The organism is Mucilaginibacter sp. A5337 (genome assembly GCF_059690695.1).
Genome location: NZ_JCAWEC010000001.1, coordinates 403,478 through 518,820 on the forward strand (window position 1 = coordinate 403,478; position 115,343 = coordinate 518,820).

The 115,343-nt window shown below is 43.1% G+C and carries 96 protein-coding genes and 4 tRNA genes (2 of these 100 running past the window's edge); 40 read left to right on the forward strand and 60 right to left on the reverse strand.

All coding sequences use genetic code 11. The annotated features are described in order from the left end of the window. Both AC59JO_RS01830 and AC59JO_RS01835 read left to right on the forward strand, forming a co-directional pair. Positions 1–1,112, forward strand: the final stretch of a protein-coding gene (locus AC59JO_RS01830; protein WP_413668925.1) for an SGNH/GDSL hydrolase family protein. The gene continues 1,492 nt to the left of window position 1, outside the view; 1,112 of the gene's 2,604 nt are visible here — the last part of the coding sequence; the start codon falls outside the window, past its left edge; its stop codon occupies positions 1,110–1,112. A 36-nt stretch (positions 1,113–1,148) separates the two neighbouring features. Next, a complete protein-coding gene (locus AC59JO_RS01835; RefSeq protein WP_413668926.1) occupies positions 1,149–1,820 on the forward strand; it encodes a GDSL-type esterase/lipase family protein in 672 nt (223 codons plus the stop codon). Between the two features lie 142 nt (positions 1,821–1,962). Here the strand turns inward: AC59JO_RS01835 and AC59JO_RS01840 are convergent, their stop codons facing one another. Beyond that, entirely contained in the window at positions 1,963–2,826 is an 864-nt protein-coding gene (locus tag AC59JO_RS01840) for a hypothetical protein (RefSeq protein ID WP_413668927.1), read from the reverse strand. A 166-nt stretch (positions 2,827–2,992) separates the two neighbouring features. On the opposite strand from AC59JO_RS01840, the gene AC59JO_RS01845 reads away from it, so the two are divergent. Further along, positions 2,993–3,244 carry a hypothetical protein gene (locus tag AC59JO_RS01845; protein WP_413668928.1) on the forward strand — a complete coding sequence of 84 codons (252 nt, stop codon included), beginning with the start codon at positions 2,993–2,995 and terminating at the stop codon, positions 3,242–3,244. 20 nt (positions 3,245–3,264) lie between these two features. Here AC59JO_RS01845 and AC59JO_RS01850 read toward each other — a convergent pair. Both AC59JO_RS01850 and AC59JO_RS01855 read right to left on the reverse strand, forming a co-directional pair. Then, positions 3,265–3,348 (reverse strand) — tRNA-Leu (locus tag AC59JO_RS01850). 92 nt (positions 3,349–3,440) lie between these two features. Next, positions 3,441–3,524: transfer RNA gene (locus AC59JO_RS01855), tRNA-Leu, on the reverse strand. A gap of 140 nt (positions 3,525–3,664) precedes the next feature. On the opposite strand from AC59JO_RS01855, the gene AC59JO_RS01860 reads away from it, so the two are divergent. From AC59JO_RS01860 to AC59JO_RS01875, 4 genes are all read left to right on the forward strand, one after another. After that, positions 3,665–4,687 carry a WD40/YVTN/BNR-like repeat-containing protein gene (locus AC59JO_RS01860; protein WP_413668929.1) on the forward strand — a complete coding sequence of 341 codons (1,023 nt, stop codon included), beginning with the start codon at positions 3,665–3,667 and terminating at the stop codon, positions 4,685–4,687. Between the two features lie 134 nt (positions 4,688–4,821). Next, positions 4,822–4,894, forward strand: a tRNA-Lys gene (locus AC59JO_RS01865). An 87-nt stretch (positions 4,895–4,981) separates the two neighbouring features. Beyond that, a tRNA-Lys gene (locus AC59JO_RS01870) sits at positions 4,982–5,054 on the forward strand. 238 nt (positions 5,055–5,292) lie between these two features. After that, complete coding sequence (locus AC59JO_RS01875; RefSeq protein WP_497302984.1) at positions 5,293–5,994, forward strand: hypothetical protein; 702 nt, start codon at positions 5,293–5,295, stop codon at positions 5,992–5,994. 109 nt (positions 5,995–6,103) lie between these two features. Here the strand turns inward: AC59JO_RS01875 and AC59JO_RS01880 are convergent, their stop codons facing one another. The 14 genes from AC59JO_RS01880 to AC59JO_RS01945 all read right to left on the reverse strand — a co-directional run bounded on the left by AC59JO_RS01880 (position 6,104) and on the right by AC59JO_RS01945 (position 31,166). Beyond that, positions 6,104–7,363 (reverse strand): alginate lyase family protein, encoded by a 1,260-nt coding sequence (locus AC59JO_RS01880; RefSeq protein ID WP_413668931.1) that lies wholly within the window; start codon positions 7,361–7,363, stop codon positions 6,104–6,106. A 340-nt stretch (positions 7,364–7,703) separates the two neighbouring features. Beyond that, complete coding sequence (locus AC59JO_RS01885; protein WP_497302987.1) at positions 7,704–9,359, reverse strand: hypothetical protein; 1,656 nt, start codon at positions 9,357–9,359, stop codon at positions 7,704–7,706. A 4-nt stretch (positions 9,360–9,363) separates the two neighbouring features. Then, positions 9,364–12,216 carry an endo-acting ulvan lysase-like protein gene (locus AC59JO_RS01890; RefSeq protein ID WP_413668933.1) on the reverse strand — a complete coding sequence of 951 codons (2,853 nt, stop codon included), beginning with the start codon at positions 12,214–12,216 and terminating at the stop codon, positions 9,364–9,366. A 41-nt stretch (positions 12,217–12,257) separates the two neighbouring features. Further along, positions 12,258–13,895, reverse strand: coding sequence for a glycoside hydrolase family 43 protein (locus AC59JO_RS01895; RefSeq protein WP_497302990.1), 1,638 nt, complete (start codon positions 13,893–13,895; stop codon positions 12,258–12,260). 16 nt (positions 13,896–13,911) lie between these two features. Then, positions 13,912–15,852 (reverse strand): glycoside hydrolase family 127 protein, encoded by a 1,941-nt coding sequence (locus AC59JO_RS01900; RefSeq protein ID WP_497302992.1) that lies wholly within the window; start codon positions 15,850–15,852, stop codon positions 13,912–13,914. Further along, the gene (locus AC59JO_RS01905) at positions 15,849–17,759 is read right to left on the reverse strand and encodes an alpha/beta fold hydrolase (RefSeq protein WP_497302994.1); all 1,911 of its coding nucleotides are present in this window, start codon (positions 17,757–17,759) and stop codon (positions 15,849–15,851) included. Before AC59JO_RS01905 ends, AC59JO_RS01900 begins: the two co-directional genes overlap by 4 nt. Next, positions 17,759–18,991, reverse strand: coding sequence for a sugar MFS transporter (locus AC59JO_RS01910; protein ID WP_413668937.1), 1,233 nt, complete (start codon positions 18,989–18,991; stop codon positions 17,759–17,761). Before AC59JO_RS01910 ends, AC59JO_RS01905 begins: the two co-directional genes overlap by 1 nt. Positions 18,992–18,996: 5 nt before the next feature. After that, positions 18,997–19,929, reverse strand: a complete 933-nt coding sequence (locus AC59JO_RS01915) for an ROK family protein (RefSeq protein WP_497302996.1) — start codon at positions 19,927–19,929, stop codon at positions 18,997–18,999. Positions 19,930–19,974: 45 nt separating this feature from the next. Then, on the reverse strand, positions 19,975–21,879 hold the full coding sequence (locus AC59JO_RS01920) for a glycoside hydrolase family 97 protein (protein WP_497302998.1): 1,905 nt from the start codon (positions 21,877–21,879) through the stop codon (positions 19,975–19,977). A 260-nt stretch (positions 21,880–22,139) separates the two neighbouring features. Next, positions 22,140–23,858 carry an alginate lyase family protein gene (locus AC59JO_RS01925; protein WP_497303000.1) on the reverse strand — a complete coding sequence of 573 codons (1,719 nt, stop codon included), beginning with the start codon at positions 23,856–23,858 and terminating at the stop codon, positions 22,140–22,142. A gap of 53 nt (positions 23,859–23,911) precedes the next feature. Next, a complete protein-coding gene (locus AC59JO_RS01930; RefSeq protein WP_497303002.1) occupies positions 23,912–25,657 on the reverse strand; it encodes a RagB/SusD family nutrient uptake outer membrane protein in 1,746 nt (581 codons plus the stop codon). A gap of 11 nt (positions 25,658–25,668) precedes the next feature. Further along, a complete protein-coding gene (locus AC59JO_RS01935; RefSeq protein ID WP_497303004.1) occupies positions 25,669–29,157 on the reverse strand; it encodes a TonB-dependent receptor in 3,489 nt (1,162 codons plus the stop codon). 131 nt (positions 29,158–29,288) lie between these two features. Then, complete coding sequence (locus tag AC59JO_RS01940; RefSeq protein ID WP_497303006.1) at positions 29,289–30,476, reverse strand: FecR domain-containing protein; 1,188 nt, start codon at positions 30,474–30,476, stop codon at positions 29,289–29,291. 93 nt (positions 30,477–30,569) lie between these two features. Beyond that, on the reverse strand, positions 30,570–31,166 hold the full coding sequence (locus AC59JO_RS01945) for an RNA polymerase sigma factor (RefSeq protein WP_413668944.1): 597 nt from the start codon (positions 31,164–31,166) through the stop codon (positions 30,570–30,572). A gap of 331 nt (positions 31,167–31,497) precedes the next feature. On the opposite strand from AC59JO_RS01945, the gene AC59JO_RS01950 reads away from it, so the two are divergent. Further along, the gene (locus tag AC59JO_RS01950) at positions 31,498–32,526 is read left to right on the forward strand and encodes a LacI family DNA-binding transcriptional regulator (RefSeq protein WP_497303008.1); all 1,029 of its coding nucleotides are present in this window, start codon (positions 31,498–31,500) and stop codon (positions 32,524–32,526) included. 3 nt (positions 32,527–32,529) lie between these two features. Here the strand turns inward: AC59JO_RS01950 and AC59JO_RS01955 are convergent, their stop codons facing one another. The 9 genes from AC59JO_RS01955 to AC59JO_RS01995 form a co-directional block, all read right to left on the reverse strand. Beyond that, a complete protein-coding gene (locus AC59JO_RS01955) occupies positions 32,530–34,824 on the reverse strand; it encodes a GH92 family glycosyl hydrolase (protein WP_497303010.1) in 2,295 nt (764 codons plus the stop codon). Between the two features lie 96 nt (positions 34,825–34,920). Then, on the reverse strand, positions 34,921–38,166 hold the full coding sequence (locus AC59JO_RS01960) for a GH92 family glycosyl hydrolase (RefSeq protein WP_497303012.1): 3,246 nt from the start codon (positions 38,164–38,166) through the stop codon (positions 34,921–34,923). Positions 38,167–38,294: 128 nt separating this feature from the next. Further along, entirely contained in the window at positions 38,295–39,422 is a 1,128-nt protein-coding gene (locus tag AC59JO_RS01965) for an acyltransferase family protein (RefSeq protein ID WP_497303014.1), read from the reverse strand. Between the two features lie 9 nt (positions 39,423–39,431). Beyond that, on the reverse strand, positions 39,432–42,386 hold the full coding sequence (locus tag AC59JO_RS01970; protein WP_497303016.1) for a beta-galactosidase: 2,955 nt from the start codon (positions 42,384–42,386) through the stop codon (positions 39,432–39,434). Positions 42,387–42,596: 210 nt separating this feature from the next. After that, entirely contained in the window at positions 42,597–44,804 is a 2,208-nt protein-coding gene (locus AC59JO_RS01975; protein ID WP_497303018.1) for an alpha-N-acetylglucosaminidase, read from the reverse strand. 81 nt (positions 44,805–44,885) lie between these two features. Further along, positions 44,886–46,364: a RagB/SusD family nutrient uptake outer membrane protein gene (locus tag AC59JO_RS01980; RefSeq protein WP_497303020.1), complete on the reverse strand. Its 1,479-nt coding sequence runs from the start codon at positions 46,362–46,364 to the stop codon at positions 44,886–44,888. Positions 46,365–46,371: 7 nt separating this feature from the next. Next, positions 46,372–49,743: a TonB-dependent receptor gene (locus AC59JO_RS01985; RefSeq protein ID WP_497303022.1), complete on the reverse strand. Its 3,372-nt coding sequence runs from the start codon at positions 49,741–49,743 to the stop codon at positions 46,372–46,374. A gap of 195 nt (positions 49,744–49,938) precedes the next feature. Further along, positions 49,939–51,006: a FecR family protein gene (locus AC59JO_RS01990; RefSeq protein WP_413668953.1), complete on the reverse strand. Its 1,068-nt coding sequence runs from the start codon at positions 51,004–51,006 to the stop codon at positions 49,939–49,941. Between the two features lie 388 nt (positions 51,007–51,394). Continuing rightward, positions 51,395–51,934, reverse strand: coding sequence for an RNA polymerase sigma-70 factor (locus AC59JO_RS01995; RefSeq protein WP_413668954.1), 540 nt, complete (start codon positions 51,932–51,934; stop codon positions 51,395–51,397). A gap of 391 nt (positions 51,935–52,325) precedes the next feature. Here AC59JO_RS01995 and AC59JO_RS02000 point away from each other — a divergent pair, with 391 nt between their 5' ends. The 6 genes from AC59JO_RS02000 to AC59JO_RS02025 all read left to right on the forward strand — a co-directional run bounded on the left by AC59JO_RS02000 (position 52,326) and on the right by AC59JO_RS02025 (position 56,629). Further along, positions 52,326–53,348: a sensor histidine kinase gene (locus AC59JO_RS02000; RefSeq protein WP_497303025.1), complete on the forward strand. Its 1,023-nt coding sequence runs from the start codon at positions 52,326–52,328 to the stop codon at positions 53,346–53,348. Further along, positions 53,329–54,090: a LytR/AlgR family response regulator transcription factor gene (locus AC59JO_RS02005; RefSeq protein WP_413668956.1), complete on the forward strand. Its 762-nt coding sequence runs from the start codon at positions 53,329–53,331 to the stop codon at positions 54,088–54,090. Before AC59JO_RS02000 ends, AC59JO_RS02005 begins: the two co-directional genes overlap by 20 nt. 225 nt (positions 54,091–54,315) lie before the next feature. After that, positions 54,316–55,116 carry a DUF1223 domain-containing protein gene (locus AC59JO_RS02010; RefSeq protein ID WP_497303027.1) on the forward strand — a complete coding sequence of 267 codons (801 nt, stop codon included), beginning with the start codon at positions 54,316–54,318 and terminating at the stop codon, positions 55,114–55,116. A gap of 169 nt (positions 55,117–55,285) precedes the next feature. After that, positions 55,286–55,444: a hypothetical protein gene (locus AC59JO_RS02015; RefSeq protein WP_413668958.1), complete on the forward strand. Its 159-nt coding sequence runs from the start codon at positions 55,286–55,288 to the stop codon at positions 55,442–55,444. Between the two features lie 55 nt (positions 55,445–55,499). Then, on the forward strand, positions 55,500–55,922 hold the full coding sequence (locus AC59JO_RS02020) for a hypothetical protein (RefSeq protein WP_413668959.1): 423 nt from the start codon (positions 55,500–55,502) through the stop codon (positions 55,920–55,922). A 26-nt stretch (positions 55,923–55,948) separates the two neighbouring features. Further along, complete coding sequence (locus AC59JO_RS02025) at positions 55,949–56,629, forward strand: metal-dependent hydrolase (RefSeq protein WP_413668960.1); 681 nt, start codon at positions 55,949–55,951, stop codon at positions 56,627–56,629. A 179-nt stretch (positions 56,630–56,808) separates the two neighbouring features. On the opposite strand, the gene AC59JO_RS02030 is transcribed toward AC59JO_RS02025, so the two are convergent. Further along, positions 56,809–57,285: an organic hydroperoxide resistance protein gene (locus AC59JO_RS02030; protein ID WP_413668961.1), complete on the reverse strand. Its 477-nt coding sequence runs from the start codon at positions 57,283–57,285 to the stop codon at positions 56,809–56,811. Between the two features lie 279 nt (positions 57,286–57,564). Between AC59JO_RS02030 and AC59JO_RS02035 the strand changes: the two genes are divergently transcribed. From AC59JO_RS02035 to AC59JO_RS02065, 7 genes are all read left to right on the forward strand, one after another. Continuing rightward, positions 57,565–58,113, forward strand: coding sequence for a hypothetical protein (locus AC59JO_RS02035; protein WP_497303030.1), 549 nt, complete (start codon positions 57,565–57,567; stop codon positions 58,111–58,113). A 189-nt stretch (positions 58,114–58,302) separates the two neighbouring features. After that, on the forward strand, positions 58,303–58,869 hold the full coding sequence (locus tag AC59JO_RS02040; protein ID WP_497303032.1) for a carboxymuconolactone decarboxylase family protein: 567 nt from the start codon (positions 58,303–58,305) through the stop codon (positions 58,867–58,869). A gap of 28 nt (positions 58,870–58,897) precedes the next feature. Further along, positions 58,898–61,666, forward strand: a complete 2,769-nt coding sequence (locus AC59JO_RS02045) for a TonB-dependent receptor (protein WP_497303034.1) — start codon at positions 58,898–58,900, stop codon at positions 61,664–61,666. A 5-nt stretch (positions 61,667–61,671) separates the two neighbouring features. Further along, positions 61,672–62,934, forward strand: a complete 1,263-nt coding sequence (locus tag AC59JO_RS02050) for an MFS transporter (protein WP_497303036.1) — start codon at positions 61,672–61,674, stop codon at positions 62,932–62,934. A 77-nt stretch (positions 62,935–63,011) separates the two neighbouring features. Then, the gene (locus AC59JO_RS02055) at positions 63,012–63,557 is read left to right on the forward strand and encodes a carboxymuconolactone decarboxylase family protein (protein ID WP_413668966.1); all 546 of its coding nucleotides are present in this window, start codon (positions 63,012–63,014) and stop codon (positions 63,555–63,557) included. Between the two features lie 16 nt (positions 63,558–63,573). Further along, complete coding sequence (locus AC59JO_RS02060; RefSeq protein ID WP_413668967.1) at positions 63,574–64,128, forward strand: carboxymuconolactone decarboxylase family protein; 555 nt, start codon at positions 63,574–63,576, stop codon at positions 64,126–64,128. Positions 64,129–64,498: 370 nt separating this feature from the next. Further along, complete coding sequence (locus tag AC59JO_RS02065; protein WP_497303038.1) at positions 64,499–65,839, forward strand: polysaccharide deacetylase family protein; 1,341 nt, start codon at positions 64,499–64,501, stop codon at positions 65,837–65,839. Positions 65,840–65,919: 80 nt separating this feature from the next. On the opposite strand, the gene hmpA is transcribed toward AC59JO_RS02065, so the two are convergent. The 13 genes from hmpA to AC59JO_RS02130 form a co-directional block, all read right to left on the reverse strand. Further along, positions 65,920–67,131 (reverse strand): NO-inducible flavohemoprotein, encoded by a 1,212-nt coding sequence (gene hmpA / locus AC59JO_RS02070; protein ID WP_497303040.1) that lies wholly within the window; start codon positions 67,129–67,131, stop codon positions 65,920–65,922. Between the two features lie 40 nt (positions 67,132–67,171). Then, complete coding sequence (locus AC59JO_RS02075; RefSeq protein WP_497303042.1) at positions 67,172–67,468, reverse strand: cupin domain-containing protein; 297 nt, start codon at positions 67,466–67,468, stop codon at positions 67,172–67,174. A gap of 1 nt (position 67,469) precedes the next feature. Then, entirely contained in the window at positions 67,470–67,763 is a 294-nt protein-coding gene (locus AC59JO_RS02080) for a cupin domain-containing protein (RefSeq protein ID WP_497303044.1), read from the reverse strand. 213 nt (positions 67,764–67,976) lie between these two features. After that, the gene (locus AC59JO_RS02085; protein ID WP_497303046.1) at positions 67,977–68,363 is read right to left on the reverse strand and encodes a group III truncated hemoglobin; all 387 of its coding nucleotides are present in this window, start codon (positions 68,361–68,363) and stop codon (positions 67,977–67,979) included. Positions 68,364–68,729: 366 nt separating this feature from the next. Beyond that, positions 68,730–69,137 (reverse strand): cytochrome C, encoded by a 408-nt coding sequence (locus AC59JO_RS02090; protein WP_413668973.1) that lies wholly within the window; start codon positions 69,135–69,137, stop codon positions 68,730–68,732. After that, entirely contained in the window at positions 69,134–69,400 is a 267-nt protein-coding gene (locus AC59JO_RS02095; RefSeq protein ID WP_413668974.1) for a hypothetical protein, read from the reverse strand. The genes AC59JO_RS02090 and AC59JO_RS02095 overlap by 4 nt, the downstream gene beginning before the upstream one ends. A 19-nt stretch (positions 69,401–69,419) precedes the next feature. Beyond that, entirely contained in the window at positions 69,420–70,463 is a 1,044-nt protein-coding gene (locus AC59JO_RS02100; protein ID WP_497303049.1) for a cbb3-type cytochrome c oxidase subunit II, read from the reverse strand. A gap of 5 nt (positions 70,464–70,468) precedes the next feature. Beyond that, the gene (locus tag AC59JO_RS02105) at positions 70,469–72,619 is read right to left on the reverse strand and encodes a cbb3-type cytochrome c oxidase subunit I (RefSeq protein ID WP_497303051.1); all 2,151 of its coding nucleotides are present in this window, start codon (positions 72,617–72,619) and stop codon (positions 70,469–70,471) included. Between the two features lie 118 nt (positions 72,620–72,737). Next, positions 72,738–73,175, reverse strand: coding sequence for an RrF2 family transcriptional regulator (locus AC59JO_RS02110; protein ID WP_413668977.1), 438 nt, complete (start codon positions 73,173–73,175; stop codon positions 72,738–72,740). Between the two features lie 86 nt (positions 73,176–73,261). Beyond that, positions 73,262–74,380: a PAS domain-containing sensor histidine kinase gene (locus AC59JO_RS02115; RefSeq protein WP_413668978.1), complete on the reverse strand. Its 1,119-nt coding sequence runs from the start codon at positions 74,378–74,380 to the stop codon at positions 73,262–73,264. Between the two features lie 21 nt (positions 74,381–74,401). After that, a complete protein-coding gene (locus AC59JO_RS02120) occupies positions 74,402–74,746 on the reverse strand; it encodes a hypothetical protein (protein WP_413668979.1) in 345 nt (114 codons plus the stop codon). Further along, positions 74,746–75,159, reverse strand: coding sequence for a hypothetical protein (locus AC59JO_RS02125; protein ID WP_497303054.1), 414 nt, complete (start codon positions 75,157–75,159; stop codon positions 74,746–74,748). Before AC59JO_RS02125 ends, AC59JO_RS02120 begins: the two co-directional genes overlap by 1 nt. 141 nt (positions 75,160–75,300) lie before the next feature. Beyond that, on the reverse strand, positions 75,301–76,272 hold the full coding sequence (locus AC59JO_RS02130) for a sensor histidine kinase (RefSeq protein ID WP_497303056.1): 972 nt from the start codon (positions 76,270–76,272) through the stop codon (positions 75,301–75,303). Between the two features lie 523 nt (positions 76,273–76,795). On the opposite strand from AC59JO_RS02130, the gene AC59JO_RS02135 reads away from it, so the two are divergent. Genes AC59JO_RS02135 through AC59JO_RS02145 form a run of 3 tightly spaced genes read left to right on the forward strand, consistent with a single transcriptional unit; the run spans position 76,796 to position 79,565 of the window. After that, a complete protein-coding gene (locus AC59JO_RS02135) occupies positions 76,796–77,668 on the forward strand; it encodes a helix-turn-helix domain-containing protein (RefSeq protein ID WP_497303058.1) in 873 nt (290 codons plus the stop codon). Between the two features lie 52 nt (positions 77,669–77,720). After that, positions 77,721–77,960 carry a hexameric tyrosine-coordinated heme protein gene (locus AC59JO_RS02140; protein ID WP_413668983.1) on the forward strand — a complete coding sequence of 80 codons (240 nt, stop codon included), beginning with the start codon at positions 77,721–77,723 and terminating at the stop codon, positions 77,958–77,960. Between the two features lie 57 nt (positions 77,961–78,017). Continuing rightward, the gene (locus AC59JO_RS02145) at positions 78,018–79,565 is read left to right on the forward strand and encodes an FAD-dependent monooxygenase (RefSeq protein WP_497303061.1); all 1,548 of its coding nucleotides are present in this window, start codon (positions 78,018–78,020) and stop codon (positions 79,563–79,565) included. A 23-nt stretch (positions 79,566–79,588) separates the two neighbouring features. Here the strand turns inward: AC59JO_RS02145 and AC59JO_RS02150 are convergent, their stop codons facing one another. Next, on the reverse strand, positions 79,589–80,029 hold the full coding sequence (locus tag AC59JO_RS02150; protein WP_497303063.1) for a DoxX family protein: 441 nt from the start codon (positions 80,027–80,029) through the stop codon (positions 79,589–79,591). A gap of 167 nt (positions 80,030–80,196) precedes the next feature. Here AC59JO_RS02150 and AC59JO_RS02155 point away from each other — a divergent pair, with 167 nt between their 5' ends. Continuing rightward, complete coding sequence (locus tag AC59JO_RS02155; RefSeq protein ID WP_413668986.1) at positions 80,197–80,787, forward strand: HD domain-containing protein; 591 nt, start codon at positions 80,197–80,199, stop codon at positions 80,785–80,787. On the opposite strand, the gene AC59JO_RS02160 is transcribed toward AC59JO_RS02155, so the two are convergent. The 5 genes from AC59JO_RS02160 to AC59JO_RS02180 form a co-directional block, all read right to left on the reverse strand. Beyond that, positions 80,784–81,365 (reverse strand): Crp/Fnr family transcriptional regulator, encoded by a 582-nt coding sequence (locus AC59JO_RS02160; protein WP_413668987.1) that lies wholly within the window; start codon positions 81,363–81,365, stop codon positions 80,784–80,786. The genes AC59JO_RS02155 and AC59JO_RS02160 overlap by 4 nt on opposite strands. Before the next feature lie 66 nt (positions 81,366–81,431). Next, positions 81,432–82,289 (reverse strand): SDR family oxidoreductase, encoded by an 858-nt coding sequence (locus tag AC59JO_RS02165; RefSeq protein WP_497303066.1) that lies wholly within the window; start codon positions 82,287–82,289, stop codon positions 81,432–81,434. Positions 82,290–82,758: 469 nt separating this feature from the next. Next, on the reverse strand, positions 82,759–83,808 hold the full coding sequence (locus AC59JO_RS02170; RefSeq protein ID WP_497303068.1) for a glycoside hydrolase family 43 protein: 1,050 nt from the start codon (positions 83,806–83,808) through the stop codon (positions 82,759–82,761). Between the two features lie 110 nt (positions 83,809–83,918). Beyond that, positions 83,919–84,953 (reverse strand): LacI family DNA-binding transcriptional regulator, encoded by a 1,035-nt coding sequence (locus AC59JO_RS02175; protein WP_413668990.1) that lies wholly within the window; start codon positions 84,951–84,953, stop codon positions 83,919–83,921. Positions 84,954–85,312: 359 nt separating this feature from the next. After that, positions 85,313–85,978: an O-methyltransferase gene (locus tag AC59JO_RS02180; RefSeq protein WP_497303070.1), complete on the reverse strand. Its 666-nt coding sequence runs from the start codon at positions 85,976–85,978 to the stop codon at positions 85,313–85,315. Positions 85,979–86,195: 217 nt separating this feature from the next. Here AC59JO_RS02180 and AC59JO_RS02185 point away from each other — a divergent pair, with 217 nt between their 5' ends. Beyond that, entirely contained in the window at positions 86,196–86,993 is a 798-nt protein-coding gene (locus tag AC59JO_RS02185) for an endonuclease/exonuclease/phosphatase family protein (RefSeq protein ID WP_497303072.1), read from the forward strand. A 66-nt stretch (positions 86,994–87,059) separates the two neighbouring features. Further along, entirely contained in the window at positions 87,060–87,617 is a 558-nt protein-coding gene (gene phnN / locus AC59JO_RS02190) for a phosphonate metabolism protein/1,5-bisphosphokinase (PRPP-forming) PhnN (protein WP_497303074.1), read from the forward strand. Here the strand turns inward: phnN and AC59JO_RS02195 are convergent. The 5 genes from AC59JO_RS02195 to AC59JO_RS02215 all read right to left on the reverse strand — a co-directional run bounded on the left by AC59JO_RS02195 (position 87,614) and on the right by AC59JO_RS02215 (position 90,893). After that, entirely contained in the window at positions 87,614–87,880 is a 267-nt protein-coding gene (locus AC59JO_RS02195; RefSeq protein ID WP_497303858.1) for a GNAT family N-acetyltransferase, read from the reverse strand. The two genes, phnN and AC59JO_RS02195, sit on opposite strands and share 4 nt — an antisense overlap. 10 nt (positions 87,881–87,890) lie before the next feature. Then, positions 87,891–88,043: a hypothetical protein gene (locus AC59JO_RS02200; protein ID WP_497303076.1), complete on the reverse strand. Its 153-nt coding sequence runs from the start codon at positions 88,041–88,043 to the stop codon at positions 87,891–87,893. 299 nt (positions 88,044–88,342) lie between these two features. Further along, a complete protein-coding gene (locus AC59JO_RS02205; protein WP_497303078.1) occupies positions 88,343–89,767 on the reverse strand; it encodes a COG3014 family protein in 1,425 nt (474 codons plus the stop codon). 62 nt (positions 89,768–89,829) lie between these two features. Next, positions 89,830–90,423 (reverse strand): penicillin-binding protein activator LpoB, encoded by a 594-nt coding sequence (locus tag AC59JO_RS02210; RefSeq protein WP_413668996.1) that lies wholly within the window; start codon positions 90,421–90,423, stop codon positions 89,830–89,832. A gap of 53 nt (positions 90,424–90,476) precedes the next feature. Then, complete coding sequence (locus AC59JO_RS02215) at positions 90,477–90,893, reverse strand: hypothetical protein (RefSeq protein ID WP_497303081.1); 417 nt, start codon at positions 90,891–90,893, stop codon at positions 90,477–90,479. A gap of 220 nt (positions 90,894–91,113) precedes the next feature. Here AC59JO_RS02215 and AC59JO_RS02220 point away from each other — a divergent pair, with 220 nt between their 5' ends. Beyond that, entirely contained in the window at positions 91,114–91,599 is a 486-nt protein-coding gene (locus AC59JO_RS02220) for a nuclear transport factor 2 family protein (RefSeq protein WP_497303083.1), read from the forward strand. Positions 91,600–91,806: 207 nt separating this feature from the next. Here AC59JO_RS02220 and AC59JO_RS02225 read toward each other — a convergent pair whose 3' ends face one another. Together AC59JO_RS02225 and AC59JO_RS02230 are read right to left on the reverse strand one after the other, a co-directional pair. Then, the gene (locus AC59JO_RS02225; protein ID WP_497303085.1) at positions 91,807–92,658 is read right to left on the reverse strand and encodes a methylated-DNA--[protein]-cysteine S-methyltransferase; all 852 of its coding nucleotides are present in this window, start codon (positions 92,656–92,658) and stop codon (positions 91,807–91,809) included. A 100-nt stretch (positions 92,659–92,758) separates the two neighbouring features. Then, entirely contained in the window at positions 92,759–93,112 is a 354-nt protein-coding gene (locus AC59JO_RS02230) for a DUF488 domain-containing protein (RefSeq protein ID WP_413669000.1), read from the reverse strand. A gap of 92 nt (positions 93,113–93,204) precedes the next feature. Here AC59JO_RS02230 and AC59JO_RS02235 point away from each other — a divergent pair, with 92 nt between their 5' ends. Both AC59JO_RS02235 and AC59JO_RS02240 read left to right on the forward strand, forming a co-directional pair. Next, positions 93,205–93,924, forward strand: a complete 720-nt coding sequence (locus AC59JO_RS02235) for a 2OG-Fe(II) oxygenase (RefSeq protein ID WP_497303087.1) — start codon at positions 93,205–93,207, stop codon at positions 93,922–93,924. A 27-nt stretch (positions 93,925–93,951) separates the two neighbouring features. Continuing rightward, the gene (locus AC59JO_RS02240; RefSeq protein ID WP_497303089.1) at positions 93,952–94,563 is read left to right on the forward strand and encodes a hypothetical protein; all 612 of its coding nucleotides are present in this window, start codon (positions 93,952–93,954) and stop codon (positions 94,561–94,563) included. Positions 94,564–94,879: 316 nt separating this feature from the next. Here AC59JO_RS02240 and AC59JO_RS02245 read toward each other — a convergent pair whose 3' ends face one another. Beyond that, the gene (locus AC59JO_RS02245; RefSeq protein ID WP_497303091.1) at positions 94,880–95,548 is read right to left on the reverse strand and encodes a Type 1 glutamine amidotransferase-like domain-containing protein; all 669 of its coding nucleotides are present in this window, start codon (positions 95,546–95,548) and stop codon (positions 94,880–94,882) included. Positions 95,549–96,151: 603 nt separating this feature from the next. Between AC59JO_RS02245 and AC59JO_RS02250 the strand changes: the two genes are divergently transcribed. From AC59JO_RS02250 to AC59JO_RS02295, 10 genes are all read left to right on the forward strand, one after another. After that, positions 96,152–97,345 carry a sensor histidine kinase gene (locus AC59JO_RS02250; RefSeq protein ID WP_497303093.1) on the forward strand — a complete coding sequence of 398 codons (1,194 nt, stop codon included), beginning with the start codon at positions 96,152–96,154 and terminating at the stop codon, positions 97,343–97,345. Positions 97,346–97,356: 11 nt separating this feature from the next. Further along, positions 97,357–98,052, forward strand: coding sequence for a LytR/AlgR family response regulator transcription factor (locus AC59JO_RS02255; protein WP_413669005.1), 696 nt, complete (start codon positions 97,357–97,359; stop codon positions 98,050–98,052). A 116-nt stretch (positions 98,053–98,168) separates the two neighbouring features. Beyond that, positions 98,169–98,546 carry a response regulator gene (locus AC59JO_RS02260; protein ID WP_413669006.1) on the forward strand — a complete coding sequence of 126 codons (378 nt, stop codon included), beginning with the start codon at positions 98,169–98,171 and terminating at the stop codon, positions 98,544–98,546. 71 nt (positions 98,547–98,617) lie between these two features. Next, positions 98,618–98,860: a PqqD family protein gene (locus tag AC59JO_RS02265; protein ID WP_413669007.1), complete on the forward strand. Its 243-nt coding sequence runs from the start codon at positions 98,618–98,620 to the stop codon at positions 98,858–98,860. Between the two features lie 5 nt (positions 98,861–98,865). After that, a complete protein-coding gene (locus tag AC59JO_RS02270) occupies positions 98,866–99,918 on the forward strand; it encodes an ATP-grasp domain-containing protein (protein WP_497303096.1) in 1,053 nt (350 codons plus the stop codon). 9 nt (positions 99,919–99,927) lie between these two features. Beyond that, positions 99,928–101,283: a hypothetical protein gene (locus AC59JO_RS02275; protein ID WP_497303098.1), complete on the forward strand. Its 1,356-nt coding sequence runs from the start codon at positions 99,928–99,930 to the stop codon at positions 101,281–101,283. After that, on the forward strand, positions 101,280–103,436 hold the full coding sequence (locus AC59JO_RS02280; protein ID WP_497303100.1) for an urea transporter: 2,157 nt from the start codon (positions 101,280–101,282) through the stop codon (positions 103,434–103,436). The genes AC59JO_RS02275 and AC59JO_RS02280 overlap by 4 nt, the downstream gene beginning before the upstream one ends. Beyond that, positions 103,418–104,596, forward strand: coding sequence for a tetratricopeptide repeat protein (locus AC59JO_RS02285; protein ID WP_497303102.1), 1,179 nt, complete (start codon positions 103,418–103,420; stop codon positions 104,594–104,596). The genes AC59JO_RS02280 and AC59JO_RS02285 overlap by 19 nt, the downstream gene beginning before the upstream one ends. Beyond that, on the forward strand, positions 104,584–105,204 hold the full coding sequence (locus AC59JO_RS02290) for a tetratricopeptide repeat protein (RefSeq protein WP_091210972.1): 621 nt from the start codon (positions 104,584–104,586) through the stop codon (positions 105,202–105,204). The genes AC59JO_RS02285 and AC59JO_RS02290 overlap by 13 nt, the downstream gene beginning before the upstream one ends. Before the next feature lie 713 nt (positions 105,205–105,917). Continuing rightward, complete coding sequence (locus tag AC59JO_RS02295) at positions 105,918–106,811, forward strand: PepSY-like domain-containing protein (RefSeq protein ID WP_497303105.1); 894 nt, start codon at positions 105,918–105,920, stop codon at positions 106,809–106,811. A 174-nt stretch (positions 106,812–106,985) separates the two neighbouring features. Here AC59JO_RS02295 and porM read toward each other — a convergent pair whose 3' ends face one another. The 6 genes from porM to AC59JO_RS02325 all read right to left on the reverse strand — a co-directional run. Next, on the reverse strand, positions 106,986–108,521 hold the full coding sequence (gene porM, locus AC59JO_RS02300; RefSeq protein ID WP_497303107.1) for a type IX secretion system motor protein PorM/GldM: 1,536 nt from the start codon (positions 108,519–108,521) through the stop codon (positions 106,986–106,988). A 51-nt stretch (positions 108,522–108,572) separates the two neighbouring features. Beyond that, a complete protein-coding gene (porL, locus tag AC59JO_RS02305; protein WP_413669014.1) occupies positions 108,573–109,370 on the reverse strand; it encodes a type IX secretion system motor protein PorL/GldL in 798 nt (265 codons plus the stop codon). 26 nt (positions 109,371–109,396) lie between these two features. Next, a complete protein-coding gene (locus tag AC59JO_RS02310) occupies positions 109,397–110,023 on the reverse strand; it encodes a hypothetical protein (RefSeq protein WP_413669015.1) in 627 nt (208 codons plus the stop codon). Next, positions 110,020–110,928, reverse strand: a complete 909-nt coding sequence (locus AC59JO_RS02315; protein ID WP_413669016.1) for a hypothetical protein — start codon at positions 110,926–110,928, stop codon at positions 110,020–110,022. The genes AC59JO_RS02310 and AC59JO_RS02315 overlap by 4 nt, the downstream gene beginning before the upstream one ends. A 5-nt stretch (positions 110,929–110,933) precedes the next feature. Continuing rightward, positions 110,934–112,223, reverse strand: a complete 1,290-nt coding sequence (gene porK / locus AC59JO_RS02320) for a T9SS ring complex lipoprotein PorK/GldK (protein ID WP_497303111.1) — start codon at positions 112,221–112,223, stop codon at positions 110,934–110,936. Positions 112,224–112,383: 160 nt separating this feature from the next. Further along, a protein-coding gene (locus tag AC59JO_RS02325; RefSeq protein WP_497303113.1) for a family 43 glycosylhydrolase crosses the window boundary here: on the reverse strand, positions 112,384–115,343 show its 3' portion. It continues 595 nt past the right edge of the window; only the last 2,960 of its 3,555 coding nucleotides appear in the window; the start codon falls outside the window, past its right edge — the gene reads right to left on this strand; its stop codon occupies positions 112,384–112,386.

Genomic DNA, 115,343 nt, shown 5'->3' on the forward strand with positions numbered 1-115,343 from the left:
TTTCAGGTGATAGCACAACTGGGGGTGGTGATGAGGGTAGTGATACCGCAATTGATCAGGTGTTTATTAGCTTAGCTGCTCGGGACTATATACCAAATCTTACATTTGTCAATCATGGCTATGGAGGGCAAAGCACAATCCAGTGGCTTTCGACTTATTTGGCGAATGACTTAGCTCTAAACCCGCATGTATACGTTTTAAGGTGGGGTATCAATGACACCAACGGCTCAACTCCCCAACAACTACTTGATAGGATGGATACAGGATTAAGTACAATCCGTAGCAATTCAAGTTTTACAAAGGATAAGCTTGCTATCATTCTTTGTTCTATGAATACTACTACAGATGATAATCAAAACCATCAGGGAGAAATTTTCAATGAAGAATACAACAAAGGCTTACGTTTACTTGCACGAAAGTATTGCTGCTGCTACATGGATTTATATGCTTTGTGGCAGGATGCGAGAAACGGGCAAGACTATTTCAACCCTTACGATGTAACCAGACCTAACGAGTTAATTCATCCCGGAAAATCGCTTAAGGTACTTATCGCCTGTAAAACATACGAAGTTCTGTTCCCTCTTTATTATAGACGTAATGATATAGTAGATTTAAGCCAATCAGGACGTTTATTTACCGCTCTGCCATCAGCCTATGCTAAGGGAATGTCTTATGAGTATGTGGAGATTGCAAATGGATGGCCTATAAATGGTTTTTTAATTACACATCATCTTAGCAATGATATGTACAGGCAGGAATTATCCTCTTTTAGTGCCACGGACAATAAATTATATATCAGAGTAGGCTGGTCTGCATCCGGTTGGCAACCGTTTTACATTTTACAACCATTACCAACTCAGGTGGCGTTTATTGGAGCAGGTGGTGGTTTTGGCTCAATACCCTTTTCTCAAGCCTATTCAGTATGGCCTGAGGGTATGACACTGGATTATGTTAATGCAACTGATGGATGGCCAGTTAATGGCTCTTTGGTTACATTCAAGAATAATGGAGTTTTTCAACAAACATTGACGAGTACCAGCTCTCCAGTAAGGCAATTTGTTCGTGTCGCTTATCTTGGTACCGGAACATTCAAAGAAGTAACTTTGACGTAATAAGTTATATCTTAGCTGCAACATAATATATTTTTGATGGTTGATAATAAGTTCAAAAAAGGGTTGTTAATTGCTTCTTTATCACTCAACGTCTTATTCATTTTATTTTTTATTGGAAAGCGATTTTATTATAGTCATTGGTCGCTTTTTCATCACGTTAAATTAGATCGCTGGAGTGAATATTTAAAATCAAAGCCGGATACCGGTGAGATCATATTTTTAGGAACAAGCATTACCGAGGGATTTCCTGTAAAAAAGGAGTTCAACAATCCTAAAGTTAAAAACATGGGATTTGCCGGAAGTATATCTGAAAATGGCATACAGGTAATTAAAAGACTAATTTACCGCAGACCTCAAAAGGTTTTTTTAGAATTTGGTGTAAATGATTTTAAATATCATATAAGTGCGGATACAGTAAAATCCAACCTAATCACAATGATTGACATTATTAAAGCTAAGTCACCCAATACAAAAATTTATGTCCAGTCTGTTTTTCCCACCAACATCGACAGTTTGAATAATAAGATTGTTAACTATAACAAAGAAGCTGAAAGTATCTGTTTAACCAAAGAGGCAACTTTTATAAACCTTTACCCTGATTTTCTAAAAGGGAATAAGATAGACTCGGATTTAACAATTGACGGCACACATCTTTCAACTACTGGCTACTTCAACTGGCGGCGGCTAATCGACAAATATGTTAATTGACTTTTTTGTTAACATTTAAATGGCTAAGCTGCGCTGAAAAATATTACAAGTCGTTTTATTTTTTTTACAAGTGGATTTTGCGATTTTAACCGGTATAATTATTTCAATGATACCGGTTAAAATCGCTTATATAAAGACATTACTACAATATAGATTTCATCTTAGGCATCAAATGAGGGCATCCTGCAAAATGCATAAATACCGAAAGCTCATAAATATTTTTTAATGCCTGTAGTTCGGCTTCACTTGTTTGTAGCGGTTCCTTCTCGGTTAATCTCCTAACAATTTTGTAATAGAAGCTCTTTAAAGCTGATGGCTTAATATTAAGTAGGTAAGGATAAAACGCCGATATAATATTTATCACACAAAAGTTAAATTGCGGCGCAATCCATTTCACAAGGTCATCTTTTACAAGCTCATAAGACATCGCCGGGTTCTCGAAATTCCATTCTCCACCATGTGTATCTTCGTAATTATGATAAATATATTCAAATCTTTCGCGGTGATGGCTCGGAGAGCAAACAAATATACCTGCTTGCATTACTTTTTGCAGTTGGTTAACTGGCAGTCCGCGATTTGCATAATAACTTGCAGGAGTTCTGTTATCAATAAAAGGTACCTTATCCCTTGTCCATACATCATATAACCGCTTTAATGATATATCAAATATCTCTTTTGTCGGAATAGCATATTGATCAACACCGCCTACTTTTTCCAAGGGAACGCTGCTCGTAATATCGAATGCGTTGTTTGTATTTATAATTACGTCAGTATCAACCCAAACGATTTGATCATATTTATCAGACCAGGGTTGGGATAAAATCAGAAGCTTTTGCCATGAAGGAGATCGCTTCGATGCACGTTCCGATGTATCTAAATTCTGATCTATAACAATGAGATCAAAATTGAACATATCGCAATAGGCAGTCCAGTTGCTTCGGCAATATTCATCAAATAAGTTTTTATATTTTTCACCGATGCATAAGGTTACTATTGCTTTTTTCATTCTCTAATTTTTTCCAAATATAATATAAGAAGATCAGGTTACTGAGGGTATCAGAAGATGTAGCCTCATTGGATCGATAGGTCCAATGTCAATACAAGATCATCTAACAGCGCACTGCCTTCAAACAACATTATGCTTCTTATAATCAATCATTAATTTCTACATCATGACAACATTCGAACACAGAGAGATCAGAGGCATCACCATCAAGAATATGATAGTTACTATAGCCAGCACCATAAGTATTGTTGTTTCTGTAATGACAGGCTATTTCCAATTGAAAGGTGATATTAAAGATATCCGCTCCTCACAGGAAACACAAAGCAGGATCAACGAAATCAGGTTAAAAGTCCTTGAAGGGACAGTCAATGTGCTGCAACAGGAGGTTCAGGAATTAAAAGAGGAAAAGAAATCTTAAATGCAATTGTTTAAGAGTTGTGCCCAGAACGAGATTCGAACTCGTACATCCTTACGAATGCCACCCCCTCAAGATGGTGCGTCTACCAATTTCGCCACCTGGGCCTTTTAAGAAGAATTGAGATATGAGATTGGAGACATGAGATGCGAAAATTTCTCAATTCTCACATCTCAATTCTCATATCTTAAAAAAGGCGTGCCCGAAGAGAGACTCGAACTCTCAAGAGACAATTCTCAACGGCTTCTGAGACCGCAACGTTTACCAATTTCGCCATCCGGGCTTATCGTTTTATTAACAAGCGTGCAAATATAATCGTTTCCGGCAAATTGCAACTCAATAAATTAAAAAATGAGTATTATGTTGCTTAAAGTCCTGTGAACCTCTAACTTAGGTTTCATAAAATAATTCATATCAAATTAAATGAAGCCAAACCACATTTTTATTTTAAGTACAGTACTATATTTTTTACTACCTATTTACGTTTTAAAAGCACAAACCATTACCATTTTACAACAAGACAAGCCAACAAGTATCCGTGGCTTATCGGTAGTTGACGATAAAATAGCATGGATAAGTGGCAGTAAAGGATATATTGCTAAAACAACCGATGGCGGCAAAACCTGGAACTGGCAGCAAATAAAAGGCTACGAAAAATCCGACTTCCGGGATATTGAAGCTTTCAATGATAAAGAGGCGGTGATCATGAGTTCGGGCTCGCCCTCCTTTGTCTTAAAAACATCAGACGGGGGACAAACCTGGCAGGAAAAATATCGAAAAACAGATACTACTTATTTTTTAGATGCCATGGATTTCGCCGATAAACCTCACGGTTATATTTTAGGTGATCCTATTAATAGTAAATTCTTACTATTGGAAACTAAAGATGGTGGCGAAACATGGAACGAGTTGCAAAATGCGCCAGAAGCTTTAGCCGGTGAGGCTGCTTTTGCAGCAAGCGGCACCTGCCTTAGGGTAACAAATAAAGGCTCAATCTATATCGCCTCGGGAGGTAAAAGTACAAGGCTTATTTCCTTACAGCCAAATAATGATCAATGGCAGTATTTAAACCTGCCACTGACGCACGGGCGAAGTAGCGAAGGGGCTTTTTCCTTATCAATAGTACAAAACCAGGCAATTATTGTTGGAGGCGACTATGCTAACGACAAAAAAAACGATTCCGTAGCCACTATCCATATAGTTCACCCCACTCCCACTTTTACGCCGCCGCAGACAGCCCCTGCAGGTTTTCAATCCAGTGTTGAACATATAAAATCTGGAATATTCCTTTCAACCGGTACCCCTGGAAGCAATCTTACTACCGATGGAGGCAAGACGTGGAAGCAAATTGACAGTACAAGTTTCAACGTTTGCCGCAAAGCCAAGCACGGAAAACTCGTATTATTGGCGGGGAACGGCGGTAAAATAGCTATCTTGAATTTATAGTTTACTGGTTTTTAATATCTTAAAAAAAGCTTTACATTAATTTAAAAAATAGCTTGCAGGGAATAATTAAGAACCCTATATTTGCACCACTTTAAACGGAAACGGTTAACCGAACCAAAGAAGTTGAAAAGTATGATTCCGTAGCTCAGCCGGTAGAGCATAACACTTTTAATGTTGGGGTCCTGGGTTCGAGTCCCAGCGGGATCACAAAGCCTTTGAAAAGAGGCTTTTTTATTTAAAAACAAAGCTGCCTTTAAACGGCTTCGCCTTAATAAAGCGAAAAATTTAAAGAATGATTCCGTAGCTCAGCCGGTAGAGCATAACACTTTTAATGTTGGGGTCCTGGGTTCGAGTCCCAGCGGGATCACTTAAAAAAGACGATCAAATTTGGTCGTCTTTTTTATTACACAGCCCCATGTTTCCAATCCATTACGAACTCTCAATTGCAAAAAGCACTCAATTAATACAATTATCCGTTTCGTATAAAGACAATAGTTCGCCAGTTAAAACAAAAAAGTTTTTGGTTAATACTTTAAAAGTACTTTGAATTTAAAAGTTATTAATTAGCTTTATGTTTGAAAATATCTCAAAGAAATTTTACTAATATGAGAATGCTCTACGACCAAGCCAAAGCCGACCCATGGTTCCGGCGCTTCGCTATTTTCTGCCGCGTAACCCTCGCCGCGAGTTTCTTGCCAACCGGCTTTGTCAAAATCATGGGTCAGCGTTTCGCTGAAGGTCTGCCGCACAACAACCCTTTGGGGCATTACTTTGATGCCTTACTCCAGACCGGCTATTATTATACCTTCATTGGCATTACGCAAATCGTTATAGCTGTCTTATTATTAATCCCGCGTACCGCACTGCTCGGTGCCATTATGTATTTTCCACTGATCATTAATATCACCGTACTGACCTATGCCACACGTTTTGACGGTACCCGACTCATCACCATGATGCTATTGGGCTTTATCTACCTATTGATCTGGGATTATGACAGGCTAAAAAGCTTATTGCCAATTAAGCAGTCTCCCGCTCCCTCTTTTGAACGAACGGCTAGTACCGGACGATTCCGCCTATATTTTTTCGGCGGAGTCTTTACCATTCTCGCCTTCATTATTGGCGGTACTTTTTACTTATACGAGATCACGCCGGGCAATGAGGAAGCCGAATGTCGCAATCAATGCCCTTCCAGTAAAAACCCGAAAGCCTGCCAGGTTTTCTGCGATTGCATTTACAAAAAAGGTCAACCTTTGGATAGTTCCCTGGCCACTTACAAAAAGGCAAAAGACCAACGGCATCCCTGATCATACAACTTTAATCTTCTGTTAAATGGCTCGGGTTTTGTCCTGATGGACACACTATATAGCAAAAAGGAGGCTGTCTTTTGGAGACAGCTTCCTTTTTATAAAAAATTTACCAGGTGTATGACGGAGTAACAACAGTTTGCGAAGTATTACAATAAAACAAACTACCCCACCCAACTTCGTCGGTAATTGTAGCTGTAGCGCCTTCATTTACATGGCTTGCCATTACCTGCTCGGTATAAGGCATGCTCAACCCTCTGTATCGGTGATAATAGTTATAGGCCATATACCAGATAGGCCGGTAATTACCACGGTTAGATGATGAAATAGCAGCAATTGGAGGCGTAACCTGCCATATCGGCGTGGCCGGGGTTACAGGATCCCAGGTTACGCTGTTTCCAAGGTTATACTTGGCTGTATATTCCATGGCCTTGCCAATCACCCCGCTACGGGCGTCATAAAGTGATTTGTCACCCTGATTATAGGCCATCTGGGCCCATTCCAGGAAACTGGCCAAACACAATTGGGTATAGTATTGGTCACGCCCTCCCTCAACAGGCTGCCCTGTTGACAAAAATGCCGTTACGTTGGTGCCATTATCGGCGCCATTAGCAGCGGTTCTGTTAAAGTATTCAAGTGAAAGGTTATATGCCGTCTGGCTTTCGCAGAAGATACCGTATGCCATAATAAATTTACCTGCACTTGATCCCCATGATGGCCAGCCGGCTACTACAAAGGGCGCTGTTTTGCTATAGGTAGCAGCGTAAGCTGCATAATAGTTATAAAATATCTTGAACAGGTTTTTATAGTTGGTCTTTTTAGTTGAAGTAAGACCGGAATAATTGTAAACCATGTCTGCTCCATAAATCATAAAATGCAATCCGTAGCCATTACATAATTGCCAGTCGTTATCGGGATATTGAATAGATGTACAGGTTGAGGCCCATGCGTCAAGTAATTGAATAACCTTGTCTGCATACTGGGTTTGTCCGGTCATATTCCACATAACGCCGTTTACAAACATAGCCATCGCATCATTTTCGTAGTCACTTTTATATAAATTACGGCCTACCTGAGCGTGTGCGTGCGGTGCATAGCTGCTGGATAAAAATGTGGCATAATTGCTTTGAAAGTTAGCGAAGGTTGTTTTGTAAGGCTCCACATTAGCCATGGCCTGGGCATAAGCATATTGCATTTGTGGTTTAGTGAGCACCGTTCCGGGATGTATGAAATCAATCGTCGATGTTTTTACGTTACTATTTTTAGACTCATCAGCTGTATTAGTTGATATAAGAGCTTTTTTTTCTTTAGAGCAACCGGTAAACGCGGCAAGCATAACGATACATGCATAAAACAAAGCTTTTCTCATAATTTTTTAATTTTAAGTTGGTAAAATGTAATTAGTAAGATTTAAGTCCTGAGCAATTATTCAGCGGCATTTTCCTTCGCTCAAGGCAATAGATCACCTGTCACGCCGATTCAGCCTGTCAAACATTTTTATTAAGCATTGATTTTAACTGATAATTGGCAATCAGTTTTCAGGGTATAACAAGAGGTTTTATACCGCACAGAAGCATAATTGATCCTTCCCCGAATCAATTATTGAGGTTGAAGTGATTTTAATTTATTTCATTAGCTTTGGGTTTAAGTGATACATATTGAATTTGTTATAAAAAGCATAATCATGATTAATATTTTAATTGCTTCAACTATTTTTCGATAAAAAAGGATTGTTCTATGGGCATAGCAGTTTGCAGTTTTGGCTCATGGCTATTACCATATTGCCATGCCACTACCGTAACTTTTACGGGGAAACGGCTTCGTGGCGGAATGTCCGTAATATTTAACATACCGCCCGATAACTCTGCGGGCCCTTCCAATACATAAAAACCTACCGGTACATGCGCATCTGATCGGGCATCCAATTTTATTCCTTTCGCATATTGCTTTTGGTTAGAGATTGGCAAAAATGTAATATGCTGCTCCTTTCCTACTGCGTTGCGAGGAGGTACAATCATCAGCGATTGCTGCACCGCAGGTTTATATTCAGCATTGCCTGGATGAGTAGCAGCAAACCATAATTCATAACTATGCGGATTGTCCCAATAACCAGCTTGCGGATTTAGCCTGAACGTTGAATCATTTAACTTGATGACCGGGCCGATGATCCGATTGATAGTAATAGGAGTACTTTCAACGGCGTGCCCTATAGAAGAACCAACTGGCCTATCAGACCAAACAGGTAGGCGAGGGCTTCCCCCCGGCACTGTATCATAAAAAGCAGCATGAAGTGTAAACGTAATTCCATCTTCCGCAGGCTCAAACTTCAGGTTTACCTGCTGATGCGTATTGTGCTGTTCAACCATTTGCCCATGTTGCACATATCCTATCAACTGTGGTTTTTGATTGCGATGTTTTGCCTGGTATGCTATAGTTACCTTGGCCGTTTCCTCATCAAAATACCAAAATGCCTTCGAAACATCATCTTTATAACTACCTATGGGCGCGGCATTGGCAGCCGGCGGTTCATTATAGCGCCATTTATCAACCAGCCAACCCGTTTTTGTCGGATCGATGTCGATCAATTTCGGCGCAATGCCCGTTGGTACATTTTGGGGTAAGCGGTATTGCATGGCCTTTTTAATATAAAAGGCAAGGTAACCTATCTTTTCCCGGGTAGCAGCGAAATGCCCCTGGGCCGGGCTTGACAGCATACTCAGCGGCAGCAGCGGATGTTTCTGCCGCTCTTTCAACCCTTCATCGCTCCAGGTATTGGCAGCTTCGTATTCACCCATCGTTTCCAGGCAAGGGATATAATCCAGGGTCTGATCCTTACTCCAAATATCCGGGGCAAAAACATTTCTTACGTAGGGCCATTGCCCACTTACCGAGATACAAGCCAGCGTACGCGAGGGGTTCCAGGCGCCGAAATAATAAGGTGCACTTGCCGCTGCTGAATGCCCCATAGGGATCACCGCCGCCGTTTTTAGTTCGTTGTAACCCGAAATATCAGCCAGGTCATTAATCAATGTATTAAACTGATCGCCGGCACCTTCATTAAATAAAAATTTAAGATTGAAAGCCGGGCTAACCCAGATCTCTGCAACACCCAATTCCCCCATTTTCGTCCTGAATTCGGGGTCTTCCAGTATGGATTGCTCTTCCATATTGTTTTGAGCGAATATGACGGTCTTCACTTGTTTACAGTTTGGCGCTATCCATAAAAAAGCCCTTGAAGGATCTTTATTAACCCCTACCTGTTTAACAGGCACCGACCATTGCCATACCGCGGCATGAGCAAATGGCCTTGCCAAAAACATGAAAGCAGTCAAAAGAGCAGCACAACGGTCATTCCTTTTTTTCATAATCTTAATTCAATACAATTTCAGCATCAGTACTTACAGGCATATTAAAACACCACTGTTTGTTGCCGTTTTGATTTACCAATTCGCCTTTTATCGTTATGTTCCTCAGAATAATGCTATGTTGCACAGACAATAGATTAGCAGGCAGATAAAGCTTCACCGGGTGATCGGCGGTAAAATGCAATTTGCCTTGCTCTAACCACAATGCGGCTGATGCCGGTTGTGAAGATGTTAAACCATAACCGTTTTTAGCTATACTTATGCCTCTACCTAAAAAAAGACGAACCAGCTTATTACCGTTAACGCTAATCACTCCATATAAACCCTTAAACTGCACATCTTCAAAACCAACCTGCCGGGCTTCGGCATGTGCAAATATGTAATCGTTTCGCCCTGATTTATTATTGACAATTAAACCGGTAAATCCGGGCTCATTACCAAACGAACCAATGCTTTTAATAGATGTTCCGTTATTTGCAGCTCCTGATGGCTCGTAGATGGCGGCAAATGGCTTGCTCCATGCCTCGCCAGTTTGGCGTACAACAACCGTAGGTAATGGCATGTTGGCAATACTATCCGGTATCATTTCATTTTTACGCCATGCTTTTGATGGCGGTGCTTTTACACTGAATACTTCCCTGCCGGCATAGCCTTTCATCCACATATTCATCAATATGGCTTCCCTGCCGGGGATGCTTAAACTGAAACGGGCTTTAAAATCATGGTCAGTATGGGTTGATTTTTTATCGTAGAAATAGTCATAGCCCACCAGTTCCGTATTAGCGAACGTAAGTTTCTCTGTTGGCCGGATTTCCAGCGGTTTGTTGTCGTTATCAGATAAAATTACCTGCTGCCCGAGGTTATGGTAGATATAATCATGCGACTTGTCCTTACCATCTTTACGCCTCGACCTGAAGATATCTACATAATACCCCGTCGAATCACCGGTACGAATAATACTCATCAGCCTGTTCTGATCTGCGTTAGTTTCAGGTTCCAAAAATGAAACATCTGAAAAGGTAATGCCTTTAAAATACCCAGCCTTTTGGGCAGATTGTGGGTAAAGGGCGTTGAGTTTTAAGGGATGATTACTTTTCATAACCGGGTACGATGAAATGCCATCAACCACCACAGTATTATGCGCCGGAAACTGTGAGTAGTATTCGGCATAGTCGGTCTGAAAATAACTCCCGCCAATGCCACCTTCCGGCGCAAGCACTATTCCCCTGCCGTAAAGCTCCATGGCAATGCCGTTTGCATGCATATGGTTACCGCTGGAACCGACTTGAGAAATCATCAGCCCTGTGTTTATGTCCAACCCATTCCGTTGTACCATCCAGCTTACGTTGGGCGACCAGAATGTTGCAGTCATGTAATCGCCTGGTGATCCTACCTTAACTGTATCAGGAACGGTAATAGGCGGGGTACCAAAAAGCGCATTGAAACCTGTTTGGCGTATAGCTGTTTCAGGGCCGTCCTGCTGTCCCAGAGTGTTGATCGTTTTTAGCATCCGGCTGTAAATAGCCTCCTGGGCCTGCTTGTTGTTTACGCGGGCGTTACGGACCAGATCGGATATGGCATCCGTTCGGAGCCTGCCGTAATGAGTATCACCAAATCCTACAATATAACCATTAGGGTAAAGGTATTGCGCATAAGCCAGCACCGCTTTGGGTAATATCGGTATTTGTTTAAGGAGGTCGGTATGCAGCGTACGGTCAAACAGGTTCACAAAACCCGTAAAATCAGCTATCACATTCTGAGAATAGCCGGGGCACTCACCCCAGATGGCAGTTACCGGGTCATAACCTTTAAGTAATGTGGTCAAACTCCACTGGCGTGTATAGGTCTTATTCAGGATCTGGTCAAGGTAGTATTGGCATCCTTTTTTATCGGCATAATAGCTGTCATTTTCAAGAATGATGGCGATATCTGCTACAAACTTGGCTTCTATTAAATCCCAGTTATTAAAAGGCACACCATTTTTGATGATGAGATCGGCCCATTTCTTAAAGGTAACGGCATACGTCTGTAATTTTTCGGGGTGATGTTTTTTGATATATGGGAAAAGGAAATCGTAGCCGGCGGTTAAAGGTTCCAGCACATCTTCGTGGATCACTTCAAAAGCGGATAAACCAACCAGCGTTTGATCATGACCATGGTTAAGGTCAACCGGTTCGTTCCGGTACCCCATGCCTGTGATATATGGATCCAGGATGGAATAAGAAAAAGCGGCATATTTTTCATCGCCGGTAAACCAGTAAAGCATTGCGGCGTTCCGGGCCTTTTCAATGATCTCGATATTGATAGATTCGACGATCCTCCCTGTTTTTGACTGCTCTACCCACTCCCATGGCTTGCCCGGTACCGTTCCGTTTTGCAGGTACAATTTTCCATCTTCATCCATGTAAGGCTTGATATCTTCAAGTTTTGGACGCATATATTGGGTAGCAACATCCCGCGTTCCGGTAAACCTGACAGTGGGCACAGGCGCACGACCGGTTGCGTAGGCATAGATGCCGTTTTTAATAAACACATCAGTATAATGCTGCTTCCAGTACATTTGTAACCGCGATACCATCCAGGAGCTATCTACCTGACAGCGGGAAACATATGCATCCACATCAGTCCTGATCCTGTCGAAAGTTTGCGCTGCCCAATCTTCCTTTTTTATAAGTGTATTAAGTTTATCCCTGCCGGTATTTTCATCTGCAAGCAAGCGGGGATGGCCTTTTATATTCACACCGGAAATATCTATCTGTTGCGCATTCACAGGTGTAATTGCAAGTAACCATAACGACAAACCAGACAAGGCAAGTTTGGTCGCCGTGTTTTGTCTCCGTAAATATCTTTTAATCATGATGATCATCATTTACTCTTCTTTCTTTATAAAATAATATGCTATTTATCTACCCTGAACCAATCGAAATCCGCATAACCACCCATACGTACATCAGCGGCGCTGATACAAAACAAGCCTACTTTAGCACCTATCCATTTATCAGGTTTGGCAGCAAACTCTTTTCCTATAGTGGTAAAATTTATCCCATCCTCGCTGTAACTGAAAACACACCGGGCATCGGGAGCGCTTACTTTGATGCACAGATATGCCTCAGCACTTTTGATACGTTTCTCATCAGTCACTTCCTCCGTTGTACCGTCCATGGCGTTTTTACAAACCACTGTGTTTAACTTATATCCCTGATCATCTTTTGATATGGAGAGGTAGGCATAATCATTGCCCATCATTAGTAAACCTGCTTTTTTTCCCTGTCCTGTCTCCCACTCAACCTGGTATCTTACCTTTGTCGTTACTGTAAATTCGGGGGCAGGCAGTTTTTGCAGTAACAGGTTAGGAGTATTCCAAAGGTTAATCGCATTTTTATCCTGCGGATAAGCAAACAACCGTAAATAGCCTGATCCTTTGATCTGGGCACTCCATTGAATTTTAGAATTAGCATGCCATTGCCACTGCAAACCGGTTTTATCACTGTTAAATTCATCGCTTTCGGCAGGTGTCTGGATAGGATACACCGCACCTATATTTGGCTTTTTATAGGTAAGTACAGGTTCTCCCTTACCATCCTGATCCGGGTCATTACCAATCACCGGCCAGTCGTTCACCCATTTCATCGGTTGTAAATGAACTACCCGGCCGTAAACACCTTTGTCCTGGAAATGAATAAACCAGGGCTCACCTGTTTGGGTTTCCACCAGCGCACCCTGGTGCGGGCCGTTCACATTGGTTTTGCCCTGGTCCATTACTACCTTTTCTTCGTAAGGTCCATAAATATTTTTAGAACGTAGTATTAATTGCCAGCCGGTAGCTACTCCCCCTGCCGGGGCAAAAATGTAGTAATAGCCATTTCGTTTATAAAACTTGGGACCTTCTATGGTATGATTTTTTCCGTGTCCGTCATAAACATGTGTTCCTTCATCGGTAACTGCTGTTCCACTTGCATCCATCTTAAAAATGGTGATGAGACTGTTAACACCGGCACGGCTGCCAGCCCAGGCAACAGCTAAATAAGCTTTGCCGTCATCGCCCCAAAAAGGAGCCGGATCAATAATCCCTTTACCCGGCAATACCAACACCGGTTTTTCCCAATCCCCTGCAGGATTCCTGGTTTTAACCATGTAAATACCGTAATCGGGATCAGGATAATAGATATAAAACTCATTATTATGATAACGGATGCAAGGGGCCCAAACCCCTTTTCCGTGTTGAGGCAAATCGTAAACCGCTGCAGGCTCCTGCTTTTTTAAGGCATAATTGATCAGCTGCCAGTTTACCAGGTCCTTAGAATGCAGAATTGGCAACCCCGGCATACAATTAAAGCTGGATGCCACCATGTAATAATCATTACCTACGCGGATAGCATCAGGGTCAGAATAATCGGCATGGATAATGGGGTTTTGATAAGTGCCATTGCCTTTATCGGCCACCCAAACTTTCGATATTTGCGTGAAGCCCCGACCAGTACCCATAACCAGGATGAATCCCGTTATTAAGCTTTTTATAAAACTTCTTTTATACATTGTTAAGCTATTCATATCAATTTAAATCCCAGTAAACTACATAGCGCTGGCGGTGCAGGTTATAGTAGGGTTCCAATGTAACCGGCGTTCCATTTATAGTATTGGTAGTTTTAAAAGTCAGAGGCTCCCCTTTAACTGGTTTTAAAGCCTCAGCAACGTTCTCCTCATTAATTTTTAAAGAACGAACCATATTATCCGGGATGTTATAATCATAATCGTAATACTGGTAAGGATCGGTTGCGTCATGATATGGTGCATGGGCTGGCATTGCTTCGGTACCCATTTCACCTGCCAGTACTACCGGCCCATACATTACAGCGGCAACTTTAGGATTATCCGGCGTTGGTTCCAGGCGCAACGTCATTGGATAGGTTACTTCAACCTTGTCGCCGGTTCTCCATTTGCGGTTCAGGGTGATATAGCTTTCCGACACCTGGTTAACTTTGACGCTTTTACCATTTATTTTCACTATCGCGCCACTACGGGCCCAACCCGGGTAACGAATATAAAGCGATAAGCCTTCTGCATTTGCGGAATCGATAATAAGCCGGGTAGTCGCCTCTTCGGGATAAGCGGTTTCCTGTCTTAATTTCAAACCTTTAGCTTTCCAGGTTAATACCGATGGAATTAACAGGTTGACATAAACACCCTGATCGTTATGGTAATAAATAGCTTCGCCATACTTCGATTGGCTCTCAAACCCCGAGCCTACACAGCACCAAAACGAACTATCGCGGGTACTGTACAGCCGGAAGGCCCCGGCTTTTAATGGCGTAAAGTAACATACCATACCAGTTTTGGGATCCTGCTGCCCCAAAATATGATTGTATAAAGCCCGCTCATAATAATCGGCATATTTTACGTCGGCATCCCATGTAAAAAGGTGGCGTGTTACCTTGAGCATATTGTAGGTATTACAGGTTTCGCCGGTGTAGCCGGTTATGAATTTTGAGATCTTGCCAGGTTCGATAAAGTGTTCCTTATCGCTGTTACTGCCGATGACATAGGTTTGATTACGGATCACATTATCCCAGAAATTGCTTACGATCGCTTTATCCCTGACATCTCCTGTTAACTCATAAGCACGGGCCTCACCCGTGATTTTGGGAATAACGGTATTGGCGTGCATCTTGTTGAGTTTGTCCTCGCCTGCTGCCAAAGGATCAAGCACGGCGTGGTGATAAAACAAATCGCCAAGTTTTTTATGTTCCGGGTTACCGGTGATGGAATATAGGTTATACCAGGCTTCGTTCATGCCGCCAAACTCATTCCTGAGCATCAGGGCCAGCTGATCTCCACTCAGTGGCGTTATTTTTTTGTAAGCCCATGAAGCCATTTTATTTACCACATCAAGCGCCTGGGTATTGCCCGAGTACCAGTAAGCATCAATTAAACCGGCCACTATTTTATGCAGGGTGTACCATGGGGCCCAAACGCTTTTGCCTTTAATATTCCTGTCAATGTAATTTTGTGGGAAAGCACTTAAATAGCCGTCTTCATTCAGGGTAGCCTGTACCTCGGCAAGTCCTGCAACCAGGCTATCGATCTTTTGCTTAAAAGCTGCATTACCTGTAGCAGCATATTGGAAGGATAAGCCAGATAGTAAATGTCCTATGCTATGACCACGTAATTCCATATCCAAGGCTTCCCAACCGCCAAGCGGGGTAGGCATTTTGGTTTTGCTGCTCTTTTTATCCGTGAGCATGCCGGCGTTAACCCTAAAGCTGTGCAACAGCCGCTCTACTGGTAAGGATAGCATCCATTCGCCTTCGCGGTCCATATTATCCTTAAAACGGCTATCAAGCAGTTTCACATCCTGTAAATCAAAACTGTATGCTTTAACGGCAATCTTTGGTTCTGCTTTTATTTGAGATTGGTGCTGGCCCACATATTGAGCTAACGCTCCAAAGGGTAACAACATCAATCCAATCACCACGAACCTGTTAATTCTTTTCATCTTTTTATATCTATTGCATTTAAAAAAGCCAATAGCTTTTCGTTGAAACCATCGGGGTTTTCCAGGTTGCTGACATGGCCGGCATGAGGAATGATCATTTGTTTAGCCGATGGCACCACTTTTAATAACCTGTCGGGAATATCCGCATCAGCATCGCCTGTGAGCACCATTACCGGAACGGTTATTTTTTGCGCCTTTAACCGGGTTTCCGCCTCATTGCCTAATAAAAATCGGGGCTCAAGATGCTGGGGCTGCCAGGCATCCCATTTATAGATCATGTTCCAGACGGGCTGTCTTAAGCTTTTAATGTTTTTACCATTGCGTACGGTTAATTTATTAAACCACTCTCGCTTACTGGCCTGGATACCTTTTACCTGCCATGTTTTGATCTTTTCATGCTGAGTTTCGGCCTCTTCGGCTGTCCATGGTTGACCGGGGCCGGGAACATCAAAAAAATCGCCGCTGGCCGCAGTGGCCGAAAGCAGGCGACCGGGGTAAAGCGCCAAAAAATCAGTAACAATAAACCCGCCCAATGACAACCCAACTACGTGCGCTTTTGCTATATGCAACTGATCCATTAAGGCTTTCAGATCATCGGCATGCAGGGCTTTCTGATTTTCTGAAGGCATCGATGACCAACCGTATCCTCTAAGGTCATAACGGATCACCCTGTATTTTTTAGTGAGCGCAAAAAACTGCGGGTCCCATTCCGTACGGTCAAATGAATGCCCGTGGAGAAGAATGAGCGGCTCGCCTTTTCCCGTTTCTTCATAATACAGCTTAGCGCCATCCGGTGTGGTGATATAACCGTGTTTTACACAGCTCATGCTCACCTGGACAAGCACATCTCTTACCAACAGCGGCAGTACCGGGCTTCCTAAAAATGAATTGAAACCGTTTTTCATTTCGGCTACACGGGCAAGCATAAAGCCATAAACATGGTTCTTTTTATCAATCCAGGGATAAGCCCCCGCCCAGCTCGGGCTGCTGATCAGTATGGCATTACCTTTGGCATCAACCTCTTCCCGCCATTCGCCAAGACCGTAAACATCCTTTCGCTCGCAGGCCCGGGTGTTTTCAACATAAGGATCGGTCATTTTAGCGTTCCCAACCTGGTCGGCCTGCATCTCGCTTATGGCTTTTGCAGACAGGATGCGCTTGCCTTTATATACCCCGTTATGGATGATCATATTCAGGAAACGGGCATAATCTTCCAGTGCCGATCTTGCCCCACCACCAAGCATAGGACTTTGACCATCAACATCACTTACGGGCGTAAAATGGGTTAATTGCATCCCCAATGGCTTCGCTATTTTTTCCTGGAAGATCGATTCCCAATCCTTACCTGTAGCTAATTCGGCCATACGACCGGCTACCTGCATGGCAAGGCCGCCGTATTTGAATTTAGTAGCGGGAGCAGTACCGGCGGGTAAATCAACAATGTGAGCTACCGACTCTTTTAGGGTTTGATAGTTATCAGGATGTCGGCCGGCCGGCTGATAATCAGGATAGCCGGCTGTGTGCGAAAACAGTTGTCTTAAAGTAGCTTCTCCTTTTTGACCTTTAAATTCGGGCAGCCATTTTTTAACCTTGTCATCCCATGATAATTTGCCATCGTCAACAACAGCAGCTATAGTAGCAGCAGCAAGCCATTTGCCTGCCGATGCTATATAGGCTACTGTTTCAGGGGTATAGTTTCCAAAATATTTTTGATGGATAACCTTGTCATCCTTAACAATAATTATAGATGCACCTTTATAGTAACCACTATCAACCCAGCCGCCGATCTTCCTATCGAGGTAAGAAAAATCATACCTAACAGGCATTTTTGTTTTCACTTGCGCAGATGCAACTCCGGCTATAGCGGCCAGTATGCAGGTTAAAATGATTATCCGGGCGTATTTCATTAGTGTTTAACTTTATAAAATTTGGCGCCGAATAAAAAGATCACCGCATAGCATATAATCGGCAAGTAGTAAGCGTGGGCTACGCTTTGGTTGGCTATCTGCCCCATGATCATTGGAAATACCGCGCCGCCTACAACCCCCATCGCTATAAAAGATGAAGCCTGCTGTGTATGACTGCCCAGGTTTTTGATCCCCAAACTGAAAATAGTAGGGAACATAATGCTGAAAAAGAAGTTGATCATCAGCAGGGCGATGTATGATGTCCAGCCTAAACTTTGTGCAACTATAAGGCACATTAAGATGCTCCCGCAGGCAAATACGGCCAGCAATTTATTGGGGGCAATAACGGTCATGAGTGAGGTGCCCACAATACGGCCAAGCAACATCATACCCATAAATAAACTCATAAAATAAGCGGCTTTTTCATCACTGAAATGCATTACACTTGCGCCATAATTTATAAAATAAGCCCAGGTACCTGCTTGTGCAGCTACATTAAAGAATTGAGCAACACAAGCCCATACAAAGTGACTATGCTGGAATAGCTTTTTTGAAGGGGCTACATCTACATTAATGGCTTCCGGATCATCAGCTACAATGGTTGCGTGAGGGTCTGTTAAAGCCGGTATCTTCAAAAACGCAAATACAACAGCTATTAATATCACTACAATGCCAATAGCTACATATAAAGTTTTAACTGAGGTAAGATCTGTTGATTTCACAGTGTCTCCGCTCAACAGGAAAAAGCCGCCAATGGTAGGCCCTATGATGGTACCCACTGCGTTAAACGTTTGCGCAAAGTTTAACCGCAGGTCGCTTTTACGCTGGTCACCAAGCGCTGCGGCAAACGGATGTGCCACCGTTTCGAGTGTTGCCATGCCACAGCCTACGATAAAAAGTGCCATCCTGAAAAAGGCGAAGGAGGCGGCATTGGCTGCCGGCACAAATAAAAATAAACCTCCGGCAAATAAAAGTAAACCTAATATCACACCAGACTTGTAGCCGTATTTTTTCATGAACAAACCTGCCGGGATACTCATAATAAAATAAGCGCCAAAAACTGAAAATTGTATTAGGCCGGATTGGGATATGGAGAGGTTGAGCACGTTTTGAAAATGCTTATTCAGCACATCGCTCATAGCATGCAGCAAGCCCCACATAAGGAACAGCAAGGTAACAAATACGAAGGTTACGATAAATCTTTTCTCGGTAAAAGCTGGTTTATTGGTCATATTATTTATTGAAATTGATTGTCCTGTTGATTGGCGTTAAATAAAATATCAAGCCCTAACCTGTTATCAAAGCTTGCAGCGGCTCCCATCAGGGCTGCGTCTTCTCCTAACACTGCTAATTTAATTCTCAAACTTTCAGCATATGATGTTAGCAGGTTAGTGAGTTCATCCAGGAACATGCCGGATGCCTTTGCAATATTGCCGCCAATAACAAGCGTATCCGGCTTTTCATCCAGAACAATATCTTTAAGGAACAACGACAGATTAACCGTAAACTCATCAAATATGCCCCTGACCACCGCGCTATGTTTGGACGTTAATATTAGCCCGCTCACTCCTATAGCCGAGAGGCCGGTTATTTCATGATATCGCCGCAAAAACCACCTTGTAGAGAAATAATCATCAGCAATACTATCTCGATAAACCTCGCTACCCAAGTTTAAATCATTTACAATACCGTCAACACTCAGGGCTGACCCAAACCCGGTACCCAGTGTAATTCCAATAACCTTCCGGAAGCCGGTACCTGCTCCTGCTACTACTTCTCCCTGTAAAAATGCTTCAGCATCATTTCTGAACAGGATATCTGCAGCTTCTACCCCAAGCACTTCAGATAAGTATAACTTAATGTTTAAACCATAAATAGCCTCATATTTATGCAGATCTTTAATTAGTGAGATCCCATTTTCATAGTCAAACGGACCGGGCATTGCCAGGCCAATCTGCTTAACCGGAGAACCAAATTTTTCATAAGCCTGTACCAATGCGGCTGACCAACTTTCAAGTATTTCAGTTGCTGTTCCCTGTGAATCTACGTTTACCCGGGTGCGGGTACCCTCAATGATCATCTTCTTTTCCAGGTCGATAACAGCCGCGGTAATATGGGTGCCGCCGATATCTGCACTGATTACGTAATTATTTTTATGCTTTAGGCTCATGTATGATGTATTATTAGATTAAATTATTCTAAGCTGATTATGGGGTTATTTTTCCGGGGTAAGATAAACTGCTTCTCCGCCAGACGGAAGCAGGGCAAACTTCAATGCTGTATTGTTGTTTACACTTTTGCTGCTCACCTTAACATGAGTAGCGGTATTTACCGACGGGTCATCGCTGTAAATTGTAGCTTTATATTTTTTACCGGGTTCTAAAAAACTCAAATCAAGTTTAACTTCGCGTGCATCATTGTTGGTAATAGTGGCTACAAACCAATCTTTTCCGCTTCTGCGGGCTGTTGTGATGTATTGCCCCGGAGCTCCCTGTATTACTTTTGTTTCGTCCCATGTGGTTGGGATCTTGTCCCAAAATTCCAGTTCGGGCTCATTGTGTTCAGCCGAGGGTTTATCATACCAATACAGTGTCTGCAGCGGACTGTAATAAATAGCAGCCAGCGCCAATTGATGAGCATGGGTGTTTTTTATCCGCTTGTCAAAATAACAGATAGTATAATCGGCTGCTCCGGCAATGTACCGCGTAAAAGGCAGTACTGTATTGTGCGAGGCATCAGGCATCTCCTCGTTACCACGGATCCCCTCGGCCGACATCAGGTTTGGCCAGGTACGCTGCTCGCCGGTCGGCCGCCAGTCGTCATGAATATTTACCATGATGTGTGCATCTGCCGCCTGCTGAATTGCCTTTTCCACCCAGGTTGTCCAACGATGCGAGCCCTGCTGTACAAACCCGAACTTTACACCTTTAACTCCCCATTTATGATAGACGGCAAACAGACTATCGCTTTGAGCATACAGCCCCTGCTGATTAACATAGAGCCAAACGCCTACGCCTTTATCATTTCCATATTTAATTATACCAGGCAGGTCAAAATCAGGTATCGCAACCTTAGTGGCATCGGAACTGAAACTGAACGCCGGCCCATACCATTTCCAGTCAAACAGGATATACTGCAGGTTATGTTTTACTGCGAAATCTATATTTGCTTTTGCATCGGCAGTGGTTTGTGCCATTACCCGCATAATTTTACCGGGCTTGATCCAATCGGCATTAGTTATTCTTGATGGCTCGTTGAGGTTAAGCATCATATAGTTATGTTCGATCAAATCACCTGGCTTTTCGGCTATCATGATTGCCCGCCATGGGGTGCCTACCGGCGAAATTAACTGCGCCCCACCAAACATCGATGTTACTAAAGTAGATGGTTTATCAGTGCTCAGTTTAAATTTAGTGCGGGCATAGTCAACCAGTTGAGCCTCTCCGAGTGCGGCAAACAGGCCGTTAGGCAGTTCAATGGTTAATGGCCGTTCGCTTTCACCGGGCCAGTCTTTTAATGGCAGTTTATAATACGGAGCTTGTGCCCAATTGGCAAACCAGCCCTGCGTACCTTCAGGCACACTGAATTCGGTATTTTCTGAAGTTACATTGTAATAGGTACCTTTAGGATTTTCGGGGAAATAATACCTGAACGCTACCCCCTCGTTGTAAACCCTAACCTGCACCTGCATTACATAAATTGGGTTATCATCTTTTACCAGCGTAATATTCATGGCATTATAATGATCCCTGATGATAGCTTGCTCGCCTGTAACAGGAACCCAGGTAGTATCATGTAGAGAGGAATCAATTCCGGTGATCAGCAGGTTTTCGCACCAGTTTTTATGCTGATCAACTTTAAGCGCCATTGCTTTTTCTGAGAGACTATTATCCAGCTGAAGATCAAGGGTTGACTGAAGGATTACCTGTTTGTTTTTATAAGCTACACTATAGTACATTGTGCGCTTCCCTGCATCAGCCTTTTGACTAAACCTGAATGTTATATTTTTATCCGGCGACCGAATGCTAAGTACAGAATCTTTTATTCCCTGTCCGTGGACCATGCTGATAAAGCAGCTTATCCACAAACCGGTCATCAATATTATTGCGTTTTTTTTCATATCAAAACAGTATCATCTTCAAGTTTTTTCATCCCGATTCTCATTGGGTCTTTTAACTAAAACGGTTTAATATCTATAGGACAAATAATTTCACGATTTATAATCATCTCAAAAGTAATTACCTTAAAAAATTACAAAGGGGGGTAACAGCTCAATCATAAGGGACAATTTTTCATTCTATTTGATAAACCTTTATAAATCCGAAGCCCGCTTGAAACCGGCTCCGGATTCACTACCGAGATATCTTTTGATAACGAGTCTTAATTATTCGGAATATCCGCCAGGTTTTTATACGAACGCACCCAGTCGACCTTGGCTTTTTCGCCGCTTGCGCAATCACCAAAATCAAGGTAAAGCCCGCCTGTTGTTGAAGCTGTTGGGAATGGCACTCCATCATTCAGGCCAGATTTTGGCGTCCATTTAATGACGTAAACCTGCGTGCCCAAAAGCGTCATATCTGTTTTGCTCACGTACCTGAAATCGTGATTTGTGCCGTTAATGCTCCAATAAGCCTGGACAGCCCAATCGTCGGTACTCTTTTTAAGCTTAGGGATCTGGGTAACTTTAACAGCGAGATAAGGATAGGTCACGGGATCTAACAAAGCAGAACCCTGCCATGCACGAATATAAGTGCCGATTGAAGCAGAGACTTCTAACTGACCATTAGCCACGGCAACCTTTGAGTTTTCGGCCCATGGTATGCCTCCCCAGCCTTCCAGCGCATCAAATTCCCATCTTAATGCACCAACCGCTACAGGGGTTAAACCGCCTGCCGAAGGATGGTAAAACAATAAGCTCCCCCAGCCGGTACCGTCTGTAACTGTGCCGATAGTTTGTTTTTCAATGGCAGTATATTGCTCCAGTACGCGCTGGGTATTTGGCATAGCTGCACCAAGACGGTTATGAAATTGATTGTAGGCCATATAAAATATAGGACGGTAGCTCCCCCTGCTATCAGTAGATATGGCCGGGTACACCCATTTTCCATATACCTCGGGAAAAGCTGTATTGTAAGGTACATCCTGGCCCAGGTTATATTTGGCGTTATATTCAAAAGCTTTCATAATGACAGTATCCTTAGCTACCCACATATCCGGTTTGCCCTGATTATAACCCATTTCGCATAGTTCTTCGAAATTACAAAGCCCTAACTGACTATAGCTTTGTGTCCTCCCGGATTCCTGGTTTTGCCCGCTTGGCAGAAAATAATGCTCGATAGTACCATCCCCGTTTCCATGATAGAAATAGTTGTAAGCAGCATCAAACATTGACTGGTCATCCAGAAATATCCCAAAGGCCATTATCGCCTTAGCATTGGCACTGTCCCAGGTTCCATTGGCCCCACCCGGAATTTCGATACCCTTAATTACAGGGTACCAGATGTTCCGGAACATGTCTTTACATCTTTGCAGGTCTGCGGTTTGCCATCCGGAATAATCACGTACCAGTTCGGCACCATTGGCCATGATGAAACCATTGAAACTTGCACATAGATAAACATCTGGCCCGGTACTGGTAATGCTCTTCAATGTGGTAGACCATGCATTAAGCATTTTCACCGCATTATCCGCATAGGCGTTGTTGCCGGTAAGTTTCCACATCAGGGCCTGAGCAAAGATAGCGTAAGAGTCATTTTCAATAATTGACTTATAGTTTATACCATCGCGGGCTATAATTGTAGGGTCACGGGTAACGAGAGCAGTTGGCCCTTGCATTTGATAGTTTAAAGAAGCCCATGTTGAGGCTTTAAGGGCAATAAAAGTTGTATTCCAGGGCTCGGAAGATGATGCGATCTGCGTTTTGATATAATCTAACGACGATGCGGTCAACAACATTCCAGGGTGTTTAAAGGTCGCGGCCCCTGTCGGGTTTGCTACGCCTTTACTGTTTTTTTCTACACCATATAATGACGGTGATTTTTTGCAGGACGTTGTTACCAATATGGCACACAACGCCATTAACCATAAAGTAGGTTTCATAATTTGGTCTTTTTAATATTTTGTATTTAGGCTGATCTGGTCGAGTTAATTCATTACCAACCCGAATTTTGCGTAAGCTTACTATTTAACTTGATCTGGTCCTGAGGAAGTGGTAACAGGTAGTTTTTATCCTGCCAGGTCCTGGCGTTATCGATAATCAAAATGCCGTTTGCATCCCGGGGTATGGTACTTGCGCCCGGCCAAATGGTGGCGAATTCGGTACCGGCCCATTTAATGCCCTGCACTGGCATCGGCATTTCCGTTTCGGCGGTTTTCCAGCGTTTAAGGTCATCTATCCGGAAACCTTCATTATACAATTCGATGGTTCGCTCCCGCCTGATCTCTGTTTGCATATTTAAGCCGTTGGCGGTTACAAAATCATTGGTCAATAACGGCATAGCGGTGTTTACCCGGTGCCTTACCTGGTTTAACGAAATATTCAAATCGGCATCAGAGATAGTTCCATTGCGTTCATAAGTAGCTTCAGCGTAGTTCAGTAATACTTCGGCATACCTGATCACAGGGTAATCATATGACTCATAAGTGTCGGCCACCTTTCTTTCCGATGCCCATTTCTGGTTCTGGTAACCGGTGCCATAATTAGAAACCAGCGGTTTTAAAGCGGCGTTCGCGATATCCGCTGCATCATTTTTCCAGGTAACACGATAGTTGGTATTGTTCCAGTAGTAATTGCCGTTTACCATTAAGGTATATTGCATCCGTTTGTCCCTGTTGGCAAATTCAGACCTGGCCGTACCATAACCTTTAAACAATGGCGATTTTTCAATAGGTAAGCCATCACTGCATAAATAAAGATTAGCGAGTTTGCGGGTTGCCCAATCTACAAGGCCGTTGCCAAATGTGGTTTTGGTTATGTTAAGATTAGAGATACGGATACTTTCATCATAACGGTTTGAAAGGATATACTCGGTATTTGCCGATTTGGTAATACCTGCCGGATTTGATTTGGTATTTTCAAGTATGAACATATACTTCTGCGCCGAATCGCCTAAGGCAATGCTTGAGCCGGTTGTCCCAAACAAGGCATATTGCCCGCTGGTCATTACAGCTTTGCTTGAACTAATGGCTATATCCAGTAATGTATTGGCGCGCGTAGCGTTTCCCCTTGATTTTTGCCAGGTTCCTTCATAAAGGGCCACCCTTGATAGCAACGCCCCGGCAGCCCCCTTACTTACACGCCCCTCATCTGCAGACCGAAGCACACTTTCCAATGGCAGGTTGGCAATTGCGGCATTCAGGTCGGCTATAATAAAATCGGTAACTTCATCCCTTGAATTTCTGGCTGCCATCAATAATGGATCATTGGTATCCAACGGTTTCGAAACAATAGTTACCCCACCGAAGATTTGCAGAAGGTCGAAATACACATATGCCCTGAAAAATTTGGCTTCGGCTACATATTGGGCTATTTCGGCCGGTGCAGCATAGGTTGAAGCCTTATCTAAAAGAAAATTGATATTCCGGATGCGCTGGTAATCTGTATTATATGTTCCGTCTGTTTGTACAACGCTGTTAGTTCCCTGGCTGTAAACGTTTTTAGTGCTGTTGGTTATCAGATCTGATCTCAGATCACTGTGTACGCCATCCGTAACTGTACCCGCAAATGTTCTTTCATACAGGTAAAATGCATTTGCAGCCAGCTTAAAATCGTTGGCTTTTTTCCAATAAGCAGCGTCAGACAAGGTATCCTGCGGGTTTAAATTCAACGCTTTTTTGCAGCCGAATACAGCAGCAATCAATGCAAACGCTACGATATATTTATAATTAAATCTTTTCATGTTTTTAAAAATTAGAAGGTAACGTTAACACCGGCGGTTAAATATCTGTAAAATGGATAGCGGCCGTAATAAGGGCTTCCGTCTGTCGTGATCACATTTCTTTGCGCTTCCGGGTCCCATCCATCTTTTATTTTAGTTATTTCCCACAGGTCGTTTCCTGAGATATAAACACGTAGTTTTGATATAAAATTGGTTGCAGAAATCAGTTTTTGAGGTATTGTATAGCCTATTACCGCGTTTTTCAAGCGCAGGTAAGCGCCATTTTCAACCGACCATGAAGAGGGTTGATAGTTATAGGAATTGACAGTGCCGTTAGTTGAATATTTAGGATAATAAGCACCGGTATTTTCCGGTGTCCAGTTATTATTTACCGATTGATTGGTGGTATTCAGGTAAACGGCGCTAAAAGGCACCCGCCATACATCACCATTTCTGAAAATGGTTCTGCTGCCTACTCCCTGAAAAATTACAGAGATATCAAAACCCTTCCATTGTACCCCGGTATTGAAGGAATAGGAATACCGAGGATCGTCGGTACCGAGATACTTATAATCGGCGCTGGTAATTTTTCCATCACCATTTAAATCTTTATAAGAGTTATCGCCTATTTGGGCAGTATAAGAACCACCCGGGATATCAGAGCCTGCAATCAGCTTAGTAGCGGCGTCCGCCTGTTCCTGTGTTTGGATGCGGCCGGCATATTCCAGACCAAATACCGAACCTATAGGGTAACCTTGTGTTGCTGCATTATAACCGCCATATATAGTTGTAGCGCCATTGATGTTGATCAGTTTGTTTTTATTATAACTGATATTGCCGCCTACATTGTAACCAACCTGGCCAATTTTATCAGCCCAGGATAAGCTAACTTCCCATCCATTGGTTTTCAGGTGGCCAATATTTGCCGCAGGGGCCTGTGCCCCCAAAATTGAGGGATAGGTTTGCGGTAAAAGCATATTGCTGTTATCTTTTATAAAATATTCGGCAGTACCGGTTAAACGGCTCTTCAATATCGAGAAATCGAGCGCAATGTTGCTGTTTTTGATACGCTCCCATGTTCTGTTCAAACTCACCAGGCCATTAGTTGGGCCAACGGTTACGGCCTGTCCCGAGCCCAGGATGGGGTTATTGCTGGTTACAGTACCTGTTTTAGCTAATACCAATTGCTGGATATAATCATATAAACCAATCCCGCTTTGATTACCTACAACTCCGTAGGACGCTCTCAACTTTAAATCATTAAAAAAAGTAGCACCTTTCATGAAATTTTCCTGGCTGATCCTCCAGCCTGCAGAAAAACCGTAAAAGGCCTTCCACCTGTCTTCTTCGGCAAATTTGGAAGATCCATCATACCTGAAATTGGCCTCGAGCAGGTATTTTTGTTTATAGGCATAATTTACCCTGCTAAATGCCGAGCCTATGGCGTAGTGGTTTTTGGTTTCACTATTGGTTTGGTTACCAATACCAGTTAACGTTTTAATATCCTGCGAAACCGGGTTAAGGACGGTAGCATCAAAATAATCATATTCATCGCGCTCGTACTGGCTGCCTGCTGTAACACTTACCGAATGGTCGGTGCTAAAGGTATTTTTGTATTCGAAATAAGCATTGGCATTATAATAGTCTTCGCCAAGATTTGCACGTTTAAAATAGGATGCATCCTGTGTAGGATTAGTAATACCCGGCACGGTGCCTAAATAATTGTACCACTGAATTGAATTTTGCTGCGTATACCGGTTTGCATTATTTGTGTTATAACCCAGGGTGGCAACAAACTTCAGACTTTTTAAAATGTCATAATTAATTTTTTCATTGATATAAACGTTTGCTTTGGTCAAACGGTTATCGCCGCCCAGTTTGGCCTGCCAGTTGGGGTTAAGCTGTCCGCCCCATGCATATGGCCCGCCGTTAATGGTTGATATGGGCATCCCAGGCTGAGCGTATTGCCCAAGTACATTATTGATCAGCGTAGGTGTTAAAACGTCATTACGGTCATAGGCTATATTTGATTCGATTTTCACTTTGCTGCCTATCAGGAAATCATTAGCCAAACGTACATTATATCGTTTGTTAGAGTTATTTCCCCATCGCAGGATACTACCATCGTCCATGTATCCTAAAGAAATACGATAACCTGCCTTTTCGGTACGGCCGGCAACACTTAAGTTATTTTGGGTAGAGTTTGCTGTTCCCCATAAAACATTTGTCCAGCTGTTGTTAAAAAACACATAGTCGTTTACATCGCTAAAGTTTGGTAAGGGGTTACTTCCATAGGTTTTGATATCTATATAATTATTCAAATTAGCTAAAGCCAGCTTACCATACTTGATCCAAACATCACTGTCGTCAAATCCATCATTTCTTCTGGCTGTAATGACGCCGTTGGCCCATTGCTCAACATTCATTAAATGAGGCTGAAGCCCAACAATTTTGCTCGAAAACGAACCATCATATTGTACTACCGTTTTACCGCTTTTGGCTTTTTTAGTAGTGATCAGCACCACGCCGCCAGCGGCCCTCGCCCCATAAATAGCTGCCGATGCATCTTTGAGGAACGACATACTTTCAATATCATTTGGATTGATAGCATCCAACGACCGAACACCAACGGCTGCAACACCGTCAATCACCACTAATGCATCTGTAGGGTTTATCGAGGATGCTCCCCTGATATTGATATTCCAGCCTTCGTTACCCGGCGCTGCCGAGCCTCTTGTTATCAGCACACCCGGCACCTGTCCCTGTAAGGCCTGGAAGGGATTGGCCAAACTGCCTTTATCTTCAAATGCCTTGGCATTAACTGTTGCAACCGAGCCTGTTAATGTAGCCCTTTTTTGAGTACCGTAACCTACTACTACAATCTCATTCAGCTTATTGTCTGTAACATTGAGTTTGACGTTAATGATCGTTTGGCTGCCTACAACCACTTCTTTTGAATCAAAACCAACGAAACTAAATACAAGTATTGCATTGGTTTCGCCTGAAGGAATAGTAATGGCATAAGCCCCTGAATTATCGGTTACCGTATTGATGGACTTTCCCTTAAGGGTTACCGTAACGCCCGGAAGAGGGTTCCCCTTATCATCGGTAACCTTACCTTTCACAACTATTGCCTGGGCCACTATCAGCGGTTCCGGCTCGGGTAATTTACGCTGAACTATGATTACTCTATTTTTTACGGTATATGTTAGTGGCTGATTCCGGAAACAGGCTTTCAGCACTTCGGTTAGCGGGGTATGTTTAAAATCAACGCTTACCGGATTGGAGCCGTTAAGCATTTCATCGGTATAAAGAAAAGTATAACCGGTTTGATTTTGGATCTCATTAAATACCTGCGCAATAGGGGTATTTTTGCCAGAAAATGTGATGTTTTGCGCGTGACCTGCAAAGGATACCTGGACAAATGCTGTGATCAATAAAACGATGGTAAGTTTCATCACCAACAGAAATTTATGGATATAGGCAGAGTGCCTACACCCGGTAAGAGCATAAAATTTCATATCTTTGAAATGTTTGGGTTTAATTGGTTTATCGTTGTGGATCAATAATATATCGGTTATAAACTCAAACATCAGCCGGGAGTGTTCGCTGCACTTCCGGTTTCCTTTTTAAGTTTATACCATGAGTAGATTTATGGCATAACTATAACCCTCCTCTCAATAATTTTAAAGTGTACTAATCCTGTTAATTCAAGTGCATTTAAAACCTCAGTTATATTTTCAGAACGCGGTACCGTTCCTACAAAACCCTCGTTTGTTATAGCGCCCTGGTATTGCACGCTTACATTGTACCAACGGGCCACTTTACGCATAATGGTTTCTATGTTTTCGTGCGAGAAGTTGAAATTGCCGTTCTTCCATTCTACAGCCTGTGCTGCATTTACTTTGGCCACCTCTATTGCCCCGTTCACACGGGCCTGCTCGCCCGGCACAATAAGCTTTTGATTGTTTCCTGAAATTATTTTCACCGAACCTTCCAGCAGGGTTGTGTTGGTAGATTTTTCATCTGCATAACCCATAATATTAAAATGGGTACCCAATACTTCAACTGTAGAATGATTTACTGTTACCCTGAAAGGCATCGCCTTATTTTTGGCAACTTCAAAATACCCCTCTCCCGTTAACTCAACATTTCGTTCCTTACCGGTAAAGGCAACCGGAAACTTGAGTGAGGATGCAGCATTTAGCCAAACCATGGTACCATCAGGCAAAACAACCTGGTACTGGCCGCCATTGGGGGTTGAGATGGTATTGTAGCCAGATACTTCTGTACCTCTCTGCTGTTTTTGTGAAGCATCATATACCAGCTTTCCATCGGCAGTTTTGTTAACTATGCTATTTTGCTGGTTTGCCAATACCCCATTTTTAGCACTTTCAAGTACAATCTGAGAACCATTGGCCAGTGTAAGTATCGCTTTATTGCCACCCGGAATTATCTTATTGACTTTAGCATTACTTGCAACCGTTTGTTCTTTTATCAGGCTATTCCTAAAGACAATCCCCGCGGTAATGAGCAACAAGATTGAAGCTGCAATAGCGATGAGCTTTTTAAATGTCGTTTTAGGTTGGATGCTATGGTACTGGGCATCTTCATTTTCCATCTCATCAAGCCGGGCCTCAATTTTAGCAAGCAATTCGGGATGGTTAACGGATTCATGATCAGGAAGATTTTTAAAAAAATCGCCATACTGCTCCAGTAAGGCAGCTACTTCTTCATCTGGAAGCGATTCAAGCCATTTAATAAAAAGCTTGTGCTCCTGCTCCGTATGCCGGTTTTCAGAAAATTTTTCAAGGAAATTGTTCCGTGCTTTTTCGTCCATATATGTGTAAGACGACCGGGAAGAAATAAAGGACTACTCAAAAAAATATTTTTTAAATAATCATCAAAAAAAGAAAAAGATACCCTGATAAGCTTAAAACAAATGCTTCCAGGCCCCAACAAGAAAAACACCGATGGTAAGCTCGCCGTGGGCAAGCATATGTTTCCTTACAAAGTCCATCCCGCTGTATAATTGCTTTTTCACGGTGGCTTTAGAAATAGACAGTTTTTCGGCGATTTCATCTAAAGAAAGTTCATCTTTAGTACGAAGCTCCACGATCTGCCTTCTTTTTTCGGGAAGCAAATTGATAGCATCCTGTGCCATCAGGTAAAAATCTTTATAATTTATTTTTGCATCAGATCGCTCGGAACTCTCTTCGGAAATTGGTTGCACCATAACCAACACCTGCGCCTCAGTTTTACTCTTCTTGATATGATCTAATAAAAGATTTTTGGCAGCACGATAAACATACGACTGGAAAGAAACAATGTTTGTTAATGATTCCCTGCGTTCCCAGATCTTGATAAAAACACATTGAACAATTTCTTCTGTTAATTCGGCCGACCGGCAGATCATGTAGATGTAACGGTATAGATTATTGATGTTCCTGTTATACAATACAGTAAAAGCCTTTCGGTCTCCTTTTGAGAGCCGACCTAATAATTCACTCTCATCTAATTGTATTAACATTTCTATATTGGTTATCTATATAAAAATAATTTGAATATAAATTAGGTAACGGATGCCTGCCTATTTAACAGGAGTACTCCCCGGAAGCTCTTTATCAACAGATTATAACTGGCGTTCAAATCTAATAATTATTTTACCAAACACAATTTTCTTCGGTTTTACTTTTCATAATTCAAAAACACCGATGATGCCCGGGTGCTGAGGGGCTTGTCATATTCAGGAACGGAATAATAGCACTATTTAGCCAACAATCTGAACACAGACTACAGAACGCCTTTTTTCGTTATATTGGCCGTACAATAAGGCACAACCAATTTAAACTTTGCTAAAAATGACCGGCGGTAACAAGAACGATAAGGTGAATATGAAAACGCTTGCGAAAGAACTCAACCTTTCAACCGCAACCATATCAAAAGCGATGCGCGATAGCTATGACATAAGCCATGAAACCAAACTTAGGGTAATGGAGGCCGCCAGGCGCTTAAATTATGTGCCTAACGCTTATGCCAGCAGTCTCCGCAAACAAAGCAGCAATACTATAGCCATTATTATCCCCGAAATTGCCGACAGCTTTTTCAGCCAGGCCATTAATGGCATTGAAAGCATTATTGCCCCCCAAAAATATCATGCGCTGATCTATCTTACCCATGACAGTTATGAACGGGAGGCATCTATGTTTAACGATCTGGCCAGCGGACGTGTTGACGGCGTCATCATGTCTGTAGCCAGTAGTACGCAGGATACCGGTCACATTAAAAAATTGCAGGAAACGGGCACTCCTATAGTTTTTTTTGACAGGGTGTGTGAAGATGTTACTGCGGATAAAATTATAACCGATGATTATAACAGCGCCTACAACGCTGCCGTCCATTTGCTGCTGGCAGGGTGTAAAAATATCTCGCTGGTCACTATCAGCGGTTATCCTTCTATTTTATCGGCTCGCGAACAAGGGTATCGCGATGCTTTAAATAACAACGGATTTATAACTGACGATACAAGGATAGTAACCTGCTCCAATAAGTATACGAACGAAAATGTAAACGAGATCAAAGCACATTTAACTACCGTTAAACCCGATGGTATAATAGCCACAGTTGAGCAACTGGCAACAGCCACCTACCTGGCCTGCGATGAATTGAAACTACAGATCCCCCGTGATGTAAAAGTTGTTTGCTTTACCAACCAAATTACTGCAGCCATACTTAACCCGCCGCTTACTACTGTTTTACAACCGGCATATGATATGGGCAAACAGGCGGCCGAAATACTTTTCGGCCGCCTGTCCGGAAGACTTATTGAATCTGAGCAAGAGCTGGTAATGCCATCACAACTGGTTGCGAGGGCGTCTACAGCCTCGTAATACTTAATCTTTTTGAGGGATATTGGTCATAGTGAAAGCTAAAGTACCACCATGGCTGATCTGCTCGTGCGATATCATATGATCTTTTAAAGGTACTCCGTTAAATGTAACCAACTTTACATATTTGTTCTGAGCTGATAAACCGGTTGCCCTGATAACCAATTTATTACCGTTTTGCAGGTTCAGGGCTATGTACGGAAACTGTGGTGCGCCAATACTGTACATGCCCGATGCCGGTGTTACAGGATAAAAACCCAGGGTACTAAAAATATACCAGGCAGATGTTTGCCCGCAATCATCATTACCGTTTATGCCTATCGGAGCATTTCTGAAGTTTTGCCATGAAGTGTGCTGCCTAACCAGTTCCTGCGCTTTCCAAGGCATACCGCAATAGTTAAACAGGTAAATGTAATGGTGCCCAGGCTCGTTATCGGCCCTGTAATGGCCATCATTAAAGTTATGGGTTAGCTTGTCGGCAAATGCTTTTTCGCCACCCATGAGGGCTATCATTCCGGGTACATCCTGCATAGCGCCAAAAGTGTAAGTCCACTTTGTTCCTTCGGTAAAGCCACTATCCGGCTGTGCCGACCAGCTCCCATCTGCATTACGTGGAGCCATAAAGCCGGTTGAAGTGTTGTACACATTTTTATAATTTTTACTCCAGCCCATCAACTGGTTATAATCGCTGGTTTTACCTAAAGCCTTTGCAAGCTGGGCAACGCAATAATCATCAATACCATACTCAATAGTGCGTGATACCGATTCTTTGGTTTTATCAACCGGAACATAACCTAATTTGTGGTAATTGGTTAAGCCTCCCCTTGCCTCAAAGCTTGTCCACAAGTCACGGTCACCCCATTTTTTCTGAATGTCGCCATCGGGTGCTGTAAACGCGTCTTTGTGTAGTGCTTCGTAAGCTAAGGCCGCGTTGTAGCCCCTGAAACCTTTGATGTAAGCATCGGCAATTACAGCATCAGCGTGGGTACCTATCATGATATTGGTATAAGTTGGGTTTGGCCACATTGGCATCCAACCGCCTTCCTGGTACATTTGCAGCAGCGATTTTACCATATCATTTACACGCTCAGGCTGGGTAAGGATCAGCAGCGGATGCAAGGCCCTGAAGGTATCCCACAATGAATAATCGTTGTAAGAAACGCCATTGTGAATTTTATCATCAAAAGCACTGTAATACCTGCCATACTCCGAAAATTCCCTTGGGAAAAGCAGGGTGTGGAACATGGCTGTATAAAAAATCGTCTTTTGTCCATCGGTGATATCAGCTACCTGTACTTTTTTCAATTGTTGCTGCCAGTTATCGCGGGTGTTTTTAACCACTTTCTCAAAGTCCCAATCAGGGATTTCACGCTTAAGGTTGTGACGTGCCTGATCGATGCTGATAAATGACGTAGCTACGGTAACCTTTACTACGGTACTACCTGTTGTTTTGAATGAAACATAAGCGCCCATACGGGTACCAAACTGTTCTTTACTTTTCTTCTTAATGGTTTGATTATCCCAGGTGCCGTAGCTGCGGATGGGCTTATCGAACTTAATAATAAAGTAGCCTTTAAAGTTTTTAAGCGGCGGACCAAGCTGTGCCGACTGCCTGTCGGGATTGTAGCCGGTTATCTCGTTATTTACCGTGTCGATATGCACATATCCGCGCAACTCTTTCATCCTTACCTTAAAATCATTGGCCCAATCGGTAAGTGCAGGATTAAGATTGATACCCTGAATGATGAGATGCGCCTGATCTGCCTTAGGGAAAGTAAAGCGGAACATACCGCAAGTATTGGCACCGGCTATTTCGGCTTTAATATTTGCATTATTGGCAGCCTTTAGTTTTACGGAGTAGTAATATGGTTTAGCCACTTCATCCTTATGGTCAAACATCAGCTTACGCTCTTCGGGCAGTACCCGGAGGTTACCGATCTGAGGCATTACAGATACATAACCATAATCGCCCATCCAAACGGTTGGCTGGTGCGAGGCCATTAGGCCTATTACCGAGTTATCCTCATAAGTATAACTCATTTTGCTCATCTTGTTTTCGCCGGTTTGGGCAACAAAATTGGTCATGGCAAACGGCACATTTACACATGGCATGGTACCACCGCCGTCGAGTCCTTTGGCAAAGCCGGTTGATGCTGTACCGATGAGCGGGTTTACATAGTCAACCTCGTCCTTCTTAACTTTATTCGCTTTTTGCTGCGCGTTTGTTGCATTGGTAACCAACGAAAGCAGTACCAACGGATAGATGTTCCGTTTTAATTTCGGGCAAATGTTTAAGATCATTTCAGATAGATTTTTAGGCTTGTTTAAACAGGCCTGGCAAATCTCTGATTTTTCAGATCATATTTGTGATAAGCCTGATATTTTTTTCGCGAATATTTATTGCTGAAGAATTGATACCTTTTCTGAGGATACGATGCCTTTGATATCATCGGCAGATAAAGCAGCCTTGAATACTTTCACTTTGTTTATATAACCATGAAACACCCTTTCTGAAGGAAATTCCTCATTGCGGCCCAACGTCCATTTGTTATTTACCGACAGATTAGTAGTTACATCTAATTCGGAAGTACCCACTAAAATGCCATCTATATAAAGATAAAGCTTTTTGCCGCTGCAAACCCCCGCTATGTGGTGCCAGTGTTGATGCCAGTCGGCAGGGAGGTTTACAGTACAATCGCCCCTGCCCCATCCGCCGGCAAAAAAAGTAAGCGTTTTGTTATCGGTCATTTGCAACACGTGGTTATCGCCTTTGGTAATGATGTCGGTTAAACCTTTCTCGTTACCCGTTGGGTACACCCAGCCCATCATACTAATGAATTCGCCCATGTTATCTAAAACCGGCGCGTTTGGAACTTCCACGTAAGTGCTATCTCCAAACTGCAGTTGATCTTTATTGGTTGTTGCCGGAGTTGAGATAATGTTCCCGTTGTTATGAAATCCTGAGCTATCAGCTACCGACTTGCCGGGAGCTATCGATCCGAAATCAAGCATCAATGATTCGGCGGCATCTTCATAAACTTTATATAAGGTTTTCGCAGTATCAACCTTTACTTGTTTAAATCCTTTTTTGGAAGCAGTTATATTATGACCGATAGTTTTAACCTCACCTGCATTCAGTTTGATATTATCTGTAAATACAACCGAATCATTCTGGATTACCGGTATTATAAAAGTTTGCTTTAAGCCACCTGTATTTTTTATCCGGTATTTTATCTCCTGGTTTTCATTTAACCTGATCATCGGCTTTACTTCCAGTTGGGATATTTCAAAAGCATGCTCCTGTGGTTTTGCCGGCAGCTTCACATCAACAGTAAACGGGAGTGTATTATCAAGTGTCAATGTAGTCCTCCCAACCGGATAAAGCCTGAACATTATAGAATCCTGAATAGTTTGGCCTTGTTCAATCAAACAATTCCTATAGCCATATGGCTTGCCGTTAACCAACAACTTCACCGTTTTAACACCTTTGCTACCTGTATTTTTAAGCCTGAACTTTACGACAAGCGGCTCGTGTGGCACTACGCTTTTTTTATCAACCGAATAATCAATGATCTTAAAAGCGGTGTTTTTTTGTGTAGATGATAACTCAACCGGATCTTTATCCACAGACCAATTGGCAGGCTCTTTGCCCATATCAAAAGTCATTGCACCGCCCTCTACTAAAACGGAATGCGGTAACACTAACTGCCGCCAGCCCTTACCATTTACCTGCAACGATTGTATATAGTTATTTTTTAATGCTGAATTATTGCTGCTGATGACAAACTTCCTGCCCTTTGGCAGATGAAGGGTTAATGCTTTAAACAATGGCGTACCAATGGCATAAAGCGGCTTGCCGGGACAAACAGGATAAATCCCCAGCGAACTGAAAACATACCAGCTGGATGTTGAACCAAGGTCATCATTACCGGGCAAACCGCCGGGCGTAGCACTGAACCTGTTTAACATGATATTCCTTACCCATTTTTGTGTTAAGTGTGGCTTACCGGCCTGGTTAAACAGGTAAGGCAGGTGAAATACGGTTTCGTTATCAAACAGAATAACATTATTACGAAGAGCCGAATCCAGTCGGCCGGCAAACTGCTCATTCCCGCCGGTCATATTGATGAGTTCTTTGCCATTTTGAGGTACAAAATAGGAATATACCCACTTATCGCCTTCTTTATATCCTGATGTACCTGGCTGAAGTTTAAACTCATTACCATTTCGCGGAAGCATGAACAATTCATCTTTATTCAAAAGATTACGGTAGTTAAATCCTCTGTTTGATAATAATTGAGCGGTTTGTTTGTCGCCCATCACTTTGTCCGCAAATTGCGACAAAGCCCAATCATCATAAGCATATTCCACCGTACGGGTAACAGACTCCTGCCGGGTAAAGGGAACGTAGCCTTTTTGATGGTAAACTTCCATGTCCGACTGTACAAACGGCCCATCAACCAGATCTTTTTTCATTGCCTTGTAAGCAAGCTCTTTATCGAAACCGGCTATCCCTTTTAAATAGGAATCAACAATGATGGGGATAGCATGGTTACCCGTCATACTTTCGGTTGGCAGGTGCCCGCTTTGCTTGTAAACATCCAACATAGATAGGATGATGTCCTGCTGTTTTTGCGGGTATAGCAATGTAAGCAAAGGATGCAGTGACCGGAAAGTATCCCAGGGAGAAAACCCGCCATATTGACTTAGCCCTCCTCTTTGATAAATTTTGCCATCATCGCCACGATAGCTGCCATCTGCATCATCAATTACCCATGGCAATAACAGCGAATGATAAAGTGCCGTATAAAATACCTTTTTATGCTGTTCATTATCGTCAGCTATATCAACAACCGATAATAACTTAGCCCATTCCTTACTGGTCTTCGCGCGTACTTCGTCAAAATTAAGACTACCTATTTCCTGATCAATATTATGTTGCGCACCGGAATAATCAATGGATGATTTACTAAGCAACACTGTAATCACTTTAGCTTTCGGAAAAGTGAAGAGCCAGCCGCCATCTATTTCCTTTTTTCCCGTATATCCTTCGCTAAAATTTATTGCGGTATTGGCGGCTGAAATATGGATTATTTTATTGGATATGAATTGAATCTCACCTCCGCCACCGATAAAAACTTGCGGATTAGCATTCCCATCAAAAGTAAAACGAAACATTCCTGCTCTGGTGGTTGCGGTGGCTTCCGTAGTGATGTGCTGATCATCAAAGCGCACTTTATAATAACCTGGTGCAGCGCTTTCCTTTTTGTGCGAAAAGTGAATGCTTGATTTGCCTGGCTCAAAATTAGCACCGCTATTCCATGGCATGATAAAAAGACGACCGGATGATCCTTCGGGGAAGCCGCTCATATGCCCCAGGCAACTGAAGTAGTAAATTGAACTATCAGTATAATTATACCCTTTGGCCCCGGTAACCCTTGTTTCCGGACTTAATTGAACACTCCCCGATGGTGCAACTGCACCAGGATAACAGCCGCCATTATTGCCCCACTTGGTTAACACATTGCTTACAGTTGTGCCAATAAATGGGTCAACATAATGCAGGTGGTTTGTTTGTTGGGCGAAAAGACTTGTACCCAGTAACAGCATCAGAACCGAAATAAAACAGAATATCTTCTTCAATTGCGTAATCAATGATTTTAATATTAAATGTAAAGACGCATAATTGCGTCTCCCGCTTGCAAGGCATTGGAAATTCACTATCCGCTCTGTACAGTTAGAGACGCTATTATGCGTCTCTACAGTTATCATTATATCTTTATATAGATTTTCTTTTTATCAAGCACATATGCCACCAGCCAGCAAAGCATCATGTAGCAAAGTGCAAATACCAAGGTACCAAACGCGCCGGGGAATATCTTTTGGTAAAACACCTGGTTTATCCAGTCGTAAAAACTTAACTGGGGTTTAACCCAAATGGTTTGCAAAACGGTGAGCAGCAATTCTGACAACAGGTAAATAGCCAACGAATTACGTCCGAAAATGAGGAAGAAATTTGTACCGCTCTTTATCTTTTTTATTTCGATAGCAAATACCATAAACCCCAACAACAAAAGATCGATACCTATCGTAAGCAACGTGAATGAGCTTGTCCACAGTTTTTTGGCCACAGGAAAAAACTGCGCCCAGAATAAGGAAACAGCGATCAATAGAACCCCGCACATGAACAACCTTGCAACCGATTCGTAATTTTTTCCTTTACGCTGAATGAACGCTCCGGCCAGGAAACCGCCAATGACATTCACAATGGCCGTCATGGTACTGAGCAAGCCCTCGGGGTCAAAAGCTATGGGGCCGCCTTTATCATGATATAAATGATCGTTACCCATCAACACGATATCCAATCGCGTGCCTGCATTGCCAAGCATGGTATACTCCTTACCTGGCTCGCCGCAAAATATCAGGAAAGCCCAGTAGCCCAATAAAAGCACAGCTGAGATAATGACGGCCGTTTTTTGTGAACAATAGTGAACTATCAAAGCACCAAAGAAATAACACAACGCTATCCGCTGTAACACGCCCATGATACGGGTATGGTTTAAAGGGTTAAACACCCAGCTACCTGCCTCACGATGGAAGAACGGGAACCAATACATCAGGTAGCCCAGCAGGAAAATAATCACTGTGCGTTTAAAGATCTTACCTATAAAAGCGGCATCAGTCTCAAATTTCTTTTTAGAGAAACTAAGCGCGTTGCCCACTGCAAAAAGGAATGACGGAAAAACCAGATCGGTAGGTGTAAAACCGATCCAGGGGGCATGATCAAGCGGCGACCATACGTTTGCCCCCGAACCGGGGGCATTAACGATGATCATGAAGCAAATGGTCATACCACGGAAAACATCAAGTGCGGTAAATCTTTCGGTTGTTGTAGCCATGCGCTGTTATTAATTAAGGGGTATTGAAATTTCGTTGATTGTTCTGCCTGCTGCCTCTTCGGCTACAATTCGGGTTTGGTTGATACTATTGCCATCTTCATCATAAACCACCAGCTGGTTTAAGCCTGTTTTAAGCCAGCACTCGGGGATGTAAAGGCTTTTCATATCCAGTTTTTCAGGGTATCTTCCTAAATTGTGTCCGTTAACCCAAACAGAGCCATGCCCCAAACCAACGGGATCAAAACGCCAGATGAATGTATTCCCTGTTGATGGTGGTAAGCTGAAAGTTGTACGATAAAAAACCGGGGTATTTTTCATTTGCTTAGCCACATCAAGCTTCGCCCAACCCTGAGCGGCCTGCGCATCACCCGGACCGCCCTTCAGTTGCCATCCGGTTACAGCAGTAGCATTGCCAATGGCATTGATATTTATAGGTTGATCGATCCCTCCCTCATTTGAGTAATTTTCGATAAAAACTGAAAGATCAATTGGGTGCTTTAAAGCTTCTGCATCGGTAATGTTTACTTCAAACGGCTGGTTCCAGCCATCATGATGTGCAACCTGTTTGCCGTTAATAAATACGGTGGCGTTTTCGTCAACGCTTTTAAACAGTATCGCTAATTTTGAAGTACCCGCAGGCTGCTGCGGAATGGTTGTGTGGAACCAGGCATAACCCTCTTTCAGGTTAAAAACATCATTACCTATTTTATACTTTTTGTATACCGATGTATCAAATGCCGGCGGACCTTGCTTTACATCGTCTTTTTTGCTGGACTTGGTAAAATACCAGTCGCCAAGTTCAGAAATAAACGGCCCGCCTTTTTTGATAAGCGCATTGCCAAAAAGTCCTTTGCTATCCACCTCATCTATCGGGCCAAGGTAGGCAGCCAGTTTATCGCGGCCATCATGTGCGGCAAAAACAGCCAGGGTATGCTTTCCTTTTTTAAGATCGAGCGATAACTCATTATCGTTCAGCTTCCATTTGGCAGCAGGTTTACCATCAATAAAGGCTTGTCCCCGGCCGCCGCCTTTTACCTGCAGGGTATATTTTCCGTTTGAGGGTATGTTTAATGTAGTCCGGTACCAGGCATCGGCGGTAATATCGGCATCTGCACCCATAGGTTGCGGATCTTTTGATTTAAGCCAGGTGCTTGTATTTACGTTGGATGCCGCGCTAATGGCGGCGTTTTTATATTGCCAGTTTGATAAATTGTGAGTTTGCGGCTGATTGCCCTTTTTAGCATCGATATTAAAAGCGATCCCTTTACTATCGGTGTATAAAATTGCTTTCTGAATCGCGCTTTGCGTTAAAGGTGTTTCTAAGGTTATCTTAAAGTGTCCATTTTTAACCGATGTCTCACCAACATAGTTCAGCCCCGTTATAATGTAGTCTTTGCCCTCAATTTCGGTGATCCATGTTTTATCGGTTAGAGCACGGTTCATGGCCAACACCCTTATAGTTTCCGAGCCTGATTTAAAAGTATATTCAACCGGCTTTTCGGCTGTAGCAGGCATTTGCTCATCAATCAGTACATCATTGTTTTCAACTTTCACTGAAGTTGATGCTGACGTAGCTTTGGCTTTTGTATTAAAGCGAAGTAATAACGGATTACCTGCTTCTGCATCAACAATTATAGTTGTGGTGTTAGCTTGCTTTACAATGGCAAATACGCGGGTAAGCGCCCAATCAAGCGCAACTTCCTCATTCAATTTATAATTATGCACCAAAGGATAAATCTCTTTAGACTTCAAGTTGATCCTTTTGCCCGCAAGCAGACTTTCGGCACCATTGATATTTAATGATGCGCTTATTTTAGAAGTACCCGGATTATCTAAAAATATCAGAGCACCTGCTGGACTTGTGCGGGCGGATACTTTCAAAGCGGTATCCTTAGTTATGGCGCTGTAAGCAGTTGACGCATTCGTACTGTTCTCCAGCACATCCTGAAAACTGCGCGAAAACCAAGCAGCGCGTTTAAAGGCATAATAAATTGGCCGTAAATCGCCCGCCTGACCTATACCCGTACCATAATCGTACGAAGCTGCATCCTCATCATTATTGGTATAGCCAAAGTTTGAACCACCATGAGCCATGTAGTAGTTATAACCGTTACCGCCATGAGCGATAATTTTCCAGGTGCGCCTGTCATAAAGTTCAGCGTCGCCTGGCTTCGCGCCGTATTGCGAATACCAAACGGCCCAGAATTCGGTAGAAAACCATGGGTTTGGCCGTTTATCGTCATCAAGCTTACCATCACCTGCCGGATCGCTGGCGTGGTGTAACCCGCTGAAAAAATATGGCACCTGCATACCCATATCCAAGGCTTTTGCCTGCAGGTGTTTAAAATACCCATCGGGCATTACGGTTCCCCAGCCATTGGGATGTTCGTTTTCAAGCTGCACCAATATTACCGCACCACCTTTATTAATTTGCCTTTGAAATACTACGGGCAATAAATGGTCAAAAAAGCGGTCAACATATTGTTCAAATGGTTTATTGTCTTCCCGAACCCGCAGACCTTTTTTAAATTTAAGCCATATGGGGTAACCGCCGTTATCCCACTCAGCGCAATAGTATGGGCCAACGCGTACAATGGCGTATAAGCCAAGTTGTTTTACTATATCCAGGAATTTACCCAAATCATGGTCGCCGGTAAAGTTGAATTTGCCTTCCTGTTCTTCATGAAAATTCCAGATGGTATAGATCTCAATACAATTAAAGCCCGCCCGTTTTATCCTCAGGAGCCTATCGTACCAAAGCTCATGCGGTATACGGGCATACTCAAGTCCGGCTGATACAATGAACGTACGTTTACCATTCACCATAAAACCTTTGTTGTCAAAATCGATATAGGGCCTGGCAACAGCCGTGGCAGGGAAAATATGGTCGTTAGCACTTTGACTGTGTGCTTTAGTAAAGGCGCTTAATAAGATGGATGTTAATATGGTGTAGCGTAATCTCATGATTTTTTACAATCCAGACTTACGAAGTTTTTAAAACTTCGTAAGTCTTATGTTCTTATATTCTCCTGTCATTTCGACGAACATGTGGTGGCCTGAGCGTGGCGTGAGGAGAAATCTTATACGCCAAGCTTAGCGGCTTTTCATATCGTATAAGATTTCTCACCCTTGCCTTTCGCTGCCCCCCATCAAGGGTTCGAAATGACATCGTTTTTATTGAGCTTGGCGGGTTTCTAAAATCACCGCATTATATTTCACATACAATTGCTTCGATTTTTCAACGGCGTCACCTTTAGCAGCATCAGTGTAGGCATTGTCATGCTTGTTCACCCACTGCCATTCCCAGTCTTTCACCTGCTTGTCAAAAGCATCGGCATTGAAGTCGGTTTTAGCCGATAATGACTTATCCAGCAGACCAAAGTACAGTGCCCAGCGTGGTTTGTAATAACCTTTGATTAAACCTGCCCATTGACGGTTTGAATACTCTCTTAAACCGCTTTCCTTATCGCCCCAAAGGGTAACCAGGTCGCGGGCATTAAACTCGTAGAGGTTTTTCTCTTTATCGGTTACACCATTGGCCCTTGCTTCGTTAATCCATTTGCCTAACAGGAAATCTTCACGGGTGCTTAGCAGGGCGTCCATATCATCCATGAGTTCCAGGAACTGGCTGCTATATAATTTAAACTGCTGCTGATCTTTATTTTGATAAGCCTGCGCCATTTTTTGCTGCAGCGGACTCGCATAATTGGCCAATACCTGACGGGTTACATCAACCAGATCATACTGAAAACCATCACTTTGTTTCAGGCTATCGGCAGCATTTATAAGCAAGCCCCAGGCTTTAACCAATTGCATCGGATCGTAATCCAATTTGGTTAATACCCTATCAATATATTTTTTCATTGTTGGTCTTGCCACAATAATTGACTCCGGGCCCCCTTCAGTTAAGCCTCCCGAATAAACCGAATTTAACAGGATATGCCATGCCTCATTTGCCTGGCCGTTAACCTGACCGTAACGGCGTTGAGCATAGTTCGCAACCCAGGCATCGGCATCAATCGGGGTATCGCGCCAAACGTTTTCAAGCATCAGTGCAAATAGTGCGGGGTTTTGTTCAATACCTTCGGGGGTAACACCAATGCCACGCATATTTTTTGATTCGGGATCATGCAGGGCAATGGCCGGGTCGGCAGCTACATGGCGCATACGGCCAAAAAGACTGATGTTACCGCCAAAGTTTTGCAGCATGCTCCAGATCCAGGGCTTGCCATAGTATGCTTCGGTACGGTTCCAAACCGGGTGGGCATCGCTATACAGATCAAGCACAATCATTTGCTCGTTAGGTACCGCGTTAAGCAAAGCTTTGATCTGTTGCGGCTGCCAGAATTTGTTATTGTAGTGAAACATCCAGCCCTGCATTACCCAGATTGCTTTTGGATCGGCGGCAGCCATAGAGTTAAACACCTTTTTGCTCATGCCATCCAAATAGGTGGAATCGTTGGTTGGCGGCACATTTTCGTTAAAAGTATCGGCCGAGTACAGGTGGTCGGTACCAAACTCTTTGGTTTGTGCTTCTATATATTTTTTGCCGATGGTTTCAAACATCGGATCGTCGGGATCAAGTATAAAAACATCGGGAAACCCGGCATCCCAGTTGGTTCTTTTAACCTTAGCACCGGGGAATTTATCTTTAAACGATGGCGGCACATGGCCGGTGAATGACGACAGAACAGGCGTCATCCCAAAAGAGCGCTCACGCTCTAAAATCTTTTTTTGCAATGCTTTGTGCGAGTCCATCCAATGCTGCGGCAGCGGGCCACCCCATGCATCAATATTCCCCATCCAAAACCATGAAAAATAAGCAGGGCCGCTAAAAAACTCATCCAGTTGTTTATCGGTAAAGCCCATGTCTTTGTAAACGGTTTGCCAAACAGCTTCTTCGCCGGTTATAGCCAGCGGCATGTTGATGCCATTCAGGGCCATCCAGTCAATTTCTTTTTGCCAGCGGTCCCAATCCCACCAGGCCATGGTGTAGTTAAACGTGCAGTAATTTAAATAGTAGCGATATTGATAAGGTGTAGTTTTATGGATAAGCCCTTTAACAGCAGGCAGGGTTGCCGGCAAGTTAAGATTGGTGCCATTCCAGCCGATATCACAAAAACAATAATTTTTAAGATAGTAGTTTAATGCCGATGCTATTGACAGACCGTTATTACCCCTGAGCACAATTTTACCATTACGGCTTTCCAGCTCAAATACATCTTTACCGTTCTGCTGGGGGATAGACTCAATAGTAAATAAATTACTCTTGCCGGGAATTACCCTTTCAATAAAATCATAGGAAGTTTTCTGATCAACCTGGGCACCGGCTTTAAAGCCAAATGCGATAATAGCTGCTACAACAAGTAAACACTTTCTCATCAATAGATAGTTAAACGCCGGCAATTACCGGAAATAAATACCGGCAACAGGAGGTGCTCCCCTGCCGCCGGTATATGGTTATTATTTAAAATTAGGGTTTTGTACTAATACGCCTTTACTTTTATCAATCTCAACCTGAGGAATTGGGAAATAATAGTTTTTAGGGCGTACAAAGGTTACTGTTTTATTTTGATCAAGCGGGGCTTTGGAAACAGCAAGGTTATAAATAGCTGCTATATCAACTATGTTCTTTTTGTCCCAGCGCATCAAATCCTGGTGACGTTGGTCTTCACCAGCCAGCTCAACACGGCGCTCGTGGATCAGCTCTTTCATGCCAGCTCCCGAAACCGGTTTTAATGAAGTTGAGGCCCGGTGCCTGATCTGGTTGATCAGTGCATCTCCGGCACCTGCCCCCTGTGTACGGATCAATGCTTCGGCAACTAACAGGTAAATATCAGCCGAACGCATTAAAGGCACTGCATAACTATGGTCAACACCACCACCATCTGCCTGGGTATTAAACACAGCGTACTTTTTAAAGGCAAAACCGGTAGCCGAAAGATCGGCAGTAAAGGTTGTTAAACCGTTACCATCGCCCAGATCAACTTTATCGCCAACGCTTAACAATGTTGCAGCTTTACGCGGATCACCCGCTTCAAACTCATTGGCAAGGCCCTGTAATGGCTGGCTAAAACCATAACCTCCCCATGGACGCGGAATGTAATAAACGGTAAAGTCGTTTTGAACCACATTTTGTACGGCCTGGATTGAGAAAAGCATTTCAGTACTGTTTTCATTTGCGCGGGTAAAATTATCAGTATAATTAGGCGCAAGTGCATAAGCCGGATTGGAGATCACCTTTTGGCCGGTTGCTATGGCTTCAGGCAATTTTTCCCAGTACATATAAAGCTTGGTTAATAAGCCCAATGCTGTTCCTTTGCTCACGCGGCCACGATCCGCAGCGCCGTAGCTTTCAGGCAGCAAATCAACTGCCTTTAACAAATCGGATTCTATTTGTTTACGAACTTCTTCTATGGGCGATTTTGGAACATTGAAATTCAAGGAGGTATAATCAGCTTCAGTAATGATAGGCACATCACCGTGGATGATCATCAAACGCCAGTAGCCAAAAGCCCTTAAAAAATAAGCCTCACCCATGCTGCGGTTTTTAACATCGGCAGATATAGCAGTTATTTTCGGGATATTGATGATGCAGTTAGTAGCGCGGTTAATTTCCTCATAGCGCCATTTCCATGGGTAACGGATAGCTGCGTTTGATGCGTCGTAGGTTAAGTTTTCGATAGCCTCGTCCTCACCATGGTCGCCCGAGCGCCAGTAATCATCAGATGGGGTATCAAATGTTGACTCGGCATGCCCTATATAATCCTCCTCCGGTAAAATACTGTAAATACCGGTTATCGCGTTAACAGCATCAACCTCGTTGCGGAAATAGTTGGTTGAGCTGTAAACACCCTGCTGCTTTAAATCAAGTGCTTTTTTACAGCCGCTGCCCATCAGGGCCAATGACACAAGCGTATATATTAGTTTGTTTGATTTCATGATGATGTTATAATTTAACTGTTACACCAAATGTTATTGTCCTTGTCGACGGATATTGAGCTACGTCAACCCCTCTTTGCAAATTGCCGTTAGTATAACCCAGCTCAGGCGTGTAACCTTTGTAGCCGGTTATGAAAAACACATTTTGACCGGATGCATATAACTTTATACTTTTTAATGTGGCTTTTTTAGCCCAGCTCACAGGAAGCGTATAACCTAAAGTGACATTTTTAAGGCTTACATAGCTTCCGTTTTCAACAAACATATCAGATGTGCGGTAGTTATCATTAGCACGGTCAAGCGATAAACGAGGGATAGTGTTACTGGTACCCGGTCCCGTCCAACGGCCTAAAGTTTCGGCATAAAGGTTAAACGGATAAGTTGGGTCGATACCCTGCATCCTGTCGGCATTATAAAGACTCACGCCAAATACCCCGGTAAAGTTTGCCGATAGATCAAAGCCCTTGTATGATATATTACCTTGTAAACCGGCAGTAACCTTAGGATTAGGATTGCCCAGATTGGTACGGTCGTTACCATCAATTAAACCATCACCATTCAGGTCAAGGAAACGCACATCTCCCGGTCTGATACTCGCTTTACGAGGGTCGTTTTTGAGCGCCGGATCATTATCAATGTCGGCTTGTGTTTGGTATAAACCGTTGGTTTTCCAGCCGTAAAATGAAGCTATCGGCTGACCTTCATAAGTGCGGGAAATTTCCTGGCTCGAGCGGCCATATACTGTTGAGCCAACAAAGGTACCTTCGCCGTTTAATTTGGTTACCTTGTTTTTGATATACGAGGCGTTAGCGCCAATAGTATATTTTACTTTATCGTTACCGCCATGGTAATTAACTTCAAACTCAACACCCTTGTTGTTCATGGTGCCGATGTTTTGGTTAGGGATATTTACCGAACCGGCCGCACCTACAACAGGCGGCGATAAAAGCATATCCTTGGTGTTTTTATTGAACCAGGTTAACGTGGTGGTTAACTGATTGTTTAAAAAACCTGCATCCAGGCTAATGTTAGTCATGGCTGTACGCTCCCAGGTAATATCCGGGTTGGCAAGACTGTAAACTGCCGCACCGGTATAACCTGTGCCACCAAAGGTATAACCATTATTTTCATAGGTGCTGCCTAACCTTATTAAGCTGGTGTATTGGAATGTACCGATGTTTTGGTTACCAAGCTCGCCATAACCGCCTGTTAGTTTCAGGTTGCTTATCCAACTTATGTTTTTGATAAACTGCTCGTTAGATAACCTCCAGCCCAAAGAGAATGCCGGGAAGTAACCCCATCTTTTTGATGGCGCAAATTTAGATGATCCGTCTGCACGGAAAGTAACAGTAGCCAGGAAGCGGCCATCGTAGTCATAAAACAACCTGCCAAAGCCCGATTGTAATGACGATTCATCAGGCACCACACTTGAGTTAAACTGACTGTTGCCCAAGCTAAGTACACGCTGATCCTGTGAGGTATCATCGTATCCCACCCGCCATGCGTTAAACCCATAAGTTTTAAAGTTTTGGTATGAGTAACCACCGGTAAAGGTCACGTGGCTTTTCCCAAATACCTTATCATAAGTCAGGAACGATTCTAATAATTGCGATGACAACTCGCCCTCGTTTTGGGTTAACTGCGAGGTGGTGTTTTGCCTGGCCTGGTTAACATCAGCAATATTGAAGTTATACGCACGGTTTAAAGTACCATCATACGCATAGTTTACACGGAGTTTTAGCTCTTTTAAAAACGTTATCTCAGCAAAGGCATTTGCCAGGGCACGGTATTTTTTATTAAACCTGTCTGCCTCCTGAATGGTAGCATAAGGACTGTTTATATCACCTAACTGGTTAGCAAACGCCTTTGAAGTACCGTATGTTCCATCCGGATTAACCAACGGAATGGCAGGGTTAAAGCGCAAGGCCGAAAAAATTAACCCTGTTTGGGAGTTATTATTATCGAACCCAACATTATTGGCATAATTTAACTGGAGATTTTCGCCCAATTTTAACCATTCGGTTACCTTATGCTCTGAGTTAAAGCGGGTGCTAAAGCGTTCAAAATTAGTTTTGGCTATGATACCATCTTCATTATAAACCGAGGTAGACCAACTGTATGCAGATACCTCGTTACCACCATTTAAACTCACATCCCCACTGGTTACATGACCTGTTTTCATAATGGCACGCTGCCAATCGGTGCGTTGAGTAGCGTAATAGCTGTCGTTCCAGGGCGCATCAATAGCAACACCATCGTTGGTATAGCGCTCCCTTTTCAATGTATACAAATCGGGGGCAGTTAACAGTTTGAGGTATTTAGTGGTATTAGAGAAACCGTTGTAAAAATTAACAGTGGTAACCAATTTTTGATTGTATGTGCCTTTTTTAGTGGTAACCAACACAACGCCATTGGCAGCACGTGTACCGTAAATAGCAGCTGCCGATGCATCTTTCAAGATATCAACCGAAGCAATATCGTTCGGATTAATATCACTCAAGGCATCCGGATTACTGGTAGGTACACCATCAACAACAACAAGTGGGTTGGCATCGTTTAACGTACCGGTACCGCGGATACGGATACTTGAAGCAGCACCCGGCGAGCCATCGTTGCGCACAATGTTTACACCAGCTGCGCGGCCATCCAGGGCCTGGGTTGCTGAAGCTACAGGAAGATTTTGAAGATCAGCACCTTTTACACTTGCTACAGAGCCGGTAACATCGATCTTTTTAGTGGTACCATAACCAACAACCACAACTTCGGTCAAGGCAGATGGCAGGGCCGTCAAGGTTATATTTAAAGTTTGGCTTCCGGTTATGGTAACCACCTTTTTTTCAAACCCGATATAAGAGATTTCCAACACTCCGTTTATAGGGGCATCAATACTGAAATTTCCATTCGCATCGGTGGTAGTACCCTGGTTGGTACCCTGCAGGCGAATGTTAACTCCAATAAGTGGCTCGCCTTTGGCATCAACAACCTTACCCTTTACAAGGGCTATACTTTTGGTTTCTTCCTGGTTAGCAATGATCACTACATGGTCATCATTCATCTTATAAGAAAGCTTATCATCAATGATGGCTGCAAGCAATTCATCAATGGTTGCATCTTTTACGTCAAGGTCAACCTTGCCCAGCTTTTTGATGGAAGCATAGTTATAGAAGAAGCGGTAATCGCTTTGTTTCTGAATTTTTGTAAGGATACTGCTTACTTCGGCCTGCTTTAAGCTAAGCGTAAATTTCTGCTGTGAGTACACTTTTGCAGAAACTTGTACGCAGGTAGCCAGGACAAATAAAAATACTGCTTTCATCAGCAAAATAACTTTGAGACATACGGGGGCGCCACGAAGCGGGAACACCCTTCTTGTTTTTTTCATTACATTTGTTTTGAAAATAAATGGATGGAGCAAGTGCTGTTTTACAATTGCTTACTCCGTTAATAAAATCCTATTTGTTTGCGGGGAGGAGTGGCAGCTCTTCCCTTGTTTACTTGCGGATGTTCAGGAATCTGATAGGTAAGTTTTCAATATCATAAGCTGTTGGTTAATGGGTTAGTTAGTTTATTTTGATTTCTATTTTTCTTTTTTTGACAGGTAAACCGTTTGCCCATCCACTCTGAATTTGAATGGTGTAGTCAATTCTATAATGCCCAAAGCCTCCTTCAATGTTTCCTTATCAAGCAAACCGCTAATTTGCTCGGTGCGGAGCGCCTGATCTTCAAATACAACCTGCACGTTATATTTGCGTTCAATTTGCGCGGCCACATCTTCAAACATCTCGTTGGTGAACAGAATCCGGTTATCAACCCAGGCTGTTTCTTTTACTTCATCAGGTTTAACATCCGGCAATTCGGTTACCTGGTATTCAATCTTTCCCTCTTTAGGCTTTACACTTTTTGGCTCCCGGTTATTAATAACAATCAGCTTTTCGTTAGGCAACAGAATGATCCTTTTCTCGGGATTATTTTTTAGTTCAACCTGTACTTTGCCTCTTAACAAAGTAGTTTCAACGGTTTTATCGTTATTGTAGGCTTTTACATTAAAAACAGTTCCCAATACCTTTACAACAAGCCTGGCAGTATGTACCAGAAAAGGTTTCTTGGCATTTTTAGTTACCTCAAAAAAGCCTTCGCCGGTAAGGCTTACATCCCGGCTGTTTTTTTCAAAAGCCTCGGGGTATGAAAAAGTACTGCCTGCATTAAGGGTAACCTGTGTTCCGTCGGGCAATTTGAGCTTTTCGGTTTTGCCGTAAGGCACATGAATTTCATGTAATATATTTTCGGCAATCAGGCCATCCTGTTGCTCCATTTTTTTATAAAACAAGGCCCCGGCAGCAATAAACACCAATATGGCTGCTGCAACCCATTGCCACCTGAACATTGGTTTTATCCTGGTGTCATCCGCCGAATTTTCGCCTGAACTTTTAATCCTGTTCCAGATCTCTTCCAGGCTTCCGTTAACATCTTCAGGCTTTACTTCCGCCTGTTCGGGATCATTTCCTTTTAAGGCATTGGTAACCTGGTATGTTTTTTTATAATTAGGAAATTGTTCAAGAAACATGTCGAGTTCGGCCAACTCTTCAGCACTGGCTGTTTTGCCCATGCTTTTGGCCATCAACTCAATAAACCTGGATTTGCTCATAGTAATACGGTATTCTGCATTAAGGACACAGCTACTCCAGGTTTTTCCTAAAAGAAATTAAAATATTTTTTAAGGGGGAGATTACATCATGTCATTTACCTTGCGCTCGTTTGCAACAAGCGCTTAATATGGTTTGGCGATTGTATCGCCTTTGCGTTATAAACGCAAACCCGGGTACGCACTCGTTGCAAACGAGCGCGAGTTTAAGAAAACTTGTACATCCGGCTCTAAACTATGTAAAGCTACTCTACAGGGCGTATAAGATTTCTCTTTCGCTCCCATGCTTAGGCCTACTCCGCTCTATCTAAATGACAATTTTTCATTTAAAACTTATGGGTACACGGTAGGTAGCAAAACGGGCGCGAGGTAGACAATTACCTTTTAGCTTTTACTTATTCCCAAGCGCCTCATCCAGTTTCTTCAGCGCGATAGCCAATTGGGCGAATACCGTTTTATTAGAAAGTCCAAGAATATCTGCCACTTCATTGCAGGAAAGGTCGTCTTCTTTAACCATTTTAAAAATGAGTTTACAACGCGGAGGCAAACTGTTTACGGCGTTTAAAACTCCGGCTTGCAACTCTTTACTAATAAGCAGCTGCGATGGATCAACCGATAAATGAAAATAATAGCTTTCGGCAAGCCGGGCATCCCGGTTTCGTTTCGAAGTGTTACTTCGGATGTGATTGAGGCAGGCATTTTTTATCGCCACATAAAAGTATACCTTAGGGTTTGAGATCTTATCCAACTTATGGCGGCCAGTCCAGATATTTACAAAAAGGTCGTTGATGATCTCCTCGCAAGCTTCCTTATCGCCCAAAAAGGACCAGGCGAACTGATTAAGGTTTTTGATCAGCAGCTTGTATAGTTCATTAAAGGCAGATTCATCATTGTTGTAATGGATAGAATCTATAAGTTCTTTAATCTCCAATGTTGAGCGGCTTGCTTTTAACGGGAACAGTTAACTGAAATAATGTACAATTTTAAGTAAAAAATCTTGATCAGAAGTATTTTAGGTTGATGGATTTATTCATCGGTTAAAACCATTGTCTGTAATTCTTCTGCTGTTTGCATATCAGAAATATTCGCGGCTTAAAATGTCTGATTCAGGCGATAAAATGTCCATTTGTCCCGTAAACCTCTATTTTTATATTAAAACCTGTTATATATTGGCAGCAAACGGAAATAATTGGGGCGTTTAGTCAAAACAAACTAAAGTTTCGTGTGGCTTTTAGTAACGCAACAACAGATTTAAGCCACAGGCCATAATTAACTTTATATTTGCCCGGCAACCATTTTATTTCCGCAAATCTTTGCAATAAATGAAAGACACAACATTTAAAATCTCTTCCGGAATAATATGGAGCAGTTCAATTTTCCTTGGTCTGCTGGCCTCCGTTCCTCAAATAGCCGAACGGCATTTTAAACCCGCCGAAGCAGCAGTTAACTCAGGGGTTACCGCTGCGTTTTCACTGTTTGTATGGTATTATAATATTTATACGCTGCCGCAGCCGTCTAACAATAAACAAATAAACAAAAGCATTTCTTATTCCAGGCTGCTTACCACATTGGTGATAGGTATGGGCGTGATGCTGGCTTTAGCCTACATACAGCAACTTATTTTAACGCATTTAAATTTCGGCCCCGTGATGCTGATGATTGAGGTAAGGGGCATCCTGATCAACCTGGTATTTTATATGCTGATAAACCTGCTTTACCAAAACTATCAAAACCAGCAGGTTAGCGTTGAGTTGGAACGCATAAAAGCCGATAACCTTGGCGCACAATACGAACTGCTTAAACAACAGATTAACCCGCACTTCCTGTTCAACAGCTTTAATACCCTGAAAGCCATGGTTGAAACCGGCGACCAAAACTCGGTAGATTTTATACTTAAGCTTTCTAATTTTTATCGTTTTACCCTGGAGAGCCGAAAATTAGACCTTGTTCATTTATCGGACGAGCTGGATATAGTGGATGCTTATAACTTTTTACTTAAAGCCCGGTTTGAGGATGGTTTCATTTTCACCAATACTATTGATGATCAATATCGCGGTACACTGATCCCACCGTTTACATTGCAACTGCTGATAGAGAACTGTATTAAACATAACGTAGTATCGTTGGACCATCCTCTGCACATTAAGCTATATGCTGAGGGCGACAACATTGTTATGGAAAATGAGATAAAACCCAAACGCTTTGAAGAACCATCAACAGGTGTTGGCCTCAGGAATATCAATTTGCGTTATGATCACCTGCTTGATAAACAAATAGAGATCATTGCTGAGGATAAAATATTCAAAGTTAAACTACCTATTATTCATGAACATTATCATCATTGAAGACGAACTAAAGGCGGCCCGTTCGCTTGAAAGTATCATATTAGAGTTAAGGCCGCACTCAAAAATTGTTGCCAAACTGCAGAGTATTGAAAGTTCGGTTGCCTATCTTTCTGAAAACAGGCAGCCCGATCTTATTTTTATGGATATCCAGCTTTCGGACGGTTTGTGTTTTGAGATCTTTAAATCGGTAAAAGTATCATGCCCTATTATTTTTTGTACCGCTTTTGATGAATACTCGTTGGAGGCCTTTAAAGCCAACAGCGTCGATTATGTGCTCAAACCCTTCTCCAAAGCAGATATTGCCGATGCTTTTAAAAAGGTAGATGAGCTTCGGAATTTCTTTCAGCAGGGTTCAGCGCCTGATATCAGCAGCCTGTTATCGCAGGTTACACCTCCTGCCGGTAAAAAAAGCTTCCTGGTATTTAAAAACAATAAGTATATCACCATAGCTTCCAACAACATAGCGTTCTTCTACATTCGTAACGAACTGTCAACCATTATGACTTTTGACCAGCAGGAGTATGTTGTTAACCAATCGCTTGATCAGATCAGCGGTCAGCTTTCACAGGAACAGTTTTTTAGGCTGAACAGACAATACATTGTGAACTTCAGTGCGATAAAAGAAGTTGAACATTATTTTATGCGCAAACTGTTTGTGAAACTGACAATTCCTACTCCCGAAAAATTACTCATCAATAAAGAAAAAGCGCCGGTATTTTTAAGCTGGCTCGAGAACAGGTAGTGCTAGGTCTTAAGTTCTAAGTCTGAAGTCATAAGTTCTAAGTAGAAAGTAAAAATGACTTCTAACTTGAGATTAAAGACTCCCGACTGACTCAATACTTAGTACTTAAGACTTTCGACTTAATAAACGCCCAACTGAACTATCAATATGTCCGGTTGGGCTTTTTTATGCTGTTTTAGTGCCTATTTCAAGGCTAATTTTGATATACATTAAAAATCGAAAGATATGAAAACGTTAAAAATTTTAAGCTTTTGCGTTGGTGCGGTAGCACTGGCGCTTGCTACTGCCGCATATGCCGCCCGTAAAATAGATTCAGTTAAAACTGTAAGCGCCGATACTCCTGGTAAAGGTTTTGCCCTGGTTGAATTGTTTACCTCAGAGGGGTGTTCAAGCTGCCCGCCGGCCGATGAATTGTTGGCCCGGATCCAAAAAGAGTCGCAGGATAAACCTGTTTACATATTAGCTTATCATGTTGATTACTGGAATAGCCTTGGCTGGAAAGATGTATTCAGCAATGCTATGTTTTCAAAACGCCAGCGGGAATACAGCGCTTATTTAAATGCCCAGGTTTATACCCCGCAGGTTGTTGTTAACGGCAAAACCGCATTGGTAGGTTCGGATGAGCCTGTACTTCGCGAGGCTATTTCCAGCGTTTTAACAACTGCCCAAACCGCACAAGTTTCTCTTCAGGCGCAACAAAATGGTGATAAGCTAACTGTAAACTATGAGTTATCCGGTAATACTGATAACCGAAATCTGCTGATAGCTATCGTTCAAAAATCGACCATTAGCAAAGTTGCCAAAGGTGAAAACGAAGGCAGAACTTTATCCCACGCCCAGATAGTTCGCGATCTAAAAACAGTCGCCTTAAACCAAGCAAAGAAAGGTGAAACCGTCATCAACTTACCTAAAGAGTTTACTCCGCAAGGCTGGGAAGTTATTGGGTTTATTCAGGACAAAGCCAAAGGCGAAGTTTTAACCGCAACAAAAGCTGTTTTAGCTGGTGAAGTAGTAACAAAAATATAAAAGTTCAGCAATTACCCTTCTGATCACAAAAATCGTTTTAACAAAAAACTCGCAGGGGCTCCGCCGGAGCCTTCCAAATAAAGATTTGGCTCCGTAGGTGCCTCCTGTTTTAAAACGATTCTTTATCACATTTATCAAGAGGATATTGATAATCATAAATTCAAAAACTATGAGCAAGTTGAAACAAGGCCGGTTATTAATGGGCTTCATCTCGCTGTTCTCATTATCATTTCTTACAAGGGCGCCGTTTGAGCGTAACCCGCAGGATTGTGAAATGATCTGCGTACCAGGAAAGAAGAAAAAACCAGCAGAAAATAAATACATCTAATATAAACAGCATCGGCCCTTTTGCAGGGCCGATGCTGTTTTAAACAAATACCATCATGAAAAAACTCCTGTTAATTTGCATAACAACACTTTTAAGTATAGGTGCTTATGCCCAGGCAAATGAATTAAACTGTACCGAACGGGCATTTACTTTTAAAATAAACCTGCCTTCGGGTGGGCATAACTATTCATCTAAAATTGGCTGCTCTAATTCTTCGCAATTACCATCAGATTTCAGGCTGCCGGGGGCTTCTGCGGATAAGCAAAATCAAGCGAAAACTACCCTTCTATTTGGTCTTAACGAAAAATCCGCTCAGTACACATCTTATTCTTCGGCCGATACGATCATGTTTAAAAATATGACATTTCTATATCCTAAAATAAACAATGTAACAGGTAAATTTAGCCGTACAGCCTATGATCATTTTAAGCTATTGTCAATGCCAGTCCTAAATGCCTTAACTCCGCTTTTAAACTAATCATCATTAACATAAAAACCAAACCAATGAAAATCAACTATTACGGTCACTCATGCTTCTCGGTGGTTTCCGGAGGTAAACACATCCTGTTCGATCCCTTTATTACAGGCAACGAAATGGCTAAAGACATCAACATTGATGAAATTAAAGCCGATTACATTTTTGTATCCCATGGTCATTATGATCATATTTTGGATGTGGAAACTATAGCAAACCGCACAGGAGCTATGGTTGTGGGTATTTATGAGGTTTACGATTACTTCAACAAGAAAGGCGTTAAAAATGTTCATCCTTTAAACCCGGGTGGTAAGGTAACCTTTGATTTTGGTACTGCGAAATCATTCATCGCTCAGCACTCGGCCAGCTTTCCTGATGGCAGCTATGCCGGTGTAGCCTGCGGCTACGCTTTAAAAACCGATGATGGTAATCTTTATTACAGCGGCGATACCGGGCTTACACTGGATATGGAACTGGTGGCTAAGTGGGTTGATCTTGATTTCGCTGTGTTTCCCATTGGAGATATGCTGACCATGGGCGTTGATGATGCCATTGAAGCAGCTAAGCTTGTTAAGGCCAATAAGGTTTTAGGCGTTCATTATGATACTTTTGGCTTTATTAAAATAGATAAAAATGAAGCGATAAAACAATTTGAACATGCAGGCTTAAAGCTGTTTTTACCAACCATAGGCGAGAGCATTGATATTTGAGCGGCCTAAACGTCTTATTATCATCAGAAAGTGAAATAACAAAGGCGGAGAAGACTTCCGAAGTTTTAAAAACTTCGGAAGTCCGGGTTTAAAGAAAGCAAAAAAGGCCTGCTCCAAACTACTGGAGCAGGCCTTTTTTGCTTTCTTTAAAGTACCCCCTTTAGGGGGCGGAGGGGGCTTTACACCAGGTTGATCTCAACATTGATGTTACCGTGAGTTAATTTAGAATACGGACATGTTTGGTGAGCTTCTTCAAGCAAAGCTTTGGCTACATCCACATCCAGACCTGGCAGACTTACATTTAAACGGGCTTGTAAAAAGTAAGCACCGGTAGTAATACCCAAATCCACTTCGGCGTCAATAGCCAGTTCGGCAGGGAGTACAATCCTTTTTTTAGCAGCAGCTATTCCGATAGCACCTTCAAAACAAGCTGACCAGCCGGCAGCAAATAATTGTTCGGGGTTAGTACCTGGTTTAGGAGTGCCGGGAGTTGAATGTTTGATATCCAATTGACCATCGCTGCTTACAGACGAACCGCCATCACGGCCGCCAACTGTACGAACTTTAGCGGTATATAATACTTTTTCGATTTTATTAGCTGAGATACCTTCGATTACCTTGATCTTATCGGTAGCTGAATTTTTAATAGTTTCCATTGTGTTGTTTATTTAAACAGTTTTTGTTTTTTGTATACTCAAAGATACCCTGATATCGACTGGAGTCCTATCACTAACTATCCGAGCCGGACATCGCATACCGCGAACCGGACATTCTTTAAGCCGAAAATCCAATCAACAAAAAGGGTTATTGAAACTTTTAATTACAATCGATAACGGATAAAGAAAACAGGCTATGCTTACGCATAATAATTCTAAATAAATTTGGATACTACGTTTATAAACAGCATTTTTAGGTAACCTTTGTTCGTAAACCAATTGAAAAAACTTGTCGCTCTGATGTTGCTTAGCATTCACCTGCTTAATATAGGCGGGCATGTAGCGTTACATCAATTCCTGGTTTACAAAAGCAACAGATACTTTACCGAGCAAACCGCCAAAGGCTTTTACAATGTAAATGACCTTACCGAGATAGTTATCCCTGCCAATATGCCCGGCATAACCGACTGGAAAAGCTACGAGAACATTCACGGACAGATCCAGTTTGGCAACAACAGTTACAATTATCAAAAAATGCGCGTAACAAGGCATGCCATTTATCTAATGTGCATACCTAATTATGCAACCACCCGCCTGGCCGATAAAAACATCATTAACGCTAAGGATGTAAAAGAGAACCCGGTACCGCAAAAAGAGCATGTGCCCTTTGGTAAAATAACAATGCAGGACAACCTCAATTTCACTTTTGCGTACTTTGAGTTTAGTTGTCCAATAAAATATACTCAACAAATTGTTGTTCACCCCGTTCAACAGTTAATTCCTGCTCACCAGGATATCCCGGAGCAACCGCCCAAGGCCGTTTGCTGATCTTTTTCCCTGTTTTAATTCATTTTTTGGGTAGTGGTTGTACCACTCTGCTGCTGTGTTATTATTTATTTCTGCCGATAGTTTATTAGTAGCTCAAGGGCTATGAGAACAACTATATATCGATAGCGTTAATAATCTCCGGACAGGTACATCCTTTCCCCCAACCTACAAACATTCAATTCATTATTTATGCCTTACATTACCCTTGAAAGCCATTTGCCGGGCATTACCGGGCTATTGGAGTATGCCAAAGAACCGGCACAACCTATCCGTAACCTTACGCAATTTTTGTTGCGCGGCCCGTCAACCTTATCCGAAGCTGATCGCGAACTGATAGCCACCGTAGTATCGCACAACAACCAGTGCACCTTTTGCACTACCGCACACACCGCCGCCGCCGATCTGCTGGCCGGCGAAGCAGAAACAGCGCAAAAAGTAAAGGAAAACATTGAAACCGCTCCGGTTACCGAAAAAATGAAGGCCTTGCTTACCATTGCCAAACTAACCGCTCAAAACGGCCGAAATGTAACAACCGAAGCTATTGACCGCGCCAAAGCTGCAGGAGCTACCGATGTTGAAATTCATGACACCGTATTGATTGCGGCCCTGTTTTGCTATTATAACCGCTATGTTGATGGACTGGCCACCGCCCTCCCCGCCGATGCCGGTTACTATAATGTGCTGGCCGAACGCCTGGTTAACCATGGCTACACCCGCCTGCCGCAAGGCTATGATCATTTAAAAAAACAATCCTAATCCCTATTTAAAGTAAAACCCAATCACAATGAAAAAACTTTTATTATTTGTATTACTGCTCACATCCATAAACCTGTTTGCCCAGGAAGTAAAGGTAACGGGCAACATTACCGATGCAGCCACCGGCAAGCCTGTGTCCGGCGCGAGTATCACCGTTAAAGGAAAGCTTACCGGTACCATTACCGATTCAAAGGGTAATTATGCTTTGAATGCCAATAAACTAAAGCTTCCCTTTACTATTGTTATATCAGCTGTAGGCTTTGAAGTACAGGAAAGCCAGGTAACATCTGCCAGCAATAACATCAGTATAAAGCTAACCCAACAGGCTATTGTACTTAACGAGGTAGTATCCTCTGCTACCCGTATCAACCAAAGCATTTTGCAATCGCCGGTGAGTATCGAAAAAATGAGTCTTAAGGCCATTAAGGACAACCCATCGTTTACTTTTTACGATGGATTACAAAGTGTAAAAGGTATTGAATCGGTTACCAGCAGTTTAACTTACAAACAGATCAATACCCGTGGTTTTAACAGTACAGGAAACAGTCGTTTTTTACAACTGGTTGATGGCGTCGACAATCAGACGCCCGGCTTAAATTTTTCAGTAGGTAACCTTTTCGGCGCTTCGGATATTGATATTGAAAGTGTGGAAGTTATCCCGGGAGCAGCTTCGGCATTATATGGCCCTGTTGCATTTAATGGTCTGCTTTCACTTAAAACCAAGGATCCATTCAAATACCAGGGCTTAACCCTGCAGGTTAAAAGCGGACTGAACCACTTTGGCGAATCGGTTGTAAAACCACAGGGTTTGTATGATTTTGCGGCCCGCTATGCTAAGGCGTTCAATGATAAATTCGCATTTAAAATCAATGCATCATACCTCACCGGTCGCGATTGGTATGCAGATAATTATACTGATGTAAGCGCCTCAACCCCTGCCGCCCAACGTGGCCCCAATAATCCAGGCCGTGACGCGCTTAATATTTATGGCGATGAGGTTTCCAAAACTCTACCCGGTATTGGTTTGGTTTCAAGGACAGGTTATGAAGAAAAAGACCTGATGAACTATAACGTTTACAGCCTGAAACTGAACGGTGCTTTACAATACCGCTTCGGCAATAACCTGGAAGCTATCTACCAGTACAACTATGGCCGCGGTACTGCAAGCTATACCGGCAGCAGCCGTTTCGACCTGAATAACTTCGTTTTGCAAACGCACAGGATTGAGTTAAAAGGCAGCAACTTCTTTATCCGTGGCTATTCGGTTGAAGAAAACTCACACGATTCATACAACACCCGCTCACTGGCCCAATTCATTAACCGCGACTGGGTAAAAGACCTGAACGGCAATACAGTAACGCCTGATAAAGCCGATGATACCTGGTTTACACGTTATGCCGCGGCATTTAACGGAACAGTTAGCGGCGTTACTCCCAATAGTAATTCCGCTGCAAGGGCCTTTGCCGACCAGGGTCGTTTTTTACCGGGCACAGCTGAATTTAACAATGCCAAGAATGCATCTATCCACAACTATGGTTTAAGCGGTGCAGGCGTTTTCAGTAACAGTAAGTTTTACCATGCAGAAGGCCAGTATGATTTCACCAGCGCCATAAAAGTATTTGAGCTTTTAGCTGGCGGCAGTTTCCGCGATTACAGGATGTTTACTAACGGCAGTTTGTTTGATGATAAAGATAAACGCGTAACTATCAAAGAATACGGTTCCTTTGTACAGGCAGCAAAAAAACTGTTTGACGATAACCTGAAACTAACAGCCTCTATTCGTTATGATAAAAACGAGAACTTTAAAGGAAGCTTCACCCCTCGCTTTTCGGCAGTGTATACCGTTGATAAAACATCAAACTTCAGGGCATCGTACCAAACCGGTTTCAGGAACCCAACCCCTGTTGATCAGTTCATTCATCTTAACGTAGGGCCTATCACCATTTTGGGAGGTGCGCCTAATAACAGCAAAGGCCTGAATGTTTATGAAAACTCGTTCACCTCATCATCGGTGAGTGCCTTTGGCGCAGCGTTTGGCAAGGCCGTACAAAGCGGTACACCTTTCCCTCAGGCAGTTGAACAAAATAAAGGCCTGCTTCAAAAAGCCAGTGTAGCCTATATCAAACCCGAACAGCAAAAAGCATTTGAGTTAGGTTACAAAGGCCTGATCATGGATAAATTACTGATCGACCTGAACTACTATCATAGCAGCTACAACAATTTTATCCTGAACACAGTTGTGATCCAACCAAGCAACCCAATTCTTGGTTCTGATGGACAGGTGACCACAGCCTCTGCAACTGATATCCCTAACGGCAAGGTGCACGCATTCCAGTTGTACACCAACGCGCCTGATAAGGTATCTGCCCAGGGAGCAAGCGCGGGTTTAACTTACCTGCTCAATGGCGGTTACGCTGTGGGTGGTAATGCAACCTTATCGGTGTTTAACCTCCGCAATGCTAATCCTAATAACATTGCAGCCTTTAACACACCTAAATGGAGCACAAACGCAACATTTGGCAACAGTAATGTGATCAATGATTTCGGCTTCAACGCGGCATGGCACTGGCAAACTGCTTACGACTGGTATGGAACCTTTAACGGCACCCGTCCGGGCCGTGTAGATGCTTACTCTTTAGTTGATCTTCAGTTTAGCAAAAAACTACCAAAGCTCCAGTCGACCATCAAACTGGGCGGCAGCAATATATTCAACAATAAAGTATACCAATCGTACGGCTCGCCGGCAATCGGCGCCATTTATTATGTATCAATAGTATTTGATGACCTTTTAAAATAAACAACATGAGCACTTTAACAATTGATGGTCAGGTTGCAAAACCTCAAACAAGCCTCAGCGCCGCCTACAGGGTAGTGCTGTTCGCGATCTGCTTTTTTAGTACTGCGTTGGGAGGTTCCGTGTCAACGCTGATGTCGGTTTACCTGCCCGTTGTGGTAAAAGACTTGCAGGGAACGGTTCCTGCGGATGAGATCAACGCTATTAGCGGGTATATCAACGCCATCTTCATTTTTGGATGGGCCTTTGGCGGCTTTACCTGGGGCGTTATCAGCGATAAAATGGGGCGCAAAAAAGCCTTGCTGCTGGCTATTGGCAGCTATGGTGTATTTACCATTTTAACCGGGTTGATGCCAACCTGGTGGGGTGTATTGCTTTGCCGCTTTTTCAGCGGTTTTGGTGTTGGTGGGGTTTTAGTAACTTCCATAACTTTGGTAAGCGAGGTTTGGCCCAGCAAGAGCAAGGCCGTGGTTATCGGGATCCTTTCCATTGCGTTTCCTGTAGGCATTTTCTCTGCCGGGGTAATTAACCTCATCGTTTCATCGTGGCGATCTGGCTTTTTGGTCGGGGTAATCCCGCTTACTTTGGCCATTATAGGCGCGCTGATACTGAATGAATCTGAAAACTGGCTCAATTATCGCAATGCTATCGCCAACCGCGAAAACCCTTTAAATAAGCTGCTCTCCAAAAGCCATCGCCGCGAGCTCATCGTAGGCTCCTTAACTTTTGGTACCATGCTAATAGGTTTATGGGCCATATTTTCATGGCTGCCTACCTGGGTGCAAAGCCTAATTACCGATCATGATGCCGCTAAAGAACGCGGACTGAGCATGATGTGCTTAGGTATGGGCGGCTTGACAGGCGGTTTCTTTTCGGGCTGGCTGGTGAACTTGTTATCCATCAGGCGTTCTATGATCATTTGTTTTGCTGTTTGCGCAGGCATGTCATTCGTCCTATTTAAAACCAATAACACATTCAGTCCCGCCATTTATATCGAGATAGCCATACTGGCCTTGTTCTTCGGCGCAAGCCAGGGTGTATTATCAGCGTACATACCGCAATTGTTTTCAACCGGTATTAAAGCAACAGCTACAGGTTTTTGCTTCAACATAGGCCGCATATTCACAGCCACGGCAGTATTATTCGTAGGTGTACTGGTGTCTTCACTTGGCGGTTACGGCAATGCGCTGTTCATCTTCTCGCTGGTATTTATCATAGGTCTGGTGGTAGTATTATTTGTACGGGAGAAAGTCGAAGGATCTAAAAGCTGAAGGCTTAAAGCCAAAAGCAAAAACACATAAAAATTAATTCACTAAATCACTAATTCAATAACTCACTAAATAAAAATATGGCACACATCAATGTACCCGAAGGCGTTCCGGGCATCCGTTCGCTGGTAATGTTCAGGCCCGAAACCGGTCAATATTTATATGAACTGGCCGAAGTACTATTACGCGGAGAATCAACCTTAAGTCCGGCCGACCGTGAGCTGATAGCCACTTATGTATCATACCGTAATAACTGCACATTCTGCTATAGCAGTCACGCTGCCGCCGCCCGTTGTTTGTATGAGGATGACGCCCTGATTGTGGACGAAGTATTGCGCGACATGACCGACGCCCCGATCAGCGCCAAACTAAAAGCATTGTTAAATATTGCAGGCAAGGTGCAGATCCTGGGCAAAGAGGTAAAACAAGAGGATGTTGATGCAGCACGTGCAGAGGGAGCCACCGACCGCGAAATTCACGATGCAGTATTAATAGCCGCCGCCTTCAGCATGTTTAACCGCTATGTAGATGGACTTGCAAGCCTTACTCCTACCGATCCGGAAGCTTATGCCGAAATGGGAAAACGTATGGCAAAAGGTTATGTATTACCCCAACCACAGCATTAATTTAAAACCTGATATTATGGCACATATTGAATTAAATAACGATTTGCCCGGCATCCGTGGCCTGATGTTTTACAGCCCGGAAACAGAGGCACCGTTAAACGCCCTTGCCGAGCAATTGCTTCGCGATGATAACAATTCCTTATCCCGCGGCGAACGTGAACTGATAGCCACTTATGTATCCTACCTTAACGATTGTTTCTTTTGCCAGAACGTACATGGCGCTGTAGCCGGGTATTACCTCGGCTGCAACATTGATGAGATAGACGCTATCAAAGTTAACTTTTCGGCGACCGACCTTTCACCCAAAATGAAAGCGCTCTTAGCCATTGCCGGCAGCGTACAAAAAGGCGGCAAACATGTAACGACTGAACAAATTGAAGCGGCCCGCGCACAAGGTGCCGATGATAAAGAGATCCACGATACTGTATTGATAGCAGCTGCTTTCTGCATGTTTAACCGATACGTTGACGGCCTGGGAACATGGGCACCGCAAGACAGGCAAATTTACATCGACCGCGCGCCTGAACGTGCCGAAGTTGGCTATATATCAAGCATTTTTAAGAAAGTTTAATACCTAAGTTTTTATCACATCAATGGCCCGGGGTTAAAAGCTCCGGGCTTTTTTGCTAACTTATCCGGATATTTAAGCGATAATTTGGGATTAACTCTACTGACAAAAGGGGGTTAACAGGATTAACACAATTTAGTGCTATTTTTTTTAATAATTACCTCATAGTCAATCAGTTGATTGTTTTTTTTGCGAAAAAAGTGTTAACCCCCTTTTTTGTATAAATATATCGGCCAAATTTCAATTTATTGGTGACATAACACCAAGACTAGTCAATTGGTTTATAATACAGCCTCCTTTATGGCACCTCATACCCAGCCAATTGAAACAGCAATATTACTTTGTAAATTAATTTAAAAAGTTAATTTTAGTTATGCTTACCACCAATTACAAACCAGTTAAAACCCTGCTGCTCACAGCACTCATTGTCTCGCAAGGCTTACAAAGCAATGCACAAACCAAACCGGGCACAACCGAAATAACCAAATGGCAATATGGCAAAACCGGGGCCGTTTCCCTTACTTATGATGACGGCTCCATGAACCAGTTCAGAAAAGCCCTGCCCGTGATGGAGCACCTTAAAATGCCGGCCACATTTTTCATTATTACCGGCTCTATTCCCGGATCCAAATACCATGGAAAATTTATAGGTCGACCCGTAAAGGAGATTATCAAAGAATCGGCAACGGTTCCTACCAATGATCAAAACTTTTTTGAACGATGCTCGGCGGCCGGATACCTGGGTTACATGGGCACCATCGCCTCACATACACAGGCAGGAAGTTTGTATGATAGCGGTAAAAAGGAAAAAGCATTCAAGGTATTGGATGATATCTATGCCAAAGCCCGCAACGGCGAATTGAAACCAGGCTACGAACCCAATGATGAGTTTAAACAATCTATAGGCTCAACCTGGGACGATTTCAGGAAAGACGCCGCCGAGGGTTATGAGTTTGCCAGTCACTCTATTACCCACCCCAGCATGCCCGGTCTTGACGAGCCCAACCTGCTTTGGGAACTGGAAAAAAGCAAAGCTGATATCCTTGCACAGCTTGGCCCTAAACATACCTTTTCGGCAGAGTGCCCTTACGGTTTTGAAAACGACAGGGTGATGAGCTATGCGTTAAAAATTTACCCCGCCTTGCGTAACCGCATGCCCGAGCCATGGTTAAAAGAGATTGATCGCGCCAGTAAACAATCACCTGGTTCAACAGATAAAGATTACATTCAATGGCAGCGCGGCGCAACTACCAAAACACCACTACCTATGATGAAGCTTTGGGTTGATACCACGCTTAACCATAGCAATACCTGGCTGGTACTGGTTTTCCATGGTATTGATGGCATGGGTTACGAAGCCCTGCCCAGCACCCTGCTTGACGAATATTTTCAATACATCAAAAGCAAAAACGATAAGCTTTGGGTAGCAACCTTTGGCGATGTAACCCGTTATATGCGCGAACGTGAGCACGGCAAAGCTGTAGCTTCAACGGTAGGAAACACCATACAGGTTAAAGTAAGTCATAACCTTGATGCCAAAATGTATTATCTGCCATTAACGCTCAAAACTTATGTATCACCAAGCTGGACAAGCACAATGGTAATCCAGGGTTCAAAAAGCAAAAAGATTAGTACAACTAAAGATGAAAAAGGTACTTATGTACTGTATCAGGCTCAACCCAACCAGGCGATAGTAACGCTGAAGAAAGGATAATGATATAGAGAATAACCATTTCATGCTGAGGCAGCTTATCTAAGAGATAAATGGCTTCAGCATGAAATAGCAATCCTGTTTTAATTCAACTGCAAAGTTTGCGGACCAAACTCTTCAAAATGGATCAGTTGTTTATCGATACCTTTTTTAACCAGTTCGCGGTAATGCAGCTCGATAAACCCAGCCGGACCGCAAATGTAGTACTCGGTATTGGGTTCAAAAATCTCATCGCCTAATTGGTTCAGGTCAACCCAACCCTCATATAAATTGTCAGATACGCCTTCCTCAACTTCGTTGTAGAAAATGTGCTTTTTAACTTCCTCGTTTTCGCCTTCCCAATGTTCAATAACTTCTTTAAAGGCATGCACATTTTTATCACGGCAACCATGAACCCAGGTTTTAGGCCGCTTACTGCCGCTTTTGATCAGGCTTTCCAACATGCTCATCAGTGGGGTTTGACCAACACCACCGCTGATAAAAACTATTGGATGGTCGCCATCACCATTTAGCACAAAGCCGCCTGCCGGTGCCGATACCTCAATGATATCGCCCTCATTAACAAAATTATGCAAACGGTTACTGATCATACCATCAGCAAGCAACTCGGTACCTGTTTCGCGTTTAACCGAAATACGGTAATACTCGCTGTTAGGCGCGCTTGAGATGCTGTATTGCCGGGGTTGCAATAAATTAAGTTCGGGCAAAAACAAACGCACGCTCAAAAACTGGCCGGGAGTAAAATCAGGCACAGCACCACCGTGAGTAGGATACAGGTAAAAAGAAGTGATCTCCGCCGATTCTCTTACCTTCTGTTTTACTACAAACGGCCTCCAGCCGGTCCAGCCGCCTTTTTTTGCTACCTGTTTGCTGTATAAATTTTGCTCATGGCCGGCCATGATAGTTGCCAGCTGGTTATAAGCAACAGTCCATGCTTCCAACAGCTCTGAAGTAGCTGCATCGCCCAATACCTCGCTGATTGAGGCAATCAGATGCCCGCCAACAATAGCGTAATGCTCGGGCCTGATATCAAGACTGGTATGTTTTTGCCCAATACCGTCAAGCACGGGCATTAATACTCCAGGGTTTTCGATATGCTCGGCATAAGCAAGCACGGCCATAGCAAGGGCTGTTTGTTGTTTGTTGTTTTGTTGGTTACCCAGGTTAAATACATTTTTAAGCTCGGGATTGTGGGTAAACATCCGATTGTAAAAATGCGTAGTTAACAATACTCCATGCTCCTTCAATACAGGCACTGTAGCCTTTACCAACTCTTTTTGTTCTTTAGTAATCATCGTTTTAACAGTATATATTTATCATTAATTGCCGCGCCCGTTAGCCTTGTATTAAAAGGCAAATACTATCCTCAAGGGCAAGCAGGCTGTGCGGCACGTTTAAGGGTATTTCAAAATCAGCATCGCGTTTCAAATCAACCGCGCGTTCATGCTCATTATAGGTTACATGGCCTTCGGTAACTATCAGCCTGGCAGGTATGGCGGTTTTATGTTCTTTTAAAACCGCACCCTTTTTCAGGCCGATGACCATCATTTTATAGCTATCGTTTTGTTTTAATATTTTAACCACCGGCCCTGTGGCTAATGGCATTTGCCCGCGCACTTGTTCTATGATCATATTAATTAATGTAAATGTTATCGGCTTCGGGGTATTTGATCTGCGCAGTACTCGCTAATACAATCCAGGCTTTGAAATCATCTATTATTTTAAGCATGTGCTGCTCATTGGCCGGTATCAGGAATGTTTCGCCTTTGCTAAGCTCATACGTTTCGCCCGCGTATATGAGCAGGGCATTCCCGTCTTCCACAATCAGGTAAGCATCGGAAGTGGCTATATGCCTTTTCATATTTGCGCCTGCTGCGAACTCAATTTTAACCACCTGGAAGTGCTCGTTTGTTTGAAGCTGTTTCATTGCATTTGATTTTAAGTATTTGATAGCTTTTCTTTCGTTCCCTTCTTCGGGAGGGGTGCGGTCGGTAAGTGCAGTGGAAGGGAGGGGTTATGCTCCTTTCAAGTGAGTAAGCATATTGATGAAACCCTCCCTACACCCTCCCAGGGGAGAGAATCGCACGTTCCATCGCGCAACAATCGTCTTCCAAACACAGATATAATATTAATGCGCTCGCTATATAATCACTCTCCCTGGCCCGCCTTTCATGTTGGCCAGCTTACTCATAAACATTACGGCCATTAAACCAGCCCTGTTTTTAGCGTCATCGGCCATGGGGCCGGTGAAGTGTGCGTCAACGGTATCCTTAAATAGTTCCAGCCAGCGGTCAAAATGAGCGTTACCGATAGGTAGCGGCGCATGTCGGGCAAAGGGATTACCTTTAAATCCGGGAACGCCAAACAAAGCGGCGTTCCAGAAAGCGTACATTTTATCAAGGTGCGGCTGCCAGTCGTCTTTTATTACTTCGGCAAAAACAGGCCCCAATAACCCATCAAGCCGCACCCTGGTATAAAATTCATCAACCAGTAGCTTGATTGATGTTATATCTTGTATATCGTTCATTATTATATGTTATTCTAATACTTAAAAAAGATTGTCATTTCGAACGATAGTGAGAAATCTTATACATTCTGTTTGGCAGCCGTGCAGGTTTACTTTGCACATCGTATAAGATTTCTCTTTCGCTCCTACGCTCTTTCCCACCCATGCTCTATCGAAATAACACCTTTTTACTAACCTCTCCACAAGTGCGTTACCTTCGGCCCGGGCTATCCGCTCATACGCCTGCAGGCATTGCGCACATGGGCCGGTATCCGCTACTATCTAACGCGGCACCTCACCCAACCCTCTCCAAAGGAGAGGGCTTTAAAAACATCTCCAATTTGCTAATCCAAGTCCTCTCCTTTGGAGAGGATTTAGGTGAGGTTCCTACAACTTCACTGCCAGCGATGTAATAATGAAATATCCAGTCCATGCTACAAACAGGATAATCCCTACCACCAGCCACCAGGGGATACTTTGCGGGGTTTCGCTGCCCGCCAGCATAAAGGTTTTCTGATCGCCTTTGCCATAGGCATTGATCATCAGGGGCAATACGCCTTCTACAATTTCATCCTTCTTCAAACCCTCAATCGCTATCGCCGGGCCATTACGCACCACAAAAGGGATCAGCTTAATACCTTCTTTACCCTGGTGGTCTTTACTCACAACTTTGAGCACATGGTTGCCGTCGGTCAGTTTTCGGGTATCCAGATCAAAGGTTACCGGTGCAGGGAACTCCCCTATCGGTTTTGGGTCTTCATCAATAAACAGGGTTACAAAACTTTGATCTCTCATGGCTTCAGGTCGTTTAAAATCATCCGTTTAATGTGTTCTTCATTCTTTTCACCGGGTTTTATAAAGCATTTGATGGTTGCTACCAGCACGTACAGCGTAATCGCTACCATTACAAATACAATAAGATAATCCCAGTTGCTATCAGGACCCGCGCCGTGGGTTATTCCTCCAAAACCGCCGGGTTGTTGCTTTTTACAGGCCTCGCAGGCGATAGCATCCAGTTTAAGGATGAGCATGAGCAGCAGTATGATATATTTTTTCATCTTTTGGGGATCTTGATCTTTACTTTTTAGCAGCTATTGTTTCGGGTTTACCAAACGAGGCAATGATCTTTTTCACATCATCAGCGTTTACCTTCTTGGAGTTGTTGCCCCAATTGCTGCGTTCATGATTTACAATGGCGGCTACCTCTTCAGGTTTCAGGTTGTTATTTGTCCCCACGGCTGGCATTATACCGTAACCCTCACTTACACGGCCATTATAACCTTTCATGATTATAGTCACCTGCACCTCGGGATTATCATCAAGCACTATCTTGCTGCCTTTCAACGCCGGGAAAGCACCAACCAGGCCTTCTCCGTTTCCCTGATGGCATGACTGACAATTGGTGGAGTAAAGTGCTGCACCATCAAATTGTGGCTTGGCGGCTGCGCCTTTGCCGGGTGTATTTGCAGCAGCTTTTTCGGCTTCACTTTTCCCGTACAGGAATATTGGTACCGGTTTGCCATCGGGCAGGGTAACTTCCTTTAACGATCGCAGGTAAGCTACCAGCGCTACTGCTTTATGCGTAGCTATTATTTTGCCGGTTATACCTTTTTTAAAATCATCAGGTACATTAACTACCACATCATTTGGCCAGGCATAATCTTTAATTTCAAACAGCCATTCATATGAAGGCATAACAGACTCCGCCACTACCGACCTTGGGTTAAACAAATGCAGGTAATGCCAGTCGTTACTTGGCTGGCGTATGCCTACGTTGGTTAAATCGGGGCCGGTACGTTCGGAACCCATGAGTGTGGCCGTGTTACGCCAAACATCAGTGCGGGTGATGTTAGCGTAATCGGCAGCTATATTGGGGCGGGCTCCCCAAACTTTGTCCATATCTACATTACGCACCTGCTGGGTATGGCAGGCCACACATCCTTCGGCAATAAATACCGCCTTGCCTTCGGTTTCAAGCCGGTTCAGCGGCTTACTGCCTGGCAATGGTGCATTGTTATTTTGGCTGGTAAATGCCGGCCCTATCACCACAAAAAATGTGAGCAGCACAAAGAAGCATAACGCGGCAGTAAAAAGTTTTTTATGATTATTATAGATTTCCATGGCTATCAGATTTCGGCGTTAACGGGTATAGCATTTAGTTTCTCAAAAACTTCCTTCCTGATATCGGGATCGCTTTTATGGCCCGAAAACATTACATACATGTTCCAGGCAAACACCAGGTGTGAGGCCCACATCAGCGAGCCGCCAATGGCACGCCATAACCAGTAAGGAGCCATCAGCACCACGCTATCAATAAATGGTTTCCCATCGCGCCAGGCCATACCTTTCAAAGTACCACCTACCATGAGCGGAATGGTGTAAAACAATACACCTATCAATGCCATCCAGAAATGCGCACCAACCAAACCTTGCTTCGGTTCGTTACCGGTAAGCCTTGGCACTATGGTATAAATACTTGCCCAAAGAAAAAAGGCAATAATACCATACATGGTAATATGCGAATGTGCTGTTGTAAAATCGGTAAAGTGCCAGATCAGGTTGGTTTCCCTGAATGCTTCGGCCGTGCCCTGTGTGGAACCTGTAAAGTAAAACAAGATGCCAACTATGTAAAACGGCAGCGTATAGCTCCGGCCTATCTTATTAAAGTTGCCCCTGAAGGTCATGATAAAATTGGTTGTGCCCGAAAATACCGGGATTAGCATACCCATACTGCCTACGATAGCCACGGTTTGCAGCCACCATGGTATCGAACTAAAAATAAAGTGATGGGTACCTATCAGCGTGTAAAACAAAATCTGCGACCAAAACGCCAGGATCCCTAAACTGTAGGAGTATATAGGCGTATTTAACTGCTGCGGCAAAAAGTAATATACCAGCCCCAGGTTAAAGAACATGAACCACATACCTACGGCCTGGTGCATGTAATAACCCTGCACAATAGTTTCGCCAAGGCCATCCTGGTAAAAGGGCAGATAACCAACGGTTACGATCACCGTTAAAAACATCATGGCCGAAACGATATACCAGTTGGAGATATAGATCTCCTTAGTTTTGCGCTGTGCTATGGTTTGAATATAATTGGCGAGGCTCACTACAATGCCGCCCGCAAAAAGTGCCATCACCGGCCAAATATATTCGCGGTATTCGCCGCCGCCGTTATTGATGCCGGCCATGAGCATGCCACTACCTAAAACAATGGCAGCATTCATGAGCACGAGCGAGTAATATCCCCACTTAATACTGTAAACTGCAGTATTACTAACCGTAGATACCACATAGTAACCGAGTCCTAACATGGCCATTGACGACCATCCCCAGAAAACCATATTGGTATGTACCGGTCTCAGACGGCCAAAGCTCAGCCAGCTAATATGGTCGGCATCCGGCGAAACAAACTTGATACCGATATACTCACCCACCGAAGTGCCCAGCACCAGCCAAAGCGTGGCGGTACCCAGGTACCACATGATCAACTTTATTAGCCTGGGATCGGTTTGATGTTTATGGGCTGCTTTACGTTTGGCAGCAAAGAACCGCGGACCATGAACCTCATCAACATTAAACAAGATTCCTTTTGCGTCTTCGGGCCCGATATTACCGGCAAGCTCATTGTTGGTTAACCGGTAATTAAGCGCGTGCTTGCGTTTAATAAGATCATCATACACCCCATCATCATTATCAACTATATTGGCAAGTTCACGCGCTTCGCTGTTCAGCCTGTTGTAGCGCGTTTTCATAGCGAGATTGCGGATTTTTAAAGCCACCAAAAAAACGGTTATCACCAGCGGGATAAAAATTAGCGTAAGCATAATGATCATACCGGGACTGGTTAATATATTTTTGCCGTCCGCAGGTGTTTGAGCATTTACCTCCAATGATGAAAGCAAAAGCAGCAACACCATAACAGCTGTAAAGCCGTTATGGCCGCCCTTTGCTTTGCCGATGGCCTTTTTACGGCTGTTTCTGCGGCTTATTAACTGATCAAGCTGCCGGGCATCCAGACTGTTTATTTGCCTGAAAATCCATTTATCGCCGTGTTTTTCCTGTGCTGCTTCATCTTCTTTCAGGCCGCGGGCCAAACGAATAAGCCAAACCAGCAGTAACAACAAAAAGAAAATGGTAAATGCAATAATGATGCAGACACCGGTGTTAAAGGCTGGATCGGGCTTCAATACATCGGCAGCATATACTGCTGTTCGGGGGGAAAACTGCAGCAGGCCAATAAGGCTAAGGGTTAAGTAGATTTTGAGTTTCATATAAAATATATTAATACCTTTTTATCTTTTAAATTTACTGTCTTGATACTTCAATAATTTATTTGCTAAAACTTTAAATGATTTTTGAACGCGCCTGTAACCTTTTTGGCGGGTTGGGTTATTTTTTCAGTACTACTATTCCCAGGTTCAGATCTTCGTTGAACTGGCCTATGGTGATAGATTCAAGCATGTTTTGCAGGCGGTTCCTTACCTCTAAAAAATCATGGTGCAAAGGGCAGGGATTTTTTGATGAACACTCTTTCAGTCCTAAACCGCAATCCCTGAATATCCCCCCACCGTCAACCGCTTCTATCACATCTGACAGTGGGCGGGCCAGGCTTTGTGCATCAAGATAAAAACCGCCATTAGGCCCTTTTACCGATTGAATGATGCCCCTCTTGCTTAAATCCTGAAGGATCTTGGCCAGGAAAGGTTCGGGCGAATCAATGTTTACGGCTATTTCCTTTATACCTACCCTACTGCCATCGGCGGTGTGCTGGGCTATAAAAAATACTGCCCTCACCGCATACTCACATGTTTTTGAAAATATTCCCATTGCTTTTATAAAGCAAAAGTAGTTATTTCAATCAATAATAAAAGATGTTTTTATCTTTTATTATTTCCTTACTTAAACATGACCGTTTAGGCCATCAATTTCACCGCCTCCTGCCCGGTAGTATTAAATTTACTTTGCTGACTAAGCGGCAGACTGAAAGAAAATACGGCCCCGCCATCTTTTCCGTTCTCGGCCTTTACCGTGCCACCATGTTTTTGAATAATATTTTTCACAATATACAGGCCCAAACCTTTGCTGTTTTTTTGCCTTACCGATTTTTGGTTGCACTGGTAAAATTTTTGGAACAACGCCTGGCCGTTTTCTTCATTAATGCCTACACCCTGATCATGCACCGATACTTCAACATCATTTTCATTGCGGTCAATATTGACATTGATGTGCGAGCATGGCGGCGAAAATTTGGCGGCATTGGTTATATAATTGATCAATACCTGTGTGATCTTGTATTTATCGCCCCTAACTAAAATGCCATCCGTAGCAGGGTATTTGCAAAAACGGTGCCCGGGGTACAGGATCCTCATTTCTCCAAGCACGGTCTCAACCAGGTCATTAATATCAAATAAACTAAAATTGAGTTGTGCAGATCTGTCATCACTGGTTGAGGGCGATAAATATTCATCAATCAATTTGGTCATCCCGTTAATATGCTGGTCAACCATGGTTAATAATTTAACCGGCTGTTTATTAATGCTGTGCCCCAAATGATTGATCAGGAACTGCGTATTGAGTTTAATTATGGTTAAAGGAGCACGCAATTCATGGTTTACAATAGCCATGCTCAGGCATTCCTCGTTAACTTTCTGGGTAACATCTTCAATGGTGCCAATCATTTGTTCGGCAGTACCCCACCTTCTTGAGTATAAAACTCCTGTAAGCAAGATCCATTTTTCACTGCCGCAGGGAGTTACAATTTGCACCTGTTTTTCAAATTTGGTGCCATTAAAACAGGCCACCTTAAACTCATGGATCAGTCCGCTCAATTGTGCAGGCTTAACCAAGCCAAAAAGTTGATCAATTTTTTCGTCATACCCTTTTGATAGTTCAAGGATCTTGCGCATCCGCGGGCAAAAAGATACTTTATTTGATTTGAGCTGAATTTTCCAGTTACCTATATACACCGCTCCTATGGTAGGTTCAGGTACCACACCCATCCTGTTTTCCATATTTCTGATTTCCCTGTTCATTTGGATCTGTTTTCTTGTATTTTATTTTATCATTGATAGATTTAACCTGATTACACTATTAAATTTCGACCATAACCTCAGTGACATCCCCCTGATGTACGATTTGTAATCGCTCATCAATATGCCTTTCATCTCATAGTTGGTTACCCGGATTGCGTACACCAAACTGCACTCATTGTTTTTACCGGATGATTTGCAGTGATACGTTTCCAGTATCTCAAAATCATCGGGTGAGATGAGCTCATTATATTGCAGGCACCTGATATGTTCATTCTCAATAACAAAATCATGATTAAAGCCCCGATCCTGCAGATCAATAATGAGGTTTATCAATTGTTCATCATCATGGTGCATATCAATATCCATTAAACAGGTGATGCTATAAGTTCATTTTCAATAGTGTTATTAGCTGCATTGCCTTTGTAAAGCCAAAAAGGGCCTTGCAAGGCCATGTAAAAAAGCAGCAGTAAAGCCTGCACCACAACAAGTGATACCGGAATACTTAGCGTTAAACTGAGAATGTTGCTCAGGATTAAAAAAGCAATATCGGCCGATATAAAACCCAAACCTGTTAGTTTAAGTAAGGGCTTGTCAGGCATGAGTATGATAACCAGTAAAGCAAATTTCAACGCACACATAACATACAACACTATGACGAAAAATTTGGCTGGTACCAGCGGCTCCATTAAACTTGTATTGAGTTTAATAAACAACCCTGTTGTTGCAAACATCAATACACTTGTAAAGAAAGCTACCGCGAAACAAATAAACTTTTTCATAGTGAAGGCTTTACGTGTTATCAGTACAATTAATTAATATTGAATAATTAACTGCTGTTTAACAATGTAAAGTTCGGGTTGGGGATCCCCTAAATCAATGTACTAATTATGGTTTCAGTAGTATAAATTACATATAGCCCTTTAAAACCGTGCGGGGTAATTTTCGTTTTCGATGTTCCCGAACTTTCTTTCGGCCCGGAAAATAAGCGTGATTACTACACCATTGTTATTTTCCATTTTAAAACTACCGTCAAGCTGCTTACTTAGCGCCTTCATCATTTCCATGCCCAAAGATGAAGTTTCTTTAATATCAAAACCCTGGGGCAACCCGATACCATCGTCGGCTATAGTCAGCATGATATTATTATCATCAAGTGTTCCGAGCGAAATGTTTATATACCCCCGTTTGTTCGGAAAAGCATATTTAATAGCATTGGTGATAGCCTCGTTAAGCATAAGGCCAACAGGTATAGCCTGGGCAACGTCCATTTTAACAGGCTCAATTTGTTGTTCAAACCTGATTCCGCGGTCATGAGTTTCGTAGCTATCGGCAAGATAATTAACCAACTCACTGATATAAACCGCAATATCAATATAAGCTACACTTGAATTGCTGTATAACTTTTGATGAATCAGTGCAATAGCTTGCACCCTGTTCTGACTTTCACGAATAGCCGCAATTGCCGCATTATTTTTTAAAAAAGCCGACTGGGTATTAAGCAGGCTCATTACTATTTGCAGGTTATTTTTAACCCGGTGATGCACCTCTTTTAACAGCCAGTCTTTTTCATCAATCAAACGGTCTTTGTCTACAGTTAGTTGCTGCACTACCTGGTTTTGCCCAATAACCTCCTTTTCTTTTAACCACAACTGGTAATTGATTTGTTGTTTTTGCCGGTACCCGGTATAAACTATGCCTAAAATGATAAGCAGTACAACAACACTTGTTGTTATAAAATCCCATTTAACAATTAGTAAGCTACCTTTTGTCCATAAAATATCATAAGTTATACGGTTATAATGCTGTGCCGGGGCGCTTACGGGTATCAAATGCAAGAAGCCTGTAAGTATCAGCTTACAATAAAACCGGGGCAAGTTTATATTGAAATTCACTTGATATTATTTTAATGATCAGCCTAAGACCCACAAATTTAGTTCGCCATACACGGTTCTACACTGATAAACCTGCGATCAAATTCAACTTATAAAAATAATATACTTACTAAACCCGGCCGATGTATTAAACACGGATTTTGATGTATAAATTACATATTGCATTTACCTTCTTACAATAAAGGCAATATTAACCTATATAATTAATAATCAAAATATTAGATACGCAACACCAATCTTAAGCTCTTTATTTAACCACGCTGTCCTGCTTTTCTGCGGCAAACTTTCTTCCTTTTCCTGATATCTTTTTAACAACTCACCGGCTAACAGATGATAGCATGTGGATATATGTTTAGTGACATAAAAGATGCGATATTTCGCTCCTTGAACAGCAATGTGATGATATTTCGTTAAGTCGAAGTACTTAAACAATAACACAAACATCTGATTATCAATAAAATAAAAACAACGGCACGAAATTAGAGAGCAGGCATATGCCATACAAGCTTTAAACTTCGCAGCCATGAAACAATTTAACGACTTTGCACCGCTACATTTTGAGAAAGTATCTTATTGCCTTCCTTTCAAAATCCATACTATTGAATGGATCAAAGAAAACGGCATCGATCTTCCCAATGACTATTTCATGCTGATATGGATAGTTTCAGGTAACGGCTATTACAGGCTCAATTTGCAAAAGGAGACAGTTAACTCCAATCAGCTGCTCCTGATAAAACCCGGCCAGTTGCATGATCTTAAATTTAGCAACAACCTGCATGGTTATGTAATATCGTTTACGGATTCGTTTTTGGATGCAGATGATTATGGCCGCGACCCTATCTATAGCCCCATTCATCAAATGTTTAGTCAAACGCAGATCGTTGCTATCAACAGCGAGCTGGCTGATGATATGAACGATATTACCGAAATAATGATGAAGGAATATAGCAGGCACAACCTTTACCGTGCAGAAATATTAAAACGCTATTTTAAAATCTTCTTCATCTATCTTTCGCGTCAGTTGGAATTTATGGAACAGGCGCCCAAACAGTCGCGCAATACTGCCATATTACAAAACTTCATGAGCTTGCTCGATAAAAACTTCAGGGAACATAAAATGGTGGCCGATTATGCCGACAGGCTTTCCGTAACCCCCAATTACCTTAACGAAGTGGTAAAAAAATTGACAGGGCAATCTGCCGGCCATCACATCAGGCAAAGGATTGCAGCCGAAGCTAAACGGCAAGCTATACACCCTGATAACTGCATGAAAAAAATAGCATATGATCTTGGTTTTTGTGACATGGCCCATTTCAGTAAATTCTTTAAAAATGCCACAGGGACCAGTTTTTCCGATTTTAAGAAAAGGGGAACTGTATTACAACCCATTTTTTAATCCAATTTCATAAAAGCATTCATCAACCTTTTAACCAATTAAATTTATCATCATGTCAGAATCTGTACAACTAATCCCGGGCGACTCGTTAATCACAGCAACACCGCAGGAGGGCCGTGAACTTGCTATTAAAATGGCCAGGCTCATCATCAAAGTAACACAACCCGATGCCGAAATTCGTGGAAAGCTGAGAGGGGTTTACGCCGAAGATGCCGCAATGCTCATTGCTGTAGGGCAAACAGTGGCAACCGAATTTGCTACAATAGCTGCAGCTAATAATTACTGGCGATAGCCCGGCAATGCCCTTGCCTTGCCAATTAATTTCATATTTTAAAGCCGGTAATACATCGTGCAAACACAAGTAATTATTATCGGTGCCGGGCCAACCGGCTTAATGGCCGCCTGCCAGCTGGCCCGCTTTAACGTTGATTTTATTATTATCGATACCAAGCCCGCGCCCACTCACGAGTCGCGGGCTATGTTGGTTACTGCCCGCAGCATGGAAATTTACCAGCAAATGGGTGTAGCTGATACTGTTTTGCAGCAGGGACAGATGATCAACAAATTTGCCATTTATATGAACGGCCGTGAAAAAGCGGCACTTGAAACTGCCAACGCAGGCAACGGGCTTACCGATTTTCCTAACCTGCAGGCATTTGAGCAGTTTAAGAACGAGGAACTGCTTTATGAGCAATTAAAAGCAACGGGGCGTGATGTTTTATGGCGAACCAGTTTGGTTAGTTTTGAACAATATGAAGACCATGTTGTGGCCAGTCTTTATGATAAAAGTAACCCATTCAGAAAAATAAGTATTAAAGCCTCCTACCTGCTGGCTTGTGACGGGGCATCAAGCCTGGTAAGGCAGCAGTTAGGACTAAACTTTGATGGAGGTACCTACCAAAATAAGTTTTTTGTTGCCGATGTGCAGCTTAACTGGCAGCAACCTGCAAACAAGCTCATCGCATCACTGTCGCGTGTTAATTTCTGCGCTTTTTTTCCGATGTATGGCAATAACAGTTACCGCATTTTGGGCACCCTGCCCGAAAGCTTTTCCGGCAACGAAGATGTTGGCTTTGATGACCTTAAAGACGTGATCACCGCGAATGTTAAACTGCCGTTTAGCGTCGAAAAGTTGAACTGGTTTTCGGTTTATAAGCTACATCACCGCTGTGTTAACCGGTTTAGGGTGAATCGCTGCCTTTTGCTGGGTGATGCAGCGCACATCCATAGCCCCGCAGGCGGGCAAGGGATGAATACCGGTTTGCAGGATGCACATAACCTGGCCTGGAAACTTTCCCTGGTATTGCAGGGCGTTGCTGATGATAAACTTATTGATACTTACCATGAAGAGCGATATCCCTTTGCCCAATGGCTCATGAAATTTACCGATAAAATATTTGCATTTATGACAAGCTGTAACTGGTTCATATATCAAATGCGCACCTACATGATGCCTCATATTTTACGTCTTGTGCTATCAACAAAATGGATTTCAAAACGCGTTTTCAGGATATTGTCCCAAATTTGGTATTCGTACAAAAAAAGCCTGCTTTCCCTGCAATTTATCAAGCAAAAGCTAAAGTTTTGCGCCGGCGACAGATGTCCCTATATTTTGACAGAAATTGATGGCAAATTGCAAAGCATCTATCATTTGCTCACGGAACCGAAGTTTCACCTATTATGTATCGGTAGCAGTGGATACGACAAGCACATTCCAGATCACTTAACAGCTTACATCAAGGTAGTTAATCTGCCTCTTAATGAAGGCTGGGAAAAATCAGGGGTAAAATCAGGACTTTATTTGCTAATAAGGCCCGATAATTATATAGGCTTGCTTAGTGATGAAATGAGCCCGGGGTTAATAACCGGCTATTTTAATACATTTAAAGGTAACTGAACAGCAAAAGGCTTTAACAGACATTAAGCTTCATCGTATATAAAATCAATGCTCCAGCGATAAGTGGCTATGCTTGCCAGCAATAAACTACCTGCACTATCAGCCCAAACCGAATAATTAAAAGGAGCCTTGAATCCTGAAAATATCGTCATGCAAAGTGCAAAAGTAAGCGTAAGGGCAAAACTTGCATAAGCCGCCGTACGGATCTTAAAACCCACAATAAACATGATGGCTATAGAAACCTCGCCCACTGTGGCCAAAAAGCCCATGACTCCAGCCAGCGACCTGCTCAGATATGGCATCAGTGTATTGGTATAAACCACAAAATTGTCCCAGCTACCCCAACTTACCTGATTTTGGCCTGCCGGTCCCATGAAACCCAACCGATCGGCCACTGGCAACAAGAAACCGATAGCTAATGCAAAGCGGAGATAAAGTTGTGCTATTTGAAGGGTGTTTTTCATCTGTGAACATTTATGCATCTAAAATACAGGTTTAAAATCCCGCTTAAAAACGTAAAATCCATGTTTACACAAATAAGATAAAAGTGTCATCTTTTTGTTGAGAGGCAGGAATCTGAACATTTATCCAGATTTTCTACAGAATGTGAGGGTAGTATAGCACCTTTCACATGCCTGCGATAAGTATAAAAAAAAGGGCCGCGGCCTACGTTACCTCATTAATGGAAGAAAACCTTCCGGCAAACATGTATTTCCATAATTTGGGACATACTCAAAGAGTTGTAGACGCAGCAATTGAAATTGCCGGGCATAGCAAAATAAAAAAGCCGGAGCTAACCGTCCTAACTGTGGCCGCCTGGTTTCATGATACCGGCTACCTTTATCATTACAAGGGCCACGAAGATACCAGCATGATCATTGCAGGTACTTTTTTAATGCAGCACCATTACAATAACGATTTTATACAACAGGTATGGGATTGTATCGAAGCTACAAAAATTCCGCAGTCACCCCAAAACCTGATAGAGCAGATTATTTGCGACGCCGATATGCGTCATTTCGCGTCGCCCGATTATTTTAAATGTGCCAACAATTTAAAACAGGAATGGGAAGTACATTTGGATAAGCACTACGGCGATGAAGAGTGGCACAGTTTAAACCTAAGGGTATTACAACACCACCAGTACTTTACTGATTACGGTAAAACTGTACTGCAGGCAGCAAAAGAAAAAAACATCGACCAAATGAAGCAAACGGCCTAATGCCGCTTTACAGTTTCTTTTCGTACACGGCTTAAAGTTTCGGGCGTAATACCTAAGTAAGATGCGATCATCGCCTGCGGTACCCTTAACGACAGATCAGGATATTTCTGAACAAAATCAAGATATTTTTGCTCGGCAGTAAAGGAAATGGCCGAATGGATCCGGTTTTGACTGGTGATAAAGCTCTTGTTGATGATAGCATTCACCATATCATTAAAGGGCGGTATTTCGCGGCAAAGGTTATCAAAATTTGTTTTGGTGATCAGTATTAGTTCGGTATCTTCAATAGCGTCAATATTATTTCTGGATGGCTCGCCGGTAAGCAGGCTGGCACGGTCGCCGGTCCACCAGTTTTCTTTGGCAAAGCTCACTATGTTTTCGCGGCCGCTTTCATCAACGCTGTAAAAACGCACCAGGCCCTTGGTTATAAAGGCATTATATTTCCAAACATCACCTTCCTGCAACAGATATTGCCTTTTACGAAGCTTTTTATAAATACACACGGCTTCGATTTTAGCATAGTCGGCATCGGTAAGGGTTGTTTTCTGGCTGATGTATTCTTTAAATAGCTCAAACATATAAAAGCAAATATCCCCTTTATCCGGGGATATTTGCTTCTGTTCGGGTCATATTTTTATCAGCAGTTATGCTGTGTATTTACTTAACCATTTGGTTTTAATGGCAGCACGTGCATCAATAAATTCCTGGTCGGTACCCTGGGCCACGGCATCAAGCGGGTAACGCAATGGTCTTGTTCCTTTTTCCATTTCCACAAGCCTCAGTATCCCATCGGCAATGGTTTGCGGATCCATATTAAACTCGGCCATTTTGCTGAAAAGCGCGGTGCCCATGGCGTTGAATTGCTGTGCCGAAGCTTCACCATATTCGGCAACAACTTCTGGTTTATCAGCATGGATACCTGCTTTACTGCCATTGTTCATTTCGGTTGGATATACACCGGGCTGGATGCTTACGTTTTCGATGTTGTACTGTGCAAGTTCATCCTGTAAACCCTCGGTAATACTTTCTACCCCAAATTTGGAGGCAAGATAAGGGATCATAAATGGCAGGGTATGGCCGCTTGCACCTGATGTAATGTTGATGATCAAGCCATTTTTAGCTGCGCGCATGCTCGGCAAAACTGCAAAGATAGTACGGAGAGCTCCGTAAAAATTCACTTCAAACATCTGCCTGATCTGGTCAAGCGAGTAGGCTTCCAGTACCCCAAAACCTGAAACCGCCGCATTATTAACCAGGACATCAATATGGCCGTATTTGGTTAAAGTATATTCAAAAGCTGCTTTAACTGAGGCATCATCAGTAATATCAACTTCAACTACTTCAACATTTGGCAGGGCTGATAACTCTCTGGCCACAGCTTCGTTTTTGCCATTTATTCCACGCATACCTGCTATTACGGTATGGCCTGCATTTGCAAGGGTTATAGTGGTTAATTTACCAAATCCTGTACTTGTTCCGGTTATAAAAATTGTTTTTGACATTTTGTATCGTTTTTTTGTTGATACAAATCTATCGCGACGCTACAACCTGTACATTGATATTTGATAAGAACGAAATTGATATTTGTCAAGAAAATGGGGAGTATACAAGATTCTCATTGTTGTAAGCGCAGCGTGGCAATCCCCGATTAGTTGAGGGGTTTTACAAGTCTGCTCTGCATTGTTTGAGATTCCTTTGTTTTTTTATAATGACGTGTTTGTAAGTTATTGGTTATTAGGTATATTTTTTGATCAATTTTATAACATGGGCGTTCCCGTTAGCTAACGGGCCGGGCTATCCGCTGCAAGTCCTCGCTTTGCCTGCGCACAATCCGGCGCACGCTGTGGGCTTTACGCTTCTATCCCTAACGCGGCCCCGCACAACACCGCTAAAACATTTACACGTCATTACATCTTTTTCAGATTCTTACCCGCAGTGACGATCTTTAAACTAAGAAGTGAACAGAACTCTTTACTTCGTTCCTGAAGGTACAGCCAATGGTTGTCCATCTTTCAGCGGCACGCCAAAATTTGGTGAGCCATCCTTATTCCAGGTAAATTTCTGAGCGCGAGGCGAACGTTTATTACCGCAGCCTTCGTTAGGATTTGAATTGGCATGATACAGGATCCATTCCTCCCTGCCATCGGGCGACTTAAAGAATGAATTATGTCCCGGCGCATATACACTATTTTCCGGCGATTGCTTAAATACAGGCTGTTCCGTTTTTATCCATGACGCGGAATTCAACAGGTCGCTGTTTTTGGAAGCTATAAGCATCCCCAAAGCATAAAAATCAGTCCAGCAGCCACTGGCCGAATAGATCAGGAATAGCTTATCCTTATGTTTTAAAATTTCCGGTCCTTCGTTTACACTCACGTGTGCCGGATTGCCGGCATCATTTAAATCGCCATTGGTTTCCCATTGGTAGGCCGGACTTGATATTTTTACTCGTTCGCTGCCAATGGTCTGGGCATCCTTCATTTTGGCAATGTAGATATTTTGCTGGCCATTATGGTCACCCTCCCAGCCCGACCAGATCATATACCAGCTTCCGTTATTTTCAAATACTGAAGCATCAATGGCCCATTTATCGGTACTGTCGGCTATTTTTCCCTTAAATTCCCAGGTACCTTCTGTGGGATCGGCCGACTTATTTTCGAGCACATAAATACGGTGATTGTTGTTATCGCCGTTATCGGCAGCAAAATATACGTACCACTTGCCTTTTATAAAATGCAGTTCGGGGGCCCAAAGGTCTCTTGAATAAGCAGTTCCGCCGGGAGGCGCCCAAACAGCCTTTTTAGGCGCGGTACTTAGTTTGGTAACATCCTTCGTTTTCCAGATAACAATATTGCCACCTGTTGAATTGGTATAATAGTAAAACCCATCCTTATAAATTACCCAGGGATCGGCTCCTGATGGCAGCAAAGGATTAGTAAAAGTTTTATCACCGGTGTTTTGCGCCATAGCAGCTTTAGAAAATAAAAGCAGCAGCAAGCAAACATTAAACAACTTCTTCATAGGGCTGAAAGGTTTTAGCTTGGTTTATAATGCGCTAAAAGTCTGTAAAAGATTTTACAAAAACAACAAATGTTAAGAATACATTTATTAAACAAGCAGCGTTGTTTTGCCTACGCCTTTACCGGCTGGGATGAGGCGCGGATGAAAACCTGGGTTGGTAATACAGTAGTTTCAAACTCGGTAACAGGGCGCTTGCTTTCAATGATGCTGATGAGCATTTCGGTAGCTTTTTTTCCCATTTCAAAGCCGGGCTGATATACCGCGCTTAATGGCGGGTTTAAAACTTCGGCCAATTGGGTGTTAGTGAAGCCAAGCAAAGCGATATCCCCCGGGATCTTATAACCTAATTTATGCAAGAGCGATAAAGTAGTTGTCGTGATCCTGTCGGATGCGGTAAAGATGGCGTCTGGCCTACTCTCAGAAAACAACTCGCTTAGCGCGTTCTCTATTTCGGCAAGGTCTTTACCGCCATGAGGGCAGTATTTGATCAGCCTTTCATCGGGCTGCATGCCATGCTGTTCAAGCGCCTTTTTATATCCTCTCAATCGTTCGGCGGTGATGGATACGTTTACCGAACTGGTAATGTGCGCTATTTTGCGGTACCCTGCGCCAATTAATTGCGTTGTGGCATCATACGCACCGGCAAAGTTATCAGCCACCACCTTGTGGGTATCAATTTCATCGCTTACCCTGTCAAAGAAAACTATCGGTAAGCCTTTTTGGTGTAGGTTTTTAAGGTGATCGATATTATTAGTTTCGGTTGAAAGGGAAATCAGTAAACCATCAATGGAACGAAAAGTCAGGTGGCGCACATTCTGCATCTCCAACTCATACGATTCATGGGTTTGTGTAATGAACACATTGTATCCCTTGCTATGCGCTACCGATTCGATACCATTGATCACCTGCGAAAAAAACTGATTCTCAATAGTGGAAACTACAATCCCAAGAGATTTGCTGTTTCCCCGTTTAAGACTTTGGGCATTTAGATTAGGCTGATAGTTAAGCCTTTGAGCACATTCCAACACAAGCGCCTTAGTTTTTTCACCAATTTCGTGACTGTCTTTAAGCGCCTTGGAAACCGCCGAGGGCGAAATTCCCAACTCTTTAGCAATATCCTTTATAGTAACTCCGCCAAAATTCATTTCGTCCCCTGCTTATGATCTCAAAATTAACAATCCGGTTGTATATCGGATAGTAAACATAAGAAAAATAAGTTCTACACGGGATAAAGATGTATTATGCCTCGTAATCTCGCATTGATAGCCATGAAATTAAATTCCAGAAAGCCGTTCATATATGCTCATTCAAGCTCAATCATTTGAAAGTTTGTCAATTCCCTCCTTGGGGAGGGGTGCGTTGGAATGTGTAGCGGCAGGGAGGGGTTTATGCGTTATTTCAAACAAACAGGCCAATTGATGAAACCCCTCCCTACACCCTCCCAGGGGAATCGAACAATCCCCCACTTTTTGTCTTGCTTATTAAAACCAGCGGGTAATGATAATTATTTCACAACCACTATAGCCATACCGTCATGCTCTTTAGTACCTACAGTTTGGATAATAGTAGCTGCTACCTGTTTATTATCGGCAAGGGCTTTATTAAAACGCTGTACTCCCCTAACCCGCTCATCGTCACAGTTATCGTCGAGTACCTTACCCTCGCGGATCACATTGTCGGCAACAATAAGGGTTCCCGGCCTTGAAAGTTTAAGCGCCCATTCAAAATATTCGGTATAGGGTGGTTTATCGGCATCAATAAATATCATATCAAACGGCCCTTCATCTTCGGCATCAAGAGCAGCAAGGCTGTCCATCGCTTTCCCTACTTTGATATCTACAATTGGATCCAAACCGGCTTTGATGATATTTTGATGGGCGACGTCGGCATACGCCTGTTCCAACTCAAGGGTGATCAGCTGACCATCGGCGGGCAGTGCACGGGCCATCCAAATGGTGCTGTAGCCGCCCAGTGTACCTATTTCCAGGATCTTTTTGGCATTACACAACTTAGCCAGCACCTGTAAAAACTTGCCCTGGTTGGCTGTTACATTGATACCCGGGATACCCGCATCCTTCATAGACTTCAAAGTACCTTTCAGCACCGCATCTTCATCGCCCAGCAGGTTACCTATATACTGATCAACCGATTCAAAAAGTGAAGTATCCATAATGTTTATTTTGGTTGTGATAAAATTAAACACTATTTACCGAAAACCATTGTAAGCTTATTGTTAAACAAAAGCAGCAAAACGTCTCAATTGTTAACTGTTCGGGACAAAATATCATTACTTCGTTTAACGCATATCAATTATTAATCAAAAACTAATCATCAGCTAATAATTAACGAATGTTGATTGTACAATTTAGATTGCTGATATTGCTGATGTGGAAAATGTTAAGATTATCACCATAAATACGTGGAAATGTGATGGCGAATACCGGCTGCGCATGGACATACTTGCCAAACAACTTAAACAATTAAAACCCCATGTTATAGCTTGCCAGGAATGTTTTTATAGCGAAGAAGCCAATGCCGATACCCTGAAGTTTTTGGCCGATGAATTAAATATGAACTACAGCTTTTTACCCGGCCGGTCGAAAAAACGCCCGTTTGAAGGCAAGATGGTTAACAGCACATCCGGACTGGGTATATTATCCTTTTATCCGGTTACCGAAGCCGAAAGCTTTGATTTGCCAATAGTGCCCGAAGACAATGACCGCAAGGCTTTTAAGGTTGATATCGACCTGCCATCGGGAAAAACCTTAACTGTAACCACTACCCACCTCACACATTTAGGCCAGCAAAAAGGTTTAAGAAAAGCGCAGGCCGAAGCACTTGCAGGTTTTGTTACTGAAGAAACACCGAACCCATACCATATCATTTGTGGCGATTTTAACGCTACGCCCGATTCGGAAGCCGTTATGGCTTTCATGGAACTGGCAAAAGCCACCGATTGTTATACCCTGGGTAACGGTACTGAACCGCATTATAGCTTAACTGATGCCTATTATAAGGCTAACAAACAGGTATGTATTGACCATATTTTCACTTTACAATTGCCCGGGATAAATAACTATCCGCAATTTATTGATTCGGCCGTTGTGTTAAATACCCCCGACGAAACAAGTGGCTTATATCCAAGTGATCATTTTGGCATAACCACCACACTTTTAATCCCCTAACCTACGTTATCAATAAAACAATTAACACAACCTGATACTTTCACGATAAAGTTTTTGTACCCAATCATGAGCAAGTTATTTTACGTTATTGGCGCATCAGGCGCCGGCAAGGATACCCTGATGAACTATGCCCGCACACAGATCAACGGATCGGAAAATGTGGTATTTGCACATCGTTATATCACCCGCCCACCGTTTTCGGGTAACGAGAACCATGTTAGTTTAACTAACGAAGAATTTGCATTAAGGAGCAAAGCCGGCATGTTTGCTTTAAGCTGGGGCAGCCATGATAAATACTATGGTATAGGTCAGGAAATAAATAACTGGCTTAACAAAGGTTTTAATGTGATAGTTAATGGCTCTCGCGAATATCTGCCCATTGCACAGCGACTTTACCCCGATCTGAAAGTAGTATTAATAACAGCGAGGCCTGAAATTATTGCCAGCCGTTTGGCCGTTCGTGGGCGGGAAAATGCTGAGGAAATTGCCAAACGCATAGCCCGCACTGCCGAACTCAATACCAATCTCGAAAACTGTATCGAAATACCCAACAACGGCGCCGTTGAACTTGCCGGGAACGAACTGGTAAACCTGATATCAATAACGGAAAAGCAACTGGCTTAAACCTGCTTTACAAATCCGGAAGACTTGATCTCATAGCCCATTTTCTGATAAAAGACATGGGCAACTTTCCTGTCGTCACGGTTACCACTATTAATGATCACCGTATTCAGGCCTTTTTCAATGGCATAGCCTTCACAGGCTTTAATCAGTATTTTACCGATACCGAGATTGCGCGCCGTTTCCTTCACAACAAAGGCAAGCACCCTGAGATATTTGCCGTTCTTTTCATAATAGTTGCCTTTTACCAGGCCTGCCATGCCCACTATTTCATCCTTAAATTGTTTTATAATCCGGATGAACAAAGATAGGTTCCATGCGGGCCTGCATTTCGGCCACGGTGGTCGGATAATTTAAATCGGTCATGAGCACCGCTATAGTTTCAACATCTCCCTCATGGGCGTCCCGAAGTATTACCTGATTTACCATTTGATATCATTATAAAAGCCACGCAGGCCCGATAGCCCTAAAACAAATGTAGCCGTGCAAAATTCTGTTTTAATTATTAGCATTTTATTAGCCGGCTATAAGAAATGGTTGGAAATACGTGATAGAATATACCCAGAAAGGGGTATTTCCGGGTGGAAATTTTAAGTCTATTTTTACAAAAAAACAATAAAGAAATTTTCAAAGGCAATAAATAACCTAAACCCTATTATATAAATCAGCCATCTGCTCTGAACAGCAAATGGCTTTTTTGTTTATATAGAAATTCGAGTTGTTGCCAGCTATCTTAAAGTTGCATAATTATAAAACTGCAACCGGCCGGTACCCTGCACCGTGATAGTTTTGGTTTCGGTTGCTCCCTGCGCATTCTTAAGGGTAATATGAACCTGATTGTCTCCTTTTTGTAAAGGGATGCGGGTATAAGAAATATAAGCCGGCAAACTTTGCCAGTTACGGGTATCGGCCTTTTCGGATAGTAAGCTGTACAGTTGGATACCATAACCAAGCCCTTCCAACAGGCCATTAGTTTTGCCATCGCTTTTTGCGGCAGCACGCAACGAATACTCGGCTATTTTTTTCACCGCAAGGCGCGATAAAATACCGCTCATTTCTTTCAAAGCACGTTGTTGTAATGTTTTAAATGCCAGTTCATTGATATCTTCTGCTTTTACCAGTTGCGCTTCCTGGTTATTAACAGAGATACTCGCACTTGAATAATAGGGCGTTTGCGCAACGTATTTAGGAAATGCAACACGAAGGCTTTCAACCGATTTGGTATTTACCCTGTTCCTGTCGCCATCATAATTGAACGGAACCACTATGCCACCTGCAGCATCAGTAAAAAATAAATCGCCGTTACTATTGCGGATCAGGCTAAAAAACAAGTCGACCTGAGTTTTTACAGGCGCAAGACCATTTTCCCAAAAGAAGATCAGTTCCCCGCCATCCGAGGGTTTTACAGGTTCGTATTTAATCCCAAAAGTTGTTTCAAACTGATCAGCCTCGGTTGTAAAACCATTCAATTTTGCTGTGCGGATCACATCCTCTTCCAGCTCAATTGGCATAGTGGTACCATAATAAGTTTTATCGGGGCTTTTGAGGTAAATTTCAGCTGCGTTCCGGTATGATATAAATGCGTTATTTACGTCATTATTGCTTTCATACAACATGCCCTGCAAGGTTAAGGCAAAGGCATCATTTGAATAGCGGTTGTCTTTGTTATTATACTTGTCGCCCTGCTCCTGGGCCTGCAAGGTGATGCGGCGAGCCTCTACAATGGCATCTTCAGTTTTATTGAGATACAGATAGTTAAGCGCCTTGTAATAATGGATCATGAACTTTTCAAAATCCTCGCCCTTGTATTTTTGCGATGCCGAGTTAAGCAAAACGCCAACGGCAGCGTCTGAAGCACTGGTCAGCCCTTCGTCAAGTAACTGATCGGCCTGGTTAAAGTAGTTGTTGCTGTTTTCGTATTCGCCTTTTAAATGGCAGATCCTCCCCTTCTCCATCAGGTACAGGAGTTTATTACGGGGCGCCTGGATGAGGCTGTTTTTATCAAGCTCTTTCTCGGCCTGGGGATAGTTACCAGCCGAAACATTTTTATAATAAGGCGCAACACTTTGATTATAGGTTGAACACGCCGATAAAAAAAGCATCAGCCCGATAAAAGAAAATACCCGGAGAATATGCGTACGTAAGTTGACCATTATTAAATGCAAACTGCCCCAAACACGGTATACCATGTTCAGGGCAATAATGTATACGGGCTTTAGTTTTTAACGTATTTGGCAATTTTCTTTTCGCCTATCCAAACTACTTCATTTGTCTGGATATTGGTGAGCTCAAGGTTTACCTGGTAGTAAACAACTTTTTGGCGTTTGTGCGCGTCAACAATAGAGTTGATAGTCCCCTGAAGTATGTAATCGGCACCGTTTTCCAACCCAAATTTTTTCATGGTTGATACAGATGCATTTGTTTGCTGATCGGCTTTTTCGGCACGTAACTCATCACGTTTTTTGCCGCCCTGTACCAAACGTACCTTTTGCGATTGAATGAATGCGCTTTCGATATCGGTGAGAAATGTTTCAGCATCAATATGCTCGTGGCTTTTGTTTTGTACAAAGCCAACAATAACTACCGGGCGTTTGCCCTGATGCTCGTTAAGGTGGGTATCGATCCAGTTGGCACCTAAAATTTTGCCGGTAAGCTCGTCAGCCGCCATACGTGCGTCACTGTTATTCCAGTTGCCGCTAACATCAATTGTTTGATCGGTGCTCACGCGTGTAACCTGCCTTGAACATGAGGCTATAAAAATTCCTGAAACTGCTATCGCAGCAACTGCTAAAATCCTGTTGAACTTCATCTGTAGTGTATATTATAAATTATGATATGTTAGATTGAATGCTATGCCAATTGTTACCAGCCAAAACCGATACCAATGCTTGTGCGGCCTCCCCAGCGGCCACCATAATAACCGCCCCAACGGTTACCCCAGCCATAGTTAAGGAATGGGGAATAAGAGTAACCACCGTATAAACCCCATGAAGGTGAATAGTCATAATATCCGTTCATCCGCTCTTCATGCCTCCATTCGCGGTTTTGGCGGCGACGCTCTAACCTGGCTTCATACCAGTCGTACGCTTTATAAGTATTTTGTATGGTGGTGCCATGTAAACTGTTTAAGGTATCGGCAACCCTGATATATTTTGCCTGGCTTTCCATGTAACGCGGGTTCTGATCGGCTACTAACGATGCTATTTGCTGGGCTTTTACGGTGCCGCTAAACAAACCGCCTAAAAGCATCAAGGCTATAATGAAGATATTCTTTTTCATCGCGCTTAATTTGATAAGTAAAGTTACGTAAAATGGTGTCCAAATATTACACCGGTATTAAGTATAAACCGTTAAAATATGTTAATCGGGAACTTTTTGACTTAATTATGAATTGAAAGCGCGCCTACAAACCTTTTTTAGCTATAAAAACCGTCAATATTACTGTCACCATAAGCCCTGCCGGTGCGTCATTGCAATATATTTTAATACATTTAATATCATGAAAAAAGTAACCTATATCCTATTTGCTATCGGGATTGTTATATCGCTGTTCGCAGCTAACGCCAATGCCCAAACCTCGGCCTTTAAACCAAAAGATCAGCAATTATTTAACACTATTGCACATATGGACAGTGTAATGTTCAACGCATTTAATAACCGCAACCTTGATGTTATGAAAACGCTGTTTACCCCCGATGTTGAATTTTATAACGATGGCAAGGGTGTAAGCGGGTATGACGCAACCATGGCCGGCTTTAAAGGCATCTTTGAAAACAAACAAGCCGCCGACCTGCGCCGCGACCTGCTGAAAGAAACACTTGAAGTGTACCCCATGCCCGGCTTTGGCGCTATTGAAATGGGAACACACCGTTTTACCCACACCGAAAATGGACAACAGATCATCGGTTTAATGAAGTTTGTACATGTTTGGCAGTATAAGGATGGGCAGTGGAAAGTGAAGAGGGTGGTGAGTGTGGGGCATTAAGTTATGGTAAACTCAACAAAAAAATGTCATTTCGATAGAGCATGGGAGGGTATGAGCAATGGGAGCGAAAGAGAAATCTTATACGCCCAGTAGAGTCGCCCTGCGTATCGCATAAGATTTCTCATCCTTACCCGGCTATTTCCCGGCTCTTCAAGGATTCGAAATGACATTTTTTTAAAGCAGCGAACATTCCCATCCTCAAAAAGCTTATTCAACCCTTTCCTTCAAAGCAGCCTCCCAGCCTATGATGGCATTTTTGCGGGTGCTTCCCCAATGGTACTGGCCTATCTCACCGGTTGATTTGATTACGCGGTGACAGGGGATCAGGAATGCTACCGGGTTGCTCCCCACTGCTGTTCCAACGGCGCGGTAAGCATTTTCGCTGCCTGCCTTTTTGGCGAGTGAAGCGTAAGTAGTCAATCCTCCGGCAGGTACTTTCAATAATGTTTCCCATACCTTGATCTGAAAATCAGTGCCTTTTAAATGTAGTTTAATTTCATCGAGGTGGCTCCAGTCCTGGGTGAAAATAAACAGGGCGTTCTGTTGGATCCTGTCGACCAGCTGATTATATACAGCGTTCGGGAAATTTATCTTCAGTTGTTCCAAAGCTTTTTCTTCGCCTTCATCAACAAAAGCCATGTGGCAGATTCCTTTGCCAGTTGACGCAACGATAACTTTACCGAAAGGAGTATCGGCAAACGAATAATTGATTTGCAGCATGGCGCCGCCATTGCGGTATTCGCCGGGAGTCATGCCTTCTACCTTAATAAACAAGTCATGTAGCCTGCCGCCTCCTGAAAGGCCTGTTTCTAATGCCGTATTGAAAACATTGGCATCTTCCTGCTTTAATATTCCCTTGGCATGCTCCACACTTAAATATTGCAGGAACTGTTTGGGCGTCACTCCTGCCCAATCCTTAAACATCCGCTGAAAATGAAAAGGGCTTAAGTTAACATGGTCTGCAACCTCTTCCAGTTTGGGTTGGGTTTTAAAATTCTCTTTGAAAAAACCTATCGCATCAGCTATGCGGGTATAATCTATTTCTTGCTGGGTTTTCATAATGCCTGATTATTAAATAAATTCAATTGTGTTTTTATTCTTTTATAACACAAAATTACCGCCCCAAACAGCCTTCAACAATCCGATTCTTGCGGAGTTGCTATGCGATATGATCATCAATTATAGTTTTTAATACTACAGCATTATTTAATGCTAACTCCTTTGAAGAAAACACCAGCGTCACTTTTTTATGCTGTTTGATATAATCGATCAGTTCAGGCAATGCCTTAGTGCTATCAATCTCGTCCCGATATCTTTGGCAAAAGGCGTCAAATTTGTCAGCATCATGGTTATACCATTTCCTTAATTCGTTAGACGGCGCAATCTCTTTAAACCATCTGTCGATATGTGCGTCTTCCTTTTTTATGCCGCGGGGCCAAAGGCGATCTACCAGGATACGGGTGCCGTCACCTTGGGCATAAGGCTCATAAACGCGTTTAATTTTGATATCCATTGTATGTATTTATTAAGGTTTAAAACTCCGCAAGAATCGGATTGCATGGCGGTTGCTCCAAAAGTAGCTTTGACATTCTTCAAAATAACAAAATGACTTCAGAACAAACACTTAAAGATCGCATCAAAAACCTAAACTGGGACCAGATCAACCAAACATTACATAATAAAGGCTTTGCAATTGTTAAACAGGTTTTGAGTGAACGCGACTGCGATACCTTGATCAGTAATTATGATGCAGACGAATACCGGAAAACCGTTAACATGGAACGCCACAGGTTTGGTTACGGCGAATATAAATATTATAAATACCCGCTCCCATCTGTAATAACCGATTTAAGGGAAACAGTTTACCCGCACATAACTCCCGTCGCCAATAAATGGATGCAAGAACTTGGGATCAACAAACAATTCCCGGATACTCATGAAGAAATGAAGCAGCTAAGCCATGAAGCCGGACAAACCAAACCTACTGCCCTGATATTACAATACACTGAAGGCGGGTTTAACACCCTGCACCAGGACCTTTACGGTGAAGTATATTTCCCTATCCAAATGGTTTTCATGCTTGATCAGCACAACAGGGACTATACAGGCGGCGAATTTGTGATCATCGAGCAGGTCCCACGTGCGCAATCAAAGGCCAATGTACTTACTCCGAGTATGGGAGATATGATTTTATTTACCACTAATTTCAGACCGGTAAAAGGAGCCAAAGGCTATTACCGGGTGAATATGAAGCACGGCGTAAGCTCGGTTCATAGTGGTAAACGGCATAGCCTCGGCATCATCTTTCATGATGCGTTGTCTTAAATAATTGACGTAGCTTTAACTATTATTATGCTGCAAAACCGTGTAACCCCTTTTGGACAGCTTATTAAAACACCTGAGCGAGGTGCCTGGCTCGGCAACCGCGGTGTGATCCATAATGCGGACAAGGAAATAGTACGTCCCTTTAAAATTAAAGCATGGATAACCTGTATGCTGGAGTTTAGAGGCCGCCACCGGGAGATTATGCAACCCGACCGCTGGACTGAGCTTTTCTTTCTTGACGAGGCCACAGCTTTTTCGGCCGGGCACCGCCCCTGCTTTCAATGCAGGTATAAAGATCATCAAAGGTTTAAAGAGTTTTGGTTGAAAGGAAACCCGCAATACAGTTTCGATATGAAAACACCCGTATCCAGAATAGATGCGATCTTACAAACCGAGCGTATTGCTGCTGATAGATCAAAAGTTGCTTATGAAGAAAAGCTGAGTGCACTACCTAACGGCACGTTTGTAGTTTACAATGATCAGCCGTATTTGCTCAAAGATAATCGGTTATATTTATGGAGCCCTGCAGGTTATGAAAGAGGAATAGCGCTACCTGATGTAGATATGCTTCCAGTATTAACTCCGCGGTCATTTGTTAATATGTTCAGAGCCGGATATGTACCGCAGATGGGGATTTAAAGTTTTTTCAATTAGTTATTATATAATGGCTTTAATAATAGCTACTATGCCCATTGTAATAAGTCCGCTTGTCATTGCGGCCAATTGAAAATATCTTGTTCTCACACCCCAAACTTTCCAAGCATACAAAGAAGCCTTAGCGGAAAAGTTCTTTGAGTTGTTAAATTTCACTTGATTAAAGCTAAACCTGATTATTAAACAAAAAGATAGAATATAAATTAATATTGCTACCCAGATCAATGGTTCCATAATAAGAAGAATTATAAGTTAAAGCTACAAAGAATACTAAGTCATAGCAAATTATATATTTCTATGGCTACTTAGTGGTAAAAAGCTTCCAATGTCCTTCAGAAACAATTTCAACGGCCCCATCAATCACTTTAATCGCGGTTTGATCATCAATAGCGTATGATGGTACCGATATAGTTGAAGCCAGTTTTTCAATATTGGACAGGGAATTATCCGGAAACCACTCATGATCCAAATGAGGGTGAATAGCAAAGTCAACAAAACTCAACGACTTGTCGCTATCGGGCGGTAACGTATGGTTGCCATAAGTGGTACCAAAGCCGGTCATGATCATACTACCGGCGCTCAAGCCAACATATACCAGTTTTTGCAAAAGTGACGGCAGCAAATCCACCAATCCGGATTGCTGCATCCAGTAGGTAAGGTACTGGCAATCGCCACCACCTACCAATAAAGCATCAGTTTCCCTGAGCATATCAATCCATAACTCTTTTTTGATACTTGGCAAGGCGGTAAGCTCCAGCAACCCCAGCGACTTCCAACCCAATTGGCAAAAAGGATCACCTAACGATCCGCAAATCACCCTTCGTACAATGTCGCCGCCATTTGGAATGCCATATATTGCTGTCGGTATAAAAAGGGCGTTCGCCTCGGTAATCGGCTTATCTAATAGCTCGACCAAAGCATTTTGAATACTCATATTGCTGATTCCGGCGGATGTAAGAAGTAGCTTCATAATTTATTGGATTGTGATCAATGTTAATCAAAACGCCGAAATTAAATTCATAAAACAATCAAAACTTCCGCTCCATCCATTCAATCCGGCTGTTCGTCGGTACAAAATTTCATATTGCTGCATGGAAACTACCTTTACACCATCAAATAATAATTTGATCAGTGATAAGGTTTAGGTTATAGCCCCCAAGCAGCGAGTGCAAGGGGGCTTTCTTATTTAGTACCATGTTTACCTTCTCAAAGAAAATCCACTACTGTTTAATCGGCGGTACAAAGCCAGGGGTCAAAAGTCATCTTTTTTGCTGTTCTTACTTAGAACTTATGACCCTGGGCTAAAGACTATACAATTTATCAGTAGCACAGCATCCACCCCCACCCCGTTCATCTATACAATTTCCCTGTTCACCGACACATGGTTGTCAAAGCTCCCGCACATCTTCACCTTTGATTTATAATTCAGGAGCAGGAACACTGAGTTATAGGTTTTTTTCATAAAGATGAAGCACCTGTGCGCAATGTACAGGTGCTTTTTTTAATTAGGTACTAAAAATGTGTGCCGGCAAGTAGTTCAGATATAGATGAATAAAAAGAATCTTAAAACAAAATGATCCGCTCAAAAGCAACTACATTTTTCATTCATGCTGCCGGCTGGCTTGTATTTTTAGGGTTCCCGTTATTATTCATGAACCGCACGCAGCAAAGCAGCACCGGCACATACACGGTATTGTTTTCGCCTTACTACTGGTTATTTTGCCTCACCTATATATTTATGTTTTACCTGAACGCCTGGTACCTGGTGCCTAAGTTCGTTTTTCGTAAAAGATTTGTTTGGTATGGGCTTATCGTATTACTGCTTTCGGGTTGTGTTTACTTTTTGCAGCCTTTTGATAACCTGCTTCTTCACAACCTTGTTAAAGGAAATAAACCTGCAACAACAGCGGTGCCCAATCCGCAACCCATAGGGCCGCAAATTACGCCTACCGGTATTGACAGCTCGGCGCCTAATCAACAAAACATGCCCTTTGGCCCGCTGCCGCATGAAGACCTGCGCATGCAGGACCCAAGCCTTAAACCAACTAACCGCGTAATTTTCATTCATCAATCGGGCAATATTGATATGGTAGGCTTGTTTATTTTTATCATTGTGATGGGATTAAGCGTTGCTATTGCCACCGTTCAGAAATGGCAGCTTACCGAGCAGATGGTTACCCGTGCCGAAGCCGAAAAAGCCCATGCAGAATTATCATTTCTCAAAGCGCAGATCAACCCCCATTTTCTGTTCAATACACTGAATAATATTTATGCGCTGTCGGTCACCAATAGCGAGCATACGTCTGAAAGTATTATGAAGCTCTCAAACATTATGCGCTACGTGACCGATGAGGTAACCGAAGATTTTGTTTTACTGCAAAACGAAATTGACTGTATCAATGATTATATCGACCTGCAACGCCTGCGCCTCGGCAAAAAAACAACACTTGATTTTGAGGTTTCGGGCGAGATAAACAATCAAAAGATTCCGCCGCTGATATTGATGACTTTTATTGAAAACGTATTTAAATACGGCGTAAGTAAACATCAGCCATCGGTTATCAATATTTGTTTGCGGGTAAACGGCAACCAAATGCTGTTTATCTGCAAAAACACCATTTTCGAAAAACGACCGACCACCGAGCGGAAAGGCATCGGCATTGCCAATAACCGCCAGCGCTTGCAACATATTTATCCTAACAAACACCGGCTCGACATCAGCTCGGCCGATGGCAATTTCACTGTCGAACTGGAGATTAACGCTTAAAACTATTTATTATGCAATTGAAATGTGTAGCTATTGATGATGAGCCATTGGCCCTTCAGATCATTGAAAAATATGTAGCCGAATATCCTGCGCTAACACTGATAAATACTTTTGAAGACGCCATATCGGGCGGCGAATACCTAAAGCTAAACAAGGTAGATGTACTGTTCATAGATATTAACATGCCCGATATCACTGGTATCGACCTGGTAAAATCATTGGCCGATAAACCGATGATCATTTTCACCACGGCTTATAAAAACTATGCATATGAAGGCTATGAACTGGAAGCTGTAGATTACCTGCTTAAACCTATCAATAACCTGCGTTTTGGTACAGCGGTTCAAAAAGCAATTGGTTATTACCAGTATAAGCACGCCGATACCACAAATGAAGGCGACTTTTTGTATGTGCATTCAGAATACAGGCTCATCAAAATCAATATCAAAGACATTGAATATATTGAAAGCATGCAGGATTATATCAAGATCCACATACTGGGGGTGGCCAAGCCCGTGCTTACGCTTATGCCATTGAAAAGCGCAATTGAAAAACTGCCTGCATCAAAATTTATCCGTATTCACCGCAGCTTTGTGGTAGCACGTGACCAGATCAGATCGATCCATAACCGTAAGATAAAACTAACTGATATAGAGCTTCCTGTAGGCACAAACTATACCGATTTCATTAAGGAATGGCATAAATAATTGCTAATCTATGCGTTTCATCGGCACATTGAGGGCATTGAACGACACATTATTTTACAGCCGCACAAATAGCCGCAACTTTATAATTAATTAATTGACACTAATCCTTAAAAGTCATGAAAACAGCAGGCAGCAAAAAAACCATCTTAGTACTTGATAAAAACAGCAGGATGTTATCAGTAATTGATGATATTATGTATTATGGCGATTTTAATGTGCATTTAACTTATGACCCTAATGCTATATATGATAAGGCAAAAGTGATAAACCCCGACCTGATCATTCTGGATTATTTGTTAGTGGATACAGATTGCGAGCTGGTATGCCAGGACTTTAAGGACGACGAACAATTATGCAATGTGCCCATCATTATCGTCACAGCCTTTAAAACAAAAAAATCACAAGCCGATTCCTATAAATGCGATGCTTTGTTTGTAAAACCACTGGATATGGAGGTGCTTGCATCAAGGATAGAATACCTGATGGCGTCCTGAAGCCGGTTTTGTAAACTCATATAAACCTGCTAAGTTTAGCTTTTATTATTTAAAACGAACCTGCAATATAAATGAAACTCAAGAACAACATTGCCACCAGCGATAACGGGTTTATCTTTAATCCCGCCACAGGCGATTCGTTTTCCGGCAATGAAATGGCGGCACAATTGCTTTCAGCCATGAAAAGCAATAAAACCGAAGCTGAGATTAAGCAGGATATTCTTAAAAGGTATGATGTAAGTGAAAACCAGTTAGACAGGGATTGGGATAACTGGATGCTACAGCTAAAAGAAGCAAACCTGCTCGAAATTTAAGGACGATGGCAAACAAGTACGATAATTTATGTATTGCCGTTACCGGGCTCAACGCCAATGATAATCCAGGCCCGGGCATGGCAGTTATCCGTTCTTTAAAAGCGTATTTTGGCGATAGTTTGCGCATAATCGGCCTGTCGTATGAGTCGTTGGAGCCGGGGATCTATTTGCGGGATTATGTAAATAAAACTTACCAGGTGCCCTACCCAACCGAAGGGACGGCTGCCCTGCTCGAGCGTTTGGCATATATAAACCAGCGGGAAAGCCTCGATCTCATCATCCCTAACTTTGATTCGGAACTGTTCAATTTTATAAAAATAGCACCGCAATTGCAGCAAATGGGCATAGCAACTTATCTCCCTACCCAACAACAATTGGCTTTGAGAGATAAAGTACATTTAAAAGATTTCGGCACAAAACACGGCTTTTATGTGCCTGCCGATCATAAGCTGTACACTGCTGATGATTTACAAAAAGCTGCCGCTGACTTCGGTTTCCCGATGGTAATAAAAGGGAAATTTTATGAAGCCTATGTTGTTTATACGATAGACCAGGCTCTGAAAGCTTTCCATCAGCTTAATGCAGCGTGGGGCGTACCCGTAATTGCGCAACAATATATTAAGGGCAACGAGATCAATATTGCGGCCCTTGGTAACGGTAAAGGTGATAACACAAGTTTAGTTGCCATGCGCAAGCTTTATATTACAGATAAAGGCAAAGCCTGGGCCGGTGTCACCATCAAAGACGATAAACTAACCCAACTGGCCGGCAACTTTGCACTTGCTACCAATTGGAAGGGCGGTTACGAAATGGAAATCATGAGTACTGCCGAGGGACATTTATACATACTGGAAATTAACCCGCGTTTTCCGGCATGGATTTATTTAACTGCTGCCGCCGGGCAAAATCAACCCGCGACATTAACAAAAATGGCATTGGGTGAGGTTGTTGAGCCCTATACCGACTACCAGGCCGGCAAGTTGTTTGTACGCTACTCGTGGGACCATATTGCCGACATTGCCGATTTTCAACAGATCTCGGCCATGGGCGAATTATAATTTATAACGATGGAAAAGCTGCCATATCAAAAACCATATATAAAAAAACTCCATGCCGGGGCCATGAATAAATTTGGCACGCGCAGCGGTGTGCAGCCTGTTAAAAGCATCGATGGTGTTTCGGTTAAAAGTTTAATTGAAAATTATGGCTCGCCGGTGTTTGTACTTTCTGAAAAACAGATCCGCAAAAATTACCGGGCGGCGTATCGCGCCTTTAGTACGCGCTACCCAAAAGTGCAATTTGCCTGGAGTTATAAAACCAACTACCTCAATGCCGTTTGCCAGATCTTTCACCAGGAAGGCAGCTGGGCCGAGGTTGTTTCGGGCTTTGAATACCGTAAAGCCTTAGGCAATGGCGTACCGGGCAGCAAGATTATTTTCAATGGCCCGGGCAAATCAACTGCTGATCTGCAGTTGGCTATTGATCATGATTCACTAATCCATATTGATCATTTCGACGAGCTTAATCTGTTGCTCAACTTAAGTAAAAACCTTGCCAACAAGCCACGAGTAGCCATCCGTGTAAATATGGATACCGGCGTGTACCCGCTTTGGGACCGTTTTGGCTTTAATTATGAAAACGGCGAGGCATGGTCGGCGGTTACCAAGATCACCGGCTCAGGCAGTCTGCAATTGGTGGGCCTGCATTGCCATATCGGTACCTACATGCTCTCTACCGATGCCTACGGCATTGCTGCCAATAAACTGGCCGAGCTGGCTGTGCGCTGCCAAACCCAGTTAAATCATAAAATAGAATATCTTGATCTTGGAGGCGGTTTCCCCTCTACCAATACATTAAAGGGTGCCTACCTGCCCGGAAACGATACTGTACCAACGGTTGATGATTTTGCGGAAGTGATAACTTCAGCCCTGCTCAATTTTGGCTTCGCTAATGATGACTTACCCTTGCTGATATTGGAGAGCGGGCGTGTTTTGATAGATGATGCCGGTTACCTGCTGGGCACCGTTATTGCCAACAAACGTTTGGCAAATGGCAAAGGGGCCACTATTGTTGATTTTGGGGTTAATATCCTGTTTACATCATTTTGGTATGAACACCAGGTAAGCCCCGCACAGGATTTTGTAGCTCACAGCGAAAATATGGTTATTTATGGCCCGCTTTGCATGAACATTGATGTGATCAGGGAAAATATTAACCTGCCCGCGCTAAACCCCGGCGACCAGGTGGTAGTGCACAAAGTTGGGGCCTATAACATGACCCAATGGATGCAATTCATTACCCTGAGGCCTGCTGTTGTATTGATAGATGAAAAGCTGCGCACCCATCTCATCCGCCAAAACGAAACACTGGAATATACTGCCGAACCGGAGTTAGTACCTGCTCATTTAAACAACGCCAAGTGAAGCAAATTGCAGCATTTATAAAACCGGTCCTCAATTCCTATTCGGTGCTGTTTTTTTCGCAGAACCGGGTATTGGGGATTATTTTGCTGCTGGTATCTTTCTTCAACCCGGTATCTGGTCTTGCAGGGTTGGGTTGTATTATTTTTTCTTTACTGATAACAAAACTATTAAAACAAAACAGCGAAGATTACCATGCAGGAATCTATAGTTTTAATAGTTTATTACTGGGGATAGCATTCGGCGCTTTTTTCCAGGCTAACCTCATGTTTGTGAGCTGGCTCCTTGTTGCCTGCTTTATGGTTGTTGTTACAACAATCATTTTGTCAAAACGTATGGGCAAACCCGGCTTGCCCATCCTTTCACTACCATTTATACTGGTATTTTGGGTTGTATTGCTGGCATCTAACAGTATTTTCAACACAGGCCTTCTGCAAAAAAGCAGCTCATTGCTCCAGGAAATCTACACTGGTCCCGGCAACCTCGCCGGTGCCGAGGGGTATCTCGCAACCTTGCTGCCCAGGCTGGTAAGCTTGTTTTTCCGTTCGCTAAGTGCAGTTCTATTTCAGGATCATATCATAGCGGGGATGCTTATTGCTACAGGCATACTAATTCACTCCCGTATTGCGTTCAGCCTGCTTATCATTAGCTTTTTAACTGCCTGCGGCTTCAACAGCATCACACATATTTATCCGGAGGGCATCAGCTATTACCATTTGGGCGCTAATTTAATGATGACAGCCATGGCAATCGGGAGCTTTTTTACTATTCCTTCCTTGCGCTCATACCTGTTGGCAGTTTTTTGCATTCCCATTGGTTTCGTACTCATCAATGCGCTTACAACCCTGATGGCCCTGCATGCGCTGCCTATTTTCTCGTTACCATTTTGTGTACTTAATATCAGCCTGCTTTATTTTTTAATACTGGCAGGCTTTCAGGCTAAATTGCAGCTAACCTCGGTTCAGTATTACTCACCCGAAAAAAACCTTTACCACGTTTTAAACCTGCAAAACAGATTGAACGATTTGAAATACATCAGGCTCAGTTTACCATTTATGGGTTACTGGACGGTATCACAGGGCTATAACGGAACCATTACCCACAAAGGCGAATGGGGACAGGCGCTTGATTTTGTGATCACCGACGATGAGCAAAAAACATTTCAATATCCCGGCACATTGCCCGAGCACTTTTACTGTTTCAACAAACCGGTACTGGCCTGCGCCGATGGTGTTGTGGAACAAGTAGTAAACCACGTTGATGACAATGATATTGGCGAAGAAAACCTAAAGGAAAACTGGGGAAATACCGTAGTGATACGCCATGCCGAAGGGCTTTATTCCAAACTCTCACACCTCAAAAAAAACTCAGTAAAAGTTAAACCCGGCGACACCGTAAAACAAGGTGACCTGCTGGGTTTCTGCGGTAATTCGGGTAGGTCACCCGAGCCGCATTTGCATTTTCAATTACAGGCAACACCTTATATCGGCTCCAAAACGCTGCCCTATCCATTTGCTTATTACTTTATCAAAAAGGATAATAAGAGCAGTCTTGAAAGCTACGCTGTTCCCCAGGAAAATGAATTAATAAGTAATCCGGAGATAAATGTATCGCTCAAAAAAGCATTTGACCTGCAACCCGGCTTTGTAGCTAAACTAACTGCCGAAAATGGTGTAACCGAAAACTGGGAAGTTTTTAAAGACACTTTGAACCAATCATATATTTACAGCAAAACAACCGGTGCTGTCGCTTATTTTATCAATAACGGTACTATGTTTTACTTTACCAGTTATTATGGCGATAAAACCGCATTACTTTACTACTTCTATCTTGCTGCCTATAAAGTTATCTTTAACGATACGGCTTATATCCAGGCAAATGATGAGTTCCCGGTACCGCTTACCAACAATAAGATATTGCTTTGGCTGCAGGACTTTACCGCCCCGTTTTACCGGTTTATCAGCATAAAATATAAAAGCGGCATCCAGGCAAAAAAAACAGGATTAAACATTGTATCAAAACAATACCAGCAGCTTGCGGGTAAAACAATGCCACTTGCCGAATCAACAGTTTTTGTTGATCATGGCAGCCTGCAGGCTTTTTTTATAAATATAAACGGACAGCATATTGAAGCACAATGGAGTACAGAAAATTAGCCATTCTTTTTGCCCTGCTATTTGCTGCTCTTGTAAACCAGGCGCAAGAGAATAGCCCTGTTGTGCCAGACAGCACCGTGGATCAGTTGTACAATGCCGGCAACTGGAAACAACTGATCTCCTTTGCGAAAAAATCTGTTACCGACAGTACCGATTCGCCCGATTTAAGGTTTAAGGTCGGGTACGCTTATATGCTTACCGGCAATTACAAAGCTGCTGTAAGCCAGTTTAACCAGGTTTTGCTCAGGGAGCCTCAGAATAGCACAGCGCGTTTATATGCATACTATTGCAATACTTATATCAATAACAATAGTGCAGCATTTTATAATGCAGCGCATTTAGATAAAGAAACCCAAAATGGCATTAAACTCTCACCTTTTGGACTAAACGATGTAGCCCTGGAAAGCGGGATAAAACTCCCCGCTAATGACGAGCGCGATAACGGCTTTTTTGAACGTGCCGGTATCGGCCTACGTTTATCGTGGCGTTTACAGCTTGATCAATCATTTATGTTTTTTAAGCAGAATATTTTTCGTGCAGGATTTATTGATTATAAAAACCAGGTTGGAAAAACCGATAAACAAACAGAGTATTATGTCAGGGCGAAGTATTCGTTAGCTAAAAACATCAGCCTGCTCAGCGCTTATCATTACCTGCATACCAGTTACCGCAGTAATGTGAACCAAAGTAACCTCGGTTTATTTGGAGTAAAATATGATACACGCTATATTGATTTGCAGGGTGATATTAATTGGGGAAAACTGATTGATAAAACCTTAAAACAGTATGATGCCAAAATAGATTTTTATCCATTAGGGAACCTGAATTTGTACACTATGAGCAGGGCATCGCTGTTGAATTTGAGCGGAACAAAAACTTTTATTTATAGCCAGTCGGTAGGATTTAAGGTGGTAGACAAAACCTGGCTGGAAACAGCCGCCACCTTTGGTAACCAGGACGATTACCTGGACGCCGACGGACTTTATGTTTACAATTCTATCGACCCTACAAAATTTAAATGCGGCGAAAGCGTTTTTTACCAGTTGGGTAACCATGCCTTGCTGAATTTAAATTACTTTTACGAAAAGAAAACAGACATTTACCGCGCTGTTAAGTACAACCAAAACTCTGTCACGTTAGGTATAACATGGAAATTTTAAAGAAGACGTTTACAGGCCTATTCTTATTTGTATTTGCAGTGCAGCTGCAGGCGCAAACAAACGCGGTGCTGCAAAAAGCTTTTCATAACAGTTACACCAACGAACTAAACAAAAACTACGTTGCTGCCATAGCCGATATTTATCCATACTACTCAGAAAATAATTATGAGATAACCATCAGGCTGGGCTGGCTCAACTATCTTAATAAAAACTATACGGCATCGCAAAGCTACTACCAAAAAGCCATAACGCTGAAACCTAACTCGGTTGAGGCCAAATTTGGCTATGTAAAACCCCTTTCATTTTTGCAAAGCTGGGATAAGGTGCTGGAACAGTATCTTGCTATATTAAAAATAGATCCTCAAAACACCCAGGCCAATTATTGGGGAGGCGTAATTTATTATAACCGCAAACAGTATGAGCCAGCTATTAAACTTTTCAGGGCGGTAGTAACGCTTTACCCTTTTGATTATGATGGCAACCACATGCTGGCCTGGTCAATGCTTATGGCCGGCAAAAAAGCAGAAGCAAAACCCTTTTTTGAAAAAGCGTTAATCATTAAACCCGCCGATGCTTCAAGTACTGATGGCTTAGCCAGGTGTAATTGATAAACGAAAGCATTTTGATGTAGAAACACATAATTGTGTCTCCGGCGTGCAAATTATCATTGACCGACAGCCAATTTTAATCAGCGTGGCGTCTTGTTTTGCCCCCCAGAGGGCAATGTCATTAAGTTAAAAAAATCCCCCAGAGCGGGAACAGGTTTGTAGCACATAATATACCGAAAATAACCGTGCCAGAGGTACGGAACATCGGAGTTGTGTACCTCTGGCACACTAAAAATCCAATTCATTTCTATTTCTACAAACCTTTTGCACCTCTGGTGCAGCCTCTAAAACTCTTAACTTAATCACATTGCCCAGAGGGGCAAAGGGTATTTCTATAAATTTATAGGCTACAAACCTTTTGCACCTCACCTGTGGTTACGTACATCTAAAATTAATACCTGTTTATCAAACGGTAAAAATCCCCCAGAGGGGGAAAAGGTTTGTAGAAATAACGTTCCCCCTTACCCGAACCCCAGAGGGGTTCAACTCACGCAGATTGCTAAATTGGCATAACATTTATGGATTAAACTTAAACTACCACGTGATTATACATCTCCACAGCTATCAAACATCTTCCAACCAACCTTCATACGTCGATTTAAATCCCGCATTCATCGATACATTACCCGATGAACTGATTCTGCAATCTAATTTTAATTAACCTGTCCGCAAAATGGCAGCGCTAACAATCAATTAAAACTAACTTAAAGAAAATGAAATCTCTTTATGCTACACTATTGTTGCTGGGCACAGTAATTGGCCTGGCATCATGTAAAAAGGAGAATGCGTCAAAATCAGCTTCGGCCAGCGCTTCTTCATCAACCATTAGTTCAACGGGCGCCATTGCTATCAGCCTGGCCTCCGGAAGTACCGACAGTGTTTATATGGTTGGCTGCTACGGCAAGCATGACAAAAAAGACACCGTTGCTTTTAGTGCATTGCCCACCGCAATTGGCACTTACCTTACAGCTAATTATAGCGGCTATACATTTAAAAAGGCTTATGCTATTGATAGCGCAAGTACCGTTGTTAACTACATTGTTGTTATCAAGTACAACAGTGCTTTAGTTGGCCTCAAATTTACCGCCGACGGTACGTTTGTAAGCGCCCTTGAACAACGCGAAGGTGTTGACCTTAAAGGACCAGGATGGCATTTAGGCGGTTTCTTTGATGACCGTGACGGTAAACACCGCGATACCATCGCTATTTCGGCCCTTCCTACTGCTGTGGGTAGCTATTTTTCAACAACTTATCCAACCGATACCTTATTGCACGCTTCTATCGCCCATGACGATGTATACATATTGATCAGCAAAAACGGCGTGCTTTACTCAACTGCTGTTACCGCAACCGGCAAGCTGGTGAAACGTATCCAGATAGAAAAACACGATTTAAAACATGCTGCAGTAACAGAGGCCAACTTACCGGCTGCCATTACCACTTATCTAACTGCCACTTATCCGGGCTACGTGTTTGACAAAGCATTTTCAGAAAGCCCCGGGGGTACTTTACAAGGCTACGTTGTGTTCATTACATCTAACAATACCAAATACGCTTTAATTTTTAACGCGTCGGGTACATTTGTTAAAGCCCTGCCTATCCACTAACATATTTGACTATAGCGCTGTTGGTAAGCCATGTTTTTATTTAAACATGGCTTACTTGTTTTTATTTAAGAGCTTAAAGCGGAAGGCTTAAAGCTAAAAGCTAACCTATTATATACAATTTCGCACAACACAATTAAGCTTTAAGCCTTCGACTTTTCGCTTTAAGCTCCTAAATCAATTAGCTGTTAAGGCCACCGGTGCCAGCTGCCGCGGCGCACCATCAGGCCCAACCGCAATAATGTTATCAAAAATCACGTGCGAGCCAGGTTTGATACTGCTTAACGAAGCCTGCATTTCGTTGCTTAAAGCATTCCCTGATGTAACCTGCACCGAGGCACTCTCACGCGGGTTTGCTATGATCAAACTGAAGCGGGTTATTTTAAAGCGGGCATCAAAATCAAAATTATCCAGCGTGGCATAAATGGCGTCCTGCGCTTTTAAAGCCACAGTTGGCACACCTCCGCCTGATCTGCCCGAAAACTTGGCGATAGGATCAGGGATCCTTTTGGCCCTGAACTGCGTACGGCTCAACACCTCCGTTTTGCCGGGGAAGATTTCTGCCGATACCGTTACAGTAACCATACCGGGACTGGTTACCCTGGCAACATATTTACCCGATGTACCGTTTAACGAACCTGCCGAAATACCGATCCTTATATTTTTTGACGGAATACCCGGCACCGATACGGACACCGGATTATCCACACCGATATAAAAAACATTCATCTTATCCGGCGATATCACTGCCGACGGCCGGGCAACCATATACTGCTGCTCGGGCGTGGTATAGGTTTTTATGCTGCCGTCGGTTTGTTTTACTTTGATGGTGCCCTTCCAGCTAAAAACGCCTTCCCTACTGGTAGAAGCATTATATACGCCCCTGCCATCGGTAACACTGATCGGACTGCCGCCAACTTCCATTTGCGGGGTCGACCGGGAATCATAGGCGGTTAAAAAAACCTGCGCCTTGTAAGGCTGCCCCTGGATGAGATATGAAGTTGGCGCTACGGCTACAGCCTCAAACTTATCCAGGTTCACGATAGCCCTGTCCATTTTACCCAGGATCTTTTTCACTACTTCCGATTCGGCATTTTTGTTATCAGCCTGTATTTTTGAAAGTATGGTAAAATCGGCCGTTAAGGGTACACCTTCGCCAAAATTCAGCTCCTCCCAGGTTTTAGCGCTTCCGTTATGTTTAACCGGATCAGTGGCATTCAAGGTAAATGATACTGAACTGCTGTCCTCTTTACCAAGCAACAGTTTCAGCTTTTCGCGGGTATCATTGATCTTCTCTTTGAGCGCCTTAGCCCGTTTTTTGTTGATCATCACGTTGTAACCTATATCCAGGTTATCACGTTCTTTTAAATCGCCGGTAAGCTCATCATAGCCCGAACTTTGAGTGATCAGCTCATTTTTGATCTTCGTAATGAGATCATTTAACTCTGCGCTTACCCTTTGGGCCGCTTTTGCCTTTTGATAGATAGGCGCTGCCCTTTCGGGCGATTCTTTAAGCCGGGTTTGTTCAAAAGCGGTGAACAATTGCTGCACCGAATTACCAACGTTAGCCGCCGAAGCGGTTAAGCTATCGTTGATGGTTTTAAAGGCATCTAAAATAGAGGAAGACACATTTAACGCCAGCATTGCCAACAGCACCAGGTACATGATATTGATCATCTTTTGCCTGGTGGTTTCCTTTCCTGCAATAGCCATTTCTTTATCTGATTAAAATTTACACTAAACCATTAATACCAGCCCCTGCAATTACATGCGGGGCTGGTTCATAGCCGAAAGCATATTGGCATAAAAAACATTTAATGCCGATATATTTTTGGCCAGCTTGTTAACCTCGTCCTTAAACTGCCTGCTGTCATCGGCCGATTCATTGAGGTTTTGCAGCGTTTTGCTTAGCCCGTGGTAAAAATTATTTACCTGTTTCAGGTTTTCATCCGCTCCCTTCAGTTCCGACTCGTAAAGGGCATTGAGCTGTACCAGGTTGCCGGTAAGCTTTGCTACCTGCAATTGGTAAGCATTAGTATCGGCCCGGCTATCAGCTATAGCCGACAGGCCCGATGTTGCCCGCTCAAAAGCTATCCCAAACAAATCGAATTTAGATGCCGCCTGTTTTAGCTTTACTGAAAACTCATCGGTACCTAATGAAACATCGGCAATGGTATTAATGCGGTCAACCTTTTCGGCAAACACTTTCAGGCCTTCGCCAAGCCTGCTGATGCTTAGCTCGTTCAAATCAGCATCGGTTAAAAGTTTATCAAGTGCAGCGGTTTGGCCGCCTGCAGCAGGCATCATCCGCGACTTATTTACCGGCCCGCCATCGTAATCAACAGCCAGTTCGGGGTATACCCTTTCCCATTCGGGTTCCTGTGCCGGGGGAAAAAAACCAAGGGTAAAAAACAGCATTGCTTCTACCGTAAGTCCCAGGCCTATCATATAGGTACCTGCCTGGCCTCCCCAGTGGTTAATTTTAAACATAGCGCCAAGAATTACGATACTGGCGCCCCATGATATGGCTACGTGCAGCCAGTTGAATTTGAACTTTTTCATCTTATAAATATTTAAGGGTTAATCAATTAAAATCGGTAGTAAAGGGTAACTGCGGCATTCATCCCCGGCAATAATCCGCGCAAGCCGCTACTCACCTTTTGGGCCTTATCATCATAGGTTGATGTGGCCGAACTTGTGGGAATAAAAAACCCAAAATCTGTACGGAGGCCAATGCTGTGGCTTAACCGCATATTGCCGAGGCCTGTACCTATATAAGGCCGCAGCTTTGACATGTAGATATAATAATTGGGTACTGCGCCTATCCCTTCCCGGTACAGCGTATTGTTAAAATAGTAGCTGATCCCGGCCGAAACATACCATTTGCGGGAAAGCCAATCGGTATTACCATACATCGGCTGCCAGTCAACAATGCCATAAACCGATGTGCGGTTGAGGTTAAGGTCGCGGCCATTGTATTGCACGGTAATGTCGGGCACAGTGTTAAAGCCTATGCGGGCGTTAAACATCCTGCCAAAGGCTGATGTTCCCTGGATGCCTATGCCCTGTGTACCCAATTGCAGGCCTATTGAGTTTTTGGGGAAGGCGCTATACTCGGGCAATACCTGTGCGCTTGCCCTGCCGCAGTAGCCCAAAAAACCTACAAACAGCATCCACCAGATAAAGTCTTTCAATAATCTTACTTGCGTTGTCATGGCTTTTCCTCCTTATTATTTTGAGTTTGATTTACCAGGTTCTTATCATTAATTCCCCGGGGATTTTTCCAGATGTTTTTCTTCAGGTCGGCAATTTTTTGCTGCAGCTTAAGCGCCTCGGGGCTGCCGGGGTCAAGCTGCCCGCTTTCGACATTGCCGGGCGAAAATTGCCTGATGAGGTAGGCCGAAAACTTTTGCTGCATAAAAACGTCATCGAGCGTAACATCAAAAATTCCTTTATCGGGCTCGCTCACATCCTCCTGCACCAACGCGAAGCGTAACTGCGGGAAGTAGAGCCAGAATGCCGGTGCCGACGACATATTTGCAGGCAAATCGGCAGAGCCGGTAATATTCATCATCGGCGCAAGGCCCACTATGCGGGTATCCACCTTGCCCCGCTGCCTGTCGAAATAAACATCTTCCTCGATCCTGAAGCGGGTTATCCTGTCGGGGTTGAAATCGTTTAGCACCATTTTTGATGAGATCTGGTTGCCATCCTTATCAAACTTGGGCACCAGTACCGAATCGGTAAAGCGCATAGATCCCTGTTTGGCGGTCAGCTTCGTTTTAAAATCATCCTTTTCATAAGGTGTAAGCTTGCCTTTCATTAATCCTTTCATGATGGCTTCCATCAATGAATGGCCGGGTATAGTCAGGATGGCGTTCGCACTATCGGCCAGGTCAATAACCCGCCAGATCCTGGCGTACATCCTGATGTTTGCCGGATTGGTTTTAGGATAAGGAAATGGCCTCGCCTGGCTCAGATCGGCCTTTTGCAAATAGCTATCAAATGAGGGCAGCGTATCGGTCACGGCGCTATCCGGCAGAGCCTGCGCGAAATTTTTATGAATGCAGGTCCCCATAAGCAGTAGGACTACTGCAGTTACTTTTTTCAACATGTTCATGATTGTTACTTTTTAGTGTATTTCCTGGTTTTAACCTGCTCACCGGTGAGCTCAAAGGCAGACATCACACAGCGGAAACCGATGTAGGAATGTGCGGCTTCCTGGTCCTCAAAGCTGCGGGTATCGGTGTTCAGCATTTCACCGTTATCCTTCCATGAGCCCCCGCGCACTACCTTGCGGCGCATCAGCATGGCATCCTTGCTGGTTGCGTCATACAGCAAAGCCGGGTTCAGGTCATTCACCAGTTGTGATGAGGAAGGGCTGTAAGCGTCAAGTGTCCATTCGGATACATTGCCGGCCATGTTGTAAATACCAAAGGCATTGGGTGTGTATGAAGTAACGGGCAGCGTAAATGTCGAGCCATCGCTGGCATAACTGCCTTCACCCTGTTTAAAATTGAGGGAAAGCTGCTCCTTACCTGTGGCCTTATCAATGGTGGTTTTTACCGTATGATCCGTAGTGTCATTAGGGCTAAGCTTTGCTTCGGCGGCAAATTGCCATTGTGCCTCGGTAGGCAAACTAAAGCTGAGCTTGAAATTACGCAGATTAGGATTGTTTTTGATCATGAGCCTGAGCTGGGTGCCACGCCAATCGGCATAGGCCCTGGCCTGTTTCCAGGTTACGCCAACTACAGGATTGTACTCGTAGATCTTATTGGTGAAATAATTGGCATCCATCACCGTCATCTGGGCATTAGGAAAATCTGCCGACCATACCGCTTCATGAGGATAAACACTTACGGTATCCATCATGTACTCGTTGTTTTTAACCCCATCCATCCTGATGTAGTAAAACCGGTAAACTATCAAATCCGGATTGGGCACCCGCACGCCGTTAATCATCGTCATCATCGGAGCCAGCTTCTCTTTAACTTCGGGCGGGGCCTTTTTCCAGAGGGGGGAAATCTTGTTAACCTTGCTCCAGTCTATCAGGCGTTGCTCTTTACCCGTGCTTCCTACGGTTGCGCCTGTTGCAGGCATAAAAAAGGAGTCGTCATGGAGATAGTCGGTAACAGCTACCGAATCGGCAACCCAGTTTACAAAGGCCTGGTACTGTTTATTGGTTACTTCGGTTTTATCAATAAAAAACGCGCTAACGCTTACCTTGCGCTGTTCGGCCTTGTCATCGTTCAGCATTTTGTACATGAACGTTCCCGACGGAATGTAAACCATTCCCAGCGGCGGGATAAGCCGTTTTACTGAAACAGCGCGTGTTTTGGGTGTATTATAAATACTTGGCTGGCAGGCGCTGAGCATCAGCAGCAGCAATCCTGTTATTGGAACAGACGATCTCATTCGACAATTAATTAAGAATTAGTTAAGTCAGAATGATTTCATATAATGATTATTGATTGTGTGGTTAAACAATGATCAAATATGAATGAAGGCGCTGTTAAGAAGTGTTATGTGTCGATAAAGTGTTCGATGTTATCGATGAACCTTTATTTTGCGTCGCTTATTTCTTTGAGATGAGTTTAAAATTGGAGAATTTAACATATGAACGGTGCGGCCCGTAGGTGCTGTGATAAAGGCCGATCTGTAAAGGATTGCCACTTAAATCAGGTCTTGAAACCGGACTTCCGGGCAGGTCAGCCCAATGTACTCCGTCGCTGCTGCTCCTGATGTAAAACACATCGCCTGATTTTTGGATCTGTAAGTAGCGGTTATAATTCCAGCCGGTTTGTGTATTGGTTTGCATCCGGTCGCCGGTTTTATAATTGGTAAGCATGTTTCCGCAATTCCAGGCCGGGAAAATACTATTCTGGATCAGGTTTTCGCTGCCCTCAGCGCCGGGTTGTTTGGCTTTCCGTACCATCAAGCCCATATCGCTGTTACCGGCTACCTTTTTTTCTTTAAGGCCGCTTACATCAGTTACTTCTACCTCGGCCACAAAATCGCCTGAAACGTTGCTGTACAAAAATGGGCCGTAAGGCAGGTTTCCATCCCAGTTTGAGCCTTTTGACTCTAATGTGAGCATGTTATCGCTGATAAAAGCCTTGCCCTCCCGCTTATCGCCTCCACCAATTAAACCGTTCCATATAGTGTCTGCGGTACCGTCAGCTACAAAATCCTTTTTAACCGGGAACCCATCCATAACGACATTAAACAATGCCGAAGATGTACTTACCGGCAAAGCCGCTGTTTTCGGACTTACGTTACCGTAGTTATCCTTTACTTTAAAAGAATAGCTGTAGTTTTTATCTGGCTTAAGCCCGTAGCTGATATAATGCGAATCAGCCTGCCAGCCGCTTGATTTACTGCTATCCACCTCATTGATAAAATCATACTGAAGATTTGATTGCACTGAAGCATATTCAGGTGCCTGCATCTCAACCATATCTGGCGTTACGGCTTTGGGAACAACTTTAAAAGTTAACGATCCGGCTACAGGTGAGTGATAGTTCTGCTTCCAGGCACTACTTAACTGCTTGATTTCTGTCGATGACAAACTGTGTTTATAAACCACAAGACTATTGATAGCTCCGCTAAAATCATTCCCCAATAATAGCTCATCTTTAAGACTATTGGCTTTTGAAGTAGTTGATATCAATGCGCCATCCACATATAGTTTACTGCTATTCCCGCTAACGGTTTTAATGATATAATGCCAGTTACCTCCGCTTAAATATTTACCGGCACTGATTAAAGGTTCCGCGGATGATTTTGATTTCAGTATTGAACCATTTTGGGCAGATGTGCTTTGATAAACATTTAAAGCTATGCTGTAACCATCTTTGCTGTTGACCGAAAGATCGTTCTTAAATACAAGTGGGCTTTTACCCGTAAAATTAACAGCTACCTTCCCTTTAACATCCGTTACTTCCGCGCCTCGTCCGTCAGCAGATAGGAAAGCCCCACCCGCATCGCCGTTATTTGCCCATTTTTGAAGCGGGCCATAGTTAAGTTTTGAGGCATCGAGGTAAACAGCGATATCTGACTTTTCGGGATGTAAAGCCCATTGTTTTATTACACTATCAGCCAGCGGCCTGTCGTAAATTTTGAGGGATGAGATTGCACCCGAAAAATATGCAGAACGGTTTGTTTTAGCACCGATGATAAACTTATCTGCCGGCTGCAAAAACAGCATCTTATTTTCTGTATTGTTCAGTTCGCCATCAACAAATAATTTTTCAAACGAGCCATCAAAAGTAATTACTACCTTGTGCCATTTCCCGGCAGCAGGCATTGTTTTGTATTGGAAATCGGAAACACCGAAATGCTGTACCGCACCGGCGGTTTTATTACTTCCGAAGCCGAAAGTAGCCCCCCGATGATCCGATTCGGCATTTGTCCAGCTTAGTACCGGGTTTTCATCCCTGATCTGATCGGTGTAAACCTCATACGCTACTGTATAGCTGTTATTACCTGCAAGCGATAGCGGTACAGCAACTGATGATTTAAGCGCCTGAGTTCCGCCAAACACTAAAGCCTTTTTACCCGCCATGATATCAACAACCGGAGGTTTGCCCGATGCTGTAAAATTGCCGCCCAATTTGCCGTTATTAGTCCATTGAGTTAGTGCTTCGCCCGCCTGGAAGTTGGCGGCATCGAGGTTTACTAATAAACCGTCTTTACCTTTCTTTATAGTTTTTCCAATTTTGGGGGAGATAGTTTTAGATAATTCTTCTTTGTTTGCATCAGCGGCAGTTCCGGTTACTACCCGTTCACCATAAACTTTCACATTCCAAACTGCCTTATACAAACCGGGGTATTCTGTTCCTGTTATGGTTAACCGAATATATCGGGCTTTAGTATTCCCGGAATCTACCATCGGCGAGCCGTGCTGTTGATTTTCTCTCCTGTCAGAAAACACCTGCCAACTTTTCCCATCTGCTGATGATTCAATTAAGTATTGATAATACCAGGTGGCATATTCGAACTGGGTTAATACTTGTTGTACTGTTTTCATAGCTCCCAAATCAATGGTAAGCCATGCGGGTTTAGCGCCGTTATCGGCCGGTTTCCATAATGTACCATTATTATTATCAACCGCGAAAGAGGGTTTATAATTCTCATTATAGTAAGATGAAGCGGTTACCTTTTTCTGATAAGCCTCATCGAGAGTATTAATAGTACTTTTTCCTAATAAGCCAACGCCAAGATGGGTTGGAACAACTTTCTCGATATTACCATCCGCATCAAACACGATTTTATCCGCACAAACCTGCCGGTGATAGCCCCCGTTGGAGTGCGGGTTGTTGTGCCGGTGATATACCATGTAAAAATCATCACCAACCTGTACTACCGACTCATGGCCCGGCCCGTGGATAGTTCCATCACTATTAGTGCTCAGCACCGGGTTATTTTTACCAAATTCAAATGGCCCCATCGGCCCGGTTTTGCTGATAGCATATTGCACCCTGTAGGTGGAGTCTTCGCAAAGGCCAGATGAGTAGGTGAAATAATAGATGCCTT

Excerpts from the sequence above, each read along its gene's own strand:
- AC59JO_RS01835 (WP_413668926.1), top strand. The coding sequence starts at position 1,149 with ATGGTTGATAATAAGTTCAAAAAAGGGTTGTTAATTGCTTCTTTATCA.
- AC59JO_RS01840 (WP_413668927.1), bottom strand. The coding sequence starts at position 2,826 with ATGAAAAAAGCAATAGTAACCTTATGCATCGGTGAAAAATATAAAAAC.
- AC59JO_RS01845 (WP_413668928.1), top strand. The coding sequence starts at position 2,993 with ATGACAACATTCGAACACAGAGAGATCAGAGGCATCACCATCAAGAAT.
- AC59JO_RS01860 (WP_413668929.1), top strand. The coding sequence starts at position 3,665 with ATGAAGCCAAACCACATTTTTATTTTAAGTACAGTACTATATTTTTTA.
- AC59JO_RS01875 (WP_497302984.1), top strand. The coding sequence starts at position 5,293 with ATGAGAATGCTCTACGACCAAGCCAAAGCCGACCCATGGTTCCGGCGC.
- AC59JO_RS01880 (WP_413668931.1), bottom strand. The coding sequence starts at position 7,363 with ATGAGAAAAGCTTTGTTTTATGCATGTATCGTTATGCTTGCCGCGTTT.
- AC59JO_RS01885 (WP_497302987.1), bottom strand. The coding sequence starts at position 9,359 with ATGAAAAAAAGGAATGACCGTTGTGCTGCTCTTTTGACTGCTTTCATG.
- AC59JO_RS01890 (WP_413668933.1), bottom strand. The coding sequence starts at position 12,216 with ATGATTAAAAGATATTTACGGAGACAAAACACGGCGACCAAACTTGCC.
- AC59JO_RS01895 (WP_497302990.1), bottom strand. The coding sequence starts at position 13,895 with ATGTATAAAAGAAGTTTTATAAAAAGCTTAATAACGGGATTCATCCTG.
- AC59JO_RS01900 (WP_497302992.1), bottom strand. The coding sequence starts at position 15,852 with ATGAAAAGAATTAACAGGTTCGTGGTGATTGGATTGATGTTGTTACCC.
- AC59JO_RS01905 (WP_497302994.1), bottom strand. The coding sequence starts at position 17,759 with ATGAAATACGCCCGGATAATCATTTTAACCTGCATACTGGCCGCTATA.
- AC59JO_RS01910 (WP_413668937.1), bottom strand. The coding sequence starts at position 18,991 with ATGACCAATAAACCAGCTTTTACCGAGAAAAGATTTATCGTAACCTTC.
- AC59JO_RS01915 (WP_497302996.1), bottom strand. The coding sequence starts at position 19,929 with ATGAGCCTAAAGCATAAAAATAATTACGTAATCAGTGCAGATATCGGC.
- AC59JO_RS01920 (WP_497302998.1), bottom strand. The coding sequence starts at position 21,879 with ATGAAAAAAAACGCAATAATATTGATGACCGGTTTGTGGATAAGCTGC.
- AC59JO_RS01925 (WP_497303000.1), bottom strand. The coding sequence starts at position 23,858 with ATGAAACCTACTTTATGGTTAATGGCGTTGTGTGCCATATTGGTAACA.
- AC59JO_RS01930 (WP_497303002.1), bottom strand. The coding sequence starts at position 25,657 with ATGAAAAGATTTAATTATAAATATATCGTAGCGTTTGCATTGATTGCT.
- AC59JO_RS01935 (WP_497303004.1), bottom strand. The coding sequence starts at position 29,157 with ATGAAATTTTATGCTCTTACCGGGTGTAGGCACTCTGCCTATATCCAT.
- AC59JO_RS01940 (WP_497303006.1), bottom strand. The coding sequence starts at position 30,476 with ATGGACGAAAAAGCACGGAACAATTTCCTTGAAAAATTTTCTGAAAAC.
- AC59JO_RS01945 (WP_413668944.1), bottom strand. The coding sequence starts at position 31,166 with ATGTTAATACAATTAGATGAGAGTGAATTATTAGGTCGGCTCTCAAAA.
- AC59JO_RS01950 (WP_497303008.1), top strand. The coding sequence starts at position 31,498 with ATGACCGGCGGTAACAAGAACGATAAGGTGAATATGAAAACGCTTGCG.
- AC59JO_RS01955 (WP_497303010.1), bottom strand. The coding sequence starts at position 34,824 with ATGATCTTAAACATTTGCCCGAAATTAAAACGGAACATCTATCCGTTG.
- AC59JO_RS01965 (WP_497303014.1), bottom strand. The coding sequence starts at position 39,422 with ATGGCTACAACAACCGAAAGATTTACCGCACTTGATGTTTTCCGTGGT.
- AC59JO_RS01970 (WP_497303016.1), bottom strand. The coding sequence starts at position 42,386 with ATGAGATTACGCTACACCATATTAACATCCATCTTATTAAGCGCCTTT.
- AC59JO_RS01975 (WP_497303018.1), bottom strand. The coding sequence starts at position 44,804 with ATGAGAAAGTGTTTACTTGTTGTAGCAGCTATTATCGCATTTGGCTTT.
- AC59JO_RS01980 (WP_497303020.1), bottom strand. The coding sequence starts at position 46,364 with ATGAAATCAAACAAACTAATATATACGCTTGTGTCATTGGCCCTGATG.
- AC59JO_RS01985 (WP_497303022.1), bottom strand. The coding sequence starts at position 49,743 with ATGAAAAAAACAAGAAGGGTGTTCCCGCTTCGTGGCGCCCCCGTATGT.
- AC59JO_RS01990 (WP_413668953.1), bottom strand. The coding sequence starts at position 51,006 with ATGAGCAAATCCAGGTTTATTGAGTTGATGGCCAAAAGCATGGGCAAA.
- AC59JO_RS02000 (WP_497303025.1), top strand. The coding sequence starts at position 52,326 with ATGAAAGACACAACATTTAAAATCTCTTCCGGAATAATATGGAGCAGT.
- AC59JO_RS02005 (WP_413668956.1), top strand. The coding sequence starts at position 53,329 with ATGAACATTATCATCATTGAAGACGAACTAAAGGCGGCCCGTTCGCTT.
- AC59JO_RS02010 (WP_497303027.1), top strand. The coding sequence starts at position 54,316 with ATGAAAACGTTAAAAATTTTAAGCTTTTGCGTTGGTGCGGTAGCACTG.
- AC59JO_RS02015 (WP_413668958.1), top strand. The coding sequence starts at position 55,286 with ATGAGCAAGTTGAAACAAGGCCGGTTATTAATGGGCTTCATCTCGCTG.
- AC59JO_RS02020 (WP_413668959.1), top strand. The coding sequence starts at position 55,500 with ATGAAAAAACTCCTGTTAATTTGCATAACAACACTTTTAAGTATAGGT.
- AC59JO_RS02025 (WP_413668960.1), top strand. The coding sequence starts at position 55,949 with ATGAAAATCAACTATTACGGTCACTCATGCTTCTCGGTGGTTTCCGGA.
- AC59JO_RS02030 (WP_413668961.1), bottom strand. The coding sequence starts at position 57,285 with ATGGAAACTATTAAAAATTCAGCTACCGATAAGATCAAGGTAATCGAA.
- AC59JO_RS02040 (WP_497303032.1), top strand. The coding sequence starts at position 58,303 with ATGCCTTACATTACCCTTGAAAGCCATTTGCCGGGCATTACCGGGCTA.
- AC59JO_RS02045 (WP_497303034.1), top strand. The coding sequence starts at position 58,898 with ATGAAAAAACTTTTATTATTTGTATTACTGCTCACATCCATAAACCTG.
- AC59JO_RS02050 (WP_497303036.1), top strand. The coding sequence starts at position 61,672 with ATGAGCACTTTAACAATTGATGGTCAGGTTGCAAAACCTCAAACAAGC.
- AC59JO_RS02055 (WP_413668966.1), top strand. The coding sequence starts at position 63,012 with ATGGCACACATCAATGTACCCGAAGGCGTTCCGGGCATCCGTTCGCTG.
- AC59JO_RS02060 (WP_413668967.1), top strand. The coding sequence starts at position 63,574 with ATGGCACATATTGAATTAAATAACGATTTGCCCGGCATCCGTGGCCTG.
- AC59JO_RS02065 (WP_497303038.1), top strand. The coding sequence starts at position 64,499 with ATGCTTACCACCAATTACAAACCAGTTAAAACCCTGCTGCTCACAGCA.
- hmpA (WP_497303040.1), bottom strand. The coding sequence starts at position 67,131 with ATGATTACTAAAGAACAAAAAGAGTTGGTAAAGGCTACAGTGCCTGTA.
- AC59JO_RS02075 (WP_497303042.1), bottom strand. The coding sequence starts at position 67,468 with ATGATCATAGAACAAGTGCGCGGGCAAATGCCATTAGCCACAGGGCCG.
- AC59JO_RS02080 (WP_497303044.1), bottom strand. The coding sequence starts at position 67,763 with ATGAAACAGCTTCAAACAAACGAGCACTTCCAGGTGGTTAAAATTGAG.
- AC59JO_RS02085 (WP_497303046.1), bottom strand. The coding sequence starts at position 68,363 with ATGAACGATATACAAGATATAACATCAATCAAGCTACTGGTTGATGAA.
- AC59JO_RS02090 (WP_413668973.1), bottom strand. The coding sequence starts at position 69,137 with ATGAGAGATCAAAGTTTTGTAACCCTGTTTATTGATGAAGACCCAAAA.
- AC59JO_RS02095 (WP_413668974.1), bottom strand. The coding sequence starts at position 69,400 with ATGAAAAAATATATCATACTGCTGCTCATGCTCATCCTTAAACTGGAT.
- AC59JO_RS02100 (WP_497303049.1), bottom strand. The coding sequence starts at position 70,463 with ATGGAAATCTATAATAATCATAAAAAACTTTTTACTGCCGCGTTATGC.
- AC59JO_RS02105 (WP_497303051.1), bottom strand. The coding sequence starts at position 72,619 with ATGAAACTCAAAATCTACTTAACCCTTAGCCTTATTGGCCTGCTGCAG.
- AC59JO_RS02110 (WP_413668977.1), bottom strand. The coding sequence starts at position 73,175 with ATGGGAATATTTTCAAAAACATGTGAGTATGCGGTGAGGGCAGTATTT.
- AC59JO_RS02115 (WP_413668978.1), bottom strand. The coding sequence starts at position 74,380 with ATGAACAGGGAAATCAGAAATATGGAAAACAGGATGGGTGTGGTACCT.
- AC59JO_RS02120 (WP_413668979.1), bottom strand. The coding sequence starts at position 74,746 with ATGGATATTGATATGCACCATGATGATGAACAATTGATAAACCTCATT.
- AC59JO_RS02125 (WP_497303054.1), bottom strand. The coding sequence starts at position 75,159 with ATGAAAAAGTTTATTTGTTTCGCGGTAGCTTTCTTTACAAGTGTATTG.
- AC59JO_RS02135 (WP_497303058.1), top strand. The coding sequence starts at position 76,796 with ATGAAACAATTTAACGACTTTGCACCGCTACATTTTGAGAAAGTATCT.
- AC59JO_RS02140 (WP_413668983.1), top strand. The coding sequence starts at position 77,721 with ATGTCAGAATCTGTACAACTAATCCCGGGCGACTCGTTAATCACAGCA.
- AC59JO_RS02150 (WP_497303063.1), bottom strand. The coding sequence starts at position 80,029 with ATGAAAAACACCCTTCAAATAGCACAACTTTATCTCCGCTTTGCATTA.
- AC59JO_RS02155 (WP_413668986.1), top strand. The coding sequence starts at position 80,197 with ATGCCTGCGATAAGTATAAAAAAAAGGGCCGCGGCCTACGTTACCTCA.
- AC59JO_RS02160 (WP_413668987.1), bottom strand. The coding sequence starts at position 81,365 with ATGTTTGAGCTATTTAAAGAATACATCAGCCAGAAAACAACCCTTACC.
- AC59JO_RS02165 (WP_497303066.1), bottom strand. The coding sequence starts at position 82,289 with ATGTCAAAAACAATTTTTATAACCGGAACAAGTACAGGATTTGGTAAA.
- AC59JO_RS02170 (WP_497303068.1), bottom strand. The coding sequence starts at position 83,808 with ATGAAGAAGTTGTTTAATGTTTGCTTGCTGCTGCTTTTATTTTCTAAA.
- AC59JO_RS02175 (WP_413668990.1), bottom strand. The coding sequence starts at position 84,953 with ATGAATTTTGGCGGAGTTACTATAAAGGATATTGCTAAAGAGTTGGGA.
- AC59JO_RS02180 (WP_497303070.1), bottom strand. The coding sequence starts at position 85,978 with ATGGATACTTCACTTTTTGAATCGGTTGATCAGTATATAGGTAACCTG.
- phnN (WP_497303074.1), top strand. The coding sequence starts at position 87,060 with ATGAGCAAGTTATTTTACGTTATTGGCGCATCAGGCGCCGGCAAGGAT.
- AC59JO_RS02200 (WP_497303076.1), bottom strand. The coding sequence starts at position 88,043 with ATGGTAAATCAGGTAATACTTCGGGACGCCCATGAGGGAGATGTTGAA.
- AC59JO_RS02205 (WP_497303078.1), bottom strand. The coding sequence starts at position 89,767 with ATGGTCAACTTACGTACGCATATTCTCCGGGTATTTTCTTTTATCGGG.
- AC59JO_RS02210 (WP_413668996.1), bottom strand. The coding sequence starts at position 90,423 with ATGAAGTTCAACAGGATTTTAGCAGTTGCTGCGATAGCAGTTTCAGGA.
- AC59JO_RS02215 (WP_497303081.1), bottom strand. The coding sequence starts at position 90,893 with ATGAAAAAGAATATCTTCATTATAGCCTTGATGCTTTTAGGCGGTTTG.
- AC59JO_RS02220 (WP_497303083.1), top strand. The coding sequence starts at position 91,114 with ATGAAAAAAGTAACCTATATCCTATTTGCTATCGGGATTGTTATATCG.
- AC59JO_RS02225 (WP_497303085.1), bottom strand. The coding sequence starts at position 92,658 with ATGAAAACCCAGCAAGAAATAGATTATACCCGCATAGCTGATGCGATA.
- AC59JO_RS02230 (WP_413669000.1), bottom strand. The coding sequence starts at position 93,112 with ATGGATATCAAAATTAAACGCGTTTATGAGCCTTATGCCCAAGGTGAC.
- AC59JO_RS02235 (WP_497303087.1), top strand. The coding sequence starts at position 93,205 with ATGACTTCAGAACAAACACTTAAAGATCGCATCAAAAACCTAAACTGG.
- AC59JO_RS02240 (WP_497303089.1), top strand. The coding sequence starts at position 93,952 with ATGCTGCAAAACCGTGTAACCCCTTTTGGACAGCTTATTAAAACACCT.
- AC59JO_RS02245 (WP_497303091.1), bottom strand. The coding sequence starts at position 95,548 with ATGAAGCTACTTCTTACATCCGCCGGAATCAGCAATATGAGTATTCAA.
- AC59JO_RS02250 (WP_497303093.1), top strand. The coding sequence starts at position 96,152 with ATGATCCGCTCAAAAGCAACTACATTTTTCATTCATGCTGCCGGCTGG.
- AC59JO_RS02255 (WP_413669005.1), top strand. The coding sequence starts at position 97,357 with ATGCAATTGAAATGTGTAGCTATTGATGATGAGCCATTGGCCCTTCAG.
- AC59JO_RS02260 (WP_413669006.1), top strand. The coding sequence starts at position 98,169 with ATGAAAACAGCAGGCAGCAAAAAAACCATCTTAGTACTTGATAAAAAC.
- AC59JO_RS02265 (WP_413669007.1), top strand. The coding sequence starts at position 98,618 with ATGAAACTCAAGAACAACATTGCCACCAGCGATAACGGGTTTATCTTT.
- AC59JO_RS02270 (WP_497303096.1), top strand. The coding sequence starts at position 98,866 with ATGGCAAACAAGTACGATAATTTATGTATTGCCGTTACCGGGCTCAAC.
- AC59JO_RS02275 (WP_497303098.1), top strand. The coding sequence starts at position 99,928 with ATGGAAAAGCTGCCATATCAAAAACCATATATAAAAAAACTCCATGCC.
- AC59JO_RS02285 (WP_497303102.1), top strand. The coding sequence starts at position 103,418 with ATGGAGTACAGAAAATTAGCCATTCTTTTTGCCCTGCTATTTGCTGCT.
- AC59JO_RS02290 (WP_091210972.1), top strand. The coding sequence starts at position 104,584 with ATGGAAATTTTAAAGAAGACGTTTACAGGCCTATTCTTATTTGTATTT.
- AC59JO_RS02295 (WP_497303105.1), top strand. The coding sequence starts at position 105,918 with ATGAAATCTCTTTATGCTACACTATTGTTGCTGGGCACAGTAATTGGC.
- porM (WP_497303107.1), bottom strand. The coding sequence starts at position 108,521 with ATGGCTATTGCAGGAAAGGAAACCACCAGGCAAAAGATGATCAATATC.
- porL (WP_413669014.1), bottom strand. The coding sequence starts at position 109,370 with ATGAAAAAGTTCAAATTCAACTGGCTGCACGTAGCCATATCATGGGGC.
- AC59JO_RS02310 (WP_413669015.1), bottom strand. The coding sequence starts at position 110,023 with ATGACAACGCAAGTAAGATTATTGAAAGACTTTATCTGGTGGATGCTG.
- AC59JO_RS02315 (WP_413669016.1), bottom strand. The coding sequence starts at position 110,928 with ATGAACATGTTGAAAAAAGTAACTGCAGTAGTCCTACTGCTTATGGGG.
- porK (WP_497303111.1), bottom strand. The coding sequence starts at position 112,223 with ATGAGATCGTCTGTTCCAATAACAGGATTGCTGCTGCTGATGCTCAGC.